Below are 115343 nucleotides of genomic sequence, written 5' to 3'. Positions count from 1 at the left end.
CGCCGTCTGCGCCAGACGTATCGGACTCTCGATCCCATACAATTGCTTGCCACGATCCGCACGGCGCAGGAAGAGCTCGGCGAACGGATCGGCAAGCGCGGTCTTGCGAAGGTTCCCACCGTATCGCCGGCTGATCCGCTCTCGTTTGCCCGATCGCTCGGCACGGCGGCAAACACCGCCGAAGTGCGGGCCACGCACCGCCGGCCGAAACGGCGATATAAAAAGCGTATTCGCATGCCCTCGAAGCTCGATCCCCATCTCGCGATCATCGAGAACTGGCTCGCCGTCGAGCCACAGCTCACTGCACTGGCCATCGTGGGCAGGCTCGCCACGATCGATCCTTCGATGTTCAGCGACAAGCAGCATTCGATCGTTCAGCGCCTGCTTCGGTCCCTCCGGCGGAAGGTGGCGGAGACAGCCATCGTATCCATGCCCGTGGATGAAATACGGCCCGAGGCTGTGGACGGCGCTGCGTGTGATGAGCACTCCGCCCCGCCCACAGCCTCTCCACCGAGCTGGCCGCGGCTCGAGACCGAGACCTTCATCCCGGGTAACATTACTTCCTGAGGCAATACGGGGGGTCAATTTTGGACGCCGATCCCCCGGCTTAGGGGGTCAATATTGCAGGCCGAATGACACCGGTGGGCGTTATGGACCAGGCGGTCGAGGACGGCGTCGGCGTAGGTGGGATCACCGAACACGTCGAAGTACCCCTATTCTCGAGCGGGTCGTGTCTCACGTTACGATCACTGACCCGCATCATTTTCTTTTTGGGCACCGGGTTGAGGTGCTGAAGGAGCGGTCGGGGCGCGGTCCCGCCTATGTCGTTGTCGCGCTGCCGGACGGCCGGCCGCGGGCGGTTCGCATCGCGTCGACCGATCTTGCCGAGACAATAACTTCTGGTCCGAACGCCGCCGATCTGCCGCGCATCAGCGCACGTACGCTGATCCCATTGATGCAACATTTGAGCGCGAGTCTGAGCCTTCTTGACGAGAAGGTGATTCGCGATGACCCACCGACCGCTTCCAGGTCGCGTTGCGTATCGACCCATGCCGACGTTGGCAAATCCACCCGGCCGTCCGACGGACGACATTCCGCGCCTGTGGCCGAATCTGTCGACCGCGACGCAAACCCAGATCGCTCAAATCCTCGCCACGCTGCTCCGGCGGATGCAAGCGGTTCCCGGCACGCCCGGAAGGGGACTGGGTCGTGCTGATCAGCTTGAACGTCGCTGACGAGCGGCTCACGACTGCGCACCGAGCCAAGTTGGCCTATGTCTACGTACGGCAGTCATCCGTGAACCAGGTGCGCCAGCATCAGGAGAGCACGGAGCTGCAGTACCGCCTCGTCGATCGCGCCATCGGTCTGGGCTGGCCGCCGGAGCGCGTCCAGGTCATTGACGAGGATCTGGGCAAATCCGGTGCTGGCGGTGTGGATCGTCATGGCTTCCAGAAGCTCATTGCCGAGATCGGCCTTGGCAACGCCGGTCTTGTGGTGAGCCTCGACGCTTCGCGCTTGGCCCGCAACAACCGGGACTGGCATCAGTTGCTCGAACTGTGCTCGGTGTTCGGTGTGCTCATTGCGGATGGCGAGCGGCTTTACGATCCGCGCGCCTACCACGACCGCCTGCTGTTGGGCTTGTCCGGCATCATGAGCGAGGCGGAGTTGCATCAGCTTCGGATGCGCCTTCACCAAGGGGAACGCCAGAAGGCGGCGCGGGGCGAACTGCGGCTGCCCCTGCCAGCCGGGCTCGCCTATGATCGCGCCGGCACAATTATTCTCAATCCTGATGAGGAGGTGCAGGCCCGTCTTCATCTCGTTTTTGCCAAATTCCAGGAATTGCAAAGCGCCCGCCGTGTGATGCGTTACTTGGACAGGAACGGACTGTCCTTGCCGGTTCGACCGCTGCTTGGACCATCTCCACATGAGATCGTCTGGCGGGCGCCAGATAGTGCACGCGTCCTTAGCGTCCTTCAAAATCCGGCCTATGCTGGGGCGTACGTTTATGGCCGACGGCAAAAGGATCCGAGCCGATGCCGGCCGGGATCGCTGACGGGAACGGTCAAGGTGGCGATCGCCGACTGGGCGGTTTGCCTCCGCTCTGCTCACCCGGGTTATATCAGCTGGGAGGAGTTCATGGCCAACCAGCGGCGACTGGCAGATAACGTCGCCCACTTTGAGGCAGGACACGCTGGCGTGCCACGCAAGGGGGCAGCCCTGTTACAAGGAATTGCGGTCTGCGGTCGTTGTGGACGGCGCATGAGCATGCGCTACACGGGCCCGAATGCCGACTATCCGGTCTATTGCTGCCGGTCGGATCGGGATCAGGAAGGCAGTGCACTGTGCCAGGAAGTCCGGGCCTTAGCGGTTGATGCCTTGGTCCAACGGGTAGTCCTCGACGCCCTGGTGCCGGATCAGATTGAGATCGCACTCGCAGCCGCGGGCCAACTGGAGCAGGAGAGCCGTCAGCTCGAGCGCCAGTGGGCGCTTCGCGTGGAGCGCGCCCGCTACGAGGCCGAGCGCGCTCGGCGCCAGTATGACGCCGTAGAGCCCGAGAACCGTCTTGTGGCGCGCTCACTTGAGCGGGCTTGGGAAGAGAGGCTGCGTGTCGCAGAGGCGGTCGAGCAGGAGCATGCGCGTTGGCGCGGGCAAGAGCCGCTTCTGATTGGCCCGGCGGAATGCGCAGGGCTACAAGCGCTCGGCGAGAACCTGCCGCGGATTTGGAACGCGGCCACCACGTCGGCAGCCGATCGCAAGCGCATTCTGCGATTTGTGATCCGCGAAGTCGTTCTTGATCAGAAGCGGACCCGAGGTCAGGTGTGGCTCAAGATCGTCTGGCAGACCGGTGCAACCAGCGAGCATCACGTGCAACGGCGCGTTCACACCTACCGCAATTACATCGACATTGATCGGTTGCGGCAACGGATCGTCGAGCTGAATGCTGAACAAAAAATGGATGCCGAGATCGCGGCAATACTCAATCAAGAAGGCTTCGTCGCGGCCCGAGGCTGCGCCTTCAAAGGCGAGAATGTCTGGCTGTTGCGCACCCGCTGGGGCATTCCCACCGTCAAGATCAACGGCGTGGACAAGAATCCCAGGCGCTGGCCCGACGGCAGCTTCTCGATTCAGGGGGCAGCGGCTGAGCTTGGATTAACCCCGCAAACAGTTTTCGATTATCTTGCGCGCGGATTGCTGGCAGGTCGTCAGTTAGCCAAAGGTCAGCCATGGCAGATCGAGCTCTCAGACGAACAAATCAGTCAGCTGCGCAATCGGGTACGACGCACCAAGCATTCGAAGAAGGAGGCATCATGAAGTCATCGGCTCGCCGAACACTTGCGGCCAATCGGCGAAGGCGAGGTTGGTGGTGATCAGCAGCGAGGTGTTTTCGTAGAGTTTGCTGATCAGGTGGAACAACAACTGGCCGCCAGGCTGGCTGAACGGCAGATAGCCGAGCTCGTCGATGACGATGAGATCGTAGCGCAACAGCTTCTCGGACAACCGGCCACTACGACCGGCGGCCTTCTCCTGCTCCAGTTGATTGACGAGGTCGACCAGATTGAAGAAGCGTCCTACGCGGGCGCGAATGACCGCCGAGGCCACGGCGATGCATAGATGGGTTTTGCCAGTGCCGGTGCCGCCGATGAAGATTGCGTTGCGCTTGGCGTCGAGGAAGCCCGCCGGAGGCGAGTTCACGCACCAGTCCTTCATCGACAGGCGTGTCCGCGAAGACGAACTTGTCGATGTCCTTGAGAACCGGGAACTTGGCTCCGCCGATACGATAGCTGATCGAGCGGGCTTGCCGGTGGGTGCGTTCGGCCCGGATCAGGCTGGCGATCAGCGGATAGATCTCATCGCGCCGCGCAAGACCCTTACCGGCAATCTCATCGAAGCTGGCGCGCATGCCGTAAAGCTTGAGTTCGCTCATGGCCTCCAGAATCTCATGGCGTTCCATCAGGCGATCTTCCTTATGCTGTCGTAGCGGCCACAATCGGCCGCGGGTTCGATCTTCAGGCGCAGCGCGTCGGGCGTAATGATGCTGGGCGGCGGCGTGGGCTGCCGTCGGCGTGCCAGCACGGTCAGAATTACATCGCCACTAGCGAGGCCCGCTTCCAGCGCTTCGGCGCAGGCGCTTTCGACCGCGGCGAGCCCGTGATCGAGCACGGCGCCCAACACCTTGACGAACTGTCTGTCCCCGTCGGCGTGTTGCTTCAGTTTGGCGTGGACCTGGGTCAGGGCGGGTGGCAGAGCCCAATCCTTGAACGGCGCGCCGTTGCGCAAGGCACCGGGCTTCTTCATTAGTACCGGCAGATAATGCCAGGGATCGTAGATGATCTGGTCACGCCGGAAGTGGCGCGGATGGTCGGCGACCACCTCGTCGCCCAGCAAGACGACAATCCGTTCGGCATGGGAGCGCACCAGAACCATCCGGCCGGCGGCGCGCGCATCGACGCTGTAGCGATTGTGATCGGCCATGATCAGGCAAGTGGTGCTGGCCCTAACGGCCTTCTCGACGAACCCGTCGAAGGGGCCGCGAAGCTCCATCAGGCTCGCGCGTTCTTCCTGGAACACGTCCCAGATCGGCCGATCCTTGAACTCCGGATGCCTGGTTCGTTTGGCGTAGGCGATGCACTGATCTTCCAGCCACGCATTCAGCTCGGGCGAGACTCTTGACCCGAGGCTTCGGCCGGAACATCTGGTCACGCAAGTTGCCAACCTGGTTCTCGACCTGACCTTTCTCCCATCCCGAGGCGGGTGTGCAGGCCACCGGGTCGATCAGATGGTGCGAGCACATTTGCAAAAAACGGCGGTTATACCGGCGCGCCTTGCCAACGAAGATCGCCTCGACCGCCGTCTTCATGTTGTCGTAGATGCCGCGCCGGCAAACCCCGCCATAGAACCGGAACGCCTTGTCATGCGCGTCGAACACCAACTCCTGAGTCTCGCGGAAGTAGACGCGCACAAACGGCATGCGGCTGTGCGACAGCTTCATGTGCGCCGCCTTGACCGTCAGCGGCAAGCCCTGGAGCGTGATCGTCTCGTGGCTCCAGTCAAACTGGTAGGCTTCCCCAGGCGCAAAGCTCATCGGCACATAGGCATGAGCCGGGACCCGGGCGCGTTCGTCGCGCCAGGACTTGACGAAGCGATGCACGCTGTCGTGCGCGCCGTCATATCCGCGCCCACGTAATTCCTCAAACAGCCGCTGCGTCGAGCGGCGTTCCCGCTTCGGCAGATTAGCTTCGGTTCCAAGGATCTCCGTCAGAGCCTCGACCCAGTCGCCAAGCTTAGGCGTCGGCTGAACGCCCCGCGCGTATTTGAACTCGGTCTTGTGGCCCCGAATGACCTTGCGCACCGTCGCGCGCGATACCAAAAGCGTGCGCACTATCTCCTTGATGGAGCGGTCCTGCTCGAAATAGGCGCGCCGTATCTCGCCGATCTTGTCCACGCCAATCATCCCCATCAGCCCTTCCCGGCCGACTGAGGCCAAAGGGAAGGACGCTGACACACAACGTCAAAGGGGGGTCTTTATTGGACGCGAAAACCGCCCCTTAGGGGGGCATTATTGCAAGCGAATTTACATATTGGCTTTCGAGATCGTCCTCCGGCCGGAACAGGCCCTGCCCTCCGGTCTGGCGCTGGCCGCGCGTGATCGCTCCCAATGTATCGAGCCGGCGCGCGATGGTGCTGAGAAAGCGCTTTTCTGCCTTCACGTCGGTCGCGATGGGACGAAACAGCGGCGGCTGCGCCTGATTGGTTCGGTTCGTCCGGCCGAGCCCCTGGATAGCGGCATCCGCCTTCCAGCCGGGCTCGAGCAAATAGTGGACCCGCAGGCGGCGATTCCGCGCCGACAGCTCGGCATGGTAGCTCCTCCCCGTGCCGCCCGCGTCGGAGAACACGAGGATGCGCTTGACGTCATCCATGAACGCCGAGGTCTCGGCGAGGTTGGCCGAACTGGCTCGGTTTTCGACCACCAGCCTGTCGCCCTTGCGAACGATGCGCCGCGAACGGCCGGTCACCTCCGCGACCATGTCAGTGCCGAAGCGCTGGACGACCTGGTCCAGCGCACCAGGGACTGGCGGCAGCGAGGCGAGCTTCTCGATGAGGCGGTCGCGGCGGGCGACGGCGTCCCGGCTCTCGACCGGTTGGCCGTCACGATAGACAGGCTGGGAGCAGAGATTGCCCTCCTGGTCGGTGAACGGCTCGTAGAGCTGGACCGGAAAGGAATGGGCGAGATAATCGAGGACATACTCGCGTGGGGTGATGTCAACCTGGACGTCGCCCCAGTCCTCCGTTGGTATCTCGGCCAGCCGGCGCTCCATCAGCGCTTCACCGGTCGAGACAATCTGGATGACGGCGGCATGGCCAGCGTCCAGATCGCGTTCGATCGAGCGGATCAAGGATGGCGTCTTCATCGAAGTCAGGAGGTGGCCAAAGAAGCGCTGCTTCGCGCCTTCGAAGGCAGATCGCGCCGCTGATTTCGCCTGGCCGTTCAGCGTTCCGGTTTCGCCGGTGATGTTGGCGGCTCGCATCGCCGCGTCGAGGTTGTTGTGGATGATGCTGAACGCACCTGCATAGGCGTCGTAGATGCGAACCTGCTCGGGCGTAAGCTGGTGCTCGATGAGCTCGTACGCGACGCCCTCGTAAGAGAGCGAGCGGGCCGCGTAGAGGCCGAGCGCCTTGAGGTCGCGCGCAAGTACCTCCATGGCCGCAACGCCGCCCTCCTCGATCGCCTCGACGAACTCGGCCCGCGTAGCAAACGGGAAATCGTCGCCACCCCACAATCCCAGCCGCTGGGCGTAAGCCAGATTGTGTACGGTCGTGGCGCCCGTCGCGGAGACATAGACGACGCGGGCATTCGGCAAGGCGTGCTGGAGCCTGAGCCCCGCACGGCCCTGCTGAGAGGCCGCCTGGTCACCGCGCTCGCCCCTCTGGCCTGCCGCGTTCTGCATCGCGTGGCTCTCGTCGAAGACGATCACTCCGTCGAAGTCGGAGCCCAACCATTCAACGATCTGCCGCACGCGCGAAAGCTTCTCACCGCGCTCGTCGGTGCGCAGCGTAGCGTAGGTGGTGAAAAGGACGCCTTGCTCCAGACGGATCGGTGTGCCCTGCCGGAAACGAGACAGCGGCGTCACGAGCAGCCGCTCCATGCCGAGCGCTGACCAGTCGCGCTGCGCGTCCTCGATCAGCTTGTCGGATTTGCTGATCCAGAGCGCGCGGCGCCGGCCCTTGAGCCAGTTGTCGAGGAGGATGCCTGCGACCTGCCGACCCTTGCCCGCGCCGGTGCCGTCGCCCAGGAACCAGCCGCGACGGAAGCGGACAGCGTTTTCTGCGTCGTCGCGCGCAGCGGTCACAACATCAAAGGTCGCATCGACCGTCCAAGAGCCCGCAAGACATTCGGAGTGCGCCTCTCCGGCATAGATGACGCTCTCAAGCTGGGCGTCGGACAGGATCCCATCCGCCACGACATTGGCCGGCAGATGTGGCCGGTAAGATGGCTTCGGCGGCGCGACCGAGGCCATCGCGGCGGACTGCACGAGTTTGGTCGGATGCGCATGCACGTCCAGAATACGGATCGCCTGCAGTGCGTATTCCTCATACAGCGCGTCGGAGAGCCGGGCACCTTCCGGCGGCGACCACTCGACGGTCTCATGCGTAAGCTCCACGCCTTCCGGCGCGACGCCGCCCGGAGTAGACGATGGACGTGGCGCAGAGGCGCCGAGCGATCGTGACCTCGTAGGGCGCCTGGTGACGTCGATCACGACCGGTGCGGCAACAGGCAGCCTCGGAGGCACATGCTGGGTCACCCAGCCTAGCAAGGTAGCGACATCGGCCGCCATGCCGGTCGAGGCCGGAAAGATCCTCGGGTCTGCCGCGGGCTGCTTGTCGATGACAAGCAGCCTTGTGTCGGTTTGTGTTCCGTGTTTCGCGTAAACGGCACCGTCGACCGCGGCAGAAAACACGACCCGCCCGCGCTCCTGGAGGCGAACGAAGGCATCTCGCCATGCCGGATTGTCGGGCGAAAGGCTCGCGCCGGTAATGGTGACCAGACGACCGCCGTCGCAAAGCCGCGCCAAGGCTGAGGCGACGTGCCGGAAAGCCACGTCCGCAATCCGTCGATCGACATTCGCCAATGCGGAGAACGGCGGGTTCATCAAGACGACGCTCGGCACAATACCCGCATCGAGGTGATCATCGATCTGGGCGGCGTCGAAGCGCGTTACCGCAACGTTGGCGAACAGTTGATCGAGCAATGCCGCGCGGGCCTCGGCCAACTCGTTCAATACCAAGGTGCCACCGGCGAGCTCAGCAAAGACGGCGAGCAGGCCGGTCCCCGCGGAGGGCTCCAAAACCCGGTCAGAACGTGTGATGCCGGCCGCGGTGCATGCAGCGAACCCAAGGGGGATCGGCGTCGAGAATTGTTGAAGGGCCTGGCTGTCCTCGGATCGCCGCGTGTGGGTGGGCAGACAGCGCGCGATTCTCGCGAGCATCGGCAGCATCGCGGCCGGCGAGCCAGCCCTGGCCCGGATAGCCGGGCCAAACTTGCGAAGGAACAGAACTGATGCCGCCTCGCAGACGTCATAGGCGGTCTTCCAGTTCCAGACGCCAGTGGCGTCTGGAAGCGCCGAAGGCAGCTTCCATGGCGCTACGCAGGACAGCGGCATCGATGCGACGGCCGCGCTCGAGATCAATCACGAGCTGTCGCGCGGCCCTGACGGCGACGGAGGTGAGAGTTGCAGCGGCGCGCATCGAGAGCGGCGCGGCGGCAGCGCCGCCGGCGAGAGATTCGGTCATGACACGGTTCTTTCGGAGAGCAGGAATGGGTCGAACCATCAGGCGCTCTGCCTAAACCCCGACGGTTCAAACCCTTCCCGGCCTAGCTCTCCCTCTCAGCCCTCATGCATAAGAATGGGGACCGGCGCGGCACACCGGTCCCCAAGCAATTGCCGGGACGGCCCGAGCCGTCTCCGTCTACGATGTCATTCAGCCGCATCCAGCTGTTGCGGATCATCTTCGCCCGCGTTATCCCGATCCTCGTCGGCGGCGAGGAATTCGGGCAGCGGGCCCGCTTCGCTCTCCTGCTCCGCCGACGACGCATTCGGCTCGACGAGACGCAGCGGCTCCGGCAACCAGCCCGAGCCATCGAGAAGACGCTCGGCCTCCTTAGCCATGTCGGCCTTCTTCAGGTGGTCGATCAGTTGCGCGGAAGACTCTCCTCTTGCTTCCCGCACCGCCTCCAGGATGCGAGGCTTGGTGACCCGGCCGAGATAGTTGTCGACGGAGGGCTTCCAGCCCGCTCGAACCATGTCGAGGTCGACAGCGCGCGCCAAGACATCTGCCTGGTCGAGTCGGGTGCGGACGCCTTGGGCGGGGACGCGGCCCTGATTGTAGCGGTTGGCCGGCTCATAGACTGCGTTGACCGCGAATGACGCGCAGTGAGCAAACAGGGATGCCTGTGCGTCGCCATCGAGGGCTGAAAGAGCATCCCAGAGATCGCTCTCCCCCTTCGGCAAACGTGCCTTCCAGGACTCATGCCGCGCCTCAACGGCCTTCGCTGAGGTGCTTTCCCTCAGGCCGGGAGCCTGAGCCGGAAAGGTCGGCGTGCGAAGCCCGATCTCAAGGCAGCTCCCGGACGATGCGAACCGGTAAAAGGCCGTCAGCACGAAATTGTGCAGCACCGCCTGGAACGCGATCGCAGGATTTTTTGCCAGCGCATCACGCAACGCCAGTGTGCGATGCGCTGTCAGCTCGGTGATCAGCCGATCAGGCAGAGGTTTTGTCCCGTCTTCGTCATCTTCTTCCGCGTCGGCGCCGCCGCCGGCCACCGCGATGATCGAGCGCTGGACGGAAGTACCAGCCGCGTTCCCCTCGATCGACCGGGTATCGCCGCCTTGCCCGACATCAGGATCGTCTGCCGACACGTCGTCTTGCGGACGGACGTAACCCCGATCTACCGAAAGGCGGCCTTCGGAATCGATGCTAACGAAGACGCCGGCGCGGACAATCTCGGCCGGATCGTAAATCATCGGCCGCTCCTCGAACGCAATCAGTGCCGCCTCGATTTCGCCGAGTCGCTGATCGACCTCGTCGGGCAACTCGTCGGCATCCTGATAATCGGATTCAAGCTTGGCTTGCTCGGCGTTGAGTGCGTCGATGGTGGCCTGCTCCTCTGGGGAGAGATCGACAGGTTTGCCCTCTATTTCGCGCAAGCCATCCGCATGGCCGTAGGGGAACTCGACGGCGAGCGAAATCCACTTCCAGCCTTCGGCCGCGATCGCCTCGGCCTCGGCCTTGAGCTTTTCCGTCACGAGGCGGTCGAGCAAAGCTACGTCCTGAAGCCAGCCGCCATCATCGTGCTCGAACAGAACCCGCAAAACGCCGCCGCCAGCCTGCTCGTAAGCATCCAGCCCAATAAACTGAACGCGGCGATCGGTGGCGCGCACGGTATTTTCGGTCAGCATTCGCCGGATCTGATACGGTTCATCATAGCCGGATCGGCTGACGCTCTCCCAGACCTGCTCCTGCCTGGCGTGGTCGGCAGTAACAGAGAAGGCCATAAGCTGCTCGAGGGTCATGCCGTCTTCGGCATAGACGTCGTGCAGCTTTGGCGACACGGACGCCAGCCGCAGTCGTTGCTTCACGACAGCCGGCGTCACGAAATGCCGGGCCGCGATATCCTCCTCGGACATGCCGGCGCCACTCAGGGTCTGAAAGGCTCGGAACTGATCGAGCGGATGAAGCCCTACCCGCTCGTCATTCTCTGCGAGCGAGTCGTCTTCAGCGATGCCACCCTCGCGCAAGACACAAGAAACGAGTTGCGTCTTTGCCATGCGCTTCTGCATCACCAGAAGTTCCAGCGCACGATAGCGCCGGCCTCCGGCCGGCACCTCGAACATGCCGGTCTCATTGCCTTCGGCGTCCACAACCGCCCGCACGTTGAGACTTTGCAGCAGCGTGCGCTGCGCGATGCTTTCGGCGAGTTGCTCGATGGAAATGCCCGCCTTCACAAGCCGGACGTTGGATTGGCTGAGGACCAGCTTGTTGAACGGAATATCACGCGAGGGCGACAAGGTGATCTTTTGGACAGGCTTCGTCATGTCGATTCTCCACGACGGGCGGCCGAGAGCCTCTCTCTCGACCTCCAACCCGTCGCGGAAACGCCCCTGCCCTCTCACTCTCGCGCCCGCGGCGGCCGAGTAGAGCCTCACGCCGCCTCCTGCTCCGCTCTCTCCGCCATCACGTCGACAGCGCGCTCTGGCAAGAATCCAAGGAGATAGTCCGCGACCTTGCTGGCCTGGGAAGCCGCCCGGACAATTGCACGATTTTCTTCCCGCAAGACTTCAAGCCACGAGCCGATATAGTCGGCGTGCCGCACCGTGGGCACGATACCGAGCGAGGCGCAACCGAACGCAGAGGCTATCTCCGCAACCAACTCCTCAAAGGCATACTTCTTGGTTCCAAAGCTGCCCGACAAGTCGCGGTTGAGACGTGATGGATGGCCGCTGGCATGCGCCAGCTCGCGGAGGGCTGTTCGATGCCAATTGATCGGTTCGAAATAGGCTTGCGGTGGCGGCACCTGCACATAATCTTCCGTCGGCACATAGAAGGCGCGGTTGCCGCCGATGCGGAAGTCGATGCCGGTCGCCTTGATCAGGTATTCGACCCGTGGCTCGATCAAGCCTGGCGGCGGAGGCGGTGCCGTTGTTGCGATCTCTGGAGGCAAGCCGTCGCATTGATCGCTGTTGAAGACCGTGAAGCGCTTGAGGAATCGAATGGCCTGCACTTCCTCGCCGTTCTCGCTCGCGTGGCGCCTTTCGTCGACCGGCACAAAGCGGTCGGCGTAGACGACGGTCGTGCCGCGCTCGCCCTTGCGGACGTGACCTCCGAGCGACAGCGCTTGGCGGAATGTAAGCCAACTCTGACCGGTGAACGCGCGCTCAGTGGCGGCGCCCCAGAGAATTAGAATGTTAACGCCGCTGTATCGGCGGCCGGTCGCGGCGCTTTTCGGCATGGCCAAAGGCGACTTCACCGCCGCGGTACCCCAAGGCTGCACCCACGGCACTCGGCCAGCCTCCAACTCGGCGATGATCTTGTTGGTGATGTCGTCATAAAGGCTTGTCCGGTCCTCACCGGTGCGCGCCCGAGGATCATGTCTGGACATCGCGGATCTCCGCGACGGGCGCCGCGAGCCTCTCTCGCAGCATGTAACCCGTCACGGCAAAACCGCGCGACACTCTTACTCTCAGCCTCTAAGTGAGAATGCGAAATCTGCGACGCGGCCCGCCTTCCGTCCAATTCTTCAAGGGCCGACCAGGCGTACGCCAGCGGCGCATCGCCTCAACGGAAAATGGCACCCGCAGGAGCGTGAGCATAGCGACGCCGAAGGCGGCACGCGGGACCGAGTGCAGCGACAAGACCGGTTAAGAGGGCACCCGGGAACGGGGCAGTGATAGCGACGCCGGCATACTTCATGGCGGCGGGCCCCTTTCCCGAGTGCCCCCGGCGAGGAGCTCCGCAGCACTTGCGCGAGGGATCGAAGCAGGATGGCCGAGACGCAAAGCGGCTCGGTTCACGAGAGCCCGATGCGGCGGAGCCGCACGCGCGCAAGCGGAAGAACCCAACCAAGGCTTGGGTCGGAGGACCTAGATTTCCTCGCGCGCATTTGTCTGCGGGTCATAAATTCTAATCTGAAGCATGGGAAAACGCTTCTTTAGTTCTTCGCCACCAGCCCTGGCGCCGTCCCTGGTTGCAAATTCGGCTTTGAGCCGGCCGTCCACTTCAAGCGCGTAACCAGAGGCCGGCAATTCACGGGTGGCTGCAACCATTTCATTCCCATTGTGCAGTGAGGCGATTGAGAACGATGGATAGCGTGAGTCGCCCAACGCGCGCCAGAGCCACCTGCCCAACTGCGGTGACAGGCCAACGCACGTTGTGGATTGGCGGCTTGCCGGGATCGCATCAAGGATGGGCATTTGCATCGTCCGAGCAGGCGGACGGCTTTCCACTTGCGCGGATGCAGGCACGGTACAGCCACGGCTCGACGTAGCTGCCCTTCCAGAATCCCTGGCCGGTGCGCTCAGCCTCGCGCTGAGCTTCGCGATACCTGCCTTTCGAGTATTGGGGCCAATCCAACGCAAGGCCGTTGCGCACAAGCCATTGTCCAAGATCCGCGCCACCGGCCGAGCAGGTCGCGACCGTGCGGCCATACGGGTCGAGGCTGACTGGAACACAAATGACGGGACGGCGGGCAATGAAGGCGTCAAGGTCGTTCGCGGCCTGCGCACCGCAACGGTATTGTAAGCTGTCTTCGCCGCGGCACAGCTGGCTGCTCTCCGGCGCGTCGATGCCCCAAAGCCGAATGCGCAGTCCATGCATTTCCAACGTATCGCCGTCGATGACGCTGACCTGTCCGACAAAATCGTCGGCCAAGGCCACGCTCGACAGAATGGCGAAAACCAACGCGACAGAGGTTCGACGCATGCCAATGACCTCGTAGTTACCGCAAGTCTTGCAGATTGGATTTTGGCCAACTCTCAATTGGCTTCAGTGCCGGCGGGCGCTCGGGCCGTTCGGGACAGTGAAACTGTGTGCCCGCAGTCAGCGTCCCTCGAAGCGAGCCCAGAGCAGAATCGCGTTCATCTGCGATTGAATTTATAACGCTTCCAGACGCCGTCATTTTCTATGACTTCGCCGGTCGCCTTGAACGGCTGGCTGTTCCAGCCGGCGAAGCGCGTAAATTTCGTCCCAGTGCGCCCCTTGCTTGTGTAAGGCCAAAGGCGTTGCAGCGCCCTTTTACGAGGCGCTGAAATCGTCATGCACGACGCGGAATGACACTGCCTGCGAACCTCCATCAGGCCGTTACGGAGCTCGCTCCCGAGGAATGCGGGACGGGGTCGCGAAGCCCTGGGGCGTGTCGATCGCCGATTATGAATGCTCGGCGCGTCACGTCGCGCTCGCCTCCAGCGGTACATCCAGCCGGACGGTCACCCCCTTTGGCATGTTGGAGACCACATCAATGTGTCCGTCGAGTTGAGCGAGCAGGCTCTTGATCACCTTGAAGCCCAGGCTTGCCCGCGGCTGGTCGATATCGAAATCCTTCGGAAGGCCAATTCCCCGGTCCGACACCTCCACGTGTAAGTCCTCCCCGCGCCTTTCGCCCGAGACGTGGATGTCGCCGGATCCGTCGGGATAGGCATGCTTGGCGGAATTCGTCACAAGCTCGTTGATCAGAAGGCCCAGCGGAATCGCCTTATCGGCTGAAATCATCAGGTGGCCGAAGGTACAGCGAACCGTGTGGGGAACCGTCTCCTGCAGCTTTCGGCAAAGCTCGCCGGCGAAATCGGCGATATCGACGTATCCGATCCTGGCGCTACGCCATAGATGATCGTGGACCTGCGCGATCGTGGTGATGCGCGAAGCCGCGTCCTTGAGGGCATCCTGGACTTCCTCCGACTGCGCGCTACGGCTCTGTACCCGCAGCAGCCCCACGACGGACGCCAGGCTGTTCTTGACGCGGTGGCTCATTTCCCGCGTCAGCATGGCCTGGTGGTCAAGGGCCTGGCGGAGATCGGCGTCGGCATGCTGGCGCTCGATGGCGATGCCGAGCAGCCCGGCGAAACCGGCAAGGAAGTTCGCATCGGCAGGATCGAATTGCCCAGGTTCGGGACTGTCGACCTCAAGGACTCCGAACGGCAGACGACCTTCGCCGCCGCGCGCGATCAGCACGTTGATGGCGCGCCGGATCCCATGATCCGACAGGAGCTTCGGCGTTCGAAACCGGGTTTCCTCCTGGAGGTGATTGGAAATCACCATCTGTCCGGTTTGGAACGCGTAGCCGGCGGGGGATTCGAGATCGACGCCAAGAGACACTTGGCCGATCACCTCCGATTCCCAGCCGACGCCGGCACGCACCAGCAGCCGTTCGTCGTCGGGCATATACTCCAGAACCTTGGCGAACGGGGTTTCGAGGCCTTGGGCGCAGAGCTCGGTTGCGCGCTGCAGGATTTGCTCGATGTCGCGGGTTTGCAACGCGGAACGGCCGAATTCTCCCAATAGGGACTGCTGTCGCAGGCGATATGGAAGCTCCTGCCTGGTCGCGTCGGTCGCATCGGCAGGGGCCGATATCGACTCTTTCCCAGATGGAGCTGGCATGGGAATCCTTCAGGTAATCGGGGGCGAGCTCTCAGCGTTCCGAACTTAGCACGATGCCGATGCGTTGGCAGGGATTTCGGGTTCTGGACCGGTCCTGCGCGCACTTTCCCCGGCCCATGGAACGATGCACCCCCGGCGCACTTAGCTCGGCAAAGGAAGGTGCTTTGGAGGGCGTCAGCAGTCGGCCGGCCGGTCGTTCTCATCGTAGAAGACGAGTCGCTGCTCCGGACCAGCGGGGCGGAGATGGTCGCTGAGGCGGGTTACGAAGTGGTCGAAGCTGGCAACGCCGACGAGGCGATCGCCATCCTCGAAGCCCGAGCGGATATCCATATCGTCTTCACCGACATCCAGATGCCGGGATCGATGGACGGCCTCAGGCTTGCGCGGTTCGTGCGCGATAGATGGCCCCCGATCAAGCTCGTCGCCACATCGGGACGCGTGACCATCAGCGATGGGCGACCTTCCGGAAGGCGGAGTGTTCGTCCCCAAGCCTTACACCGCCGCAACGATCGCCGAGGTCCTCGGGAGCCTCGCCGCGCCACCTTGAGGATCGAAATCCTGACGGTCCACGGATGCTTCACGTCCGCAATTCGACGTCGCGTCCTGCCTCGCGTGGAGGCGCTCCATTTAACCTTCGCCTGAGAATGGCCGCCGCACGATGATGGATTTTCCTATGTGGGCTTGTGCGACGCGCCGCGTTGCCCCTCGATGGCGATGGGCGGGGCCGTGACGCAGGCGGCGGCTTCGTCCAACGCAGCCTGTGCCTTGTCGACGGACGCCTGCCGTCGTTCATACTCCTTCTTCCTGGCCGCCTCTTCCTTTTCCCGTTCGCGATCGCGGCGTTTCTGCTCGCGTTCGTACGCGAGTGCCGCCTTCCGCTCCGCCGCTTTGTCGGCGGGCCGCAATGAACTTTTCTTCGGTTTGCGGGCTTTCGACTTGCGGGTGACTTTGGCCGGTTTGTCGGTGTCGTCCAGATCGGTGGGTAGGTCGGCATGCTCTCCGAACGGGCCGTCGGATCCGACGGGGCGCTTGAGAACAACGCCCGGCTTCGCCATGGTAGCGGCGATCACATCTGGATCGCGGCTTTCCCTGGCTGCGCCCTGATGGAAGAGGTTGCTGTCGGCGCCCCACGCCTGCAGCGCCGCCTTCATAGATGGCGCGGCCATTGCCTGATCAAAGAAACCCAGCGAGGTCTGATAGGTTTTCAGTTTCTTGGCCATCTGTCTGATCCGCCCCTCCCCGATCAATCGTCAGCGTCGCGCACGTCACGGCGCCCGCGGAACATGACGCGCCCTCGTGGCGTTCCCTAATCCTTGAAGGACGTCCATGCATTTCGCAACGCGCTCTTAAGGATTGGCCTCGAATGAGCCGGACGTCGACCCTGCCCAAGCGCCTGCAGCCGATGCTCGCGACGCTCACCGACGCGCCGTTCAGCGACCCCGACTGGGTTTTCGAGGACAAGTACGACGGCTTCCGGATGATCGCGGAAATCCGGCGGGGCAAGGTTGCACTCTACAGCCGTAACGGCAAGATCATCAGCCGGAGCTATATCGAGGTCGCCAAAGCGCTGGAGGGCGTGAAGGGCGACGCCGTGATCGACGGCGAGCTCGTCGCGATCGGCAAGGACGGCGTCTCACATTTCCAGCTGCTTCAAAACGCGCTGCGCCATGAAGCGAAGCTCAAATATTGTGTCTTCGATCTCATGTTCGAAAACGCAACGGACTTGCGCAAGCAGCCTCTTCTCGAGCGCAAGAAGCGGCTGAAGGCAATTCTGCCGCGCGACAAGCTGATTGCCTTCAGTCCTCACCGCAAAGGAGACGGCACGAAATTCTTCGCCGAGGCCGAACGGAAAGGTCTGGAAGGCGTTATGGCGAAACGCGCGGACAGCGCGTATGCGTCCGGAAACCGGACTCCGGATTGGCTGAAGATCAAGACGGCAAAGCGACAGGAAGTGGTGATCGCGGGCTTCACGGCGCCCAGGCGCAGCAGGCCGTTCTTCGGCGCCCTGGTCCTCGCCGTGCGGGAAAACGATACATGGCGCTACATCGGACATGTCGGACTGGCTTCAGCCACAAGGTCCTGGAAGACCTCCATGCCAAGCTCGTGAAGCTGACGGCCCCTAAATCACCCTTCCCTGCCAAAGTGAAGGATGAGGCCGTCACCACGTGGGTCAGGCCTTCGCTGGTTGCCGAGGTAAAATTCGCAGAGTGGACGAGCAAGGGCGAACTGCGCCAGCCCGTCTACCTCGGGTTCCGGTCGGACAAGCGGGCGAAGGATGTCGTGCGCGAGCGAGAACGTCCGCGCAAATAGAGCTTCCCTTCGGGCGTAACCGGCGGGCGGAACGAATTAACGCATTCGCCTCCTCGGCTGTGAATTCCCTGCGCGGTGGTGCGCTCAGTCGCCTCCAAGGTCGTGGATTTCCGGTCGCATGCCCTCAGGCGTGATGTCGAGCGTCGCAAGCGTGATCGGCAGCTTGAAGCGTCGCGGTCCCGCGCTGCCCGGATTCAGGTAGAGAACGCCACCGACCGTGTCGATCTTCGGCATGTGGGAATGCCCGGAGACGATGACGTCGATGCCGGCGCCAAGATCGACCTGCAGCGTCTTCAGGTCGTGCAGAACGTAGAACTTTCCCGCCAAGCGCACGAGTGTCGTGTCTGGGTGTTGACGGGCCCACTCGCCGATGTCCACGTTTCCACGGATGGCGGTGATAGGCGCGATCCGGCGAAGCGCATCGACGATCTCGGGGCGCCCGATGTCGCCGGCATGAATGATGTGATCGACGCCCGTCAGGCCTCGTTCCGCCTCAGGCCTCAACAGGCCGTGCGTGTCCGAAATAATTCCAATCCTGAGCATCATTTTCCGTCGCTCTCAGCCGCGATCGCCAAAAGACGATCGAGAAGTTCTACCTGAGCGGACAGCATCTTGGTCCGTGCGAACTCGATATCGAACCATTCCGCGCGGTCTACTTCGGGAAAGCTCTGCCGCCGACCTGTTCGGGGCGGCCATTCGATATCGAAGGTATTGCTGGTCAGCGCAGCCGGGTCAAAATGGCCTTCGCCTGCGAATGCGATGACGCGCTTCCCTCCTCGCTGCCGGATCTCCCCGAGCGGTTGGAGTGGACCAATCGAAGCGCTGTGGCCGAGCTCCTCGGCAAACTCGCGCCGCGCGACCTGCTCTGGAGCATCCGCGGCATCGATTTCGCCCTTCGGAATCGACCAGGCGCCATCGTCCTTCTTGCGCCAGAACGGACCGCCGGGATGAACGAGCAGAACTTCGAGCCCGCGAGCGCCAGAATGCCCGCGCTCAAGGTCGATCTCCTGGAAGTCTTGTTCAGCGCAGCCATATCGCTCCTATTTTGCGGCGCAGACCCAATGCTAAGCAACGGCGGAAGATCTGAGGAGCGACGACTGCCTACTTGCGCAACAACGAACGTTCGAAACAGGCTAGTAGCGCAGCAGGCCCCGGATACACCTCGGCGCACCCGGCTTTCCGCAATTCGTCCTCCGTAAAGCCTCCGCAGAGTACGCCCACCGTGCGAACTCCCGCCTTACCCGCCGCTTCCGCATCGTACGGCGTGTCACCAATCGCGACGGCGTCGGCGCCTTCGATCTTAAGCTTCTTGAGAACGATCTTGAAGATATCCGGCGCCGGCTTGGATTGCTCTACGTCGTCGGAAGAAGTTTTCAAATCCACAAGGTCGGTGATGCCTGCGATGTCGAGATACTGGTCGACTTCATCCTTCTTCGCCGAGGACGCAACGGCGATCTGAAGTCCGGCGTCGCGCACGCGTCGCAGCAAATCCGGGACCGCCGAGAAGGGACGCACAAGCGGCAGATACTCCGTCTTGAAACGATCGCCACGCCACTCCTCCAGTTCTCTGCCGTGGTCTCGCTGGTCATCGGCGGACAGGAAGACGGGAATGAGCTTGTCTCCGCCCTTGCCTATCTGGCCTCTCACCTGCTCGAAGCTCACATCGTGGCCGAACTTGAGCAGAGCTTCCTGCCATGCCAGCGCATGGAGATCCACCGAGTCCAGAAGCGTGCCGTCCAGATCGAAGATCGCCGCTTTTGGCACTCACAGTCCTCCATGGTCGGAGCGAGCTAGTTTCGCATACCAGTCGGCATAAAGCGTTTTCCTCGCAATGTGCCGGTTGAGATCAGGCGAGCCGTCGTCCCACCATACCGGGCCGCGCTCGCCGAGCGCCTGTTCGAGCTTGTCCACGGCCCTATGCGCCATTGCCTCCGCCTCCAGGTTGGCCGCTTTCTCTGCGTCGCGTTGCGCCCTCCGGGGCCCCCATCAGCTAACCGACGACATCGGCTCGCTTGACCTCGTCGAGACGGGATTCGCCATCCGCCAGAGCCAGCCGCGGACGACGAAGCAACGCCCGTCTGGCGTCACTGGACGTTTCACGACACGCTAGGCTGACTTCCGCTGCGGTCGGGCCGCCGGCTTCTTTGCCGAAGCCTCCTTGGCCGGTTTCTTGCCGGCGATCGGCATTAGCATTTCCTTCTGGCCGGGTGCCGCCTTGCGCGCCTTCTTGGCTGGCTTCTTCGGCGCCTCTGTCGCTGCCGCCGCGCCTCCTCCGATACTCTTGCGCAGCGCGTCCATCAGGTCGACCACGTTCTCACCGCGCGGACGTGCTTTCGCGGTGATGGGTTTGCCTGCGCGCTTCTGGTTGATGAGATCGATGAGGGCGGTTTCGTACTGGTCTTCGAACTTATCCGGCTCGAAGTGACCCGCCTTCTGATTGACGATGTGCTTGGCGAGATCGAGCATGTCCTTGGTGACTTTGACATCCTGGATCTCGTCGAAATACTCGTCCGCAGAACGCACCTCATAAGGGTAGCGCAGCAGCGTTCCCATCAGACCCTTGTCCATGGGTTCTAGGGCGATGATGTGCTCACGATTGGTCAGCACCACGCGTCCGATCGCGACCTTGCTCATCTCACGAATGGTTTCGCGGATGACGGCGAACGCATCGTGCCCAACCTTGCCGTCAGGACACAGGTAATAGGGCCGGATGAGATATCGCGGATCAATCTCGCTGCGGTCGACAAACTCATCGATCTCGATGGTCCGCGTCGATTCCAGCGCGACGTTCTCGAGCTCCTCCTTGGTCACCTCGATGAAAGTGTCGGTGTCGACCTTGTAGCCCTTGACGATGTCTTCGTTGGCGACTTCCTCGCCAGTATCGGCATCCACCTTGGCATATTTGATGCGGTGACCGGTCTTCCGGTTGAGCTGATTGAAGGAGACCTTTTCGGATTCCGACGTGGCCGGATAGAGCGCCACCGGACAGGTGACGAGGGAAAGACGCAGGAAGCCTTTCCAGTTAGCGCGGGGGGCCATGGCGGGGGAACTCCACTACTGTTGCCGGATTCAAGACGAACGAACCGGCTTGGTTCCGACATCGCGGCCTTCCCAACAGGGCGATTTTTTCTCGGATGTCTGCCCAGGCGGGACTCGACTTTTGTTCACTTTATGTTCTAATTCGGAATGACCGATCGACCCGCGAGCTGGCGCATGCCGCCCCCGAAGCAGATGGAAAAACTGGCCGCTCAAGCCGCCCGCAGGCCGGCTCCTTCCGCTGCAGTTCCAGATTCGCCGCTCCCGGCCGAATACTGGGAATCGGTACTCAGAGCTGGCGCCGGTTGTTTGGACAGCGCCCCGCGGGATTTAAGTGGATTCCTGCCGGGTTATGCTGAACGCGGGGCCTTACGATTTTGTCGTTGCGTCGGGAGGGCGTAGCCCGACCAGAGCGACGACAAAATCGTCGGCGACGGTCATGCGGCCATCACCATAGCTTGCGTGCCGAAGTAAGCCTCGTCGGGCGTGCGCCCGTCAAGGCTCGAGTGAGGGCGTCCCTGATTGTAGAAGGCCAGATACTTGGCAATTGACGCTCGCGCCTCGGACACGCTGTCGTAGGCGCGGAGATAAACTTCTTCGTATTTGACCGTGCGCCAGAGCCGCTCGACAAACACGTTGTCGCGCCAGGCGCCCTTGCCGTCCATGCTGATGGCGATCTTCGCGTCCAGCAGCACATCGGTGAACTCGAGGCTGGTGAACTGGCTGCCCTGGTCCGTGTTGAAAATCTCGGGCCTGCCGTGCTTCGCCAACGCCTCCTGGACCGCTTCGACGCAGAAGGCCGCCTCCATTGTGATCGAGACGCGATGGGCCAGGACCCGTCGGCTGAACACATCGACGACCGCCGCGAGATAGACGAAGCCACGCCGCATCGGAATGTAGGTGATGTCCATTGCCCACGCCTGGTCGGGCCGCTCGATCTTCAATCCGCGCAACAGGTACGGGTAGATCTTGTGACCCGGTGCCGGCTTACTCGTGTTCGGGCGACGATAGACCGCCTCGATCCCCATGCGCTTCATCAGCGTCGCGATGTGGCGGCGACCGGCGTATACGCCCTCCCGCCGCAGCAACGATCGCTGCATACGCGCTCCCGCGAAGGGATAATCGAGATGCAGCTCATCGAGCCGACGCATCAAGGCAAGGTCCTCGGCCGAAACTGGCCGAGGTTCATAGTAGACCGTGCTGCGAGCCAGCTTCAGGACCTTCGCCTGGCGCACGATAGAAAGATCATGACCGCGGTCGATCATCGCTTTGCGCTCAGCAGGCCCGCCTTGGTGAGCGCGCCGGACAAAAAATCGTTTTCCAACGCCAGCTCGCCGATCTTGGCATGTAACGCCTTCAAATCGACCGGCGTCTCGGCCGACGCCTTGTCATGCCCAAACACGCCGGCGGCGCCTTCCAGGAGCTGGTTTTTCCAGATCGTGATCTGGTTCGGATGAACATCAAACAGTTGCGCCAGCTCCGCCAGCGTCTTGTCGCCTTTGACCGCAGCCAAAGCAACCTTCGCCTTGAATGCCGGAGAATGCATCCGGCGGCTCTTCTTCGTCATCTTCGCTCCTGATTCGCAGCAAGAATCCTCGCCGCTGTCAGGCAGAAAATCCACTCAAGCTACTGTCCGAATTTGCGGAGCCAGCTCTCTCAAAGACTCGCGCGCCGAGGCGACCGGGGCCCAGATGCGGCAGCGGCGTCTTTCGGAAATTCAACGCCACGTCCTGCGCATCTCCTGCCGCCGCTGCGAGCGAACCGTGGAAATCCAGACCGCCGATGCAGTCCGATTGTATGGCAGCAACGCGGTCTGGAAGGACGTCGCGCAGCGACTGCTCGACAACACCTGCCAGCAGCGCACCGGCAGGCATGAAGAAGACGGGTGCTGGCCGGCGTTCGAGACGCCGTAGCCCGCTCTGGATTTGCCGATCCGATCTCTATGCGCCTGGATGTCCGGATGGCCCCGAAGTATCACCCTACGCCCCTGTCGGGCGGCGACCGAAAGGCTCTGGCGAAAGAGCTCGGCAAGGCGCGGGCAATGGCCAACATCCTGGCTACCCGCTCGGCGGAGACGCGAGCGAAGGGGGAAGCGCTCATCCAGCAGGCCGACAAGCTGCTATGCGAGAGTTGGAACGAACGCATGTGGTCAGACGGAGAACCGATTGATCCGTCCCCGACGATCGACCAAGCGGTGAATGGAGGCTTCCCTTGGCTGGAGATCCAGTGCGCGCGCTGCAAGACGGCGAGCGACGTTGACCTCGCGGCGATGAAGCATCCGCCGACCACCTTCGTGCACGATCTCGCCAGCCGGCTGCGCTGCCGCAAATGCGCCAAGGCTGGCCGGCGTCCTTCCGCGACTCTGCTACAACTAGCCTGGCAGCCGCGCCACCCTCGGACCGAAGCCTGACCGATGTGCAATCTCTTGTCTGATTGCGGTTGCTGGCACAAGGGTTCAGCTCGTTACCGACAGCCTGCGAGGCTCGCTCTTGTCTACGAGGTCGACGTTCATAGCCGCCTCACGATGGTAGTCCGAAGATCGGGAGCTGCTATCTATTAGGCGCGTGCTGCAGGCACAGAGGTTGCAGCGCAGTCACCCCGACCTCGTCCTCGCAGGACGTCGTCCCACCTTTTCGGCGGATCCGCTGAATTGCTAATTGATCATGCGGTCGCCTCCTCGCGGGTCCATCGGAACTCGCTTCCATCTGCCCAGATCCGATGCATCACGATCGCTAATTTTCGTGCGACTGCTACGACCGCTCGGCGAAGGCCGCGTCGCTTGGCCACCCTTACACCCCAAGCTTTCAATGCGGACCAACGCTTGGTGCGGGTTAGAAGTGCAAGCGCGGCCTGATAAAGTATGGTCCTGAGCATCACATCGCCACACCTCGAAATAGCGCCATTCCGATCGGTTTCCCCAGATGCGTATTTGCGTGGCGTAAGGCCAAGATGCGCGCCAACATCGCGGGAGCGTTGAAAGCGATCTGGGTCATCAATGGTTGTTAGAAACGTGATTGCCGTCAGTGCACCTACGCCCGGTATCGTCATGAGCCGCTGACATGTCGGTTCGCGGCGTACTATTTCAAGTACCATCTTGTGCAGGACGCCGTACTGTTCACGCAGCGCGGCTCGAGCCACAAGCATTGGGCGCAGCATCGCCGCGAGTCGTGGATGGCCATCTGTGAGTTCATTAGTCTGCTGCTCAAACGTCGCTTGAGATATACGACCAGACAGCTTTAAGCCGAAGACGCGTAAGACGCCGCGAATTTCGTTCTCGATATCGATCTGCTTGATCAAAAGCGTCTTGCGATTGTTGAGAAGCATTCGTAGCTCCTGGCTCACGTCACCCTTGATATGAACAACGGTGTACCAGCCGACCCGCATTACCTGTGCAATGGCGCGAGCGTCGTTTCGATCGGTCTTAATCGGCATCGTCTTAGTCACGCCACGCAGTCTTCGGGGATCGATGCAGACTGCGTGTAAGCCGGCAGCACGCAGTTCGCTGTACAGCCAACGAGCGAGACCACCAATCTCAATCCCGATCTTGACAATGGGCAATCCGCTTTCGTTGAGCCAGGCAACAATAGCCTCCGGTTCCGAAAGTGCCTTGCCCTCGCGAATGACGACGCCATTCTCGTCCACAACACAGATAGCCGTCTCCTTTAGCGAAACATCCAGACCGACATAGTGCTTCATGTTCCCGCTCCTGCTGCCACCGGCTCGCCGGCTTCCCTTCCAGGCTGAGCCTTTCGAGCAGCAACCGCAATCACCCCATCTACTCGATAACGACCAACCAAGCCGCGATCAGCGCGTTGTTCCGCGTCGTGAACCGATACGTCGGCAATCTGGCGCCGATGCCCGGGGTTTTTCCGGACTACAAGGCACCGATCGTGCGCAACGGGGCCGAGGGGCGCGAACTCGCTACGGCGCGCTGGGGAATGCCGTCGTCGTCAAAAGCGCTGATGGACGCCACGAAGAAACGAGCCGAGAAGCTGCAGGCCAAGGGCAAGACCGTCGATTTCAAGGAACTGCTGCGGATGGAGCCAGACGGCGGCACGACGAACATCCGCAATGTGAAGAGCAAGCACTGGACGAGATGGTTGGGAGCCGAAAACCGCTGCGTGGTGCCGTTCAGCTCCTTCAGCGAGTTCAACAAGGCCGAGGGCGGCGATATCTGGTTCGCGCTCGATGAGACCCGCCCCCTCGCCTGCTTCGCCGGCATCTGGACGAACTGGACGTCGGTTCGAAAGGTCAAGGAAGGCGAGACGACCAACGACCTCTACGCGTTCCTCACGACAGAGCCGAATGCCGAGGTTGGTGCCATCCACCCCAAGGCGATGCCCGTGATCCTGACGACGCCGGACGAAGTCGAAACCTGGATGACGGCCCCTGCGGACGAAGCCCTGAAGCTGCAGCGGCCGCTTCCGGACGACACGCTCCGGATCGTCGCCCGCGGCGTCAAGGAAGATACGGCCGGGCTAGCGACGTGAGCACCGAGGACGATGAAGACCAAGCAGCTTCCCCGAGCCGCCAGCGCAAGATCATCCACATCGACATGGATGCCTTCTACGCATCGGTCGAGCAGCGGGACAATCCGGATCTTCGCGGCAAGCCGGTCGCCGTCGGTGGATCCCGCGAGAGGGGTGTCGTGGCGGCGGCCAGCTACGAAGCGCGCAAGTTCGGCGTCAGGTCGGCCATGCCATCGGTGACCGCGAAGCGGCAATGCCCAGACCTGATTTTCGTGAAGCCGCGTTTCGAGGTGTACAAGGCGGTCTCCCAGCAAATACGCGAGATCTTCGCCGAGCACACTCCGATCATCGAGCCGCTGTCGCTGGACGAGGCCTACCTCGACGTGACCGAAAATCTGCAAAGCATTCCGTTGGCGCGGGACGTCGCGTTGGCGATCCGTGCGAGGATCAAGGAGGTAACGGGTCTCAACGCCTCGGCCGGCATCTCCTACAACAAGTTTCTTGCGAAGCTCGCCTCCGACCACCGCAAACCCAACGGCCAGTACGTCATCACGCCTGAGATGGGCCCGGCATTCGTGGAAACCCTGCCGGTCGACAGATTTCACGGCATCGGGTCTGCGACCAGCGCCAAGATGAATGCGCTGGGCCTGTACACGGGGCTCGATATGCGCAATCAGTCCCTCGAATTTATGCAGACCAATTTCGGCAAGGCCGGAAGCTATTACTATTGGATATCGAGGGGTGTCGACAACCGCGAGGTCAGAGCCGACCGTGTGCGGAAATCCGTGGGCGCAGAAAACACCTTCTCCATTGATCTCACTGAGTTCAAGGCGATGGTGTCGGAACTGCAGCCTTTGATCGACAAGGTCTGGCGGCACTGCGAAGAAAAGGGCTCGCGGGGCCGGACAGTAACGCTGAAGGTCAAATTTGCAGATTTCGAGATTATGACACGCAGCAGGTCTGTCCCCGCCGCCGTGTCGAGCAGAAGCGATCTGGAGCGCTTGGTCATCAGCCTGCTCAAGAACGAAACGCCTCTTCCAAGACCGGTTCGGCTCTTAGGTATCTCACTCTCATCGCTACACTCCGAAGATAGCGCGGAGCCACAGCTGGATCTGCCAATCTAGACCGTGTGGATTACCACTTTGTTTCGGTGTTTCAGCTCGTCTCCTATCATGCCAGTCTCCTACTCATATGTGTTCGCGACGGAAGTCTCTCGGGATCGGCTTCCCTTCCTCTAGTCGCTTTTCGCGGGCCTCTCCTACCTTCATCCCTTCGTTCAAAACATAGAGCAGGGTGACGGCACCGTTAATTCGCCCTCCCAGGTCGAAGCGGCTCTCGGAATCCATATAGTGCCCGGCGACGGCGTTGAGGACGGCTGTTAGCGACAACAACGCCGTTTTCACTTTCAGCCTACTCGCGTCCGCGAGCTGCGTGGTCGGTTGCTCGAGCGCGAGCAGTAAGTCGCTGTGAGCAATCCGTCGATTTCGCCAGTCGCGGCAAAATGCAGTCTCCGAAACTGCATCCGCGACGAGCTGCGTTACCCGAGCCTTCAGCTTCGCGTCGCCGATCAACGGCGGTAGCGCTTGGATGCTCAGGTTCTGTCTACCAGCCCTACCGGTCTTCGCCGGGTCGGTAAGACGCGAGATACGAAGCAGTGTTAGCTCCCATAGCTCGTCTTGAAGCATGTGAAAGAAGGCCGGCGCCGCACGATTGAGTAAGTCGATGCGCTCGGGCTTGCTGCCGAACAGCTCGACATACTCTTTCCAATACACGTGAACGACCGCTACCGATTGCCAAAGGGCTGAGTACAGCGCGCCAAGCGGCTCACCCATGGCCGCTATGTTCGCGGCTTTCGCCTCGTCCGCCGTGTGGCTAGTCATCAGAAGCCTACTTCCACTGGACCCAGAGCTTCTGAGTTTCCGCCAAGAAGTCGAGATGGCCCTGGATGGGCCAAGACGTGTGGCTGTTGTCGCGAACGAGCGGATGGATGCCGTTAGCGCACATGAGGGCGCTGGCATCTGGCGGACTGTTGAGCCAGCCCCAGCACTTATCGACCGTGTTCGCGTAGCTCACGCCGAACTCGCTTACTGGCACGTTGTAAAGCATGCCTTCAATGAAGTAGGAGGGAGCGACGCCGCTCTTTATCTTCCCGTCCCGAATGAGCCGATTGCGCATGTTCTTGAAGATGCGCACGGTCGGCTTGAGCCATTCGGCCGTCGCCTGATGCTTCCGAGTCATATTCTCGGAATGCTGCTTCGGGTAATTGACGATTTCAGTCCCGTTGGTCTGTAGTGAATAGAATGCCCTCGATGCACTCTTTGTCCTGTTCGCTGTAGTAACGGGAATACTTCTTGTGCGACGCGACCAGCAGAATGTCGGAGCTGCGCCGAGTCCCATTCGCCTTAAGCCGCAGGGCCTTCTTTCCCGAGGTGTCCAGGTCGCTTCCGTACTGCTTGTCGAGCCACGTGATTACATCGGTCCGAAATGACTTCAGGGTGTATTCGGCAGGGGTTGGATACGCGGTTTTGAATGCCGTTTTTTCCGGCCCTGACAGGGCGTCGATGTTGTAGTGAAACAGACCTCGGGTGCGCAGGACGATATCGACGTCGCTATCCGCGCCGTAGACGTTCGTATCGTTGCCGTATGACCCTTGCAGGAATGAGTCGATGCGTCGGGACGAATAAGGCGCGTCCTTGTGTTCGATGACGCCCTTAATCGACTGATACGTTGCCGCGGACTGCGCGGCGGCGCCTACGTGCGTCCACGTCTCAAGCTGAGTCTCAGGAATTGCCACGCCGCTCTCCTATAGAATCTTCCTCAATGCATTTTCATACTCGCGAAACGATTGCCGCCCCCGCTGCCAGAGCTGGTCCAGCTTCGTCAGGTCATGCTCGAACAGATCCGTCGCCATCTCAGGCTCGGTGTACCGGGTGCTTATCCGTACCGTGTCGATGTCATGGAAGAGGATGTGCCGGAGCTGGTTCATCGACTGCGTGTTGATTTCGAGAACCCGTTGCAGCAGCCGGACGGTGAAGAGGTAGCCAATCCATCGCATCGCGCTGAACACGCTCTTTTTCGGAGCGGGATATTCACCAACGCCCACACTCACAACGCGTATGTGCTTGCGGTCGAACTTCAGCGCGTTCGTCGCGTCAGCAATCGCGTACAGCGTCGGATTATTCGCACAATAGCCGCCATCGATGAGCACGATCGCCTCGCCGTCGCTCGTCGTGACCGTCTTCTTCCTGAAGAAGGGATACGCAGAACAAGACGCCTGCACCGCATCCGATATCTTGCAACCGAACCCCGGCACGAAATTCGGCTTGTCGCCATGCGCTTGGTCGACGGAGGTCTTGAAAATCATCGGCGTCTCGAACGCCCATCGAGTTGACACGATGCCGACGTTGGTCTTTGTCGCCGTGAAGTCTTGGTCCTTGAACACATCCGCGGCCAGAGCTTCGAGCGCTGCCGTCTTGTTGCCCGGCAACCAATACTTCATGACCTCCACGACATGCGACTTGTAGAGTTCTAGAATCTCATCGACCGGATGCCCGAGCGCAATTAAAGCCGCGATGATAGAGCCCGTGCTGGTGCCGTAAATCAGATCGAACCGCTTGTGCAGGGGACCGACCATCCCCTCGATGCCCCTCAGGACCCCCAGTGTATAGAATCCCTTTGCACCCCCGCCATCGAGGCTGAGGATGCGGCACACCTTGGGTTCTTCTGTCTCCGCCATTACCCGTCCGTTGCGTTAGGCCGACTCGGCACCTGCAACGGGAACTATACCCGTTCCCGGTACGTTCATCGGAACATTTCCGCGTATCCTCGCTATTCACAAACTTCATTCCAGGTTCTGGACGCCCTGAGTCTCTGTTTTTCGGCAGGGGCACCTCTCCCTCCCCGGCGCCTACCGAGGGTCGCTCGCTTGATGAAGAGATAGTCGCGCAGCGCGCAAGCGATGCCGGTCTCGAGATCGAAGCGTCCGTTCGTATCGTCGCGAGCTTTTGCTTGCGCGATGACCAAGAAAGCAAAGAGATCCTAGAATCCGGGAAATGATCGCGCTGGATCACGCCACGGCGGCCATCGCGACAAGCCGGCGATTCTCGCCCCAACCACAATAAAATGAAGCGCGGCCACCGATCACGAAAACTAGGGCGTCATCTCTGCGCCGACCCATCTGATCCGCCCAAGTGTCGCGGTCAACGCGCGAGGGAGAGGGCCTTTCCTCCGGGTGCGTGTGCCATTCACCAACGAAATTGACGGTGCGGTCGCTAGCCCGTCCTATTCGTGAGAGTGCTTTTTTTAGTCCGATTGATGTGGCCGCACATCTGCTCTGACGAGGCGCGCGGGATTGCCTTCGGCTTTTCACCGCCTGACGACCCGTACTTTGCAACGCGCTTGAGGGATGGGTTGGGCGAACGGGGGGCGGACGCCCCGCCGGTCAAGGACCGAGCGGCAGCAGCGCGCCTGGCAAGCCGCGGATCAGGTCGGCTTCGGGACATGCCGCGGCAAACGCAAGGCGAATGCGGCTCGTGGTCTCGACGACACGGGCAGCGAGTTTCAAGAGACGAAGACGCAGCGTCGCGAACTCGGCTGTGGCCAATTCCCGGGCTTTGGGAATCGCGTCGCGCACGGTCAGCATCAGCCAATAAGCGGCGGTGTGGAGAACGAGGCGGACTTGATTGGCGAGCGCCGAACGGCAGCTGGTGCGATCGGAGGCGAGCTGTGTCTTATGCAGCTTGATCAGATTCTCGGCTTGGCCGCGCGCGCAATACAGGCTGTCGTAGATCCACTCGGCCGAGCCGACATCGAGGCTGGTGACGACGAAACGGATGTCGAGGCCGAGCATCGTCGCCTCAATACGGGCGACGGTACGCCGTTCGCGATCCCAGGACTTGGCCTTGTGGCGCGTCTCGGTATAGCCACGCAGAACCGGCAGGTTCTCGATGGCGCGTCGCGTGCGGATGTCGTCGGCGGCCTCGTCGAGTTTTCTGGCGAGCGGCTTGGTGCCGGACAGACCGAAGATGTAGTCGATGCCGTTGGTCTCGCACCACGCCATTGCCTCCGGCCGGGCATAGTGCCCGTCGCCACGGAACGTAATTCGCGTGTTGTGCCACCGCGTCCGGATATGCCGTATCAGGCGGCGCAGATGGGCACGCACCTCGACGCCGCCCGGCGTCTTGCCGGGCCGCAACACGACCGCCACGGGCCGGCTCTTCTCCGTGTCGTAGACGTGGATCGGCAGGAAGCAGCGTTCGTCATAATGAGCGTTGAACAGCGAGAGCTGCTGATGGCCGTGGACGACATCGCAGGTATCATCGATGTCGAGCGTGACGGATGCCGGCTCGCGCGGGTAGCTATCCATCCATGCGTCGACCAAAGTGTAGGTCAGTCGGATCACGTCGCGCAGGCGCGGAGCATTCTCCAGCCGCGACAGCGTCGGTTGGGAACACAGATCGCGACCCGTGTCCGGCAGCCGTCCGCAGGCCAGCTTGAATGCGGGATCGGACCGCAGATGATCGAGGTCGTCGGCGTCCTCGTAGCCGCAGCAGATCGCGAACATGCGCGCGCGGAACATATCGACAAGGCTGTGCACGACCCGCGTCGGATCGCGCCGATCCGGGAACACCCGGGCCAAATTGTCGGCCAAGCCGAGACGCCGCTCGGCCATCGCCAGAAGCATCACGCCCCCGTTCGAGGTCAGCCGACCGCCATCGAAGGCAGCTGTGACTTTCTTGGCGTGAACGGCTGGAAACGAGAAGGGCAGAATCGTATCATCGGTCATGGCGGGCCTGGCGTTCGCGGTTGAGGTGATGGGGTTGGCTTTGCAACCGAATCCTACGCCGCATCAGCGCTTTACACCACGCTCGCCAGCCTCTCAGGCGCACTCTGACGAATAAGACGGGCTAGCATAGCTGAGCGTGTGGGACCGGATGGGGGATGATCCACGAATGGCACGACAGTGCATCGCCGGGCCGCAAATTTTTCGTTTCGTTTGCCTGATACCGTTTCTTTCGGCCCATACAATGCTTGGAGATTTTTTCCAAGAGCACTGTATGTTACTTCGTCAATCAAGAATTGCCCAGGGCGCGCGGCCGCTTCCAGTCGAACCGCAGTCGCGATGACTGTTCCAGCGATCTCTTGTCCGCCTCCGTCACGAGGTTGCATGTGAAGCTCGCCGGTCGCTCCGCCAATTCGAAACCACCGTATGGCGGAGGCAATCGTTCGGCCTGAATTGTGTACTTGTGCAGCTTCATGAACGGCGACGGCGAAATGGTGCGCTTGGGCTGCCTGCTCGAATGCCAAAATCGCGCCGTCACCGGTCGTAGCCAAAACAACCTTGTTACGTTTGAGTTTGACGGCCTTAAGCCCCGCCTCCACAAAGTTCTGGATCTGATCATTGAATTTTAGAACGAGAGCGGCTCCTAAGTTCTCCTCGATAATGCGAGCCACATCGCTGTATCTTACCAGATCAAGTTCAACGACGGTCTTGGTCGTCATGCTGTTCGCTCCATCACGAGTAGTCGGCACGATCTTTTTGGACGTTCCGGAACGCAATTCGATGTTAGGCTACTCCAAAACTGGAAAAAAGACATCCCGACAGTTTTTGGCCCTTCTCGGACTTCGTCCCATGACCGCGCTCAGGCCGCTCTCGGCGGAATACCGGACATGCAGCTAACGAGATAAGAAGCAGGAAACAGCCCATCGCAGCGTTGCTGTGCCCCATTGGATTTGGTTAAAAATCAGTCCGTGCGACGCACCTAAGGCTTGCCTAAAGTTATCCTGGCAAGAGGAGTTGGCAAGCAATGGCATTATTTAAATCTTCTAACCCCGAAAAGACGGTGCAGCGCGACCTCGACGCGGCCATCAAGACCCGCGAGCGCCTTTCGGCTCAGATCGTTGAGTTCGAGCAAGCGATTGTGCGTCACGCGGCTGCTGCGAAGCAAGCCGCGCTGACTGGCGACGACGCCGACCTTGACCGTGCGGAGGCGGCATTGCGCGCGGCATAGGACCGTAGCGCCACCTTGAAGGCGGCTCACTGCTGTTGATCAGCAGTTGGAGCGGCTTGAGCGTACCAAGGCCGAGATTGCAGATCGCAAGGTGCGCGCTGAGACCGCCGCCGAGATCGAACTGCTCGTTCGGAAGTTGACCGAGGTCGGCGCGGAATTCAACGGCACGGCGGAGCGCCTGTCCGAGCACACACACACCGGGCCGTTCCGATTGTGTATGACGCGCTGGGGCTCGACAAGTTCATGGCGATCTGTCGCGCGGAGGTGCCTGCGGCGCTGGACTTAGTCAACACGCTATTGCGTGCGCATGCTGATGCGGTAGTCGCTGGCGTGGCACCAGCCACGCTGCCGCGCAGCGATGATCAGGCACAAGCGCGCGAACCCGCTCAGCCGGAGGAGCCGCACTTCACCTATCGTCCCGTGAAGCGGCTGAAGGCATTTGTATCGTAACGGGCGTGTTCTAACTTCTCGCAATCCGGAGAAAGCTCATGAAATTTGCGCCGCCCGGCGCTGAGCCGTACCGGACAGTGACCCGAATTGACGGTTGGGTTGGGAATGATCCGACCCACCTGCCGAACTCAGTTGCGGTGAAGATCGCCGCTGCGATGCCCTCCCTCAGGGGTCCCAGTGAAATTGACCGCATTCGCGCTCGCATGACTGTGCGTCAATTGCGTTACGAGCGCTCAAAGAAGATCCGTATCGCGTGGCGGTGGCGTTTCGGCTTGCTCACGCGATCCGATGGATCAACTGTGGAGTCGTAAAGATGTAGGTCATCCACCAGTACAAGCGGCCAGCTCAATCGGGTGAGCTGGCCGCCAACCATCACGCAGATGCCTCCGCCCTGTCATAACTTGCACAGATCGGACGTGAGGCAATCAGCGACATCAAGGATCGGAAGGTACGGCGGAGGTAACCGGCCCGATGATCTTGAATGGCCCCGATGTGCAATCCCGTCGGGGCCAACGTTTTAAGCGGACGGTAGGCAAATTTATCGCCTTGACGACGAGGAGTAAGGCTATGACCATGGGTACGGTCCTCAAAATGGGTCTCCGCCTGTCAAAGCAGGGATACCCGTACTTCGTTGAGAAGCCTGAAATGCCCCGCATTGTCGACCGTTGTCTAAATTCGGTGGCGTACCTCTACCCCTCGGAAGCGGAGGCAGAGGATGGCGTGAAACAGGGCGGGAGTGGTTTTTTTGTCGGTATCCGACTGGGTCCGGCTAACATGGAACTGCTGTGCGTTGTCACCAACAGGCATGTCGTGGACCGAGGCTCGGCCACCGTCCGCGTGAACACGCCGGATGGCAGGTTCGATATCATCCCGCTCGACGGCGCGAAGTGGCACTACCATCCGGATGGTGACGATATAGCGGTCTGCCCGATTGGCATTAATACGACGCTGCACCAGATCAGCAGTATCTCAAGCGATGCATTTCTCACCAAGAAGATGATCGAACAATATGATGTGGGCGTCGGCGACGACACATTCGTTGTCGGCCGCTTCACTAGCCGCGAAGGGAAGGCCCGCAATATTCCGTCTGTTCGATTTGGTGCTATCGCGCAAATGCCAGCGGAGCCAATTGTATTGGATGGCGGAATTGCGCAAGAAAGCTACTTGATCGAGGCTCGTTCGATCCCGGGCTATAGTGGCTCTCCCGTTTTTTTCACTATTCCTCCGGCTCCAGGTCCGCCGCCCATTGTCAATCCATCCGATGACATCAAAGCGCAGATGCCAGAATTTCTCAAAATGGTCGGGTACAATCAGAAAAGGCAGAACTACTATCAGTTAGGACCTTGGCTTCTGGGCATCGATTATTGCCATATCTACGATACGGTGCCGGTGATCAACAGCCTGACTGGCGCTCCCGTCGCTAACATGCACGTGCGATCCGATACAGGAATGATGGGAGTAATCCCGGCTTGGCGGCTTACTGATATCTTGGAAGGACCGGGTATTGTGGCCGTCGTGAACGACTATAAGGCGGCCATTGAGCGAGGAAAGAAGGAGCAGGATCGTTAGCCTTGACTATTTCCGCTACCGAAGTCCCGTCGATCCGACGACGCGAACCAACCACACTCGCCGAGATGATTTCGCCTATCGCGTTAACGCGGCAGCACAAAAGCCTGAGTTCAGAAGATTAAACGGGAGCGTGCCGGATCAAGGTTCTCATCGCAATCGCGGCTGCTTGCCTGCCCATTTGCCGCGGGTGGAACGGATCATCGAGCCTGTGAGCACGCTCTGTCCGTGCGGTTGCGGCGCCATGACGAAGATCGGCGAGGACGTCAGCAAACGCCTCGACGTGATCCCGGCGCAATGGCGGGTGTTGGTCACGCGCCGCCCGAAATACATCTGTCGCCACTGCTCGGGCCCTGTCGTGCAGGCGCACGCACCGGAGCGCGTCGTGCCCAGCGGGCTGCCGACCGAAGCGGCCATCGCGCACGTGATCGTCTCCAAGTTTGGCGACCATACGCCGTTTGTACGCATACGACGGAGGCCGCCTGATTGACGCATGCGCGCGGGCACGGCGAGGTCTATGATGGCATTGGGTGAAGGGTGAAGGTCAGGCGGCCTGCTGATTGGCTGGCTTGTCGGCCTGGCGCAGGAGCTTCCATTCCCAGGGCAAGAGCTCGTGCAGACGCGATGCGGGATGATCGGCGATACGGGCCAGGACGTCGGCGAGCCAGGCCTTGGGATCGACGTCGTTGAGGCGACAGGTCGTGATCATCGTCAGCATGATGGCGGCACGGTCGACGCCGCGCTGGCTGCCGGCGAAGGTCCAGTTGCGCCTTCCCAAGGCGATGCCTCTCAATGCGCGCTCAGCGCAATTGTTGGTCAAGCAGAATCCTGCCGTCGTCGAGGAAGCGGGCGAAGCCGTCCCAGCGCCTGAGCATGTAGTTAATCGGCTTCAGGACCTCGGAGGAACGCGAGAGGGTTTCGCGCTCGCGGAGCAGCCAGGCATGCATGCCGATGACACCGGCGTTTTGCGTGGCCGCGCCTTCTTCTGCGGGTCGAACAGCGGCTCGAAGCCGCTGTAGCAATCCGCCTGCAAGATGCCGGCGAAGGCGGCCAGATGTCTCTGTGGATGCTCGCCTCGTCGGTCGCTCGAGGCGTAATAGACCGCTGCCGGCGGCGCAGGCCCGGCGAACGGCCGGTCATCCCGCACATAAGTCCAGATCCGCCCGGTCGTGCACTTGCCCTTCGCCAGAATACGGATGGTGGTGTCGTCGCCATGAAGGCGCTCGGCAGCGAGCACGTGGCGTTCGATCAAGTGGAAGAGCGGCATGACGGCGAAGGTCCCGTGGCCGACCTGGTCGGCCGGCGTCGACAACGGCAGGTCGATCCCCTCGGCCTTAAAGCGCGCACTCTGGCGGTTGAGCGGGATATGCATGCCGAACTTGTCGAACAGGATCGTCGCCAGCAATTGTGGGCCGATGAAGCCGTTGTCCTCGAGAAGCGGCTTGCTCTTTTCCTGGCGCACGGCGCGCCGCTCGTCGGCGCCGCGGCCGTTGATGGCGCGCTCGATCTCGAACAACGTATCGAGGCGTCTGACAGCCTCCAGCGCGATCGGGGAGACCGGTTTGCCTTTCTTGCCTTCCCGAGCATTTTTCTCGATATCAGCCAGCTCGAAGAAGCCCCGCCGCGCATGGCATGGAACGGCGCGGGCGGCTGGCTGATCTTCTCGCAATCGCGGCAGGTGAACTTCTCGCGTACCGTCTCGATCAGCTTGAAGCGGCGCGGGATCTCCTCCAGCGTCTTGGTCACATCCTCACCGATCTTCGCCAGCCGCGATCCACCGCAGCAGGCGCAGGTCGTTGGAGTCTCAATGACGACGCGCTCGCGTTCGATATCGTCAGGCCATGGCTTGCGCACCGGCCGCTTGCGCATGAAGGGGCGGACGTTCTGCGTCTTCGCCGCTGCGGCCTGTGCGGCAAGCTCATCCTCGCTCGCCGTGGTGACGAGTTCTTCGAGCTCCAACTCCAACTGCTCGAGCAGCCGTGCCGAGCGCTCGGATCGCTGCCCGTGCAGTTCGCGTTTCAGCTTCTCGATGCGCAACTCGAGATGAGCGATCAGCGCCTCGGTATCCGACAGTTTCGCCTGCGCATTCGCGGCTTGCGCCTGCCAGTTGGCGGCCTTCGCCTCGGCTTTCTGTCGCGCCTCACGCTCGGCCTGCAGCGCCGCCAGGGCACTGACAAGGTCCGATGGAAGATCATCCGGCTTCGATATCATGGAGCCATTGAATCAGATCAAGCCGCAGATTCAAACCGTAAAACGACTATCCGACCCGCGTCGGACGCTGGGTTTCTTGAGGGTTGCGCCAATCGATCCCGGACAACAGATAGCTCAACTGCGCCGGAGAGATCGTTACCGATTCACCAGCAACCGATGGCCAGATGAACCTGCCTCTCTCGAGTCTTTTGGTGAACAAGCAGGCGCCCTGGCCATGGTGAGTCGGCCCCGGGGGTTGCACCCGGAGCCGCTCTCCGAACCGTACGTGACGCTCTCACGTCATACGGCTCTCAACAAGTAACGAGGCAGAACTCAACATCGCCCAATGAGCGAACAGCTTCGGCCTGCGGCAGCGGATCAATCTGAGCCAGGTGGAGGCTCTGACTTTTCCATTCTTCAGCCCTTTGTATTTGCGTCGCGCCCAGCGGTTAAGAGATTCGTCGACATATCGATACAGGTTGTGCATTTCTGACCGCCCATATCTGCCGTAGTACTGCCTCCATCCACGAAGGACGGGGTTCAGTTCCAAGGCAATTGCGTCGACTTCCGTCTGCGAGCGAAGCCTGAGGCGGAGCTGCCGGATCGTCATACGCATAGACGTCATCGCCGCCCTGCTGACCGCTGGCGAGAACGTACAGAAGTTTTCTTTCTTCTGATGGTTTCTTGCCCTGCGCGGTCGAAAGGTAAATCCCAGAAAGTCAAATGACTGACTGGCATGGCTACCCGGGCGATTGCTGTCTTTGCAGTAGACGATCTTGGTCTTGTCGGGATGCATTTCGAGTTCGCATTCCTTAAACCTTGCTTGCAGCGCCGCCTTGATGGCTTCCGCTTCAGCCTTGGTTCGGCAATGAACGAGCCCGTCGTCCGCGTATCGACACCACGGCGACTGCGGGAAGTTCCGCGCCATCCATGTATCGAACGCATAATGCAAGAACAAATTGGCAAGGACGGGACTGATCACGCCGCCTTGGGGTGTGCCCCGGTCGCGAGCGGTGATCGCTCCGTCTCTGTCTTGCATCGGCGCTGTTAGCCAGCGTTCGATGTAGAGCAGAGCCCATTCGTCTTGCACATGCTTCCTGACGGCCTTCATAAGCAACTTGTGGCTGATATTGTCGAACAGGCCTTTGATGTCGAACTCCAGCACCCAGTCCATCCTCCAGCACCGTTGCCGGGTGACGCCGACGGCGTCCAGCGCGGATTTTCCGGGCCGGTAGCCGTAGGAATCGGGAAGGAAGATTTCCTCGAGTGCTTGTTCAATCTGCAGCTTGACGACCGTTTGCGCCACGCGATCTGCTACTGTCGGCACACCTAGAATGCGTTGCCCGCCGTTCTTCTTGGGAATGGAGACAGCCCGAACGGCAGGTGGAAAGTAGCTGCCAGAAGACATTCGATTCCAGACCTTGTAAAGGTTGCCCTTCAAGTCCTTCTCAAAAGCTTCGAGCGACACCTTATCCACGCCGGCCGAGCCCGCATTGGCTTTGACCAATCGGTAGGCCTTCATCACTGTCTGCTTGTCGATATCGTACTGCTTACGTCCGGTTACACTCACATGTCCTCCTGCTCATCACAGTTGCATATGGGAGCAACCCACTTGTTTCGGCCCCTTCGCTCCAGTCCCATTACAGCACCTTCATCACTACTACGAGCCGATCCGCCCCAGTGTTGTGCTTCGGTACTCTCGTCTCGCGGTGTGCGCCGCTTGAACTTCTCCCTTGGCATCACAACGACTGGTTCCTGCAGTTCTCTACAAGAGCCTGTATCCAGATCGCGTCCCCTAAACGCCGGTCGCCATCCGCGCAGTAATCCAGGCGCCTCACGGATTGATCTCAGGGATGGCACGCGCCCCTGATTTTGGCGACGCCTTAGTAATTTTCGACGCGTCATCGGAAGATTCGCTTTCGCTCGCCTTCTGGATACTTACCTGCCCCGTACACCCGGGACTTTTGCAACACTTGCTCATGACCGCGCCTTTTAAGCGAAGCCACAGTGTCGTGGTTTTGCATCTGCGCCTGAAACGCCGATGCAGGAGGGCCATCCTCCATCTCTCATAAAGCTGTACGCATTAAATTCGGTTATTCACCTCCTTCATGCTCTGCAGCACACCGTGCCAAATGACCTTCAATAGATCACCGCGTTTGCCCCGGAAGCAGAAAAGACCGCCGCCCATGGCGTCGCGCTTGAGCACTTCCTGCACGCGCAGAGCCAGGCTCGGAAAGCCGCACCGCATGTCGGTATGGCCCGTCGCCAGCCACACCCGCACGCCCGTCGGGATCGGGATCATCGGCGCGCCAGGCCCCGAGCAATTCGAACGACCGCCTCGATATCCGCACCGGGGCCGAAGACCACGCGCAGCCCCTGAGGGCTCACGATTTCGATCTGACCTGTCTCGACAGCTTCCGTCGTTGGCGGCGTACTTGCCGCAACTATCGCAGGGACGAATGTCGGGCCGATCGAATCCTCTTCGGCCGGATCATGACAGGTCCAAGCCTTGCGCCAGCTCAGCAGAAGCTGACGTGATATCCCATACCGGCGAGCCGTCGCCGACACCAGTCGTGGCCCCGAGAAGCTCTCCTCTACGATTCTGAGCTTCTCCGCACGCGTCCAGCGTCGCCGCCGACCGGTCTCCACCAAATCCATGCGGCTCAGCACCGCACTGTCCTTATGTCCGTCCATAAGGACAGTCAGCTACAGATCGGAAAAACTCGCAAGACGGCCGCCCTCGGACGGATACGAAAAATGCTCGGGAAGGCAAGAAAGGCAAACCGGTCTCCCCGATCGCGCTGGAGGCTGTCAGACGCCTCGATACGTTGTTCGAGATCGAGCGCGCCATCAACGGCCGCGGTGCCGGCGAGCGGCGTGCCGCTCGCCAGGAACAGAGTAAGTCACTTCTCGAGGACATGCATGCCTGGCTGCTCCGCGAGCGCGAAACCCTCTCGCGTTCCTCCGAGGTCCTGAAGCCGATTAACTACATGCTCAGGCGCTGGGACGGCTTCGCCCGCTTCCTCGACGACGGCAGGATCTGCTTGACCAACAATTGCGCTGAGCGCGCATTGAGAGGCATCGCCTTGGGAAGGCGCAACTGGACCTTCGCCGGCAGCCAGCGCGGCGCCGACCGTGCCGCCATCATGCTGACGATGATCACGACCTGTCGCCTCAACGACGTCGATCCCAAGGCCTGGCTCGCCGACGTCCTGGCCCGTATCGCCGATCATCCCGCATCGCGTCTGCACGAACTCTTGCCCTGGGAATGGAAGCTCCTGCGCCAGGCCGACAAGCCAGCCAATCAGCAGGCCGCCTGACCTTCACCCTTCACCCAATGCCATCATAGACCTCGCCGTGCCCGCGCGCATGCGTCAATCAGGCGGCCTCCGTCGTATGCGTACGCTAAACTGGCGGCCGGACGGCTCCTATGAGCTAGTCAACGGCGCGGTCGAGCAGGCTTGGGATTTCGGCCGCGGGCCTCCGGAGTCGCTGTCGGAGCTGCGCCAGATTCTCGCAACGGACCCGAAGATGCAATTGCTAGTCGGGCACGGCCTGTTTGACCTCGTCACGCCTTATCTCGGATCACAGATCGTGCTCGACCAATTGCCGCCATTTGCCTCAGCACCGCGCGTCAAACTCGTAGTCTTTCCAGGCGGTCACATGTTCTATTCACGAGATGGCTCGCGCCACGCGTTTCGTGCAGAGGCCGAAGCGATTATGAAGTAACCCGGACCACCGCGAACTAGGTCACAAGCATGCTCGCGTTCGCACGAGCATAGTTATGATCTTTCAACGAGATCCGGATGAACTCCTAGCACCAGCTTCAATCGGCGCGAGACTCGGCTACGATCATCGTGAATCAAGCAATTGGGCGGGAGTTTATTTGTTGACTAAGCTTGGACTCGATTCTGGTCTGCCAGACCTTCCCGCTCTACCTGTGGCGCGGCGGTTTCGGTCAGGATTTGAGGATTGGCCTCAGGCTGCCGCCGATCGGCATCTTGTTCTATGTCGTCGCCGGCCGTACGCACCTCGTGCCGTGGATGATGGGACAGACAGGCGAAGCCGTCGACGGCAGGGGCATGGCTGGCAGGTCCATGGTATCCGTAAATCCACGGTCGCGATCCAGCTGCTGACGATGGTTCTCCCGCGTTCCTGCCAGCGCTGCGCCTCCTGTGTCAGACGAATTCGAAAAGCGAGCCAATCGCGCCTGCCGTTCTCACGCAGGCGCACGCTCAAACGGCGCGGGTCGGTCGCCGCATTTTTGATGTTGCCTTCGCTGAGATTGCCTGCCGCTAACTCTTTGATGAGCGCGTCGACCCCGCGCGTCCGGCCGGCTGCCTCGCGTAATGAATGCGACGCTTCGTTGAAGAAACCTCTGACTGCCCCGCGTCTCGCGAGGGTTTTTTACTCCTGCTCCCGCCAAGGGCTTTGCCGCCCCCGATCTGATGCGTGACCACAGTCCGCGGATTTTTCCGCTCTTGGCGTGAACCGCAGCGTCTGAGTCCGGCAAGCTGTAGCGTTCGCTGCTGAACGGGTCATCCCGCAAACTGGACTGCGGCGCTAGGGCGAAGCTCCAAGCTGAAAGCGGGGAATGTCCACGCTCGCCCGCGCACCGCTGAGCGCGCCGCCTCTAGAACCAGGGTGTGGCGGCATCCGCATCGAACCGCCGATATCGCCTCGGCTGATCCGTCCACGGCCCTCTGCGACAGCCCGATCCGGCGAAGGCGAGCTTGCGGGGGTCCCATCCGTCGAATCAACCTGCAAATCCTCCATCCGCCGCTCAAAGTTGCTTTGCTGGCTTGCGTTGCCTGCTCGCGCCTGTTGCGCGGCGTACTCCTCGATTCAAGCGCCCGAATTGAAGAAGGGGTCGGTTGGATCCATCCTGCTCTCCTTGCGATGGTACAGGGCTTGCGCAATCCGCACGCCTTACAAGGCCGCAAGCGGCAGCCGTTCAGCGGTCGTTGGATTCTGGAGAATACGGGATCCAGCTTTCGAAAAGCTGACAAGAATTAAGAATTCGCAGCCGGCAATGTCGATCGCTTTGCTTTTCTTCTAAAGGAGGCAACGAGAATCTGGCGCGCTACGATGGCCGCCCCTGCCCGAATGCGAGTTGCTGTGGACGAGCCGCCCGAGCGCAACGAGGCTCGGGTCAAAGGGTTTGAAAACCCTCCACTTCCCGAGCGTTCGTCTAATTTTTATCTTGAAGGTTCGCTGGACAGCCAATCTATCGCGCCCCCGAAGAACGCTTTCAGCGACCATTTCGCGGCTTCGCTGTCAGTCAATTGATGAGAATGAGGCTCGCGGCCTGCGGGATTGGCCCCGATGCTGGAGGATTTGTATTCGGCATAGTAGGCCGTCCTGAACGTATCCGTCTTGCCGGGGGCCCATTCGCGCCAGCCTTCCGCAATGACCGGCGCATCGATCTTCGTCGACAGGAAGATCACTGTGGCATAGGGGCGCCAAGCGCGGCCAAGCGCAACATAGCGCGCACCAGGCTCGGCAGTCAGCCTGCACTGATCGAACACAAAGGCACTGTCCTCGCCCGGTGCTCCTTTGCTCTGCGCCGTATACACAACCGCTTGATTTGCGATGCCGTGCAACTCACAGCGCCTGAAATAGGCCTTCGCATTGCCAAAAACGAAGTCGATATGCCCCTCGATGTAGCAATCAGAGAAGTACTGCCGCGACATTCGACCGTTAGGGCCCTTACCGGCGAACAATGTATCCTGGGCGCCAAGCAGGCGAACATGGATGATTGCGTCCCGGTCGCCGGTCACCGATAGCGCCACGGCCTGCGAAGCTGGATTGTCCCCCTTGAGGGAATAGTCGTTTTGGACCGTCAGATTGTCGAGCCGGAAGTCATCGCCCGAGGCGTTGAGCGTCGCAGAACGGGCTGTCCCTCCCACGTTGATTGCGCCATCGCCGTACACGATGATCGTATCATCCGGCTTTTTGCCGGTACCTTTGAGATGAACACCAGGTTTGAGGACTTTGACCTTTTCGCGATAGATGCCAGGCGCGATCTGGATATCCCCGCCTTGCGGTGGCAGTGCGTCAATGGCTGCCTGCACGGAGTGATAGGCCGTCTCTCCGGCGTGCGACACAAAAAGCAACTGAGTATCGGCTGCCGAGACAGAGCAACATTCCGCGAGAGCCGCAGCGGATAGCGCGATCATTCGCATATGACCTTCTCCATCCGATCCGCTGCGCGCTCGATGATCGATACAAACTGCCGCAGCGCAACAGCAGCCGAACCTTGCCAACGCAGCGAGTATGCCGCCGGGAACTTGCGCGCGATTTCCAGAGCGGCTGACCGCGACAAGTCTTGTCGGAAAGCTTGGCAGGGACGTGAGCGCCATGAAACGACCCGGGGCGCAACGCCACTCAATCTCAACCGCATTGACACGAAACCTGACCCGCCGGACACGAAGTTGTTGTGGTTACGCATTAACTAGTTCCGGAAGGCCTTTGCGCATTGCTCCCACCCGCCCGGCCCCCTCTCTCCAGCCCGGCCGGGCAGCGGCGGCGACACTGCAGAATGATCGGCGGTTACATTGGCGTTTTCCAGCCGCCAAGTCGCAGACTCGGCAAACCGAACATCCTCCAGCGTCACGTCAAGTGCATGCTTGCCGTCTACACCGCGCATCAGCAGCGTACCGTTGTCGCCGCGCACATGGCGCAGAGCGATCCGGCGATAGACTGGAATGCTGAAGCCCCGTGCGTGTGGATTGTACTTTGTATCGAAGGCGATCGGCCATCGGTTGCCGCGCAGACACACGTTCTCATATGTCACTCGCTCCACCAAGCCGCCTCGACTGACATCGCTCTTGATGCGCAGGCCGAATGTCGTGCCATCCAGCGTCAGGTCTCGCACCAATATGTCGCTGGCGCCGGAGTTCACTTCGCTGCCGATCGACATTCCATGTCCCCAGCCGAAGTAATTGTCGACGATGGAGATATGACGGCTTGGGCCATTGTCGCCGGCTTTGATGGCCACGTTATCGTCTCCAGTGCGGATAAAGCTGCGGGTGATGGTCACATCCTGGCTGGCGCCAGGGTCGATGCCGTCGGTGTTGCGGGCCTCGGCCGGCGCATCGATCGTGAGCCCCCAAAAGGTGGCACCCTCGACCCTGTTCATCACGACGTGGAAATTGGGCGCATTGCGTAGCGTGACACCATAGAACGTGATGTCCTGCGCCTGATCGATCTGGATCAAACGCGGGGCGTTCTGATTGCCGCTCTCAGTCTGGGCGCGGCGGGCCAACTGCCACCAAGTTTCGGTGCTGCCGGCCATGGCTGCTCCACCCTGGCCATCGATGGTGCCGTCGCCATAGATGCCGCCGCCACGCGTCTTGGAAAAGCTGATGAACGGACGGCAACCATCGCCCTTGCCTGCGATCCGTCCACAATGGCGCCGGCCTTTGTCATAGAGAGCTGGTTCGGCCATGGCGACAAGCGTGGCGCCACGTCCGATCCATAAGGTGACGCCTGATTTCATCCCGAGCGGGCCCGAGAAGTACTGGCCGCGGCCCAGATAGACCGCCGCGCCGGCGGGGCAATGGTCGATGGCGTCTTGCAACCTGGCCGTATCGTTTGTGCCAGACGGCACCGGGCGGTCGCAGACCGTGTGAGGTGCAACAGGTTCGGCAACAATGCGGCGGTCCTGCGCCTTGGCCATAGGGCAGAAAACCATGAAAGCAACGAAGGACAATAAGGCCCAGTCGCGGAAACGCTTTGTCATCGACTACCTCGAGCTTTGCCGCCCGCATCCCTGCAGCATGCTTTGTGTGAAGCTGAGCGCTGGCTGGATCGGCCGTAGCGCGGCTCACTGGCCTGGGCAAGATGACATTTATAAGACGCAGAGGAGGCGTGAACCTTGCAACCCGGCGAAAGCGCCTTGCTTGTGAGCGAACAAAGATGAGCCGGTCAAAACGGCTGATCCCAACACTTGTCACGCGCGTGAGCGTTCGCGGCTTGGCTTCTCGCCACTTGCACTTGTGCGCGAATTCTTGCGCTCTACACCGCTCAGCCATTGCACCAAGCCAAGCCCCTGTTGCGAAGACCCGGTTGGCAGCCTACTTCCAGCTGTCGCTCGGTCGGACGCTGCCCCCAGCATCCGCTCGCAGGTTAGCGGGATCCGAGACAGGCTCCAATTGACGTGGTCGCACGTTACGCTCTCCGACCTCCTGCGCACGTGCGCTGAAGTGTCCCAGAGCAGATCGATGAGCCGTCTTCACGCTTCAGCGTTTGCTCGAGCTCTGTCAATTCTGCTTGGTACCTGGCCACATCCGATCGCGCGCGAAGGAGCTTGACTTTGGGCTCGTCTCGTCGCCTCGATTCCTCTTCAAGCCGCCAATTATCCTCGATCGGCTCAATGGTCATTTACGTACGGTCTCCGTTCTGCAGATGACTACAATCCTCAAAGCCTTGGACTGTTGATCTCCGGCAGAAGGTGGACCTTTGCCAGAACGACTTGAGGAACTGTTCACAGCAAGTTGTTCGAATTGTGCGAAGCACGTTTAGGATCGCCATTCGTCGATACCGCACAGAGTCAATCTTATCCTCGGCGCAGGACCGAAGCCCCACCGGAAGATAGAGAGCTTGCCAGGCGAGGCTGCGTCTCCGATGCAGCTGGCTGACCACTTGAAATGAACGAGCAAGCTTCATCTGACTTACAGATCAGGTGCCGCGAGATCGCAATAGTCGCCGCAGCGGATGCTCGGCACATCGAGCAACCGACGTGCCAGTGACGCCGACGGCCGTTTTTGACGAATCGCGGCACCTCTCGGCGCGCGGTCTGGATACCGACGTCTGACTGTCGGGCTTCGGACAACCGACGTCTTCGATCACTGGGCTGAAATGGCTCATACAACAAGTGGTCTGGGCGGACTGACCAAGCACACACCATCGAGTGCGCAGATCTCGAATCAATGCTCTTCCACCTCGGCGCAGCTTTGCAAATGAGAGCTGAGGGAATATCGTGGCGCTCGATCAGCTGTCATCGTGGGACAGCCTCTGTGCGGCTCAACTGAAACGGCGCCGGCAGGCGGCTTGCCGTCGGCGAAGTCAGCTGCCGCCTTGGCGTGCAGCTTGGCCGAATCGAACAGCGACAGCTGTGTATCCTCCGGCCCGATCAGCAGGCCGATCTCGGTGCAGCCGAGGATGACCGCATCGGCGCCTCTTGCGCGACCGCGCGCGATGATTTCAATAAAGGCCTGACGTGACTGATCCGAAATGACACCGCAGCAAAGCTCATTGAAAATAACATTGTGGATCCGGCTTCGATCCTTCTCGTCGGGCACGATCGGCGAAAGATCGAACCGCTCACGCAGTCGGTCACAATAGAACGGCTGCTCCATTGTGTAGAGCGTGGCCAGCAACAGCGGCCGCTTGATGCTCGCTGTGACGAGAGCTGCTCCGGTCACATCGATGATGTGGATGAGCGGCACGCCTAGGTTCTCCGCGACCGTGTCGGCAATCAGATGCATCGTATTGGTGCAGATGAGGATGCATCCAGCACCACCATCCACCAGCTGTCGAGCGATCTTCGCCAAACGTTTGGCGGCTTGTTCCCAGTCTCCCGCTCTCTGCAGGGCGTTGATATCCTCAAAATTCACCGAACGCAGCAAGATGTCGGCGGATGCCAGGCCGCCGCGTCGCCGGCGCACGATTTCGTTGATTTCCTTGTAGTAAATGGCTGTGCTCTCCCAACTCATCCCCCCGATGAGTCCGATCGTCTGCTCCACTTTGGTGTTCTCCACTTCAACCGAACGCCACATGAGCTTAACGTGCCGTATGCAGCAAATCTCGGCATTGTTTCGCTCGATATCGCTGGTAAGCGCAAATCAAACTCCTTATTTCTCCAATCGCAAAAACTATTTGCGCCCGCCCCCGAAGCCGGCTGAAAGGACATGCCTCTTGGACGATCGCGATCGAAAGATTTTGGACCGCTTGCAAGCGGATGCATCGATTCCGGTCACAGAGCTTGCCAAATCGACCAATCTATCGGTGTCCGCCTGCTGGCGTCGCATCAAGAGCATGGAAGACAGCGGCTTGATCAGTCGGCGCGTCGCACTGGTGGATCGCCGCAAGGCCAATCTGCCCATGACGGTGTTCGTGGGTGTACGCACCTCACATCATTCGATCGGCTGGGTAGAGGACTTCCGCCGCACTATCGCCGACATTCCAGAGATCGTTGAAGCCTATCGCCTAACGGGCGAGATCGACTATTTGCTGCGCCTCGTCGTGCCGAGCGTAGATGTTTACGATGAGGTTTATAAACAGCTGATCACCCGGCTCGACTTCGCTGACGTCAGCTCATTCATCAGTATGGAGGATCTGAAGTTCACCACTGCTGTACCATTGAGCTATGTTTAGGGTGCCGCGCAACGGCCCACCCTTGGCAGTGAAATCGATCAGAAAATCCATTCATTGCGATACCGCAGCTATGCCCACGTGGCCATCTGGATCAACTCTTAAAGGACATTCCCCATACGCGCTGACGGCTCCTATAGTGTCAATCGCCGCCTTACTGATCCGATCGCGCCCGACTAGCCCGTCTTATTCGTCAGAGGGCGCCTGAGAGGCTGGCGAGCGTGGTGTAAAGCGCTGATGCGGCGTAGGAGCTCACTTCGAGCAGGGCAACATCTTGATGCGGCAAGACAAACCACGAGCTGCTCTGCAATCCTATCTGGCCGCGGCCGAGATCAATTCCAAAAGCCCCGATCTGCAAAGCAATCTCTTCAGCGCTGCAGGCCTTGGGATTGCGGTCATTTTTGCTCCTATCGACAGAAGCGATCCGATCGCTGTCATGATGATAGTAAATGTGCTTCGAATTTGCACCCTGCTCTCCATCTCCTTCACGGACGAGATCGATTCTGTTTTGAGCTATGCTTCAATCGCTGTCCTGAGCTTGGTCCAGCCCGTCTACTTGTCCGCGGAAGTCTCTTTCTTCCGCCGTATCACATCCGAAGACAGCATGATCTCGGTGCTTCGCAACATCGCCAACATCGACTGGCTCACATATCTGCTCGGAATGTTTGCAGGTGCCATGCTCGTCGACCAGCTGCACTTGCCCGGCGTTTTGGCTCTCAACTTATCGGCGGTCATGCTTTCCTTGATGGTGCTCTTTGGCATCAAGCAGCGTTCCAATAGACTTCCGTCAGTCCTTGAATCGCCGTCCTCGGGAACCATGTTGGATTTGGCGCCGCTCTATCCCGCGTTCTTTGCGGTCCTTCTTCTCAATCTGGGAGCGGGCCTCATCAACGTCTATCCTGCAATACGTGCCACAGCTGCAGGAGTGCTTGATCGAGGCGTTCTATTGACGTTTGTCATGACGAATGGCGTTTTCGCCTTGCTGGGCGCGCTAGCTGTCAAGCCGATTTTCGACCGGTTGGGCGCCTTACCAACCATCGCCGGGGCCGCGGTGCTACTCGCGGCATGCCTGGCAATCATGTCACTCGATGCGGGCCTGCCTGTGGCGATCGCTTCCAGCAGCGCGATGCTTGGCTTCGGCCAAATATTTGCGGCTGCCGCTCACACGCACATGGTTTCGTTAGTGGCGCCGAATCGAGCCGGCCGCCTTTCCGGGCTGTTTCAATGTTGTACTTATAGCGGCGTCGCAGGCAATGGCATGTTTTTTCGTTTCTGGATGATCAGCTCTCTTTCCGGCTGGTCGTGCTGATATGTGCAGCTAGCGCATTTCTCGCTTTCGTCGTCCCGACCTTCGCCATAGTCAGATCCAGGCATTCTCAAATTTCATGTCCTGTCGATCGATAGATCCACGATGCACACTACGCCACGCGATCAGCTGCGCCTTCTAGAACGACCCTTTGCAGATCCGGCATTTCCGGGGCAGGAGTTCTATTGCTGGCAATGCGCCGTGCTGGAGGGGGTGCTGTCCGCGTTCCCAAGTCGGGCCACCAATCTCGACCTTCACCGGATTGCTTGGCTGCGGCCACGAACCGAGCTCATCGAGAGGCTCGGCCCCGATCATCAGTCCGTGCCCGTTCTCATTTTCGAGAAGGGAAGCGTTGCACCGGGGAAAAGCGGAATACGCGAAGGGGTTGGCCTATGTCGACGATCCTTTTACAATCCTGCATCTCTTAGCAGTGCACCACGGATTTCCGGCCCCTCATCCGTGAAGACTCTGCCTCGTGTGAGCCTGCTATGGAAGTCGACACGCGGCCATCAACGAACTCACGTGACGAGTGAGCCTGCGGGTACAGTTTCAATTGACTACCTGCTTCGCCTCTTGAGACACGTCGTGGAGCGGCGACAATGGATAGTCCCGGCTGAGTATTTCTGCCAATACCCTCCGCCGAAACTCTTTAACAGCGACCATATTTCGCGCGTGCTCACTGACAAACATGTAGATTGAGCGATCGATCGGCACAAAGCCAAATGGAGCCACAAGCTCCCCCTTTTTAAGGTTGCTTCTGACCAGAACCTGCGACGATATTGCGGCTCCAAGTCCGCTTTTGGCCGCCTTGACAGCTAGGGGAATGTATCGAACACGACGTCACGCGATCCCCGCAAACATATTGCAGCTGCGTTGGCCCATTCGTTCCAGGCGTCCAACCTGACGGACGCGTGCAGCAGAGGAATTGACAAGATGTCTTCTGGGCTTTTGATCGCCTCGAGTGCAGCCGGCGCTGCTTACAGGGCCAATCATCTCGTTGGATACGTGCACCTCATGGACGGGAAGCGGTTGCTTCAATATGCCGGATACGCGTTTAGATCGGCATCGGTCTCGAAGACAAAGTCAATGTCCGAATGTAGTTGGCGGAACGCACCAATCCGAGGTAAGAGGCTATGCGACAAGAATGTGGTTGAGCACCCCACCACCACTGATCTTCCCGCATCGCGCCTTTGCAGTTCGTAGCATCCTTTCTCGAGCATTGTGAACACGCTCGCACAGCTGTGCTTTAGCTGTTCGCCGTCGGACGTCAGCCGCACGCCCGAGCTGTGGCGAACGAACAGCCTCCTGCCGAACCAAATCTCAAGGATGCGCATCTGGTAACTTACCGCTCCGGTCGTCATGTTCAGCCGCTCAGCCGCCTTTGAGAAGCTTGGAAACTCGCTCACCGCCTCAAACAGATGAAGGCTTTTCAAGATCGGTAGTTTGTGCATCTGACTTGCTTCTTTCCCGCCCTCTAACTGCGTGGCTGTTATTGGGCCTGCAATGAGCCTGGATTCTCTTCAGCACCTACAACCGATATTGCTGACTGGCGGGACCGCCCAACCACTGAGACCTCGTTCGACCCTCGGCCCGCCAGGCAAACTTACCAACCTACTCTCCCTGCCCACCTTCCGATCAAACCTCGATCGAGGCACATAGGCGCTTCGGATCTCTTGGCCTGTTAGGCTCGCTTCGAGTGGAGAACTCCGCTCGGTGCAGCATGAGATTGCTGCGTGATCTCTTAAGAATTTCACGGAGTTTGAGGTTGGAGTAGCAAGTCTTGGGCCAATCATGCTCTGCGAAAATTCGGCCAGACCGAAATGCGGGCGGTTAGCCAGACTGGATGGCGAGCCGCAATTGGCGACCTCGTGTTCGAAGACCTCTCGGGCGCGGCGCGAATTCCCAAGGGTCGTCAAAGTCCGGCGTACCATCCTGCCCGCCGATCGCGTCGTTCGGTGGTATCGCCTTGCGGCCGGCTGATGAGCTCCGCTGACCAACGTGGCGATGCCGAGACGACTGGTCTTTATCGGCTTTGATCACCCCGTCCGTCGAACTTACTCAAGACAAAGCCGCCTGGATGCATAGGTGTATTCGAGGGCTAGCTGACGCGCATATTCGATCAGATTGGCCGCAGCGCTATGTCCCCCATCGATGTTCTCGTAGTAGAAGTAAGGCTGGCCCAGCGCAGCGAGCCTCGCGGCGGCCTTGCGGCCGTGCGCTGGATGCACGCGACCATCCTTGGTGGAGGTGAGAATTAAAGGGGCGGGGTAAGTCTTGCCCGGCACCAGCTTTTGGTAGGGCGAGTAGGCCTCGATCCACGTGCGCTGCTCGGGAATGGTGGGGTCACCATACTCGGCGATCCAGGAGGCGCCCGCGCCCAGTTTGGTGAATCGAAGCATGTCAGAGAGCGGAACCTGGATGATCGCCGCGTTGAAGAGCTCGGGCCGTTGGGTGATTGCGGCGCCAACAAGCAGTCCGCCCTGGCTGCCGCCGATCACGCCTAGTCGTCGTGGACTGGTGATGTTCCGGCGGATCAGGTTTTCCCGCGCAGATTCGCAACGAGATAAGCATTGCCCTGTTCGAGCCAGAGCCGCCCCATTGGTCCCGCATAGAATGGAAGGAGCGGAATCTGTAACCCGCCATAACCATAGAGAAGCGTCAGGATCGCGCCGTCAAATCTTGCGTTCTTGGGCCGCACCAGAAAGTAGGGAATCCGCGTGCCATCGCGCGAGGTCGCTTCGAGCTGCTCCACGACATGCCGGGATCCATCGAAGGCCGCAGGTGCCGTCTTTAATGCCTCGAGTTGTTTGCTCGCGGCATCGAAGTACCAAAGCGATGTTGGCGTGAAATAGTCGGAGACCGTGAACATCACCTGCTGACACGCTAACATTCGCATTGTCCGGGACCGGGATCGGCGTGGCGGACCAAGCCCCTTGATCATACTTGTAGATGAACGCCTTGCTCTGAACGTTGTCAAGGATCGTCAGGATCATCAAGTTCCTCGTGCGACTGAGCCCGCTCAGTGCCTGCCGGAGCCCAGGCTGGAAGACAAGCGACGGTCTAGAGCATTTTCCGACCGGAATGAATCGGGTGGGGATTCCCAAAACGGCGCGAGTCAGATTCAAGCTGCATGCTGGCGAGGGAGGCCAGCATGTATGGCCAGGGCGCTTTCGGTTGATCTTCGTCAAAGGGTGATAGCCGCGATTGACGGTGGCATGTCCTGTCGACAGGCTGCTGAGCGCTTTGGTGTCAGCGCGGCCAGTGCGATCCGCTGGCGCGGTCGCCTCAAGGAAGTTGGCGACATCGTTCCTAAACGCCAGGGCGGTGACCGCAAATCGCAGCGCATCGAAGCGCATTCGCAATTGATTCTGGAGGCAGTGACAGCGAAGCCGGATATCACGCTCGCCGAGTTGCGAGAACTGTTGAAACGTCGTGGAATATCGACTGGCATCGCGTCGCTCTGGCGTTTTTTCCAGCGCAGAAAGATCACACTTAAAAAAAGACAGCGCACGCCGCCGAGCAACGGCGCGGCGATATAAATGCCGCGCGTGAGGAGTGGTTCGAAGGGCAAATCGATCTTGACCCTGAGCGTCTCGTCTTCATCGACGAAACCAGCGCCAACACCAAAATGGCGCGGCTTTACGGCCGCTCGCCACGCGGCGAGCGATGTCGTGCAGCTATCCCACACGGACATTGGAAGACGACGACATTCACCGCTGGATTGCGCTCCGACGGTCTGATCGCGCCGCTTGTTCTGGACGGTCCAATGGATGGCGACGCTTTCCTGGCCTACGTCGAGCAATTGCTCGCCCCATCGCTGCGGCCGGGCGATACCGTTATCATGGACAACTTGCCCGCTCACAAGGTCCATGGCGTTCGAGAGGCCATCCGGGCGGTCGGAGCAAGCCTGCTCTATCTTCCGCCCTACAGTCCAGACTTCAACCCGATCGAAATGGCCTTCTCTAAACTGAAAGCCCTGTTGCGGGCCGCCGCAGCGCGCACCATGCCCGATCTCTGGCAAGCAATCGCCAACGCTCTCAAGCGCTTCTCACCCGAGGAATGCCAAAATTATCTCGTCGCGGCTGGTTACGACGCAACGTGATCGGAAAATGCTCTAGCGCGCAGCGGATCTTGCTTCCATTCGGCCAGGTCATACGAGATCATCGAACCGGTCGCGAAGCTGGTGTCGCCGGGCGGCGTCCATTCTTCGTCAAGCGTCACAAGCAGGCGGCCACTCACGACCCCAACGATAGCCGCCTTCCTGGGCAGATTGAGCGTGATAGGCCCATTGGCGCCGAAGAGCACATACTCGTGCTCGAAGGAGCTGATCACGCGGATGGCGCCGGCCGCATGGATATGGCCTTCACTGTCACGAAGTACGAAGGGCATCGTCTGAACATCGGTCGGTTGGCCCCGAAAAATCTCGCGCGCCTCAGCGAGCGGCTGAGCGCGTTTGAGCTCCCTCACCACGAAGGGGTAGCCGGCCTGCGTCAGGGTCCCTTCGCCCCAGTCTCGTGCAACAAGGACTGTGTCACCATCGACCCATCGGACACTCTGCTTACCCTGGGGAAGATCAAAGCCGGCCTCAACGAAGGCCTTGGCGTCTCGGTCGAACTCACGGATGAACGCGGCGTCCTTACCGCCATCGGAAAGCGTTAGCAGGCAGAGGCGTTCTTCCGGCGGAAGGCAGTTGCCACCTTTAAAGACCCAATTCTTGTTCTCGGCGACAGCCAGTTCGTCCACATCGAGGATGGTCTCCCATCGCGGGTCTTGGCTGCGATAGCTCTCAAGCGTGGTGCGCCGCCAGACGCCGCGCACCTGCGTGTCGTCTTGCCAGAAATTTTCCAGACCGCGTCGCCCCAACGAAACGTACGGAATCCGGTCACGCCGGCGCCGCCGGTGACCGGGTCGCCGCCGTTCGAACCGTAGACATAAGCTGATCCATCTTAACGGCCTGTCCGACAAGGTCGACGCGTTCCGCGCCTCCTATGCTGAATGGGGCGCCGTGATCATCCTGCTTCCTTGGCCTGCAGGATGGTGAGCGCCTCTTCGTAAAAGCGCCGATAGCGGGGATCTGACTGGAACACGCCAAGCGTCTTGTCGTTCTCGGCCCGTGCCCAAGCCAATGCGCGCGGCGCTTCGATCTCCTCGAGCCAAAGGAATGGGTCGTCAGCCGGCCCCGCAGCCGTCCGCTCTTGCAACAGCGCCGCGGAGGTGAAACAGGCAATCGAGCGCAACGCGGTGGAGAGCACTGACGTGTTCATGGGCTTGTCCCGGATGAGGTCGAACGGCCACGCTTGCAGGTCTCGCGTTAAGCGGAAGCAGCCAACAATGCGCATCCGATCTCGTCAGCGTGCATTGGGCGGCTTGTGCCAGCTGGCAGCTCGAACACTGCAAGCCGCGTGCCGGCCGAAAAGTCGTGCGTTTCAGCCGCTCCGGCCGCATGGCGACGTCAACTTGCCGACATTGGTTCAGAAGTTGACATCGACGAATTGCCGGGCGGATAGCCTCGCGTCTTCGGATAGACCAGCGGCTTCGATCGTTAGGGCCATGACCGGGACGTGGCGATGTACCCGCCGGTCGCCTAATGCTTACCTCCGAACATGGAGCGTGTACGCTCTGCTTCCCGCCGAGCGTTACGGGCCGATTTACCGACGGGCGTCATCACGACAAAGAACAGCGCGTTGATCAGCAGCGAGATCGCGATCAGGCTCAGGGCGGCGTGCATGGCGATCTCCGACATCGTTCATGGTAGCTGCAAGCTTTTGCCGAGTTGGACGAACTCCTTGCGAAACGCACAAACCGCGCGCCAACCATTCGGTTCCTCGACTGCTTGCCAAGCGTGGACCATTCGAGAGATTGCGCTTGCACGCTCTCGCTGAACGTGACGACGCACACGCCACAAGAGCCGGTCCATCAGTAGCGCGCAGCAGTCCTCCGCGGCCGGACCGGACGGCAGTCTGACGAGTGGAGAGAGATCACCGCACAGATCTGATTACCCGACCCGGAGATCTTCGGCTGACATCTTGCCCGAGCGATTGGCCTTCAGCTCGTAACTGACCCGAGCCCCCTCTTCTAACCCCGTATAGCCTGCCTTCTCGACTGCACGGATATGCACGAAGACATCCGGCCCTCCATCTTCCGGCCTGATGAAGCCATATCCCTTCGTCGGATTGAACCACTTCACAATACCCATTGCCACCGCACGATTCTCCAAATTGAAGGACAGTGATCTAACCAGGACTTTCGCAGTCATCAAGCTCCCCGGCAAGAGAGCAACGTCTCAGCTGTCGCCTGCGAGAGCAGCGCAGCAACTAAGGTGTCGGCTCGGAAACTCGCCACATCCTTCGAGGAAGTCCACTTCCACAATTAAGCGGTTAGACTGCACAAATTACGCCACAGACGCAGCTTCCGCGCGCGCGTCGGCTTGATGAGCAGGATTCCGGCCTGGTCCATGTACGCAACACTTGCTTACCAATGGGATTAGCCAGTTTCACCCACGCTCTTCAAAAGATTTACACGCGCTGAGCTTGTAAGCGATCGGCTCACGCGGCGACAACAACATCCTACGTTGAAAATCAACTCATTTATCCAAGCTGCGCGAATCGACGCGCGCCCACTCCACCAAACATGAATGCCGCCCATCGGGGCGTGCTCCGCCCATTCGTAAGCGCGCATTTTACTGCACAGGCTGCGCGCGCGGCTGGCCGCGGCGTCGCGTGGCGCCGGGGCCCAGCGGGATCATCGGAACGGCTTGATTGATCCTGAGCGTTTGACGGTCAGCCGCTGTCGTTGTCAGCTGGCAGGTTTTTTTGAGCGGTGCAATTGAACGGCAACAGATCTTCGATATCGGCGTCTGGCGCGCGTTGGGGCAATTCGGTGAGCGCGTGACGTAGCCATGCATAGGGATCGACGCCGCATGCCCGGCATGTCAGCACCAAACTGTAGATCACGGCGCTTGCCTTGGCGCCGGCAACGGTGTCGCTGAACAGCCAACTTTTTCGTCCGGTGCAAAACGGCCTGATGTCGCGCTCCAGAACATTGTTATCGATCGGGGCGAGACCGTCACTGGTGTAACGGGTCAGATAATCCCATTGGTTGCGTGCATAGGCGATCGCCTTGCCGGTCAAGCTTTCGGGTAGCACCTTCGGCGCCTGGTCGTCGAGCCAGGTCCGGAAGGCGGCCAATACCGGCAGGCTATGCTGCTGGCGCAGCCGCAAGGTGTATGCGGCGCGCGTTTCGCCGTCGGGCGGCGTCTGGCGCGCCACCCTCTCGACCTCGTACAACGCCTCGAAGAACTTGAGCGCCTGCAATGGCGGACCGCCAGGCTTTGTCCTGGCCTTGAGCGCATCGGTAAATTTCCTGCGCGCATGCGCCATACAGCCGAGATGGGTCGCGCCTGTCAGCGTGCGCCAGGCGTCATAGCCGTCGCTCATCAACAAGCCGCGATAGCCGGCCAGGAAGGCCTGAGGATGTTGCTGGCCGCGACCGGGCTGGTAATCGAACAGCACGACCGGCTGCGCGCAGTCCTGGCCGCTGCGATAGGCCCACATGAAGGATTTGGCCTGCGCATCACGGCCGTCCTCTTTAAGAACCTGGACCCAGGTTTCGTCGCCGTGGACCAGGGGCTGCGACATGAGCTTTTGCTGTAGCGCGTCATAGACCCGATGCAGATGCAACTCGCTCGCCCGGATCACCCAGTTGCCCAGCGTCCCGCGGCTGATGCTGACGTCGGCGCGCCCCAGCGCGTCCGCCACACGGTACAGCGGCGTGCCGTCGACGTATTTGTTGGCGAGCACCAGCGCCAGCGTCGATGGCGTGGCGACGCTACCCGGCAGCGGCTGCGCCGGCATCGGCGCGGTCACAATCGGGGTGTTCAGCGCGGTGCGCTCGCAGTGACGGCAGGCATATTTGAACCGCACATGTTGCAGCACCGACGCCTTGACCTCGACGTGCAACTGCTCGGTGACGGTCTCGCCCATCCGATGCATCCGATTATGGCAGCACGGACAGTCCTTTTGATCCTCACCCAGATCGTGTTCGACGCGTTGGCGCGGCAGATCGTCAGGCAGCGGCTTGCGGCCGCGTGCCTTCGGCGCCGGCTTTGGAGCCTCCGGCAATCCCGTGTCCGGCACGGCGACCGCCTCGACATCGTCGTCGTCCCGGCTTTCAGCGGCGGCCTGCTCGGCTTCGTTGAAGATGCGCTCCTTGAGCTTTTCGCTCTTCGGCGCATACCGGTGCAGGCGCTCCAGGCGCAACTGCTCCTCTAGCCCGTCCTATTCGTGAGAGTGCTTTTTTTAGTCCGATTGATGTGGCCGCACATCTGCTCTGACGAGGCGCGCGGGATTGCCTTCGGCTTTTCACCGCCTGACGACCCGTACTTTGCAACGCGCTTGAGGGATGGGTTGGGCGAACGGGGGGCGGACGCCCCGCCGGTCAAGGACCGAGCGGCAGCAGCGCGCCTGGCAAGCCGCGGATCAGGTCGGCTTCGGGACATGCCGCGGCAAACGCAAGGCGAATGCGGCTCGTGGTCTCGACGACACGGGCAGCGAGTTTCAAGAGACGAAGACGCAGCGTCGCGAACTCGGCTGTGGCCAATTCCCGGGCTTTGGGAATCGCGTCGCGCACGGTCAGCATCAGCCAATAAGCGGCGGTGTGGAGAACGAGGCGGACTTGATTGGCGAGCGCCGAACGGCAGCTGGTGCGATCGGAGGCGAGCTGTGTCTTATGCAGCTTGATCAGATTCTCGGCTTGGCCGCGCGCGCAATACAGGCTGTCGTAGATCCACTCGGCCGAGCCGACATCGAGGCTGGTGACGACGAAACGGATGTCGAGGCCGAGCATCGTCGCCTCAATACGGGCGACGGTACGCCGTTCGCGATCCCAGGACTTGGCCTTGTGGCGCGTCTCGGTATAGCCACGCAGAACCGGCAGGTTCTCGATGGCGCGTCGCGTGCGGATGTCGTCGGCGGCCTCGTCGAGTTTTCTGGCGAGCGGCTTGGTGCCGGACAGACCGAAGATGTAGTCGATGCCGTTGGTCTCGCACCACGCCATTGCCTCCGGCCGGGCATAGTGCCCGTCGCCACGGAACGTAATTCGCGTGTTGTGCCACCGCGTCCGGATATGCCGTATCAGGCGGCGCAGATGGGCACGCACCTCGACGCCGCCCGGCGTCTTGCCGGGCCGCAACACGACCGCCACGGGCCGGCTCTTCTCCGTGTCGTAGACGTGGATCGGCAGGAAGCAGCGTTCGTCATAATGAGCGTTGAACAGCGAGAGCTGCTGATGGCCGTGGACGACATCGCAGGTATCATCGATGTCGAGCGTGACGGATGCCGGCTCGCGCGGGTAGCTATCCATCCATGCGTCGACCAAAGTGTAGGTCAGTCGGATCACGTCGCGCAGGCGCGGAGCATTCTCCAGCCGCGACAGCGTCGGTTGGGAACACAGATCGCGACCCGTGTCCGGCAGCCGTCCGCAGGCCAGCTTGAATGCGGGATCGGACCGCAGATGATCGAGGTCGTCGGCGTCCTCGTAGCCGCAGCAGATCGCGAACATGCGCGCGCGGAACATATCGACAAGGCTGTGCACGACCCGCGTCGGATCGCGCCGATCCGGGAACACCCGGGCCAAATTGTCGGCCAAGCCGAGACGCCGCTCGGCCATCGCCAGAAGCATCACGCCCCCGTTCGAGGTCAGCCGACCGCCATCGAAGGCAGCTGTGACTTTCTTGGCGTGAACGGCTGGAAACGAGAAGGGCAGAATCGTATCATCGGTCATGGCGGGCCTGGCGTTCGCGGTTGAGGTGATGGGGTTGGCTTTGCAACCGAATCCTACGCCGCATCAGCGCTTTACACCACGCTCGCCAGCCTCTCAGGCGCACTCTGACGAATAAGACGGGCTAGATGCAGCACGCGTTGTGCGAGTTTCTCGTTTTCGGCCTTCAGCGCCGCGATCTCGGCCGCGTGCGCCGCGATCAAGGCTTCCAGTTCGTGCGTCGTGGGCTTGCGACTCATCGGAGTCTTGAATCGAAGTCATGCCGCCGCGTCAACCGGGCTCCCATGTCTTCGTCATGTCTTCGGCCGCGTCATCTGAGAACGGCCATGCCGAAGCCCGATGACGCCGCCCGCATCGAACACGCTCAGCCCACGCTCTGATATTGCCGCACCGGATGACGACGCACCGCCGCGATGTTGATGCCGTCAAGCAGCCAGTGCAGCTCCTCCGTCGTCAGCGTCAGCACCGCCTCCTGACTTCGGGGCCAGTGGAATCTGTCGGCCTCCAGCCGCTTCAGCAGCATCCAAAATCCTGACCGATCATAAATCAGCAGCTTGATCCGGTCGCGGCGACGATTGCAGAACGCGAACACCGCGCGCTGGAACGGATCCAGCCCCATCGACTGCTCGACCACGATCGCCAGGCTGTTGATGCCCGCCCGGAAGTCAATCGGTTCGCGGTGAAGGTAGACCCGAAGATCAGACGCCAGTCGGAACATCGCAACGCCCCAGCGCTTCAATCACCGCCGACAGCAACTGCGCGTCGCCGCCTTCCAGCGAAAGCGTCACGCCGTTGGGCATCGATGCCGTCAGCCGCCCTGCACAGGATCGCTCCGTCGCGCAAACCGCAATCGCGCCAGCAGATCGAGTTGGCGACGGCGACGGCGCGCGAACCGGAATAAAGGCTGGCGCAATCGGCGCCCGCGCCTCCGGCTGGCCATCCCCGTTCTGAAGTTGTCGCTTGGCCACCCACTTGCGCAGCAGGTTCGCGTTCACGCCGTGTTGCAGCGCAAGCCCCGCCAGCGACACGCCAGACTGCAGACAGGCCTCGACCAGCCGCTGTTTGCTGGCCGGATCATAGCGACGCCGGCCATTGCGCAACACGCCGACCGTCTCAAGTCTCAAAGGTTCTTCTGGAGTGATCATCGATCGTGTCCACCTCGCTCATGGTGGACACCTCATCCCATCCCCGCGCTCAACTGCATAGGTGCGTAGAAAGGAGCGCTTACGCCCATTCATCGCGCGTTGAGAGATTGTCGAGGTTCTATTGTCAGCTTGAGACCACTGTCAGGAAGTTGATACGACACACTCTTAGAAACTTCGCTGCAAAATATCGGCACGCGGTTCGGCCAGAGGCCGCGTGACAAGTTAAAGCTGCGCCGCGTCATGCTCTACGTCGATTAGACCCGCCTTTCCCGCGGCGACGCCGCGACCTTTGACGGTGACTATGGGGAGGAATAAGTGATTTTGCGCATCCATGACCGGTTGCGCGGTGACTTCGCTGGATGGGGGATCGATGGCTGATCGAGGCCGCTCGCTCTGATCGGCGACGGCCTTTTCGAGCGCGGAGAGGAATTGCCGCCCCTCTTCCGTGATTTCCCAGCCAAGAGTATCGCGAAAGACAAACCCGGCCGAGAAGATATTCAGGTCAGGTGCGCGTTCGGCCAGCCGCTTCATGCGATCGGTCCAGTCACGGCCGCTGTTCATCAGGATTTCAACGGCGTGCCTTATGTCGGCAACGGAGGCCCGCCCGGCAGATTGGCCGGCCAGCACTTTCAGGACGGTCAGCTGGAAGGACACTTCCACCTCTCCGGTGGGCCGGGTGTGCAGTTTCCGGTGCAATGGATCAAGCATAGGGGCGCAACGTCAATAACATAGCGCGGTTAACCTCAACTATATTGGCTAACCGCGAGCGCGACGGCCCAGATTTACCTCGCCGCGGGGCGTCAAGGTCAACGCGCGAGCTCGTTTGCCTCGAGACGTGAAAGGCCTCGGGCATCAGCGTAGCTGATATTGCTCTCCGGCCGCAGCGCCACGGGCCAGTATGGGCCTACCTGGCGGACCCAAGCTGTGCGCGCCCCTTCATCAGCCACAGCATCACTATCGATCGGCAGCACAGCCGACGGCATCGTTGCCTGCGCCGATCTTTGCGCGGTGTGCACCTTGACCTACGGGGTACGATGAGCGCCCGGTTCGGACCGTTCTTAGCCCACTGACAAAGGAGTATCTCGCCATGCCCACAACACACCTCGCCGGAAAAGCCTCAATTTCCTGCGGCGCGGGTCGAGCGGCGGTTTTACGAGACTGGACTAAGCTGTTAGTATAGCCTGCTACACATCGTGACGCTCAAAAGGAGAAAGTGGCAGGCAAAAGCGCCGCGCGCCCGCGACAGGCAAACCGAATGCACGCGCAATCGCGAAACGGAATATGCAGATGGCCGATTCCGAGAGCCGGATGGGGAGACGAACGTTGATGACGTCGCCACGGGGCTTCGCCTGCTCGATCCCGACTTCGAGAATCCATATCGACATGGACGGCGTCGTTCGGATTGAACGGCCGGGCGTCGCCCCCAACATCAACCAGGCGTCCGCGCCATACCCGTGAGCCGCCCCGCCCAAACGGCAGGTTATCGTTCCCGCGCCATCGCGATGGATGCGAGCGTGATGGCGGCCAATGCCAGCCGCAATCACGGCAAAGCGCATCGACGTGCGACCGCACCACCTTTGGCAGCACCGTCGATCTACGCAGTCAGCGCTCGTCCTCAACGAGGTTGCCGCGGTTCTCAGCCTCTGAACCGGGGATGGGTGAACATTCCAGCAAGTGGCGCCTAGAATGCGCAATTTGCGGCGCGATCACGCCGTACCAAAAGAGGTAGGTATGACATGTTGGAGGGTGTGGTAACGTTCTGAAGGTTGACGATCGGAACTGAGCAGCGAACAACTCAGGTGTTACAAATCCTCTTTTAGGCTAGGAGACGTCGAATGAACGCGAATACAACCGAAGACGAGAAACGCGAACGGCGGCCACGTCCAGAGCCCGGACTGACCGGCGCCGCCGCCGATGGCGTTGGAGAACCTGCAGCAGCGGCATCACGCATTCCATCAATTTTTCCGGAATGGCAAAAATCGATCGAATCGACAAGGCACCTGTACGCCGCGGCATTAAAGGATGGATTAAGTTTGGCTGCTTCCTCTCTGCACGAACAAGCAAGCTTTCTGAGAAATCTTGCCGACTCTAAAACTCCCTCAGAGCTACTGAAGTGCCATCTGGACTTCGCGGAGAAATTCTGGTCGAAGTCGTTCAGCGAAGGCTCGAAAATATTGGATCATCTCAAACCATCGCCATCGTCTGCGGTAAGGCAAGCAACCCACTAACCCGTCCTATTCGTGAGAGTGCTTTTTTTAGTCCGATTGATGTGGCCGCACATCTGCTCTGACGAGGCGCGCGGGATTGCCTTCGGCTTTTCACCGCCTGACGACCCGTACTTTGCAACGCGCTTGAGGGATGGGTTGGGCGAACGGGGGGCGGACGCCCCGCCGGTCAAGGACCGAGCGGCAGCAGCGCGCCTGGCAAGCCGCGGATCAGGTCGGCTTCGGGACATGCCGCGGCAAACGCAAGGCGAATGCGGCTCGTGGTCTCGACGACACGGGCAGCGAGTTTCAAGAGACGAAGACGCAGCGTCGCGAACTCGGCTGTGGCCAATTCCCGGGCTTTGGGAATCGCGTCGCGCACGGTCAGCATCAGCCAATAAGCGGCGGTGTGGAGAACGAGGCGGACTTGATTGGCGAGCGCCGAACGGCAGCTGGTGCGATCGGAGGCGAGCTGTGTCTTATGCAGCTTGATCAGATTCTCGGCTTGGCCGCGCGCGCAATACAGGCTGTCGTAGATCCACTCGGCCGAGCCGACATCGAGGCTGGTGACGACGAAACGGATGTCGAGGCCGAGCATCGTCGCCTCAATACGGGCGACGGTACGCCGTTCGCGATCCCAGGACTTGGCCTTGTGGCGCGTCTCGGTATAGCCACGCAGAACCGGCAGGTTCTCGATGGCGCGTCGCGTGCGGATGTCGTCGGCGGCCTCGTCGACTTTTCTGGCGAGCGGCTTGGTGCCGGACAGACCGAAGATGTAGTCGATGCCGTTGGTCTCGCACCACGTCATGGCCTCCGGCCGAGCATAGTGCCCGTCGCCACGGAACGTAATTCGCGTGTTGTGCCACCGCGTCCGGATATGCCGTATTAGGCGGCGCAGATGGGCACGCACCTCGACGCCGCCCGGCGTCTTGCCGGGCCGCAGCACGACCGCCACGGGCCGGCTCTTCTCCGTGTCGTAGACGTGGATCGGCAGGAAGCAGCGTTCGTCATAATGAGCGTTGAACAGCGAGAGCTGCTGATGGCCGTGGACGACATCGCAGGTATCATCGATGTCGAGCGTGACGGATGCCGGCTCGCGCGGGTAGCTATCCATCCATGCGTCGACCAAAGTGTAGGTCAGTCGGATCACGTCGCGCAGGCGCGGAGCATTCTCCAGCCGCGACAGCGTCGGTTGGGAACACAGATCGCGACCCGTGTCCGGCAGCCGTCCGCAGGCCAGCTTGAATGCCGGATCGGACCGCAGATGATCGAGGTCGTCGGCGTCCTCGTAGCCGCAGCAGATCGCGAACATGCGCGCGCGGAACATATCGACAAGGCTGTGCACGACCCGCGTCGGATCGCGCCGATCCGGGAACACCCGGGCCAAATTGTCGGCCAAGCCGAGACGCCGCTCGGCCATCGCCAGAAGCATCACGCCCCCGTTCGAGGTCAGCCGACCGCCATCGAAGGCAGCTGTGACTTTCTTGGCGTGAACGGCTGGAAACGAGAAGGGCAGAATCGTATCATCGGTCATGGCGGGCCTGGTGTTCGCGGCTGAAGGTGATGGGGTTGGCTTTGCAACCGAATCCTACGCCGCATCAGCGCTTTACACCACGCTCGCCAGCCTCTCAGGCGCACTCTGACGAATAAGACGGGCTAAGCTTGAGAAACAAGGCCCCGATCGCACTCTGCTTTATCCGCAGCCGGGCTGCACGTCGCCGACCGGCGACGTTATGGATACTGCATCTCGGCGCGTCCTGAGAAAACCTCCTTCCGCCACCTGGTCGATTTGGAGCTCAGGTGGCACATCGAACGCGAGTGTCACGCAGACGGGTCGGCCGCCAGCATTATGTGCGGGCACGATTGTTGCGGCTTCCATTACCACGCCATGTTATGAATCGCGGCCCGAGAACAATTCCGCCCTTCGCGTGTGCCGTCATGTGCAATGTTACGAGTGTGCCGCCTTCGACACTCGACGAAGGGCTTGCCCCTTGCAATTCACACTCGTACGGGCCGTGGAGAACGAGCTCTCCAGCTGCACAAGACAGGCGAACGCACAAAGCCCTCACTCGGAGATCGATGATATTCATTGAGCAGTCTTGCCGGGTTCTGTAGCGCCGATATTCTTCAGCATTAGGTCGCGCAAGAACGCCGGACCGGGAATTCGGATTTCCTTGCCGTCGCGCAGTCTGCCGATTGCCGCAAGCAGCTTGCGGATATCATAGGTCGAATTGAACACCTCTGGCACACCACGTTCGACGTTGAGGAGCGTGTAGACGGCCTCCATCGCCGTGCGCACTGAGTATTCGGTCGTGAAGACGCAATCGCTCTCCGCCGACTCAGCAAACTGGCCGATGAAGGCAAAATTGATAGCGCCTTTGGGCACAACATTTGGTCGATCACCCGCCTGCCGCGGCATGAAGAGAGAGGTGACGTAGGGCATCATCACCGGCACTGTCTTTGCGGCCATCGCGGCGAGTCCCGGTATGTCCTCGACCGGCACGCCGAGGTGATACAACCATTCCTGCGTGATTTCCTCGCCCGTGCAATCTTGCATCGGCTTGTTCACGTAGTCGCCAGGCTTGTCGACGAAAAGTGAGTAGACCCAGACGACGATCTGATTACTGGGCTGGTACTTGAAATGCGGTTGACGGTTTACAGTCCAACTGAGCAGCCAGTTCGAATCCTTCGCCGTGACGATCCCTCCCGTGACGACCTTGCCGCTGAACGGATCGCGTTTGGCGATCTTGCGGATATAGGCTGGAATGCGCGCATCTAGAGTCGTGATCGTCGCCGATTGCCATTTGGTTGCAGGAATATTGCCGCCGAAGACATCCGGGCGGCCGAACGCCGCGTCCTTGGCCGCAATACGCCGCCACAGATCCCAAGCAGGCGCCGGGCCTTCGTCGAGCCTGGAGGGCGTGTGATGGTCTGCCTGGTCCGAGTTTTCGGTGAGCGACCCGATCGTCATGAAGACAAGATCGTCGGCGCCAAGGCCGATGCCGCCGGCGACGCCGTCCTCCAGCCAGTGGATAGCCGTGGCCTGCTTGCATCCGGCCTTTATGTCGAAATCGACATCGGTGACTTCGACGTCGTAGCGGAAGTTGACGCCCTCCTCCAACAGCCATTTGCACAACGGTAGAACCAGCGATTCATACTGATTGTACCTGGTAAACTTCAGCGCGCTGAAATCCGGCAGGCCCCCGATATGATGGATGAACCTATGCAGATAAAGCTTCATCTCCAGGGCGGAATGCCACTCCGCAAAGGCGAACATCGTCCGCCAATAGAGCCAAAAATTGCTGCAGAAAAACTCTTTCCCGAACACTTCGTCGATACGCCTGTTCTCCATCTCCTCACGGGAGGCAAGAAAGACGGCGATCAATTCCTTCTCCGCCTTTTCGCTCAGAGTGAAGAGGCCGTCGGTGCGCGCGTCCTGTCCCTGGTTCACCGTCGCCCGTTGCAGCGAGTAGTTCGGATCATCCTTGTTCAACCAGTAGAATTCGTCGAGCACGCTGGCACCTTCGGTTTCCAGCGAAGGGATCGACCGGAACAAGTCCCATAGGCACTCGAAATGATCCTCCATCTCGCGGCCTCCCCGGACCACGAAGCCCCTTCCTAGGTCTTGGTTACCGTCGAGAGCCCCACCGGGTATCTTCAGCCGTTCGAGGATGGTGATCCGGTCGCCACGCATATGGCCATCGCGGATCAGGAAGGCCGCACCGGAAAGCGCCGCCAGGCCCGCACCGACGAACCACGCAGTCTTGTTGTCCACACCTTCGGGTTTGCGAGGGCGGGCAAAAGCTTCGTAATTTCCGCTACCGTAGTACATCGCAACATTCTATCCGACTAGATTGGACATTCAGTCAGGCTAATCAAAAGAGGTTCTCGGGCGCCAGGCATTTGCGTGGGACGCCGACCGTCAGACCTCCATCGATGACGACCTCCGAACCGGTAAGGTAGCTGGACTCGTCGCTGAGGAGGAACAAGACGACCTGCGATACTTCCTGCGGCTCGGCTGCCCGCCCGAGTGGAACGGGGAAAAGGGAGGACTCGAAGCTCTCGGTCATCGGGGTGGCAATGAAGCCGGGATGGATCGAGTTGATGCGGACTCCCGAGGCCGCGGCTTCCAGTGCAGCGGACTTGGTTATGCCCCGCACGCCGAACTTCGAAGCGACATAGGCGTGGAGTCCGGCACTGCCCCGCAGCCCCTCGACGGACGAGACGTTGACGATCGAACCTCCGCCCGCGCGCCGGATGGCCGGTAGGGCTGCCTGCATTCCGAGGAATACGCCGGTTAGATTGACGGCAAGGGTCTTGTTCCACTGATCGAGCGAGAACTGCTCAATAGGGGCTATGTTGGCGATCGCGGCGTTGTTGACCAGCCCGTGGAGCGCGCCGAAGCGACCCTCGGCGCTTGCGACCGCCTCGGCCCACTGCTTCGGCTGGGTAACGTCCTGAGGCACATAGATGGTCGAATTGCCAAGTTGAGCCGCGAGAGCCTCTCCTTCTGTATGAAGAATATCAGTGATCACGACCCTGGCCCCCTCAGCCACCAGCAGGCGCGCATTAGCTGCCCCCATTCCGCGAGCCCCGCCGGTCACCAGAATGACCTTGTCGTTCACACGTCCCATAGTCGTTGGCTCGTTCCGTTGATCAATGGCGGTGCAGCGTCTTCCAGGCGACGAAGAGGACGCGAGGGTCATCCGTTATGACGCGCGAAGTGTCGAGAATGTGCGGAATGCTCTGTGTGAATCGCGGGTGCCTTCTTATCGACACGTCAATGCTAAGCGGACCAACCATTGATGCGCTGTTGGCGACGGACAGAAGTTAGCGGCGACGTGACGCAGGTGCCTGCCCGTGTCCTGCACAGGCACTGTCCCTCGTCGATATCACGCGCCGCTAACCTCAAGTGGCCAGCCACGGCCTCAAGTTGCGATGGTGGCCATGTCCAGGGGAGGGCGCCCCTGGGCATATCGAGGGTCTGCATTCTTCGTGCCAAAAAATGGTCCACAGTTCGCATTGTTTTGTGTGGGTTTTGTTCTCTTTCCGACTTGCGAACGTCGTGATGTTTGCACCCAGCCCTATTTACAGCGGCTTCATGTCGATCGTGGCGCCCCCGCAAGCATCGGCAGCGCAGGCAGTTTTGCTGCCAGTTTCGACACGATGAAAGACCTGGATTAACCGTCATCGGCGCTGCGTGGCGCCGTTGCATCCCTGCACGTCTGATCTCGCTCAGCTGTGTCCGGTCGATGACATGCATGTGGGGAACTGCAATCGAGGCGCAAACAGCTGTTCGGGGACCGCGGGTTGAAAGCGCAGCGTTTTGTCTCTGTTCAGGCGGAATGCCGGTACGATGGTTTGGCACGCTGGTTGCTGACGCATGTATGGCTCGGCTGCTCATATGCTCGCGCACCCCCCATGAGACAGCAAAGCCTCTTCGAAGCGCAAACTAGCGCGGGTGGCCCCTCCAGCCGCCCGCGCGCTTTTCCGCAGGCCGCCCGTGGAGATTATGCCATGAAAAGGCTTTGGAGAACGCCATAGAGGCGCTGAGGAGATGGTCTGAAGGCTAACTCGCAACCGGCATCGTACTTGCCGCGCTGGCAAAGCTTGAAGCGAGTAGGCCAACACCGAGGCTGCGTCCAGAACGGAAGCTCTCTGCCATCACGCGGATGCGCGCGTCAAAGCTACGCCCAGCAATCTCGGTCGACGGTCCCGCTGTCAATTTCCGGAAATCAAGCGGGTCGAAGTGTTAGAAGAGCGCGAGATCACCGCATATCACGAGGCGGCGCATGCGGTGATTTCGCGCACTCGACACCGCGCCGCTCCCGGCGCCCCTAGGAGCTTGTCTGGATAGTCGCTGTTCAAATCTGGTCGGGTCTGATTCAACATTGGGCGATGAGCAAGTATTTTCGGCCTTGGAACATCGATCAGACGCTGCTTCTGCCGCCGAATGTGCAGGACTTCGTGCCGAAAGGCCATGTCTCGCGGTTTATGGTTGATCTGGTGCGGGAGAGCCTCGATCTCAGGGAGATCATGGGCAGCTATGTGAGCGGGCTTGGGCAGCTGCCGTTTGATCCGCGGATGATGGTGGCGCTGCTGCTGCATAGCTATGCGAGTGGGCTGTATTCGTCGCGTCGGATTGCCAAGGCCTGCCGGGAGCGGAACGATTTTGTGATGATCGTGGCGCTGGATGCGCCGGATTTTCGGACGATCAGCGACTTTCGCAAGCGACATTTGAAGGCGCTCGGCGCGCTATTCGTGCAGGTTCTGAAGTTGTGCGAGACGGCCGGGCTGGTCAAGCTCGGTCATGTCGCGCTGGATGGTACGAAGATCAAGGCGAACGCGTCGAAACACAAGGCGATGAGTTATGAGCGCATGAAGAAGCGCGAGGCGGAATTGAAGGCCGAGGTCGCTCGCATGCTGGCGGCCGCCGAGGCGGCGGATGCCTCGGAGGATGAGACTTTCGGCAACAGCGACGAACTGCCGGACTGCACCGTCGACAAGCAGAAACGGCTGGCGAAGATCCAGCAAGCGATGGCGGCGCTGGAAGCGGACGCCAAACTGGCGGCGGAGGAAGAGCGCCGCATCGAGGCCGAAAAGGAACAGCAGCGCCAGGCCGAAGGCCGCAAGAAGCCGGGCAAACCGGCGGCGCTGCCATCGGAGGAACCCAATCCCAAGGCGCAACGCAACTTCACCGATCCGGAAAGCCGCATCATGAAGTCGAAGGATGGCTTCGTTCAGGCCTATAATGCCCAGGCGGCCGTCGATGCACATGCCCAGATCATTGTCGCGCAAGAACTGACCCAGCACGGCAGCGATCAGGGCCAGTTGGTGCCCCTGATCGAGGCCATCGAGAGCAATCTTGGCCGCAAGCCGCGGCAGGCCTCAGCGGATTCCGGCTACTGCAGCGAAGCCAATCTCGAAGCGCTCGACACACGCAGCATCGATGGCTATGTCGCGCCCGGACGCGCCAAGCACCCGACAGTAGCGAACGGAAAAGTCGGCGGCCCGCTGACACAGGCCATGCGAAAGAAGATCGACGATGGCGGCTTCGAAACACCCTACCGATTGCGAAAGCAAGTGGTGGAGCCGGTGTTCGGGCAGATCAAACAGGCAAGAGGCTTCCGCCAGTTCCTGTTGCGGGGCATCGAGAAAGTGCGCGCCGAGTGGACAATGATCTGCACCGTCCATAACCTCCTCAAGCTGTTCAACCTCGCAAACGCAGCCTGAGCCTGCTACTCTACAACAAATGCCCGTCACGAAAACATATCTGGACGGGCTCCTAGCCCGTCCTATTCGTGAGAGTGCTTTTTTTAGTCCGATTGATGTGGCCGCACATCTGCTCTGACGAGGCGCGCGGGATTGCCTTCGGCTTTTCACCGCCTGACCGACCCGTACTTTGCAACGCGCTTGAGGTGTAGGTTGGGCGAACGGGGGGCGGACGCCCCGCCGGTCAAGGACCGAGAGGCAGCAGCGCGCCTGGCAAGCCGCGGATCAGGTCGGCTTCGGGACATGCCGCGGCAAACGCAAGGCGAATGCGGCTCGTGGTCTCGACGACACGGGCAGCGAGTTTCAAGAGACGAAGACGCAGCGTCGCGAACTCGGCTGTGGCCAATTCCCGGGCTTTGGGAATCGCGTCGCGCACGGTCAGCATCAGCCAATAAGCGGCGGTGTGGAGAACGAGGCGGACTTGATTGGCGAGCGCCGAACGGCAGCTGGTGCGATCGGAGGCGAGCTGTGTCTTATGCAGCTTGATCAGATTCTCGGCTTGGCCGCGCGCGCAATACAGGCTGTCGTAGATCCACTCGGCCGAGCCGACATCGAGGCTGGTGACGACGAAACGGATGTCGAGGCCGAGCATCGTCGCCTCAATACGGGCGACGGTACGCCGTTCGCGATCCCAGGACTTGGCCTTGTGGCGCGTCTCGGTATAGCCACGCAGAACCGGCAGGTTCTCGATGGCGCGTCGCGTGCGGATGTCGTCGGCGGCCTCGTCGAGTTTTCTGGCGAGCGGCTTGGTGCCGGACAGACCGAAGATGTAGTCGATGCCGTTGGTCTCGCACCACGCCATTGCCTCCGGCCGGGCATAGTGCCCGTCGCCACGGAACGTAATTCGCGTGTTGTGCCACCGCGTCCGGATATGCCGTATCAGGCGGCGCAGATGGGCACGCACCTCGACGCCGCCCGGCGTCTTGCCGGGCCGCAACACGACCGCCACGGGCCGGCTCTTCTCCGTGTCGTAGACGTGGATCGGCAGGAAGCAGCGTTCGTCATAATGAGCGTTGAACAGCGAGAGCTGCTGATGGCCGTGGACGACATCGCAGGTATCATCGATGTCGAGCGTGACGGATGCCGGCTCGCGCGGGTAGCTATCCATCCATGCGTCGACCAAAGTGTAGGTCAGTCGGATCACGTCGCGCAGGCGCGGAGCATTCTCCAGCCGCGACAGCGTCGGTTGGGAACACAGATCGCGACCCGTGTCCGGCAGCCGTCCGCAGGCCAGCTTGAATGCGGGATCGGACCGCAGATGATCGAGGTCGTCGGCGTCCTCGTAGCCGCAGCAGATCGCGAACATGCGCGCGCGGAACATATCGACAAGGCTGTGCACGACCCGCGTCGGATCGCGCCGATCCGGGAACACCCGGGCCAAATTGTCGGCCAAGCCGAGACGCCGCTCGGCCATCGCCAGAAGCATCACGCCCCCGTTCGAGGTCAGCCGACCGCCATCGAAGGCAGCTGTGACTTTCTTGGCGTGAACGGCTGGAAACGAGAAGGGCAGAATCGTATCATCGGTCATGGCGGGCCTGGCGTTCGCGGTTGAGGTGATGGGGTTGGCTTTGCAACCGAATCCTACGCCGCATCAGCGCTTTACACCACGCTCGCCAGCCTCTCAGGCGCACTCTGACGAATAAGACGGGCTAGGAGCTTGTCTGGATAGTCGCTGTTCAAATCTGGTCGGGTCTGATTCAACATTGGGCGATGAGCAAGTATTTTCGGCCTTGGAACATCGATCAGACGCTGCTTCTGCCGCCGAATGTGCAGGACTTCGTGCCGAAAGGCCATGTCTCGCGGTTTATGGTTGATCTGGTGCGGGAGAGCCTCGATCTCAGGGAGATCATGGGCAGCTATGTGAGCGGGCTTGGGCAGCCGCCGTTTGATCCGCGGATGATGGTGGCGCTGCTGCTGCATAGCTATGCGAGTGGGCTGTATTCGTCGCGTCGGATTGCCAAGGCCTGCCGGGAGCGGAACGATTTTGTGATGATCGTGGCGCTGGATGCGCCGGATTTTCGGACGATCAGCGACTTTCGCAAGCGACATTTGAAGGCGCTCGGCGCGCTATTCGTGCAGGTTCTGAAGTTGTGCGAGACGGCCGGGCTGGTCAAGCTCGGTCATGTCGCGCTGGATGGTACGAAGATCAAGGCGAACGCGTCGAAACACAAGGCGATGAGTTATGAGCGCATGAAGAAGCGCGAGGCGGAATTGAAGGCCGAGGTCGCTCGCATGCTGGCGGCCGCCGAGGCGGCGGATGCCTCGGAGGATGAGACTTTCGGCAACAGCGACGAACTGCCGGACTGGACCGTCGACAAGCAGAAACGGCTGGCGAAGATCCAGCAAGCGATGGCGGCGCTGGAAGCGGACGCCAAACTGGCGGCGGAGGAAGAGCGCCGCATCGAGGCCGAAAAGGAACAGCAGCGCCAGGCCGAAGGCCGCAAGAAGCCGGGCAAACCGGCGGCGCTGCCATCGGAGGAACCCAATCCCAAGGCGCAACGCAACTTCACCGATCCGGAAAGCCGCATCATGAAGTCGAAGGATGGCTTCGTTCAGGCCTATAATGCCCAGGCGGCCGTCGATGCACATGCCCAGATCATTGTCGCGCAAGAACTGACCCAGCACGGCAGCGATCAGGGCCAGTTGGTGCCCCTGATCGAGGCCATCGAGAGCAATCTTGGCCGCAAGCCGCGGCAGGCCTCAGCGGATTCCGGCTACTGCAGCGAAGCCAATCTCGAAGCGCTCGACACACGCAGCATCGATGGCTATGTCGCGCCCGGACGCGCCAAGCACCCGACAGTAGCGAACGGAAAAGTCGGCGGCCCGCTGACACAGGCCATGCGAAAGAAGATCGACGATGGCGGCTTCGAAACACCCTACCGATTGCGAAAGCAAGTGGTGGAGCCGGTGTTCGGGCAGATCAAACAGGCAAGAGGCTTCCGCCAGTTCCTGTTGCGGGGCATCGAGAAAGTGCGCGCCGAGTGGACAATGATCTGCACCGTCCATAACCTCCTCAAGCTGTTCAACCTCGCAAACGCAGCCTGAGCCTGCTACTCTACAACAAATGCCCGTCACGAAAACATATCTGGACGGGCTCCTAGGCTTTTGATTGCAGGCGTGCTTTGCCATCGAGCTTCGAGCGCGTGTGCACAGCAGATGCGTGAGCGGAGCGCGACCGCTATTGGTTACGGAGGCCGCACGCCTTTGCGGCCATAACCTGACGGCAGCGTCGCAATATGAAAGGAAGGCTATAATCCTAGGACGACATTGATGAATCCAATCCACCCACAGAGGCGCGTCGTCGCCATCGCTGATGCCTTTGACTTCCACTTTTCGGGGCTCAACTCTGGCGCATCACGCTTGTCATTTGCGGCCAGCTGACCTGCGGCTCGCCATGACCGGATATCACCGCCTGATGCCTGCGGCGGCCGGCGCGATGTCGGCCGTTTTCAAGGTGCCATCAACAATGCAAGCTCCCATTACGTTTGATCGCACGAAGATCTTATTCTGCAGGGAACAATCTCGACAAAGCATGCAGCTTCACGCAACTACCACGCGGTGGAGCAAAAAGCCGGGCCAATCGCCTGACACTTCCGCGCACGCGCAGCCAGCTGAACGCAGCATGCACGCATGGCGGCCCTTCTGTGTGAAAGCAGGCCTTCTGTTCGGTGACTGCCAATGTTGTCGCAAACTCGCCATCGCGCAGGACCACAACGACTGCCCGCGCCCGATGGCTGCAGCGGTTTCCTTTATTCATTTTTGCGGGCGATTGCCGCGATCAGTGCAAGGCTTGAATCGGGCTGCACGAAGCAGGCATTTTTATTGCACGCGTTACGATGGGCTTCGTCGTGACATGCTTCATCTACATCTGGGAAATCGGCGCGCGGCCTGGCCGCCTCAAGATAGACGGCGTGTAGGTTAGATGGAGAGCAACGCGCGCGACCTGGCTGGCCGAAGTCTTCGGCCAGATCGCGACCGAGATGGATCGGGGATGGCCAGTCAATTCACTCCGGAGCATCGAAAGCCGATTCTCGTTGCGCCGGACGAAAGCCTGACCGGCAGCGCCGTGTTGGGCGCAACGATCGGCAATATTCTCGAATTTTACGACTTCGGGACCTATAGCTTTTTCGCAATCCAGATCGGTCAGGCGTTCTTCCCGGCGAGCGACCCGTTTGCCAGCCTCATGCTGTCGCTCGCGACGTTTGGCGCGGGTTTTGTAACCAGACCGATCGGGGCCATCGTGCTCGGCTCGTACTCGGATCGGGTCGGGCGCCGGCCCGCGATGAATGCCAGCTTTGCCATGATGAGCGCCGCGATCCTCGCGTTAGCTGTTACGCCATCGTACGAGACGATAGGAATTGGCGCTCCGTTACTGGCCATTTTCGCACGTTTGGTGCAGGGCTTCGCTCTGGGAGGTGAGGTCGGTCCGACTACTGCCTATTTGATGGAAGCGGCCCCGGCCGAAGCCCGGGGTCTTGCTGTCTCGTTTCAGCCTGCCAGCCAACAGATAGCTGCAACCGCCGGAGCGCTGGTTGGAGAAATACTCTCCCTCGCGATGACAAGTGAGGCACTGGACGCGTACGGTTGGCGGATCGCGTTCTTGCTCGGCGCCGCCACGCTGCCGTTCGGACTTTGGCTGCGGAGCGCCCTGCCGGAGACATTACACCGCCCGGAAGCTTCGGCTCCCGTCGTCGAGAGTGCGAAGAGATTGCGTGCCGTCCGCCGCATGATGAGCTTGGGACTCGTCATTTTGGCCAGCTGCACAATTTTTACCTACATCACGGAATACATGACCACCTATGCGCTGAATACCTTGCAAGTTTCTGCGCCTCTCGCCTTCGCCACCACGCTCGTCAGCAATGCAGTAGGAATTGGCGCCGCACTGCTGGGCGGTTGGCTCGCGGATCGTGCCGGACGCCGGCACATCATGATATGGCCGCAGGTCACCGCGCTGCTGATGACCTATCCGGTGTTCTGGTGGATCGTAGAGAGCCGCAGTGCCATCGCACTTCTCGGAGGCCTCGGCGCGCTCACCTTCATCGGAACGGTCCCGTATAGCGCCTTCTATGTGAGCATGGCCGAAGGTTTGCCCAAGAACATCCGCGGCGGCGCCTTCGCGACGATTTACGCTTTTGCGATAGCGATCTTCGGTGGCACAGCTCAACCCATCGTCACCTGGTTGATCCACGTTACCGGGAACGCACTGGCGCCCGCCTGGTACATGCTTGTCGCTAGCGCGGCCGGATTCTGTGCCATGCTGATGATGCCCGAGACGGCACCGCCGAGAATTCAGAGCGCTGCGCATAAGCGAAGCCCGTCGTAGCGCTGGACAACGTGATCACGGGTCCCTTCCGCTCATATGGCGCTCCCCGTCAAGTCTTTGGGGAAGAAAGTAGGTCGGCCCGAGAGATGGGAATTGTCTTGATGAAGCATTCGATTTTTGCAGGAGGGGCCGGTGTTGGGGCCGCGCCTTCTTGTTGGGGTCGGGTAGGCTCTCGAGCTTTTCGCTTTTTCCTGCTGGATGGTCATCGGCATTGGAACAAGCGATGGGCAATCCGCGTGATGATCGCTGCAACACGGCGGGTTTCTTGCTGCGCAGCGCAAGAGGCCCCCTTGCTAGCCAGAATAGGCTGCCTGTGCCCGACCAGTATCGAATCGATAGCTATGTTAATGAGATAGGCTTCAGACGCCCAGACAGTTCCGACCCGCTCGCCTACGGGACGCAGACTGCAACAAATCAGCGCTCGTCTGTTCTGCCAGCAAGACAAGCCCGAGCAAATCATTCCCTTCCAGAGCCAATGAAACAAGGCGGCACCACCACTCTACGTCATCGGGAGTGCATGAATTCTCCCAGACAGGCAAGCATGCGAGTTGCGCTGCCGTGGATGTCCGGCAATTCACCCTGGCAGAGGCAATAGCTACCGCCCGTTTCTGATCGGTCGGCAACAATACCGAGCCTGTCGGAGCAGAGAATGACGCGGTCCGCGCCACCAATTGTAGCCAACCAGCGCGATCAAGTCACCGCGGTCGACGATCAGCGCCCCCTGCTTTAGCACCAATTCAGCGAAGCTCAATTGATCGTGAGCGTCATCACTTGGCCAAGTGGGCATCAACAGCCCCGGCGTGTTCCAACTCAGCGGTGTTCTTGACGTGGACAGCATTCGCACCGGCGCGGTGATCGGACGCAATCGCGACATAGAGCGCCGGTAGCACGAAGAGCGTGAACAACGTTCCGATGGACATGCCCGCGACGAGCACGAGCCCAATCGAGAAGCGGCTCGCGGCGCCAGCGCCCGTTGCGGTCAACAAGGGTAAGAGACCAGTGACCATCGCCGCCGTGGTCATCAAGATCGGACGAAGTCGAACGCGCGCCGCCATCTCGATAGCCGAGCGGCGGTCGAGCCTCTCCTTGAGCTGCAGCTCATTGGCGAACTCAACCATTAAGATACCGTGCTTGGAAATCAGCCCGACCAGTGTCAACAGCCCGACCTGAGTGTAGATGTTCATCGTCGACAAGCCAAAGAATAGCGGGATCAAGGCCCCGACGACCGCCATCGGAACGCTGATCATGACGATGAGGGGATCGCGCAGGCTTTCGAACTGTGCCGCAAGCACCAGAAAAATGATGATGAGTGCAAACGCAAAGGTGATGGCGAGTTGATTACCCTCGCGCACATATTGGCGAGCGTCGGCAAGGAAGTCGTGGCTAAAGCCTGCGGGCAGCATCTTTGCCTCCTCGTCCAGGTAGTCCACAGCCTGACCGATCGTGACACCAGGCATCGGTACAGCCTGGAAGGTCGCGGAGTTGAGCTGGTTGTAGTGGGTGAGCGTGTTCGGATCGGTCGCAGTCTCGATGGAAACCACGGTCGACAGCGGCAGCATCGAGCCTCTCGCAGTCTTCACATAATAGCTTCCAAGTGATTCCGGCGTCAGGCGGTTTTCGCGCGCCAGTTGCGGGATCACCTGGTAGGAGCGCCCCTGCAGGTTGAAGCGGTTCACGTAGTTGCCGCCGAGCAGGGTCGCAAGCGCGCCACCGACGTTCTCCATGGTGATGCCAAGATCGCTTGCCTTGGATCGATCAACCTTGATTTGCACCACGGGCTGATTGAACTCAAGGTCAGAGTCGCTGACCGCGAACAGACCGCTCTTGCGAGCGGCATCCTTCAGCTTCGACATCTGCTCATAAACGGACTGGAAACCTAGGGTCGAACTGATCACCATTTGCACCGGCAGGCCGCCCGATCCGCCCGGAAGAGGCGGCAAACCAAAGGCAAATGCGTTGATGCCTTCGATTTTGGACAGCTCGGCCTGAACGGACCACTTGAGCGCGATCGTTGATCTCTTACGCTCGTCCCAAGGCTTTAGCAACATGCCGGCCATGCCGCCCTGCGGCCCGCTGCTGCCGTTGAGCACGAAGCGCAAATCGGTCTCGGGAAACTTCTGGAACGCTTTGTCGAGCTTGGCGCCGTAATAATCGAGGTAATCGATATTGGCGTATTTCGGCGCTTTAGTCAGCGCGAATATGATGCCCTGATCCTCCTCGGGTGCAAGTTCCTTGGACGTATGCATGTAGAGAAAGCCCGCAAGGCCCAGCATGGTCAGCGCAAACAGCCCGGTAATCGGACCATAGTCGAGCGAGCGGTCGAGGTTGCGACCGTACCAGCGGGTCGTGGCGCCGAACGCGCGGTTCACACCCCTTGCAAACCGCCCCTCCTCAGAGTTCTTCAGGAAGACCGAACACATCATCGGCGAAAGCGTCAACGCAATTGCGCCCGACACGATGACCGAGCCCGCCAGCGTGAACGCAAATTCGCGGAACAGCGCGCCAGTGAGGCCGCCGATAAAGCCGATTGGCGCGTACACGGCGGCCAGCGTGATCGTCATGGAGACGACGGGACCGACGATCTCGCGCGCCCCCTGGGTCGCGGCCAGCGCGGGCGGCGCGCCTTGTTCCAGATGGCGATGAATATTCTCCACGACGACGATTGCATCGTCGACCACGAGACCAATCGCAAGCACCATCGCGAGAAGGGTCAGAAGATTGAATGAAAACCCCAGCGCCAGCATCATGCTGCAGACGCCAACAAGCGACAGCGGAATGGTAACGACGGGAATGATGACCGACCGAAACGAGGCCAGGAACAGGAAGATCACGACCACCACGATCAAGACGGCCTCGACCAGCGTCTTCTCCACCTCATCGATCGATGATTGAATGAACTTCGTGGAGTCGTAGGCCACTTTCATCTTCAGCGAAGGCGGCAAGTTGCGCTCCATGTCTGGAAATAGCGTCCGTACGCCTCGTACGATGTTCAGTGGATTGCCTTGAGGGCTCGCCTGCACGCCGATGAAGACCGCGTGCTCGCCGTTCATGGAGACACTGGCGTCTGCGGTCTGCGCGGCAAGCTCGACCGTCGCAATGTCCTCCATGCGCACAAATCCGCCGTCATTGGCCTTGACGATCATGCGCTTGAAGTCATCGACACCGCGCAGATCAGTGTTGGCCGTGATGTCGGAGATGGTGAGATAGCCCTTGACCTGACCGGCCGCGGCCTGGAAGTTGTTGGCGGCAATTGCAGCCGAAACGTCCGCCGGCGACACGCCATGCCCCGTCATTTTCACAGGATCGAGCCATAGCCGCATCGCAAAACTCTGGCCGCCCAGGATGTCCGCCGCTGCGACCCCCTCTACAGTCGACATAACCGGCTGCACCACGCGTGAAAGATAGTCGGAGATCGCGCTGGCCGTCAGTTCCTCGCTGGAGAAAGCGATATACATGACAGCCGTGGTCTGACCGGCTGACTTGGTGACGACCGGATCGTTTGATTCCTTCGGAATTTGAGACTTGACCGAGTTGACCTTGGAGAGCACTTCGGTAAGCGCCTCGTTGGGATCAAAATTGAGCTTGATGTAGACCTGGATCGTCGAGCTACCGAGCACCGATGAGGACGTGATGTAGTCGACGCCCTCGGCGGACGCCACTGCCTGCTCCAGGGGGGCCGTGATGAACCCCTGGATCATGTCGGCGGAGGCACCCGGGTAGGAGGTTGTGATATTGACGACCGTGTTTGACAGCTTCGGATACTGCCGGATCGGCAGAACGGCGGCCGCGCGAAGGCCGATCAACAGGATCAGCAGACTGATGACGACTGATAACACGGGACGTTTGATGAAAAGATCGGCAAATGCCATCGAGGCTCTCGCATTCAGGAGGGTGACGCAAATTCGCTGGCACTGGCAAGTCGCGCTCCAGTTACGGTCATCAGCGCGGCTGACAGTGGCAAAGACCCGAGAAGGAAGCGGAATCGGCTGCTCTAACGGCTAGTTCCTAGGCAGAAGATCCGATCCTCCACTTCTCCATCGCCATTCCTTGGATGAATCTTTGCCCTTTTGATCGCTGATCGCTGATCGCTGATCGCTGATCGCGAGTAAGGACACACCTCTTCAGGATAAAGACCCATGTCATTTTGTGCGCAATCGGCCCGAGGTCCGACTCGGAATACGGAAGCGGGCTCACGCATTTCCATTCCGCTTCATCCTCACGCCTCAATGGCACGCAACGCCTTGCAGCAAGCGGATCAGTCGGCACTAACGGCTTCCGCGCCGCTGTCGAATGATCCAGCGGCGACGTCGAAAGTACAAACAACTCGACGAGTGACTCAACTCTACAGAGGCAAGCGCGCGATATAGAATGGGTTGCCAAACCTATACCAAGGTTTGTCGGCGCCTTACGCCGGCATGAGCCGCGCGAGACTTGCGACGTGCCCCCGGGGCCAAGATGGACCGGCGCACAAATGCATTCTAGAGATGCCCATGTTGGTCGCCGTGACGTCGGGCGGTTCCGGGTCGATGCGAACCTCGTCAATCTCCGGCGAATATGGGGTCGCCCGCTTGCAGGCGATAACGCTCGGGCACGATGCGACCGGATGGAAGACGGCAAAGGCGGGCAACACGCACAGCGTCGGTCCTGCTTCGAGGCCAACCTGGATCGGTTTCCAGAAATTCGCGCCAAGTGCTGCCGGCTTCCGTACAGCATTGCGTTGGGCTTGATGCCGATATAGGAACGCCACGTTGCAGCGTCACGATTGCGGCCACCATGATCCGTCACATCGTCTTCTTCACAGCCAACGATCAAGCCGGCATCGACCAGATCGTCGAAGGTCTGTCAGTTCTCACCGCAATCCCGTATGCACGCCGGCTCGAGATTGCGCGCAACCGCAAGAGCGATCAACTCGGCAATGAAGTCGACGTCGTGGTGTACGGTGAGTTCGACAGCGAGATGGATCTCGCTGCGTACAAAACGCACGGTTTGTATCAAGAAGCGATCCGGTGCGTCCGGCCACTTCGGGAACTGCGGTTTGCCGCTGACTACGAACTGTCAGCAGATGTCTATTTCGCTGAACCGTCAGGGTTGAGCCAAGTTGTTCGACGCCCCCGACGAGCTAGTCGCAGCTAAGCATGATGATGATCAGCCTCGAGGCTTTGTACGTGTCGGACGGAAATTGCGCTTGTTCGCGCCGGGACAACGATCAGAGCCGGCTTTACGGCCTGCCGATCATCGGTAACCGATAGCCCTATGCACGTCCGCGAGTTGCAGTGGATCGAGCCTGTCAAGGCGCTGCGATGCCTTGCGCAGCACCCGCAGCTTACCTTTCTCGATAGCGCGGCAGGGCATGAACTTCTCGGGCGGTACTCATATTTGACCTGCGAACCGTTTGGCACCTATTTGGTCGCCGATGGACAGGCAAGCTGGAATGCAGAGGCCGTTGCGGGCGATCCATGGGTGGTCCTGCGAAGCCTTCTCGCCAGATACCGAGCAGCACATCGCCCCGATCTCCCGCCGTTCCAGGGCGGCGCCGCCGGCTTCCTTGCTTACGACATGAACCGGACACTGGAGCGACTGCCGGCCCCGTCACTTCCCGGCCTCCGCTTACCTCAATCAATTCTACATTTCTATGGTATCCGTCCGAGGGCGGCCGTCTTGCGAGTTTTTCCGATCTGTAGCTGACTGTCCTTATGGACGGACATAAGGACAGTGCGGTGCTGAGCCGCATGGATTTGGTGGAGACCGGTCGGCGGCGACGCTGGACGCGTGCGGAGAAGCTCAGAATCGTAGAGGAGAGCTTCTCGGGGCCACGACTGGTGTCGGCGACGGCTCGCCGGTATGGGATATCACGTCAGCTTCTGCTGAGCTGGCGCAAGGCTTGGACCTGTCATGATCCGGCCGAAGAGGATTCGATCGGCCCGACATTCGTCCCTGCGATAGTTGCGGCAAGTACGCCGCCAACGACGGAAGCTGTCGAGACAGGTCAGATCGAAATCGTGAGCCCTCAGGGGCTGCGCGTGGTCTTCGGCCCCGGTGCGGATATCGAGGCGGTCGTTCGAATTGCTCGGGGCCTGGCGCGCCGATGATCCCGATCCCGACGGGCGTGCGGGTGTGGCTGGCGACGGGCCATACCGACATGCGGTGCGGCTTTCCGAGCCTGGCTCTGCGCGTGCAGGAAGTGCTCAAGCGCGACGCCATGGGCGGCGGTCTTTTCTGCTTCCGGGGCAAACGCGGTGATCTATTGAAGGTCATTTGGCACGATGGCCAGGGCGCCTGCTTGTTCACCAAAAGACTCGAGAGAGGCAGGTTCATCTGGCCATCGGTTGCTGGTGAATCGGTAACGATCTCTCCGGCGCAGTTGAGCTATCTGTTGTCCGGGATCGATTGGCGCAACCCTCAAGAAACCCAGCGTCCGACGCGGGTCGGATAGTCGTTTTACGGTTTGAATCTGCGGCTTGATCTGATTCAATGGCTCCATGATATCGAAGCCGGATGATCTTCCATCGGACCTTGTCAGTGCCCTGGCGGCGCTGCAGGCCGAGCGTGAGGCGCGACAGAAAGCCGAGGCGAAGGCCGCCAACTGGCAGGCGCAAGCCGCGAATGCGCAGGCGAAACTGTCGGATACCGAGGCGCTGATCGCTCATCTCGAGTTGCGCATCGAGAAGCTGAAACGCGAACTGCACGGGCAGCGATCCGAGCGCTCGGCACGGCTGCTCGAGCAGTTGGAGTTGGAGCTCGAAGAACTCGTCACCACGGCGAGCGAGGATGAGCTTGCCGCACAGGCCGCAGCGGCGAAGACGCAGAACGTCCGCCCCTTCATGCGCAAGCGGCCGGTGCGCAAGCCATGGCCTGACGATATCGAACGCGAGCGCGTCGTCATTGAGACTCCAACGACCTGCGCCTGCTGCGGTGGATCGCGGCTGGCGAAGATCGGTGAGGATGTGACCAAGACGCTGGAGGAGATCCCGCGCCGCTTCAAGCTGATCGAGACGGTACGCGAGAAGTTCACCTGCCGCGATTGCGAGAAGATCAGCCAGCCGCCCGCGCCGTTCCATGCCACGCCGCGCGGCTTCATCGGCCCACAATTGCTGGCGACGATCCTGTTCGACAAGTTCGGCATGCATATCCCGCTCAACCGCCAGAGTGCGCGCTTTAAGGCCGAGGGGATCGACCTGCCGTTGTCGACGCTGGCCGACCAGGTCGGCCACGGGACCTTCGCCGTCATGCCGCTCTTCCACTTGATCGAACGCCACGTGCTCGCTGCCGAGCGCCTTCATGGCGACGACACCACCATCCGTATTCTGGCGAAGGGCAAGTGCACGACCGGGCGGATCTGGACTTATGTGCGGGATGACCGGCCGTTCGCCGGGCCTGCGCCGCCGGCAGCGGTCTATTACGCCTCGAGCGACCGACGAGGCGAGCATCCACAGAGACATCTGGCCGCCTTCGCCGGCATCTTGCAGGCGGATTGCTACAGCGGCTTCGAGCCGCTGTTCGACCCGCAGAAGAAGGCGCTGCCGATTACGCCGGCGTTTTGCGTGGCCCATGCGCGGCGGGGCTTCTTCGAGCTGGCTGATATCGAGAAAAATGCTCGGGAAGGCAAGAAAGGCAAACCGGTCTCCCCGATCGCGCTGGAGGCTGTCAGACGCCTCGATACGTTGTTCGAGATCGAGCGCGCCATCAACGGTCGCGGTGCCGGCGAGCGGCGTGCCGCTCGCCAGGAACAGAGTAAGTCACTTCTCGAGGACATGCATGCCTGGCTGCTCCGCGAGCGCGAAACCCTCTCGCGTTCCTCCGAGGTCCTGAAGCCGATTAACTACATGCTCAGGCGCTGGGACGGCTTCGCCCGCTTCCTCGACGACGGCAGGATCTGCTTGACCAACAATTGCGCTGAGCGCGCATTGAGAGGCATCGCCTTGGGAAGGCGCAACTGGACCTTCGCCGGCAGCCAGCGCGGCGCCGACCGTGCCGCCATCATGCTGACGATGATCACGACCTGTCGCCTCAACGACGTCGATCCCAAGGCCTGGCTCGCCGACGTCCTGGCCCGTATCGCCGATCATCCCGCATCGCGTCTGCACGAGCTCTTGCCCTGGGAATGGAAGCTCCTGCGCCAGGCCGACAAGCCAGCCAATCAGCAGGCCGCCTGACCTTCACCCTTCACCCAATGCCATCATAGACCTCGCCGTGCCCGCGCGCATGCGTCAATCAGGCGGCCTCCGTCGTATGCGTACTTTCTATGACGTGGTGGTCAGTTTCGATCAGCGCGACCAGAAGTGCTGGATCGTCTCTACAGGATGGCCGGAGCAGGAGCCCGCTCGACGAAACGAGCGTGCGCGTCGTCGCGCTGATGAGTTTGCAGCACTGCTTGCCAGGCCAGGGTTACCTCGACTCACAATCCCTAGCAGGGCGGGACCGTGGCATTCGAACTTTAGCCGCGAAGGCTTCATGCCGGCGGTCCAACGCGTCATCGAGTTGATTCTGGCCGGGCATATATTTCAGGCGAACATCGCGCAATGTTTCAGTGCCAGGGTGTCGCCGCTATTCGATCCACTGACCTTCTATTGCCAGCTCCGCTCATCGAACCCGGCCCCGTTTGGAGCGCTCTTGCGCTACGGAAAGCTAACGATCGCATCGAGCTCTCCGGAACGATTTCTGAAACTTGACGGACAGCAGGTCGAAACACGCCCCATCAAGGGGACAATCGCGCGTTCCGCCGACGGCGAGGAAGATCGGCGCCGCGCCAAAGTGCTTCTTGCGTCCGAAAAGGATCGCGCCGAGAACGTCATGATTGTCGACCTGCTGCGCAACGATCTGTCACGCGTCTGTACAGACAATTCGGTCGATGTCATGGCACTGTGCAACCTGGAATCCTATGCCTCAGTGCATCACCTCGTCTCAATCGTCAGCGGCACTCTTGCTGCGGGCCAAGACGCGGTTAGCCTGCTTCGCGCCTGCTTTCCGGGCGGCTCCGTGACTGGTGTTCCAAAGGTGCGATCGATGGAAATCATTGCGGACCTCGAGAAAGTGGCGCGAGAGGTCTATTGCGGGGCGATCGGCTTCGTTGGATTCAGTGGACAGATTGACACGAACATTGCGATTCGTACTGTGACGATCGACGGCGACCTGGCTATGTTTCATGCAGGGGGCGGAATAACGGCGATGTCAACTCCTGAAGCCGAATATGAGGAGACGCTTGCCAAGGCACAGCGCCTCTTTGATGCTTTTGATTCCGAGATACCCGGTGCATTTTGATTTTCATCATCGATAATTACGATTCCTTCGTATTCAATCGAGCACCTCGTCGCGGACCCGGCGGGCCTGATCGTCAGACAGCATGCTCCGCGCCAGATGCGCGGGCAAGCTTGCGTAGTAGTCCAGGACTGTTGAGCCGGCCTTGACGAGCTGATCGATCAAGTTTTGCGCCTCAGACGAGTTCCGACATTGCATAGCCGCATTGCGGCAAGCATCAAGTTCCTTAAGCTGGCTATCCATTCGCTCTGCTGCATTGACATCGTCGCCACTCGAGGAAATGGGGACTGCGCCACCCGAAGTTCGCGGTTGGCCGGCGAGCGGCGCCGTTCTATCTTGAGGCCCGGGGCGCATACGCTCGACGACGGAGTCGAACGATTGGCCACCTTCCCCTGGGGCGAGATCGTACTGCGAGCGCGAACCACTCGATCTCCACGTGCTGTCCGCTCCTGTAGGCCCAACGGGCGATTTGTCTGGTCGGCCAATGCCGGTCATATTCCATCTCCGATCAGTGAGAATGTGCAGCCTACTAGCCCGTCCTATTCGTGAGAGTGCTTTTTTTAGTCCGATTGATGTGGCCGCACATCTGCTCTGACGAGGCGCGCGGGATTGCCTTCGGCTTTTCACCGCCTGACCGACCCGTACTTTGCAACGCGCTTGAGGTGTAGGTTGGGCGAACGGGGGGCGGACGCCCCGCCGGTCAAGGACCGAGAGGCAGCAGCGCGCCTGGCAAGCCGCGGATCAGGTCGGCTTCGGGACATGCCGCGGCAAACGCAAGGCGAATGCGGCTCGTGGTCTCGACGACACGGGCAGCGAGTTTCAAGAGACGAAGACGCAGCGTCGCGAACTCGGCTGTGGCCAATTCCCGGGCTTTGGGAATCGCGTCGCGCACGGTCAGCATCAGCCAATAAGCGGCGGTGTGGAGAACGAGGCGGACTTGATTGGCGAGCGCCGAACGGCAGCTGGTGCGATCGGAGGCGAGCTGTGTCTTATGCAGCTTGATCAGATTCTCGGCTTGGCCGCGCGCGCAATACAGGCTGTCGTAGATCCACTCGGCCGAGCCGACATCGAGGCTGGTGACGACGAAACGGATGTCGAGGCCGAGCATCGTCGCCTCAATACGGGCGACGGTACGCCGTTCGCGATCCCAGGACTTGGCCTTGTGGCGCGTCTCGGTATAGCCACGCAGAACCGGCAGGTTCTCGATGGCGCGTCGCGTGCGGATGTCGTCGGCGGCCTCGTCGAGTTTTCTGGCGAGCGGCTTGGTGCCGGACAGACCGAAGATGTAGTCGATGCCGTTGGTCTCGCACCACGCCATTGCCTCCGGCCGGGCATAGTGCCCGTCGCCACGGAACGTAATTCGCGTGTTGTGCCACCGCGTCCGGATATGCCGTATCAGGCGGCGCAGATGGGCACGCACCTCGACGCCGCCCGGCGTCTTGCCGGGCCGCAACACGACCGCCACGGGCCGGCTCTTCTCCGTGTCGTAGACGTGGATCGGCAGGAAGCAGCGTTCGTCATAATGAGCGTTGAACAGCGAGAGCTGCTGATGGCCGTGGACGACATCGCAGGTATCATCGATGTCGAGCGTGACGGATGCCGGCTCGCGCGGGTAGCTATCCATCCATGCGTCGACCAAAGTGTAGGTCAGTCGGATCACGTCGCGCAGGCGCGGAGCATTCTCCAGCCGCGACAGCGTCGGTTGGGAACACAGATCGCGACCCGTGTCCGGCAGCCGTCCGCAGGCCAGCTTGAATGCGGGATCGGACCGCAGATGATCGAGGTCGTCGGCGTCCTCGTAGCCGCAGCAGATCGCGAACATGCGCGCGCGGAACATATCGACAAGGCTGTGCACGACCCGCGTCGGATCGCGCCGATCCGGGAACACCCGGGCCAAATTGTCGGCCAAGCCGAGACGCCGCTCGGCCATCGCCAGAAGCATCACGCCCCCGTTCGAGGTCAGCCGACCGCCATCGAAGGCAGCTGTGACTTTCTTGGCGTGAACGGCTGGAAACGAGAAGGGCAGATCGTATCATCGGTCATGGCGGGCCTGGCGTTCGCGGTTGAGGTGATGGGGTTGGCTTTGCAACCGAATCCTACGCCGCATCAGCGCTTTACACCACGCTCGCCAGCCTCTCAGGCGCACTCTGACGAATAAGACGGGCTAGATGGGCCGCCTGGCTGACGACTGGCTGACGAAAAGCGTTCTCTCGGATTCACAAGGAAATCCAAATCGACAGGTGCGGGATAGTCAGCCGCATCATGACCGCGGCCGCCATAACGATATGCTTGCAGCCCGCGCCGGCATCCGCCGTGACGGCAATCCTTAAGAACCGGCAGCTATGCAGGCGCCTTTATCTGCGGAAGGCCACAACATTCTCCGCCGCGGGTACACGGAAACCTCTCGCGCTGCGATCGCTATTCACCGCTGACGCACCTCTGACCATTCAACAGAGATGGTAACTTTCGATAGGATAAACTTCCGCCCACGCGCATCGAGTGTGGAACTTTGGAAAGCTGTTGCCTGCCATCAAAGCCGGCGGGACGATCAAAGCCATCATCGATGATATGAAGCGGCTCGAGGCCAGACAAGCGAAGTCGAGGGAGAACCTCCCGAACGCGGCAGAGCCGCCGCCTCTCCTACATCCCGATATGACGGATATCAGCGTCAGTGCCTAGGTGCGGCAGGCCACAGCATGCGAGTTGACATAGCTGCTTTCCTGGCAGCTCGTCAGCTTCTGGACAGCCGACTCTCCTACCATAGCAATCTGGTCTCTCGCCGAAGGAACTGCTGACGCTGAGCTATCCATTGGGCGGACCTGCAAGAGACCATGTTCCCAAAGGCAACAAGGAGAGCAGCATGGACTTAAACCGAATCGGCGGTGCCGGGCCGTCAAGGTCCCCAGAGGAGTACGCCTGGAATCAAGAGGATGAAGATTACCTTCGTCAGTTCCTGGATGAAGCAAGGACGAACGAGGCGGGGCCCTCATCGGCTGCCCCTGAGGAAACATATGATGTCTCATGGGCGGTTCCCGAGAGATTTTCCCATGGTTCTCAACCCGCCCCGCAACGAATGATCGAGAGACTGTCCCACCACGGTCTTTTGCCGGACGCGGACCAGCCGACGATGTCCTACGAGATCCGGGGTCACCGCTATACGGCCACGCAGGACCCGACCAGCGGCACTCGTCTCATCCACAATCCCCCGGAGGACCAGAGGATGGGCGAGGGGCCGCAGGGCGTACCAGATTTCGGAGCATTCTTCCGGGAGACCTGCCGTCGCAACGTCCCGCTGCCGGAGCAGTGGGCCCCGCTGGCCCTGATCGAGAAGCTGCGCGAGGCGGGTTACATGCCTACCCCTGACCACCCAACAACCATCGCGCTCGACGGCAAGCTGCACAAAGCCGAATTAATCGAAGGAGGGTTCGTCAGACTTACGCGGCAAGGGTGAGACTGCAGACGATGACTGAACCAGCCCGTGGCTAGCGTCCTGCAGCCTTCAGGCCTGTTACATAGTCGCCAGAGCTAAGCAACCGAGTTAGAGCGGCAATTCTTGTTGCAGGCTGCTTTGAGAATGCGAAGTTCTGAGGCTTTGAGCCTCAGAACCTCGCAATTCCGCTTTCCGAACGCCCTTCGGGGATGAAGCATGTCTCCCTATCCATGTCCGAGGAGGGATGCGCCGAAGATGTACCCAACCATGGGATCAGGCGATCTGTTCTGGGCCAGGCTGGACCGGATCAGCAAAGCGCGAATTGGTTCTGCTCGCCGGCCAGATCGATGGGATTGGATCGACAGCGAGTCGTGCCGCTTATCGCGAGAATGTTGGCCGGATTTCGCGACGCACTTCATGATCGGGCTGCTGTTGCTCAAGCGCACTTGCGGGCTCTCCCGGCAACGGCGGAACAGCTTTTTTAGTCGATCCGGAGCCCACCCGCGCGAGCAAATATGGAGGCGCCAATAGCCGACACGGCGGCGTCCAGTGGGCGATCGTCTTTATGCGCAGCGAAGTCCAGCGGTAAGCGGCAAACTGAGGCCGTTCAGGCGGCGTGATTCCATGGCATAAGTGTCTCATCTGTAAGCGCGCATTTTACTGCACAGGCTGCGCGCGCGGCTGGCCGCGGCGTCGCGTGGCGCCGGGGCCCAGCGGGATCATCGGAACGGCTTGATTGATCCTGAGCGTTTGACGGTCAGCCGCTGTCGTTGTCAGCTGGCAGGTTTTTTTGAGCGGTGCAATTGAACGGCAACAGATCTTCGATATCGGCGTCTGGCGCGCGTTGGGGCAATTCGGTGAGCGCGTGACGTAGCCATGCATAGGGATCGACGCCGCATGCCCGGCATGTCAGCACCAAACTGTAGATCACGGCGCTTGCCTTGGCGCCGGCAACGGTGTCGCTGAACAGCCAACTTTTTCGTCCGGTGCAAAACGGCCTGATGTCGCGCTCCAGAACATTGTTATCGATCGGGGCGAGACCGTCACTGGTGTAACGGGTCAGATAATCCCATTGGTTGCGTGCATAGGCGATCGCCTTGCCGGTCAAGCTTTCGGGTAGCACCTTCGGCGCCTGGTCGTCGAGCCAGGTCCGGAAGGCGGCCAATACCGGCAGGCTATGCTGCTGGCGCAGCCGCAAGGTGTATGCGGCGCGCGTTTCGCCGTCGGGCGGCGTCTGGCGCGCCACCCTCTCGACCTCGTACAACGCCTCGAAGAACTTGAGCGCCTGCAATGGCGGACCGCCAGGCTTTGTCCTGGCCTTGAGCGCATCGGTAAATTTCCTGCGCGCATGCGCCATACAGCCGAGATGGGTCGCGCCTGTCAGCGTGCGCCAGGCGTCATAGCCGTCGCTCATCAACAAGCCGCGATAGCCGGCCAGGAAGGCCTGAGGATGTTGCTGGCCGCGACCGGGCTGGTAATCGAACAGCACGACCGGCTGCGCGCAGTCCTGGCCGCTGCGATAGGCCCACATGAAGGATTTGGCCTGCGCATCACGGCCGTCCTCTTTAAGAACCTGGACCCAGGTTTCGTCGCCGTGGACCAGGGGCTGCGACATGAGCTTTTGCTGTAGCGCGTCATAGACCCGATGCAGATGCAACTCGCTCGCCCGGATCACCCAGTTGCCCAGCGTCCCGCGGCTGATGCTGACGTCGGCGCGCCCCAGCGCGTCCGCCACACGGTACAGCGGCGTGCCGTCGACGTATTTGTTGGCGAGCACCAGCGCCAGCGTCGATGGCGTGGCGACGCTACCCGGCAGCGGCTGCGCCGGCATCGGCGCGGTCACAATCGGGGTGTTCAGCGCGGTGCGCTCGCAGTGACGGCAGGCATATTTGAACCGCACATGTTGCAGCACCGACGCCTTGACCTCGACGTGCAACTGCTCGGTGACGGTCTCGCCCATCCGATGCATCCGATTATGGCAGCACGGACAGTCCTTTTGATCCTCACCCAGATCGTGTTCGACGCGTTGGCGCGGCAGATCGTCAGGCAGCGGCTTGCGGCCGCGTGCCTTCGGCGCCGGCTTTGGAGCCTCCGGCAATCCCGTGTCCGGCACGGCGACCGCCTCGACATCGTCGTCGTCCCGGCTTTCAGCGGCGGCCTGCTCGGCTTCGTTGAAGATGCGCTCCTTGAGCTTTTCGCTCTTCGGCGCATACCGGTGCAGGCGCTCCAGGCGCAACTGCTCCTCTAGATGCAGCACGCGTTGTGCGAGTTTCTCGTTTTCGGCCTTCAGCGCCGCGATCTCGGCCGCGTGCGCCGCGATCAAGGCTTCCAGTTCGTGCGTCGTGGGCTTGCGACTCATCGGAGTCTTGAATCGAAGTCATGCCGCCGCGTCAACCGGGCTCCCATGTCTTCGTCATGTCTTCGGCCGCGTCATCTGAGAACGGCCATGCCGAAGCCCGATGACGCCGCCCGCATCGAACACGCTCAGCCCACGCTCTGATATTGCCGCACCGGATGACGACGCACCGCCGCGATGTTGATGCCGTCAAGCAGCCAGTGCAGCTCCTCCGTCGTCAGCGTCAGCACCGCCTCCTGACTTCGGGGCCAGTGGAATCTGTCGGCCTCCAGCCGCTTCAGCAGCATCCAAAATCCTGACCGATCATAAATCAGCAGCTTGATCCGGTCGCGGCGACGATTGCAGAACGCGAACACCGCGCGCTGGAACGGATCCAGCCCCATCGACTGCTCGACCACGATCGCCAGGCTGTTGATGCCCGCCCGGAAGTCAATCGGTTCGCGGTGAAGGTAGACCCGAAGATCAGACGCCAGTCGGAACATCGCAACGCCCCAGCGCTTCAATCACCGCCGACAGCAACTGCGCGTCGCCGCCTTCCAGCGAAAGCGTCACGCCGTTGGGCATCGATGCCGTCAGCCGCCCTGCACAGGATCGCTCCGTCGCGCAAACCGCAATCGCGCCAGCAGATCGAGTTGGCGACGGCGACGGCGCGCGAACCGGAATAAAGGCTGGCGCAATCGGCGCCCGCGCCTCCGGCTGGCCATCCCCGTTCTGAAGTTGTCGCTTGGCCACCCACTTGCGCAGCAGGTTCGCGTTCACGCCGTGTTGCAGCGCAAGCCCCGCCAGCGACACGCCAGACTGCAGACAGGCCTCGACCAGCCGCTGTTTGCTGGCCGGATCATAGCGACGCCGGCCATTGCGCAACACGCCGACCGTCTCAAGTCTCAAAGGTTCTTCTGGAGTGATCATCGATCGTGTCCACCTCGCTCATGGTGGACACCTCATCCCATCCCCGCGCTCAACTGCATAGGTGCGTAGAAAGGAGCGCTTACTCTCATCTCGCTGTTTGGCCAGCCGTTGGTAATGTGCTGAAGCGTAAGGGTAACCCACCCACTCCACCAGACGAGGTCTCTTTCAGTCTCTTTGCCGCTTACAGTCTCTCAGATCGGACTGAATTGTTGTGGTGAGGGAAAACGACCCGAGATATATCGATTGTGAGACCTTTGGCTGCCGCATAAGCCCCGCTCTTTGGAAATGACACGCCAGTCTGCGCCTGCAGAGGAGAGGAGCCAACGATCATGCCGTCCCAACTAGATGCAGAACGTCCGTCAAAACATATTTTCTTTCTCGCGTTCAAATTGAGCAAAACCTATCTTGCGCAACGTTTTCAAAGTTGACTCATGCTGAACTGCCGCCCATTTTTCGCCTTCTCAGAATACGGTCATAGGAATATCGCTGCGAGCGTACCAAGCGCGCCAAGCACCAGCCCGATCAGCGAACCAGCCGTCGGCACATCTCGAAAGAGCAGAAGCGTGAGACTCGGTTCCACCACTAAACTTGCTCCCACCGAGATGGAGATGATTATCCAAATATTCTTCAGATGCATGTAGCCTAGTGCGTATCCGCAGACGAGCAGGATACCGCCGAGGGATATCAGCAGGAACATCGGCAGGAGCGCTGTCAGATGCCCGCCGCCTGCCTTTCCAAACTGCTTTGAGGCAATCAACTCCGCGATTATCGAAAGCGCTTCTCCAAGCAAAAGCGCTCCCACCGCTACAATCTTCAATATTGAGCTCATACGCTCCTTAAAGGCGCCGGCACCGCAAAGGGCTTGGCCAGGCACTAGCGCTCACGGAGCTCCGTGCCCATGAGCAGCTCCTTAGTACCGATCGACGCCGATTAGGTACCAATGGAGCAGCGAGACTGGTCAAAAAGAACGCAACCGTGATGCGGGTGTCAGCTCCCAATCCAGAGCATCACGGCCTAAGCTGCGATCCGCACGGGAAGCACGGAATAACCGTGCACAAAATTTGACGCAATTCGCTCGGGCTCGCCGACAACCTTGACCTCTAGCCCCGCATTCAACATTTCCTCCCACAGGATTCTCAACTGCAGTTCCGCAAGATGTCGACCAACGCAACGATGGATGCCGAAACCGAACGAAAGATGCTGCCGCACGTTCTTGCGGTCGATCACGAAGCTGCTCGCGTTCTCGATGACCTCTTCGTCGCGGTTACCAGAGATGTACCACATGACGACCTTGTCACCTTGCCTGATTCGTTTCCCACCCACGATGGTATCGACCACGGCGTTCCGGCGCATATGTGCGATGGGTGTCTGATATCGAATAATCTCGGACACGGCGCTCGACACCAGCTTGGGATTATCGCGTAGTTTTCGCAACTCGGAGGGATACCGGTTCATGAACAGGAGACCCCCGGTGATCGAATTGCGCGTAGTATCATTGCCTCCCACGATCAGCAGAATCAGATTCCCGAGAAACTCACTCGGATCCATATGGCGCGTCGCAGGAGAATGCGCCATCATGGAAATCAAGTCGAGGCGAGGCTCGGCATTGATGCGCTCATTCCAAAGACGGGTAAAATAGTCCAGGCACTCGAACAGGATTTTGCTTCGCTTGTCCCAGCTATCGACAGCATGACCTTTTTTCGGAATTGTAACACCTACGTCCGACCAATAGGTCAAGAGCCGCCGATCCTCAAATGGAAAGTCGAATAGTGTGGCGAGCATCTGCGTCGTCAACTCAATGGAGACCATGTCCACCCAATTGAACGCATCATTGCGCGGCAAGCCGTCCAGAATCGTCCTGACCCGACAGCGAATTAAGCCTTCGAGTTTTGTCAGATTTTCCGGTGCAACTATCGGACTTACTGTATCGCGCTGCTCGCGATGTTTGGGAGGACCTATCTTGATGAAACTCTGAGTCCAGTGCTCATCAGGCACATCGATAATCGTGACTCCTCGCTCTGACGAAAATACCTTATGATTTGTATCTACCGCCAGGATATCTCGGTATTTCGTTAGGGACCAATAGGGACCATAAGGACTGTCTTGGCAGTAATGAACGGGATCTTCCCTTCGCAGCCGCTCGAAGCAGCTCCATATGCTATTATCTTGAAAACGCTTTGCTTCGCTTACGTCCAGATTGCTCAGCGGGATATTGCAAGCATCGTCGGCTCCAACGTCTGCCAATCGAGTTTCCATGATCGTCTCCGCAGATCTTGCTCGCTCGAGAGCTTACGGATCCATATAGCGATTTAAGGTTTCGAGCTGCCGTAGTGTCTTGTTGGGGGTTGTCGTTCGACACGGTATCGCAAAGTTTACGCAACCCCCCCCCTACCATTTCCGGCAGTCAGGATCGCATTGACTCTCTAAATCAATCTGTTCCAGTGGATCGATGAGAAACTATCACCGGTAGACAGGCGTCGCGTCATGGCAGCCGCATTACTGCTCGAGCTATCGAACAGGGCGCAATGTGATCCTTCTTTGAAAACGGCTAACCCCGCCATCTTCGGCTGCTCGGGACCGCCCCCTCAATTCATTACTTCGTTGGCCGCAGGATCGTGGGCGACAACTGCCAAAGTGATCGTCGCCGCCGAAATCAATTACCGTTCCGCCGAGAGAAGCCAATTTGTACTTCAACACGGCGACTAGCCTGCGAGCGTCCATCATCCTGAGGAGCAACTTGCCATTTAGGCAGGGCAGGACGTTTTCGCGAACGATCGGCATCGAGTTCGCGATGCGCGATCGCCTGCTGCATCGCATGCATATCCTCCAGACCGGCCGCGTTGGTTGCCGCCCGCGCGAACGCTGCGGTTTGGTGGCGTCGCCCCGCTGCGGAACGCCGCGCTGCTTGCAATTCCTTGCGCCGGGACCTGAAAGGATCAGACGAATGACAGCACACCTCATGGCGTTACAAGACCTAAATCCCAGCCGCCGGGAACTACAGATTACGACGACGGCAGGGTGCATCGTCCGATGTTCCTATTGTCCCCAGGATAAGTTCGCAGAACGCCAACGACCCGTGTCCCAAGCGAAGCACCTTGGTCTTCAGGATTTCAAGCGATGTCTGGCACGCGTACCAGCGGTTATCGATATCGGCTTTGCGGGTTACTCGGAGCCTTGGCTCCATCCGGAGTGCACGACGATGGTTGAGTATGCTTACACACGCGGCCATGGCATCCGCATTTTCACGACCCTTGTCGGAATGAATAGGAGTGACGTTCGACGCTTGCAAATGCTGCAGTTCAAGAGCTTCGTCGTGCACGTCCTCGATGACGGCACTTACATGAACAGCCGCCTTGTCGGAAAGACCTATCTCAATGTCATGCGGAGACTGGTCGAGGCGAACATTCCCTCAATTCGATACATCGTTCTTGGCAAAGTCCATCCCAAACTCGCCGACATCATTCCCGCCAAACAGTTAACGCGCTTACGGCCGCTGACGAGCAGGCGAGGACGTACTGATCCGAGTATCATCAAACCACGACGGCCTCTCGTCGGCACTCTAACTTGCATTGGCGAACGGCAAAATCGAAATGTCCTCCTCCCGAACTGCGACATTAGTCTGTGCGGCATGGATTTTGAGCGGCATCATGTCCTGGGCAATCTTCTGCGAGACGAATACGAGGATCTCTTCGAAACACCGATATTTCGCGAAATCATCGATCGCATGAACGGAATGGACGGCTTTCTGCTTTGCAGGAGATGTGAATATGCCAAACCGCAATCGTCGGGAGGCATGACCGGCGCCGGTCACGCCTTTTGAGGAGCAGGCCAGCAAATGCCAACGCTATGAGTTGTAAGCGACGAAATGACAGGAGCGAAGCGTCGCCTTTCGCGCCCGAATTATTGAGGTCTGCTGAACACCGGCGCCCCCCCCGTTACGATGGCTTGGGCGAACTGACGCAAATTCGTGCAACTCGGCCAGAGGGGAGCAAAAGACGGCCAGAACTGATTCTGGCCGTCGGCACGAAACTATCGTGTCAGGATACGAAGAACCTCCGTAGAATAAGGTAGCGACGCCGCTTCCCCGCCGCGGCGCAGTCGCCGCTTCGATCACCAGATGAACTTCGCGCCATCAGGCAGTTCGCAGACAAACTCGCCCTGGTTCACGAGTTCGGTCGTCCCGATGACAAGCTTGGAGGCCCGCACCGTGAGTTTACCTTCGCGGCTGAGGCTATGACGAATGCATTCGGTCACGGCATGCCCGGAGCTGTCCACGGTTTGGTGCGCATTGGCGAAGCTGATGCCGTTCCGGGTGGTCACCCTGAAGGCATTGATGACCAAACCGGCCTGCGTCGCCGACCCGGCCTTTCCACCCTCGGCGGCGGTACAGCGGCTCATATCCAGTATGAGCTTCACATTCTTGCCCGTCTGCAAGGCAGCACCTCGACGTATTTCGGCGAGGGCTCATCGGCCCGGGCCATCGCGCTCACGCAGGCGATCGAAAGCAAGGACAATAGGATCGACAGGCCTTTGCCAATAAACTTCATAGGTTTTTCCTCGGTGAGAACCACAGATCGCAGAAGCGCAACGTTGCAGGATCTCGTGCTCGCAAGGCCGTTTGGCGAGTTCGAGCATCACGTGCGGTCGCGCTTTGCGACAAAAACAACCTATCATAAACAGGCGCAAGTGGTTGTGGCGGCTATTCCGACGTCACAACCTCGTAGGTCAGGTTTGCTGAAGTCGCTTCTCCTCGGGCGACATCGCCGGACCGACTTCATCAAAGACGCGGCCACTTGGAAACCACGAGCGGCAAAGCTCCTCCAACGGAGGTCGACATGATTGAGCGGATGAGCTTTTACATGTGTGTAAGCGCGCGGTTTCCGGTCAACAGTTTGACCAGGGCGCATCTTGCCAGGTTGTTTACGGTGATACCTGCATGGCTCTCTGCCACCTAAACAATACGTCCACAATGAGGACGACGACAAGCGCCCAACGCAGCGGCGTGAACAAGCCTTGCCCAGTCAGGGCGTCTGATGTCGGCCTTAGCAAACAAGAATGCCAGACGGCGAAAAACAGCGCCGACTTTGCTCTACCGCTTTGCGCGGCTTCCGTTCGGCTGGCCGCTCGCCTTACTGGACTGAATTCATCCATCCGGCAACCCTCAGCGGATATCGCTTATTTCCCCGTCCGTCAGCTTCCTGAAAGCTACATCTACGAAAATGTACACGAACGAGCAGTACTTGAAAGGCATCCAATGAATATTGATCCGCGGAATGCTGCAGAAACTCCGGTTTGCGTTCACGACGTCCTCCCGCAGCCGCACCGGGTGCCCCGGGAGCTCGATGAGTCGAACGCACAGACCAGCTCAACGGCAGAACCGTCCGCTGATCAAGCAAGCTTCGAGCAGCAGCTGGATGACCTGCATCCGACTCACCCAACGTCGGATTCAGTTCCTACCGCAACAAATTCCGCAACTTCCACGTCCTCGACTGGGCCAAACGAGGCCCGGCAAACCGTTCGCTATCCAGCCGCATCATTTGTGGGCGCGCGCGCTCAGCTTGCCGCAACGCTGACAGGCGCCCCCCTTGATGCGCTCAGAAATGAGATCGAATTGGCTGTGCAGCAATCGGCACGGTGGTCGCCATCGACCGCCGCTTTCGACGGCGGTGTCGATCGGGAGCGCGTTTTCGATGACGTGGTAGGATCGTCATATGTCACGCTGCGGCGCTTCCAGAACCAGGACAGCGATTGCAGGCCGCGCGTGGAAGACAACACGAGCGCAATATCGCATGTGCGCAACACGGCGCGGGATCATTCTTCCATGGGAGATCCTCTGGAGCGATATCCCATGGACCGGGCGCGCCAAGCCGGATGGCATATGCGCGGTCGAACAGCATCCCCCTTCGTGTCGCTGGTTGAGGATCCATCCAAACTGGTCGATTCGCGCGATCACTGGGCACGAGCGATCGCCCAAAGTACGAACGCGCTGCACACCTACGCCGTACCGAGGTCCGCGGTCTGGACGCCCGACGACGTGCTGAGCAGCATTGGGCTCGGAATGAATGTTGAGGATCAGCACAACATCGATGCGGATGTGGACCTCATGTGCGCGCTGGGCAGAACGCCAACCCGAGAGACCGAGCGCCTTTTTCTGGGCGGCAATCTCGACGACTACCGGACCGCCGGCGACCCAAATCCGTACAAGCGCGATGGCAATGATTAGACGGCCTCCTGCGCGCCCTTTGTCGGTAAGTGCCTTCGTGCTGAAACGCTAGGCACGTCCCCCAGGGAAGAAACGGAGGATGTGCCATGAGCGCAGGCTTTACAAACAACGTATCGAGCAGCCTCCGCATGCGGCCTTCAAACGGGTCCTGCGAACGGGTCAGGCATCTGGAGCCGCCCGAATGGTTCTTTCACGCGTTCTTGGCACGGCGCCCCAAGCGCTTCTGGCATCCCGGCATCGATCCGATGGCTAGCGGTCACATTCGTCATCGAGCCCGGTGACGTGAAGCGCTGAAAGCCCGGCTTCTGTTCACGGCCGTCTCAGCCTGATTCTGGAAGCGCGTTCGATCAGAGGACGGTCAGACCGATCGCACCACCAAGCGCAGTAAAGCGGCATCAACCGCGGCATGCGGTGCATCGCGGCAGAGCCCATTCGTCTCCTGAATGCGTTCCATCGAAACAATCGATTTTGCCGATCTTGCGCGAAGACCCCATAGTCGGCGGAGCAATCTTGGGAGGCCGCATTCTACAATGTAGTGTGACAATCTTTCTCAGTCCCCTGCCGGTCAACTCGACTTGGGCAATCGCGCGTTTGCATCCAGGATGTAAATGACGCGGCAGGTCCAAGCATCCCACGACTAGCCATAGTTTGTCTGGCTGATCGCCACGTCTGAGGCGATCAGCCAGCCGCCCGGTCAGACGCTGTGGACAGCGGTGACGCGTAGTAAGAACGACTGCCTCATAACACGCTGCCATCGGCTACGGCTCACGCTGGACGTCATAAGGTAATGCATACGACGTCGAAGAAGGTGAGAGCGACCATGATTCGCATGTCGATGGCCGCGTCTGTGTCGACGCCGCTCCAGGGCGCCCGCACATTTGACGGCACTCCGCTAACCAACCGTTAAAGACACTTGAATCGCACCGTACGTGAGATTGTAGGATTTCCGACAACCTCACCACAAAGAACCCCACTCGGGCGAACACTTCCTGATAGGTAGCAAGAATTGCGAACATCTTTAAAGCTTAATGCAGCCCCACTCCGCCCCGTCACGCGGGTCGACCACTCCTTTCGAAGGCGACTTTTCAACGCCGCCTATCTGCAGGACGGACGAATCAGCACTGCCTTAGCCGGAGCAGACTGTAGCAGGCGCGTAGAATGCGGCCCCCGCTTATCTCGCTCCGTGCCGACACAAAGGAACTTTAAGGTCGAGCATCGGTCATTCGGCCGTCGTTTATCCCAAGCGATGAGAGGCAGCTGGCGTAACGACTTCAATCCGATGATGCCTCATTGCGGCGTGCCGCGCCTTTTCGGCCTCGTGCACTGCTGTCGAGGGGATGCCGCGTCCGGGACATCGGACGCGATTGAAAGTCGGGATCGCTGGCGTCCTGCATGTCTATCACCGGCTACCGAACGGCTCTGTCGCTAGCGGGTAGGCGCATCGATCGCATCGTTACGCGTCGCGGCTTCTGAAGCATCGGTCAGTTGCGGGGCGTAAACTTCTTCAAGCGGAAAAGCGTGCTTTGTCATGACCTGGCGACGCCATAGGCGCAAGCATAGCAGTGCCGACCGCGGGACTAGAGCAAGGTGGCGGAGTTTCCAAATGTCGATTTTGCTAGACGGTTCAGATCCAGCTGTCTCCTGCGCTTGGGTATCGATCGCGCCGTCTGGCGCTAACGATATCGAACGAGGCGGCCCAGCGCGTGCACGCCTGGCCGCGATCAGCGCACCTAGGCATCCGTCTGCTGCTTCTGCTTTGGGCCTCGTGAATGATTTCGGAGATCTTCCCAGTCCACGGCAGACCACCGCTTTTTTGTGTTCGGTGACAAGTGAATGGCTCGACTTGCTCGCGCGCCACCACGATCTGCTTCGTCGCTCTCGGGCTTTTTCAAAGTGCGCCTCTGTGAGTTTGGTCGACGCTCTTGGTCACCCGTAACGCGCGCAGGTCTCGGCGTGGATGAACGAGAGGCGATGAAATGCGAATTCTCTTGGTTGATCATCATGCGGACTTTGCCCGCGCTGTGAAGGAAGCGCTCCTCGGTTGCGGGTTCGCGGTTGACGTGACACGCACCCTGGATGAAGCGGCGGCAGCGCTGGATTGCGCCAGCTACCACATTCTCTTGCTCGAATCGGCTTTACCGGATGGAGACGGCTTGAACTGGCTGAAGCAATTGCGGCGCGACGGATGTTCAATGCCTACGATGATGATGAGCAACTTGAACGATCTCGCCCGGCGGATCGCGATCTTTAATGCGGGTGCGGATGATTTCCTGGCCAAGCCCGTCTCAATCGACGAACTCATCGCTCGCATGCGCGCTATACTGCGACGGTCAACGCAGATGACGGCGCCGGTCGTGACATTCGGCAACCTGCATTTCGACCCGATCGGAAGACAAGTCTCCGTCAGCGGCCGAGTACTGAGGATTGCGCGCCGGGAAGTGTGCATTCTTGAGCATCTGCTGAGCCGCGCCGGCCGCACCGTGCCTCGGTCGTCACTGGAGGATAGCCTGTATGCCTTCGACGACGAGGTCTCCACCAACGCGCTGGAAGTTGGGATCTATCGCTTGCGCGCGCATTTGAGCCAGGCGGGTGCAACCTTAAGAATCAAGACCGCGCGCGGCGTTGGTTACACCCTTGAGCTCGTTAGTGCGGCATCGGCCGCCTAATCGATCGAACTTGAAAGCACAATCCCTTGAAGGTCATTAACAATGCTGCCGGCGCTGACAAGTCGCCGATGGTTTCCACGGCGCCGCTCTTTGCCGCTCTGCCGCTTCTCTGCTACGCTCTCTGCGCGCTCGCAGTGCTATTTCCATTTGCTGCCGCGGCTCAGACAAAGCGGGACGGCAAAGGAGAACCGCCGCGAGCTGCGCCTGGCAGCGCGACCGGCACCCTCAACCTGTCCTCCTCACAGGGCAAGACAGTTCATCTGACCGCTCCTGCGGCTAGCATCTTTGTTGCAGATCCGGCGATCGCCGATTACCAGGCCCCCTCAAACACGACGATCTTCGTGTTTGGTAAAAAGCCTGGGCGGACCAGCCTGTTTGCCTTGAACGACGCCGGCGAGGCCCTCGCCGAGATGCGTGTTGTGGTCACGCAGCCGATTGAGGATCTGCGTGCCACGCTGAGAGCCGAGGTCGGCGACTATCCGATTCTGGTCAGCTATACCCCGCGCGGAGCGATCCTTGGCGGGACCGCACCCAATGCAGACGTCGTCGAGACCGCCAAGAAGGTGACCGAGCAGTTTCTCGGTGCGGGTGCGCTGGTCGTTAACAAGATCCAGGTCGCCGGCTCTTTGCAGGTGAATCTCAGCGTCCGCGTGGCGGAAGTCTCCCGCAGCGCCGTCAAGGATCTCAATATCAACCTCTCCGCCTCGGGCCAAAATGGCGCCTTCATTGTCACCGGAAAAAGTGCAGGTTCCGGCGCTGCGGGCGGCGGCGGCACGGTCGGTATCGGATTTAGCGCCGGCAGTATCAACCTGAGCGCTGTTCTCGACGCGCTCGCCAGCGAGCACCTCGCTTCAATCCTGGCTGAGCCCAACTTGACGGCGATGTCCGGGGAAGCTGCGAGCTTCCTGGCCGGCGGCGAATTTCCCATTCCGGTCATGCAGGATAACCGGCAGGTTTCGGTCCAATTCCGCCAGTTCGGCGTGAGCCTGGAGTTTGTCCCCACGGTCCTCAGTAACAACCAGATCAACGTGCGCGTGAAGCCCGAAGTCAGTGAATTGTCGACAGAAGGTGAAGTCAAAATCAACGGCATGGCCGTCCCCGCCCTCTCGACGCGGCGTGCCAGCACCGTTGTCGAGCTCGCCAGCGGTCAGAGCTTTGCAATCGGGGGGCTCATCCGGCGCAACTTCAACACTGACATCGGCGAGTTTCCTTGGCTCGGCGACGTGCCGATTCTTGGCGCGCTTTTTCGCTCCTCATCGTTTCAAAAGCGCGAAACCGAGCTCGTCATTGTCGTCACACCCTACATCGTTCGGCCGGGATCGAACCCGACTCGGATGAGTGCGCCGAACGATCGCATCGCGCCGCCCTCAGATGCGGGCCGCGTTCTGACGAACACGCTGGCACGGCCGTCCCGAGATCGCGATGGGCCCCGCACGAGCGCACCAGGGTTGACTGGCAGTGCCGGCTTTATCATCGAGTGAGGATCGTCAAATGACCTTACGACATTTGTGCCATTTGATCGCTGTTGCGGCAGCATTAGGCGGATGCGCAAACAATGCTTCGACCCATTCTGGATCGGCTCAACAAACGATTGAGGTGGAGCAGAAGAACAGCGTGTTGGTCCTGCAGAGCCTTCGCGGCTCCGAAAGGCACCGGCTGCACAGTTTCATTGCAACTGCGAGTGGCGGCCGGCGGGATGCACTTCATATCGAGGTCACCGGCTCGCCCCGTCTCATCGCCCAGGTGGCGCACGAGGCCCGTGCCATGGGCGTTGCCCCTTACAACATCCGCCTGTCGGCCTCCCCGCTCGATCTGCCTGCCCGTGTCGGGGTGAGGATCGAGGCGATCACCTATCAAGCCCATCCTCCTGTCTGTCCGTCGCTTTCCATCGTCGGGCCTGCAGTTGACGATAATTCGTTTGACCCGACGCTCGGCTGCTCGACCAGAAGCAATCTGGCAGCCATGGTCAACGATCCGCTCGATTTGCTGGACAATCGATCGGTTATGCCAAGCAATGGCGATCGTGCCGCCGGTCCCGTTGCGAACTACGGGACATTTACCGCGCGCAACAAGAGCAATGGCGACGATGGAGCCAACAGGGCAGCGCCGGAAGCCCCAGCGGGCGGAACGAGGGACATACAGCCGCCTCGATGACGGCCTTTCGCAATCGCAGCCCCTCGGTCAAAACGATCTAGCCCGTCCTATTCGTGAGAGTGCGTTTTTTTTAGTCCGATTGATGTGGCCGCACATCTGCTCTGACGAGGCGCGCGGGATTGCCTTCGGCTTTTCACCGCCTGACGACCCGTACTTTGCAACGCGCTTGAGGTGTAGGTTGGGCGAACGGGGGGCGGACGCCCCGCCGGTCAAGGACCGAGCGGCAGCAGCGCGCCTGGCAAGCCGCGGATCAGGTCGGCTTCGGGACATGCCGCGGCAAACGCAAGGCGAATGCGGCTCGTGGTCTCGACGACACGGGCAGCGAGTTTCAAGAGCCGAAGACGCAGCGTCGCGAACTCGGCTGTGGCCAATTCCCGGGCTTTGGGAATCGCGTCGCGCACGGTCAGCATCAGCCAATAAGCGGCGGTGTGGAGAACGAGGCGGACTTGATTGGCGAGCGCCGAACGGCAGCTGGTGCGATCGGAGGCGAGCTGTGTCTTATGCAGCTTGATCAGATTCTCGGCTTGGCCGCGCGCGCAATACAGGCTGTCGTAGATCCACTCGGCCGAGCCGACATCGAGGCTGGTGACGACGAAACGGATGTCGAGGCCGAGCATCGTCGCCTCAATACGGGCGACGGTACGCCGTTCGCGATCCCAGGACTTGGCCTTGTGGCGCGTCTCGGTATAGCCACGCAGAACCGGCAGGTTCTCGATGGCGCGTCGCGTGCGGATGTCGTCGGCGGCCTCGTCGAGTTTTCTGGCGAGCGGCTTGGTGCCGGACAGACCGAAGATGTAGTCGATGCCGTTGGTCTCGCACCACGCCATTGCCTCCGGCCGGGCATAGTGCCCGTCGCCACGGAACGTAATTCGCGTGTTGTGCCACCGCGTCCGGATATGCCGGATCAGGCGGCGCAGGTGGGCACGCACCTCGACGCCGCCCGGCGTCTTGCCGGGCCGCAGCACGACCGCCACGGGCCGGCTCTTCTCCGTGTCGTAGACGTGGATCGGCAGGAAGCAGCGTTCGTCATAATGAGCGTTGAACAGCGAGAGCTGCTGATGGCCGTGGACGACATCGCAGGTATCATCGATGTCGAGCGTGACGGATGCCGGCTCGCGCGGGTAGCTATCCATCCATGCGTCGACCAAAGTGTAGGTCAGTCGGATCACGTCGCGCAGGCGCGGAGCATTCTCCAGCCGCGACAGCGTCGGTTGGGAACACAGATCGCGACCCGTGTCCGGCAGCCGTCCGCAGGCCAGCTTGAATGCGGGATCGGACCGCAGATGATCGAGGTCGTCGGCGTCCTCGTAGCCGCAGCAGATCGCGAACATGCGCGCGCGGAACATATCGACAAGGCTGTGCACGACCCGCGTCGGATCGCGCCGATCCGGGAACACCCGGGCCAGATTGTCGGCCAAGCCGAGACGCCGCTCGGCCATCGCCAGAAGCATCACGCCCCCGTTCGAGGTCAGCCGACCGCCATCGAAGGCAGCTGTGACTTTCTTGGCGTGAACGGCTGGAAACGAGAAGGGCAGAATCGTATCGTCGGTCATGGCGGGCGTGGCGTTCGCGGTTGAGGTGATGGGGTTGGCTTTGCAACCGAATCCTACGCCGCATTAGCGCTTTACACCACGCTCGCCAGCCTCTCAGGCGCCCTCTGACGAATAAGACGGGCTAGACCAGTCCGGCAGCGTAAAGCGCTTTTGCGACCGGCTCGAAATGCTCTGAAGGAACCGGGTTGCCCAGCCTTGCTTTGCCGAGGAGCTGGCGCGCCAGGATGTCGTCATCTACAATACGGAGGCGGAGCGCGCGCGCCTCATGAAGCAGCTGTGACGCAGCGTCGCCTTCGCCACGGCAGACCAGGATCGGCACGCCGGTTTCGCCGCGAACATAGCGCAACCCAATCAAGGTTGCCGCTCCCCTCAATATCAAAGTGGCGCGATGGACGCCGAGCGGAGCCTCGTTCGCCGCCTCCTGCCGCAGACGGCGGTGCTCACGCTTTATCTGCGGATTGCCTTGCTGTTCCTTGTTCTCGCGCTTGGCCTCTGTTTCCGTCATGCGCATGTCCTGCAGAAACAACCAGCGCTGGATCAGAAGGTCGGCCAATCCGCCGACCAGAAAAGCCGCAGCGGCAATTCCGGTTAGCAGTTTGACCTCGGTGAAGACGAAGCCAAGACAGCCCATGCCGCAGACCGGCAGGTACACCAGCGTCTTCCAACTTGCCATCACGGTGAGGAACAAACTCGTCCCGAGGACCACCACCTTGACCAGCGTCTTGCCAAGTTCGATCAACGAACGTTTCGATGCGATCCGCTTCAGGCCCTTGACGGGATCCAATTTCTCCAGCTTCGGCTTGAGCGGCTCCGAGGCAAACATAAAGCCGCCATTGGCCAGGATATTCGCCAACAGGGCCGCTGCCACGGCACAGGCGAGCAATGGCGCGACGGCTGCCAGCGAAAGCTCCAGCAAGCCACTGAGCGCTTGCGGGACCGCGCTCGTGAACGGCTGCTCCTGCACTTTGTCGATCAGCCGGACCGTTTCGTGCCACTTGTCTTCGATCGGCCCGGCTCTCCACCACAGACAGCCGAAACCGGCGCACGCGCTGACACCGCTCACCAAATCGGAGCTGCGCGCGCTCTGCCCCTTCTTGCGCGCATCGCGCAGCTTCTTGGGAGTTGGAGGTAGCTTTTTCTCCTCGCTCGAGCCGCTCATTTCAAGAGCTTCTTCAGATATTCCAGCACGTTGTCCGACGTGAGGATCTCAGTTCCCGCGTATTCAAGAAGATAGACGGTGTAGCTGACCATGATGAGACCGAAGGCGACATTCTTGATCGTCGGAGAGAGATCGTTCAACTTGAGCTGCGATGCAAAGCGCCCCAGCATCATGACCGATACATCGATCAGCAGCAGCAGGGCCAGCACCGGCCCGGCGACCAGAAGCGTCGTCAGCATGATGTGATCGAGTAGGCTCAGACATTGCATTGCCCCTTGCGCCGTCACCGCGGGCAGAAACTGATACACGGGCCAGATCAGGTAGCTGCCATAAAGGCTTCTCACCATGGTCTGCAGGCCGCCCACCAGAACGAAAATCGTGACCGCCGTGATACCGAGAAAAAGCCCGGTTCCCGACGCTTGGCTGTGCGTTGCGGGATCCTCCGCCGCCACCTGGCTCGAAATTCCCCGTTGAGTATCGATGATGTCGCCGACCGCCTGGATACTCCATAATGGGATACTGAGCAGGATTCCGAGCAGAAGGCCGACGAACACCTCTTTCAGACCGAGCATGGTGACGCTGACCAGACGCGTGTTTGGATCCAGCGCCTGCAGGCCGAGCTTGATCTGCGCCAGACACGGCAGTCCGATCGCAATCGTCAGGCTTCCTCGAACCAAGCCGCTGATACGTGGCCTCGTAAAGACGGGAAGCACCAGCATGATTCCCAAGGCACGGGCCGCACCAAGACCCGTTGCGGCGACAAGTTCGATCGCGCCCTGGACCAGAGCTTGCGCATCTGTGGGGGACAGTCCAGCCATCCAGGCTCTGCTAGTATCTGCCGGTGAGTGCGGGAAACTCGCTGAAGATGCGCTCGGCCTGCTCGATGAGGGGAGCACTGAGCACCGGAGAAAACCCAGCGAGGACGGCGACGACGACCAGAAGCTTCACCGTCAGGGGCAAGGTTTGATCCTGGAGCTGCGTCGCCGCCTGGATGAGGCCGATGATCAATCCGGAGACCAAGGCTGCGAGGAGCGGTGGCAGAACCCAGATCATGAACAGGACGAGCGATTCGCTCAGATGCGTGAGGATACCGGCTTCATTCATTGTCCGCCTCCCGGCGTTGTGTAGCTCAATACCAGCCCGTGCATGAGACGTGACCAGCCATCGATGGTGACGAACAGAAAGAGCTTGAAGGGAACAGATATCACCGTCGGGGACACCATCGACATGCCCATGGCCATCAAAATCGTCGTGACGATCAGGTCGATGGTAATAAAGGGAAGATAGAGAAGAAACCCGATCTCGAAACCACGCTTGAGTTCGGAGATCAGGAAAGACGGGACCAGAATCACAAAATCATCGGCCGTAGCGCTGCCGCGCATCTCTTCCGACCAGACATGTTCAGTCGAGGACAAGAAAAACCGGCGCTGCTCTTCATTGGTGAATTTCTTCAGATGGGCGCGCAGCGGCTCCTGTCCTTCCTTGGCGGCGGTCACCCAGTCATCGAAGGTTTGGTAGCGAAGTTGGGGATCAGTCAAGCGGTTGTAGGTCTGCTCAAAGACCGGAGCGCTGATGAAGACGGTCAGAATCAGTGCCGCGCCGTACAGGACAATGTTCGGCGGTATCGATTGGGTCCCGAGCGCATTGCGAACCAGGAAGAGAACAACGGAGACCTTTATGAAGGCGGTGGTTGTGACGACGGCGAACGCGAGCAGGCCGAGGCCGACCGTCACCGCCAGAAGCGCGAGGATGCTGGGTTGAATCTCAGTCATTGACCGCCAACCTGCCGCGTAACCTGACGGCAAGTTTCTCGCCAATCCGCACGAGGTCGCCGCGTCCAATGCGTTGGCCGTTGGCAAGGATATCGACCGGACCATCAAGCGGCCGGCCAAGTTCGAACACATGACCTTCGTTGATAGTTCGCAAGGTTCCCAGCGGCAGGGGCCAGCGGCCGCATTCAAATACAAGTGTGATCTCGAGGCTGTCGATGTCGGCTTCAGAAGGAAGCTGCTGCGCTTCTGGTTGTGTCGTCATATGTCCACTCTTCAGGGGGTGGGATTGCAAGCGGAATGGCCCCCGCAGGACCAGCCTGTCGCGGGCAATCTCGGCAGGAGCCCATAATTGGTCAGCGGCAAGGATGATCTGGCCGCAAGCGAGGGGAATTGCGTCCGGCAGCAGCGCGTCACCTTGCTGTGCTTGACGAACAAGCCCAATCGTGACGCGGAGCGAGCCAATCTGGGCTGCAACGATGACAGGCAGCTCAGGACGAAGCTTGGGCCGCTGTCGCGGCAATCGGCCAAGCAGTTCGCCGAGGGCGCTGAACGCAGGCGGAACGGGACCGTCGAGAGACGGGAATAGAAGCAGGCGAGCCTTCGCTGTAAGCGGACCATAGGCGACGTCGAATTCAATATATGGACCCGACATCACTGCTTTATGGGTGCGGATAAGCTGCAACGGCCGTTGGATCAATCTCTCCAGTGGAGCGAGCAATTGTTCAAGCGCGAGTTCAAGGATCAGCGAACGACTTGGCTCGGAAGGTAAGGTCAAACCACTCTGCACGTTCGCAATCAACGCTTCCACAAGCGAACCGGGCAAGGACAAGACGACCGTTTCGCCGCCGGCGTCAAAGACGCAGTCAAGCATCGATGCCGCAGCCGGCTCGGCCTGCCAGACCAGCCGGTTATGATCCAGCGACAGCGGTTTATCTCCTAGATGGCTTTGCAGAGCGACGCGGAAAGCTGCGATTTCATTGAGCCATGAGACCACAGCATGAGAGAGGATCAGCGCTGGTCTGAACGGTGCGGGTTCCCCCGACGATCGCGACGCAACCCTCCCTTCCACATCAGGGCGTCCTGGCGTTGGAGAAGTGGCCATCAGGTCGACTCGCCTCCCACTTGGCGATCTGATCCCCTCCGGTACCGAAGCACGACCTCATCATCGGCTTCAATTTCGGCCGCAGCTTCGCAATGCGCGTCGGTCATGCGCTGAACGTCGCGCTCGATCTCTTGCCATTTTTGGCTCGCCGTTGAACGTTTGGCCCAGAGGGTCCGCGCCTCAAGAACGGCAGCCTCGGCCTGGTCTTGAGCGGAACGTGCCTCATCAAACGCCCGTTGCGTCGCTGCGATCTCCTCTGTGAGCCGCCCAATGATGAGATGGTGGCGCCGCTCGAGGTCGGCGACCGATATCGCATCGGCCGACAACATTTCCCGATAAAGCTCGGCTTCAACCCTTGCGCGGCGTCGTTCGGCATTTGCAAGATGCTTGGAAGCCTGTTCGACGGCTTCAACCGCGATGTGGCGCCTGGTTTCCATGTTGGACAGTTCACGAAAGGCGCTTCGCTCCCTCATGTCCTTGACGAGCCGCAGTTTAGACGCATGAACGCCATTCAGGCGGTCAGACGTGACATCCATGCCACCGTCTCCTCAAAACTGCATGCCTGGTCCTGACCCTGGCGCAAAAATGCCCGCAACTCATCAATCGAGGCGATCGCCCGGTCCGTCAACGGATCGGAGCCTTGCTTGTATTCGCCGACCTTGATCAAAAACTCCGCCTCGGCGTACCGCGAGAGCAGATCACGGAAGAAGGATGCCGACTTGCGATGCGGCACAGACACGATTGCGTCCATGACGCGGCTTCGGCTCGACAACACGTCGATGGCCGGAAACTGCTCTCGCGAGGCAAGCGCGCGTGAGAGAATGATATGGCCGTCAAGTATGCCGCGCGATTCTTCGGCGATGGGATCGCCCGTGCCGTCACCTTCGACGAGCACGGTATAGAAAGCCGTGATTGAGCCGTGCTCGCCCATGCCAGCACGCTCCAATAGGCCTGGCAACAGCGCGAAAACCGAGGGCGGAAATCCGCGTCGGGTCGGAGGCTCTCCTGCGGCAAGGCCGATTTCACGCATGGCGCGGCTAAAGCGCGTCAATGAATCCATCATCAGAACGACGCGCAATCCTTGATCACGAAAATATTCGGCCAGCGCGGTTGCCATATGGGCGCATTGCGCCCGCTCCATGGCCGAACTGTCGGAGGTTTCAACGACGACGACCGAACGGTGCATGGCCTCGCAAAGATGGCGCTCGATGAATTCACGCACCTCCCGGCCACGTTCGCCGATCAGCGCGACGATGGTGACATCGGCGGCCGCGCCTTTGACGATCTGCGACATCAGCGTCGACTTGCCGCAACCAGCGTCACCATAGATTCCGATCCGCTGGCCTTCTCCACATGTCAGAAGCCCGTCCAGGACGCGAACGCCAAGCGGAAAAGGCTGTTCGATGCCGCGTCGCTTCATGGGGTTGGGCGCCCTGCCGCGCAGCGGGCGAACTTCGCCAGTCTTTATCGGGCCCCCGCCATCGAGTGGACGGCCGAAGCTGTCGATCACGCGGCCGAGCAAATTGGGACCGACTGGCACTTCCTGCATTCGCCCGGTCGTGACCACTTCCGCACGGTTGGACAATCCGACCATGTCGCCGATCGGGGTGAGTAACACCCCGTCCGGCAATAGACCGATCACCTCGGCCTCTAGTGACCATCCGCTGCGAGGATCTTGCAGGAGGCACAGTTCCCCAACACGGGCCTCCGGCAGAACGGCGTGGAGCAGCGTCCCTATTGCCCGCGTGACCCGACCACGAACGGCGCGGGTGTCAATATGCTTTGCGGAAGATCTTAAGGACGAGAGCGCGGCGTGAACATTCCCCTCCCCTGCCGCAGCCTCATGGGCTGGTCGTTGCATGGTCACGGCTCGCCCTCCTGCGAGGACAAACCAAGGCCAAGACGAAGCGCGCGGACCTGCGCGGCAAGTCCAAGGTCGACATTGCCAAACTCGCTCCACAAAACGCACTGGTCCGCCGTCAGCGCAGGATCCGGCTGAATCCTGACCTTAGGTCGATCGTCAAGTCCATCGTAGGCCGCGAACTCACTGGCCAGCAGATCGGCTTTCAGGGGCGATACGTGAAGGCAAACTTCCGTGTTCTTATACTTCTGCTCGATGGCGTGACGAACGGCCCGCACCAGCATCTCGCTCGGCTCAAAGGCACCCAGCAAATTGCTCACGATCTCAATGACCAACTGCGGCAATTCCTGATCCAGAGCGGCCTTTCGCTGCGCCAGTTCACAAACAGCCTGCGCGATCAGCCGTGTCATTTCCTCCGCTCCCGTCTTTTTGCCCTCGGCATGGCCGCGCATCCGTTCCAGCTCATAAGCTTTGCGTCCCCAGCTACGAACGCGCTGCAGATGTCGCTCGGCAGCGGCGAGCGCCTGCACGGCATCGTGCCAGACCTTGAGTTCGGCTGCCCGTATCAGGGGCCCGAGCGGGCGAATCCGCGGCGCCACCGGCAATGCTGGGACATCGGCGGTCATCCCCTGGCAACCTCCGTCCTCAAATGGGCCATGACCAAGGAAAGCAGCGGGCCTGCGGCACCACGGTAGTCGGCCGCCGGATTGTCCGCGGCGGTCCCAACGGGCAAGCGTAGAAGCACGCGGGTACGCTCAAGCGCTGGAGCCTCGTCGAGCCAGGTGCCGAGACAGACGAGCCCATCATGTTCAATCTGTCGCGATAGTTGCTCCGGGTCGGCAATGGGCGTCGTTGCGACCGCGCTTGATAAATGCCGGATCCCAAAAGCATGCACTTCGGCACCGATCAGTTCGACCAAAATTGATAGATCGTGCCTTGAAACCAGCTTCAGGACCGAGCGCGCATGCCAGATACTACCTGCGAGCAGGGCAGCTCGACGCGGATCATGCCCGAGCAGCAGGTCTTCGTTCCAGTTGGCTCCGCTCACATCGACTTCGCCGCCAAGCAGCAGCCCGGCCAGTTTTGGCTGCAGTCTGGAACTCTGCTGTAACCGTAGCAACGTGGGAGGCGACAGCAACGGATCAAGGCGCGCAGCAAAGCGGCTCGGATGGATGGAGGCAACAAGCTCGCGCAGCCGATCGGAAGCCAACACGGACGAACGATTGGATTCGGTGAATGACATCGATGCCGACATAAGCGTCCTGACTACGTCGCATCAGAAGTGGTCTTCTCGTCAACAGCCTGGACGGCCGGCACATTCGAACCTCCGCCAAACATGGTCAGTTTGCGCGACGATTGTCCGAATTGACGAATACGCGCGCCCAACAACACGTAAGAGGCGATGCCGAATGCGGCGCCGGCACCACCCACCCCGAACGCAAGCAACGGCGTTGAAGCAAATTTTGCTGGTTGAGGGGAACTGACTGCCCGTGACGGCTCAAGCGGCGCCCGCTCAACCGGCACAAAGACGACCGCCACCTTGTCGTAGGAGAGCCCCTCGATGCTGTTGGCGACCAGCATCTTGATCTGCGGTAAGAGCACCGAGAGCTTCGCGTTAGAGCCATGTCGAATGAAGACCGACGCCGAGGATGGGGTCGCATCCTGCCGCAACAGATCGTTCTTCGGCAGAACGACATGAACACGCGCTGAAAGGACGCCATCGATATTGCTGATCGTGCGGGATAATTCTTCGCTTAGCGCATAGATGTAACGAGCGCGCTCCTCGATCGGTGAGGCAACCAGTCCTGACCCCTTGAACACCTCGCCAAGATTCTTAAAGGATTGGCGAGGCAGCCCCTCGACATTCAGCAAGTCAATCGAATACGCAAGCTGCTTTTCCTCGACCTGGATTGCGCTGGTTCCATCCTTGGCGACAACACGGACCGCATCGACACCCTTGCCAAGAAGAAGCGCGAGCATCTCATTAGCCTCACGCTCCTGAATCTTGGTATAGAGATCAGTCTTGCAGCCAATCAAAGCAAGAAGGAGCGGCAGGGCAAGACAAATGCGAAGCCGCCGCCACGATCGATGGCCGCCACCGCCACGCCTCTGGACCACGTCAGTCATCATCCTCGCTCAGCCGGCCGACAGCAGCTTGTTCAGCGACGAACTGACGGCGCTGGTGCTCTTGGAGACAAGTGAAACCTGAACGACGTCTCTGTAGACATCACGCAGACCAACCATCATCGAATCGAAATCCGAACCTATCGGCTTAACCGCCGCATGTGTGCCAACATCATCCACCTGCACGAGCAGCTGCGCAGCCGGCCCCCCTTGCACGCCATTCGGAGCAGGCGCGCCGCTGACCGCGGGAGAAACGGCATGGCTCCGGTACATGGTGGAAAGTGCATGAAGGACGCGATCGCCCGGCGGACTTGCGAGCGCGCTCGCTCGCTGAACCTCCGATACCGGCGGAGCGACTGCCGCTCTAGCTGAGACTGACGAGGCGGCGACCTCATTGGAAGACGCTTGCGCAAGGGACTGCTCAAAGTGAGCCTGCTCGCCAGTGACTGCCGGCGAGCAGGCACTGGAAACACAGTCAGCTGAATGGGGAGAGATCGGCGTTGCGCCTACCATCATATAAGGAGTCATTGTGCTCGTGTGATGAGATCAGGCATTGTTGAACGACGAACGGATCATGAGCGTAGATTGGCGAGCTGACGAAAACCTGACGAAGATGCCGCTGGTTACGTCATCTAAAGATCACGTTTGGCCTTCACGTTGGAATGAAATTCCAGGTTTGTTTTCAGGCGGAAGGCCTTCGGGAATGCTCATCCGATCCACAACGGTCTACATTTTGAGGAGAGTTCTCCATGTCGGAGTTTTTGTCTATCTGGGAACGGTAAGCGCGCTCGGCGCATCCCTCTCACTGCCGTCGGCTCCTTACAGCTACACGGTTCTGGATCAGGACCTTTCCGCCGCGCTGCAGGAGTTCGGCAACAATCACAATATCAGGGTCAATGTCAGCGCCGAGGTAAAGGGCCGGATTCGTGGGCGAATGCCGGACCTGCCACCGCGAGAGTTCCTCGAGCGCTTGACCAATCTGTACAATCTTCAATGGTATTACGACGGTCTCGTGCTTTACATATCCGCGGCTCAAGAGGCGCAAAGCCGTCTCATTGTGTTGAATCCGATCAGCTTCGATGCGTTCAGGACCGCGCTCGATGTGCTCAACATCTCCGATGAGCGCTATATCGTGAAGCCGGCTCCAGGAGATGGCCTCGTCCTGGCTTCGGGCCCGCCGCGCTTCATCGCGCTCGTGGACCAAACGCTCAAGGGCCTTGTGGCGGAGGCGCAGGCGCGGCGGAATCCAACCGCTGCTGAAAAGCCGCCACTGGGGTCGGTTTTGATGTTGTTTCGTGGCTCCTCGAGCACGGTCATTCGCGACGGACGACCTGAAAGCCACTATTCCTCAGAAGCGCAGCATCAGGACGGCATCGTGCGCGAAGCTGCAGGCCAGAAGTGACTTAACAATACGAGAGAGCTCGAGCCGAGGATCCGAACTGCATTCGCTTAAATCCATCTGATCGTCAGCTTTTCGAAAGCTGCCTCACCCAGGATGAGCCTGTCTGGATGGCGGTGCCTCGCATCGACCGCGCCAGACGTGTGCATCCAGGAGGGCTTGAAGATCAACGCGAACCTCCGAAACAGCTGCTTCGGTCTCGCAGGGCAGGAGCCTTCGCATTGCTCGAGCTGCTCCATCATGCGGGAGTGACAGGATGGATTTCAACGAAATCGGACCATCGAACACGAGCCCGGACACCAATTCACCGCTACCGCCCACGGACGCTACCGGCTTTGAGCAGCAGCTCAACGGCGCTCAGGGTGGTGCTGCGCCACATCGTACCGCCTCGCCCGCGCTGCCGGGGGAGCCCTATTCGCCATATCTGGACGCAGGCCATCCCTATTCGCCGTACTTGGATGCTCGGCACCCTTTTTCGCCGTACCTGGATATAGCGCAACCCTATTCGCCAGGCTTGGGTTGGGAGGATGATTCGCATGCGCCGGCTGCGCTCGGTGCAGATCCAGCACCAGAACGGTCCCCGCATCACCTCTCGCAGCAGACGATCGCTCAGGCGATCGAGGCGCATCCTGATTTCGACCAAGATTTGCTATGGCAGGATATGGATAAAAATCCCTCGCACGCCGGACCATCTCAGGCTGGGCCTTCCGAAGTTGTACCGCCAGAACTTTCCGAGTTCCGTATGCGGGACGGACGTCTCGCCAAGGACTACTGGGTTTTCATGGGCCAAACAGCCACAAGCGCTCAGATCGACATGCTGGAGCGCAGCGGGGTACTGCCGCCCAAGACCACCCGACCAAAGTCTTTACCCTTTTCGGCGTACCTCACACGGCCGAATGGAGAGACGAGGGCTTCATTCGCCTCACGCCAGCACTGGACCCGAGCCTTTGGCCCGCAGATGTGGACGAAGACAGGCCGGCAGACGCGGGGCAAGATCCGCCCGCCGGCTAGTGCCCATAGCTTTAGCCGCGACAAGGGCCATGTGCGAAGGTTGATAGATTGTCTCCGCCAACAGCAGGAGCACGTGATGACGATCGCTCTTGGCTGGCGGATACTCCGCCGGCCAAGTTCCTTTCAAGGCGTCCACTCGATATGCGGAAACCTGATCGAAATTGTCTAGCTGTACGGCTGAAGAGGAGCGATCACCAACTGGCCTCCTCACTCTACTCGCCTCCCGGCCGTTTGCTGTATGGAGACGGCCGCGTCGATGACCCTGATCATCAAGCGCCGTCATCGCATGCACGGTCGCCCTGAACAGACTGGCGGCTTCCACTCAGGCTTTCGCCGCCCTTTTGTGCAGGTGTGCATAAACCGGTTCCATTGGTCCGCATCGATGAGGTCACGCCGACTTTCCCGCAAGGCGAGCGCGCCTCAAAGATCGCCGACCAATGCCCGCGCTTGGTCCTGCAAATTGCAACGATTGTGATCGCCTTTTCGAAGTCTGCCGCACCGAAGCAACTCAGCACAAGATCAGACTTCACTTTGGTACATCGGCCCCGTGGGCGGGTGTTCCCCCGTTATGATTTTCGAGCGGCGTGGATGATGCCGCTTGAGTCCGCTGTGCCGCCGGAAGCCGCAGCAGAGGACTTCCGCGAACCTCCAAGATGTATGAATGGACGCATGCTGTTCCGGTTGCCTACATACGGCCGAAAGCCGCCCACACCCCGTCCTCGCCGTCCCAGCTGCCTCGGCTCGCCGCCTTGGAGTACTCCGTGGCGCGCTGCTCGAAGAAATTGGCGTGCTCGACCCCATTGAGAATCTCGACGAGCCAAGGCAGCGGATGCGGCTTGAGCTGCGTGAACCCATCCTCCTCGGCCTTGAAGAAGCCGAAAACCGGGGCAATCCGGAGTTGGGTCAGTCGCCAGTCGGCGACATAACGGACGTAGGCGTGGATCTGCTCAGGACGCATGCCCTCGATCTTGCCCAGGCCAAAGGCGAGATCGACGAAGTTCTCCTCCAGCTTTACCATCGTTCTGGCGACATCGACGATGTCGTCACGGACCGAGCGCGTCACGGCGCCGGTCTCGCGGTGCCATTCGTGAAACAGCTTGATGACGCCCTCGCAGTGGAGACTCTCGTCGCGCACCGACCAGCTTACGATCTGTCCCATGCCGTTCATCTTGTTGTGGCGCGGAAAATTGAGCAGCATAGCGAAGCTCGCGAACAAAGCCATGCCTTCGGTAAAGGCGCCGAACATAGCCAGGGTGCGCGCGACATCGGCCACGGTGTCAACGCCGAACTCGTGCATGTAGTCCGCCTTGGCGCGCATTTGCGCATAGCTGCGAAATGCCTCGAACTCGGTCTTGGGCATGCCGAGCGTCTTGAGCAGCAGCGCATAGGCGTCGATGTGGACCGTCTCCATGTTCGTGAAGGCCGCCATCATCATCTGGACGGTGAGCGGCTGGAAAATCGGGATGTATCGCTTGAGATAATTGTCACCGACCTCGATGTCCGACTGAGTAAAGAAGCGAAAGATCTGGGTGAGCAGCGCGCGCTCGCTGGCGGTGACGCGGTCCGACGCCCAGTCCTTGAGGTCGTTGCCGAGCGGCACCTCCTCGGCCATCCAATGCGTCTGCTGCTGACGCTTCCAGAACTCGTAGGCCCAAGCGTAGCGATCAACGTCATAGCTGCCCGTCGAGTCAAGGAGACCAACGCGCCCCTTGCCGATCAGCGTGCGCGGATCGACAGACGAGAGATCGATCATTGACATGCGAGGCACTCCTCATAATCGGCGCGCTGCGCAGGCGGCTGCCGCGGCGCGGCCTCGTCATCGTCGACGATCTTGCCGGCGAACGCCGCGCGCGAGATCGATTTTGAACGGCAGTAATAAAGGCTCTTCACCCCACGCTTCCACGCCGTCCAGTGCAGCATGTGGAGGTCCCACTTATCGACCTCGGCCGGCAGATAGAGGTTGATTGACTGGCTCTGGCAGATGAATGCGGCCCGGTCGCCTGCAAGCTCGACGATCCAGCGCTGGTCGACCTCGAAGGCGGTGCGAAACACCGCTTTCTCGTGTTCCGACAGAATGTCGAGATGGGCGACCGAACCCTCCTGCGCAATGATCGACTGCCAGGTCACCGGGGTGTCGGCGCCCTTGGCGATCAGTACCCTGGTCAGATGAGGATTACGTACCGAGATGGCACCAGACAACGTCTTGTGGGTGTAGATGTTGGCCGGGATCGGCTCGATGCATGCGCTGGTGCCGCCGCAGATGATGCTGATCGAAGCAGTCGGCGCGATCGCGATCTTCTGGCTGAAGCGCTCCATCACGCCACGTTCCAGGGCATCCGGGCACGGGCCACGCTCGCGAGCAAGGGCGACGGATGCCGCGTCGGCATCACCCCGGATCTTCCGAAACATCTTTAGATTGAATGATTTCGCCAAGCCACTCTCCATTGGAATGCCATTCGCCTGGAGGAACGAGTGGAAGCCCATCACGCCAAGTCCGACGGAGCGCTCGCGCAGGGCGGCGTAGCGGGCCCGCTTCATACCCTCCGGCGCCGTCGTGATGAAGTGGGTGAGCACGTTGTCAAGGAAGCGCATGACGTCCTCGATGAAGCCGGGTTCCTCATTCCATTGGTCCCAGGTCTCGAGGTTGAGCGATGACAGACAGCACACCGCGGTGCGCTCCTCGCCGCGATGGTCGATGCCGGTCGGGAGCGTAATCTCGCTGCACAGGTTGGAGGTCGAGACCTTGAGACCGAGCTCGCGCTGGTGCTTGGGAAGCGCGCGATTCAC

The 115343-nt window shown here is 60.4% G+C and carries 95 protein-coding genes and 18 pseudogenes (2 of these 113 cut by a window edge); 37 read left to right on the top strand and 76 right to left on the bottom strand.

Features of this window, described 5'->3' with window-relative positions; all coding sequences use genetic code 11:
* Both HAP54_RS23290 and HAP54_RS23285 read left to right on the top strand, forming a co-directional pair.
* A protein-coding gene (locus HAP54_RS23290; RefSeq protein ID WP_166296846.1) for an integrase catalytic domain-containing protein crosses the window boundary here: on the top strand, positions 1–567 show its final stretch. It extends 840 nt beyond the left edge of the window; only the last 567 of its 1407 coding nucleotides appear in the window; its start codon lies beyond the left edge, outside the window; its stop codon occupies positions 565–567.
* 642 nt (positions 568–1209) lie between these two features.
* On the top strand, positions 1210–3312 hold the full coding sequence (locus HAP54_RS23285; protein WP_166298292.1) for a recombinase family protein: 2103 nt from the start codon (positions 1210–1212) through the stop codon (positions 3310–3312).
* Here HAP54_RS23285 and HAP54_RS23280 read toward each other — a convergent pair.
* From HAP54_RS23280 to HAP54_RS23240, 9 genes and pseudogenes are all read right to left on the bottom strand, one after another.
* Positions 3307–3708 (bottom strand): ATP-binding protein, encoded by a 402-nt coding sequence (locus HAP54_RS23280; RefSeq protein ID WP_283843199.1) that lies wholly within the window; start codon positions 3706–3708, stop codon positions 3307–3309. The genes HAP54_RS23285 and HAP54_RS23280 overlap by 6 nt on opposite strands.
* 31 nt (positions 3709–3739) lie before the next feature.
* Positions 3740–3901: pseudogene (locus HAP54_RS52570) on the bottom strand (ATPase); the annotation flags it as partial.
* Between the two features lie 50 nt (positions 3902–3951).
* Positions 3952–5452 (bottom strand): annotated as a pseudogene (istA, locus tag HAP54_RS23270) (IS21 family transposase).
* A gap of 124 nt (positions 5453–5576) precedes the next feature.
* Positions 5577–8790, bottom strand: a pseudogene (locus HAP54_RS23265) (strawberry notch-like NTP hydrolase domain-containing protein); the annotation flags it as partial.
* Positions 8791–8975: 185 nt separating this feature from the next.
* Complete coding sequence (locus HAP54_RS23260) at positions 8976–11093, bottom strand: ParB/RepB/Spo0J family partition protein (protein ID WP_166304018.1); 2118 nt, start codon at positions 11091–11093, stop codon at positions 8976–8978.
* Between the two features lie 107 nt (positions 11094–11200).
* Positions 11201–12157, bottom strand: coding sequence for an ArdC family protein (locus tag HAP54_RS23255; RefSeq protein ID WP_166304016.1), 957 nt, complete (start codon positions 12155–12157; stop codon positions 11201–11203).
* A gap of 481 nt (positions 12158–12638) precedes the next feature.
* Positions 12639–12968 carry a hypothetical protein gene (locus tag HAP54_RS23250; protein WP_224741814.1) on the bottom strand — a complete coding sequence of 110 codons (330 nt, stop codon included), beginning with the start codon at positions 12966–12968 and terminating at the stop codon, positions 12639–12641.
* Complete coding sequence (locus tag HAP54_RS23245) at positions 12955–13476, bottom strand: thermonuclease family protein (protein WP_166304013.1); 522 nt, start codon at positions 13474–13476, stop codon at positions 12955–12957. Before HAP54_RS23245 ends, HAP54_RS23250 begins: the two co-directional genes overlap by 14 nt.
* Positions 13477–13938: 462 nt before the next feature.
* Positions 13939–15147 carry a sensor histidine kinase gene (locus HAP54_RS23240; RefSeq protein WP_166304011.1) on the bottom strand — a complete coding sequence of 403 codons (1209 nt, stop codon included), beginning with the start codon at positions 15145–15147 and terminating at the stop codon, positions 13939–13941.
* Between the two features lie 243 nt (positions 15148–15390).
* Between HAP54_RS23240 and HAP54_RS23235 the strand changes: the two are divergent.
* Positions 15391–15694 (top strand): annotated as a pseudogene (locus tag HAP54_RS23235) (response regulator).
* 124 nt (positions 15695–15818) lie between these two features.
* On the opposite strand, the gene HAP54_RS23230 reads toward HAP54_RS23235, so the two are convergent.
* Positions 15819–16367 (bottom strand): cell envelope biogenesis protein TolA, encoded by a 549-nt coding sequence (locus tag HAP54_RS23230; protein ID WP_224741815.1) that lies wholly within the window; start codon positions 16365–16367, stop codon positions 15819–15821.
* Positions 16368–16510: 143 nt separating this feature from the next.
* On the opposite strand from HAP54_RS23230, the pseudogene ligD reads away from it, so the two are divergent.
* Positions 16511–17457: pseudogene (gene ligD, locus HAP54_RS23225) on the top strand (non-homologous end-joining DNA ligase).
* Positions 17458–17541: 84 nt separating this feature from the next.
* On the opposite strand, the gene HAP54_RS23220 reads toward ligD, so the two are convergent.
* The 6 genes from HAP54_RS23220 to HAP54_RS23195 form a co-directional block, all read right to left on the bottom strand.
* Positions 17542–18003, bottom strand: a complete 462-nt coding sequence (locus HAP54_RS23220) for a metallophosphoesterase family protein (protein ID WP_166304008.1) — start codon at positions 18001–18003, stop codon at positions 17542–17544.
* Entirely contained in the window at positions 18000–18416 is a 417-nt protein-coding gene (locus HAP54_RS23215; protein ID WP_175619845.1) for an NUDIX domain-containing protein, read from the bottom strand. The genes HAP54_RS23220 and HAP54_RS23215 overlap by 4 nt, the downstream gene beginning before the upstream one ends.
* Positions 18417–18558: 142 nt before the next feature.
* Positions 18559–19221, bottom strand: coding sequence for an HAD family hydrolase (locus tag HAP54_RS23210; protein WP_166304006.1), 663 nt, complete (start codon positions 19219–19221; stop codon positions 18559–18561).
* Entirely contained in the window at positions 19222–19368 is a 147-nt protein-coding gene (locus tag HAP54_RS23205) for a hypothetical protein (RefSeq protein ID WP_248114464.1), read from the bottom strand.
* Between the two features lie 195 nt (positions 19369–19563).
* Positions 19564–20496: a Ku protein gene (locus HAP54_RS23200; protein WP_166304003.1), complete on the bottom strand. Its 933-nt coding sequence runs from the start codon at positions 20494–20496 to the stop codon at positions 19564–19566.
* 434 nt (positions 20497–20930) lie between these two features.
* Positions 20931–22060, bottom strand: a protein-coding gene (locus tag HAP54_RS23195) for an IS3-like element ISRj2 family transposase (RefSeq protein WP_166204126.1) whose coding sequence is annotated in 2 segments (ribosomal slippage) — positions 20931–21808 and positions 21808–22060 — 1131 coding nt in all. Because the reading frame shifts where the segments join, the coding sequence is not laid out codon by codon here.
* 82 nt (positions 22061–22142) lie between these two features.
* Here HAP54_RS23195 and HAP54_RS23190 point away from each other — a divergent pair.
* Positions 22143–22406 (top strand): annotated as a pseudogene (locus tag HAP54_RS23190) (hypothetical protein); the annotation flags it as partial.
* Positions 22407–22453: 47 nt separating this feature from the next.
* Positions 22454–22903, top strand: coding sequence for a hypothetical protein (locus HAP54_RS23185; protein ID WP_166308265.1), 450 nt, complete (start codon positions 22454–22456; stop codon positions 22901–22903).
* Between the two features lie 251 nt (positions 22904–23154).
* Here HAP54_RS23185 and HAP54_RS23180 read toward each other — a convergent pair whose 3' ends face one another.
* The gene (locus HAP54_RS23180) at positions 23155–24189 is read right to left on the bottom strand and encodes an IS110 family transposase (RefSeq protein ID WP_166298543.1); all 1035 of its coding nucleotides are present in this window, start codon (positions 24187–24189) and stop codon (positions 23155–23157) included.
* 44 nt (positions 24190–24233) lie between these two features.
* Here HAP54_RS23180 and HAP54_RS23175 point away from each other — a divergent pair, with 44 nt between their 5' ends.
* Positions 24234–24983 carry an SOS response-associated peptidase gene (locus HAP54_RS23175; protein ID WP_175619843.1) on the top strand — a complete coding sequence of 250 codons (750 nt, stop codon included), beginning with the start codon at positions 24234–24236 and terminating at the stop codon, positions 24981–24983.
* Positions 24984–25048: 65 nt separating this feature from the next.
* Positions 25049–26086 (top strand): DNA polymerase IV, encoded by a 1038-nt coding sequence (gene dinB / locus HAP54_RS23170; RefSeq protein WP_175619842.1) that lies wholly within the window; start codon positions 25049–25051, stop codon positions 26084–26086.
* 63 nt (positions 26087–26149) lie between these two features.
* Here dinB and HAP54_RS23165 read toward each other — a convergent pair whose 3' ends face one another.
* From HAP54_RS23165 to HAP54_RS23135, 7 genes are all read right to left on the bottom strand, one after another.
* Positions 26150–26842 (bottom strand): hypothetical protein, encoded by a 693-nt coding sequence (locus tag HAP54_RS23165; protein ID WP_166303998.1) that lies wholly within the window; start codon positions 26840–26842, stop codon positions 26150–26152.
* 7 nt (positions 26843–26849) lie between these two features.
* The gene (locus tag HAP54_RS23160) at positions 26850–27200 is read right to left on the bottom strand and encodes a hypothetical protein (protein ID WP_339156850.1); all 351 of its coding nucleotides are present in this window, start codon (positions 27198–27200) and stop codon (positions 26850–26852) included.
* 34 nt (positions 27201–27234) lie between these two features.
* Entirely contained in the window at positions 27235–27756 is a 522-nt protein-coding gene (locus HAP54_RS23155) for a nucleotidyltransferase domain-containing protein (RefSeq protein ID WP_166303993.1), read from the bottom strand.
* 9 nt (positions 27757–27765) lie between these two features.
* Positions 27766–28698 carry a patatin-like phospholipase family protein gene (locus HAP54_RS23150; protein WP_166303990.1) on the bottom strand — a complete coding sequence of 311 codons (933 nt, stop codon included), beginning with the start codon at positions 28696–28698 and terminating at the stop codon, positions 27766–27768.
* A 330-nt stretch (positions 28699–29028) separates the two neighbouring features.
* On the bottom strand, positions 29029–29331 hold the full coding sequence (locus tag HAP54_RS23145; RefSeq protein ID WP_175619474.1) for a Mov34/MPN/PAD-1 family protein: 303 nt from the start codon (positions 29329–29331) through the stop codon (positions 29029–29031).
* A gap of 72 nt (positions 29332–29403) precedes the next feature.
* Positions 29404–30747: an IS1380-like element ISBdi2 family transposase gene (locus HAP54_RS23140; protein ID WP_166204320.1), complete on the bottom strand. Its 1344-nt coding sequence runs from the start codon at positions 30745–30747 to the stop codon at positions 29404–29406.
* Positions 30748–30818: 71 nt separating this feature from the next.
* A complete protein-coding gene (locus HAP54_RS23135) occupies positions 30819–31463 on the bottom strand; it encodes a hypothetical protein (RefSeq protein ID WP_166303984.1) in 645 nt (214 codons plus the stop codon).
* Between the two features lie 305 nt (positions 31464–31768).
* Here HAP54_RS23135 and HAP54_RS23130 point away from each other — a divergent pair, with 305 nt between their 5' ends.
* The 4 genes and pseudogenes from HAP54_RS23130 to HAP54_RS23115 all read left to right on the top strand — a co-directional run.
* Positions 31769–31972, top strand: coding sequence for a hypothetical protein (locus HAP54_RS23130; protein ID WP_166302400.1), 204 nt, complete (start codon positions 31769–31771; stop codon positions 31970–31972).
* 213 nt (positions 31973–32185) lie between these two features.
* Positions 32186–32422 carry a hypothetical protein gene (locus tag HAP54_RS23125; RefSeq protein WP_166302403.1) on the top strand — a complete coding sequence of 79 codons (237 nt, stop codon included), beginning with the start codon at positions 32186–32188 and terminating at the stop codon, positions 32420–32422.
* A gap of 567 nt (positions 32423–32989) precedes the next feature.
* Complete coding sequence (locus HAP54_RS23120) at positions 32990–33991, top strand: trypsin-like peptidase domain-containing protein (RefSeq protein WP_166302406.1); 1002 nt, start codon at positions 32990–32992, stop codon at positions 33989–33991.
* A 154-nt stretch (positions 33992–34145) separates the two neighbouring features.
* Positions 34146–34454 (top strand): annotated as a pseudogene (locus HAP54_RS23115) (IS66 family transposase zinc-finger binding domain-containing protein); the annotation flags it as partial.
* A 78-nt stretch (positions 34455–34532) separates the two neighbouring features.
* Here HAP54_RS23115 and HAP54_RS23110 read toward each other — a convergent pair.
* The 7 genes and pseudogenes from HAP54_RS23110 to tnpA (HAP54_RS23080) form a co-directional block, all read right to left on the bottom strand.
* Positions 34533–35411, bottom strand: a pseudogene (locus HAP54_RS23110) (IS66 family transposase); the annotation flags it as partial.
* Positions 35412–35474: 63 nt separating this feature from the next.
* Positions 35475–35585 (bottom strand): annotated as a pseudogene (locus HAP54_RS52565) (hypothetical protein); the annotation flags it as partial.
* A 21-nt stretch (positions 35586–35606) separates the two neighbouring features.
* Positions 35607–36199: pseudogene (locus HAP54_RS23100) on the bottom strand (IS66 family transposase zinc-finger binding domain-containing protein); the annotation flags it as partial.
* A 46-nt stretch (positions 36200–36245) separates the two neighbouring features.
* Positions 36246–36440, bottom strand: coding sequence for an IS66 family insertion sequence element accessory protein TnpB (gene tnpB, locus HAP54_RS23095; RefSeq protein ID WP_166293650.1), 195 nt, complete (start codon positions 36438–36440; stop codon positions 36246–36248).
* 33 nt (positions 36441–36473) lie between these two features.
* Positions 36474–37700, bottom strand: coding sequence for a group II intron reverse transcriptase/maturase (gene ltrA, locus HAP54_RS23090; RefSeq protein ID WP_166306448.1), 1227 nt, complete (start codon positions 37698–37700; stop codon positions 36474–36476).
* A gap of 561 nt (positions 37701–38261) precedes the next feature.
* Entirely contained in the window at positions 38262–38480 is a 219-nt protein-coding gene (gene tnpB / locus HAP54_RS23085) for an IS66 family insertion sequence element accessory protein TnpB (protein ID WP_166294299.1), read from the bottom strand.
* Positions 38477–38872: an IS66-like element accessory protein TnpA gene (gene tnpA, locus HAP54_RS23080; protein ID WP_166202956.1), complete on the bottom strand. Its 396-nt coding sequence runs from the start codon at positions 38870–38872 to the stop codon at positions 38477–38479. The genes tnpB (HAP54_RS23085) and tnpA (HAP54_RS23080) overlap by 4 nt, the downstream gene beginning before the upstream one ends.
* 59 nt (positions 38873–38931) lie before the next feature.
* Here tnpA (HAP54_RS23080) and HAP54_RS23075 point away from each other — a divergent pair.
* Together HAP54_RS23075 and HAP54_RS23070 are read left to right on the top strand one after the other, a co-directional pair.
* Positions 38932–39498, top strand: a pseudogene (locus HAP54_RS23075) (IS66 family transposase); the annotation flags it as partial.
* Positions 39499–39577: 79 nt separating this feature from the next.
* Positions 39578–39907, top strand: a pseudogene (locus tag HAP54_RS23070) (peptidase S10); the annotation flags it as partial.
* Positions 39908–41376: 1469 nt separating this feature from the next.
* Here HAP54_RS23070 and HAP54_RS23065 read toward each other — a convergent pair.
* The 3 genes from HAP54_RS23065 to HAP54_RS23055 form a co-directional block, all read right to left on the bottom strand.
* The gene (locus HAP54_RS23065) at positions 41377–42363 is read right to left on the bottom strand and encodes a pectinesterase family protein (RefSeq protein WP_166303981.1); all 987 of its coding nucleotides are present in this window, start codon (positions 42361–42363) and stop codon (positions 41377–41379) included.
* A gap of 269 nt (positions 42364–42632) precedes the next feature.
* On the bottom strand, positions 42633–43922 hold the full coding sequence (locus HAP54_RS23060; protein ID WP_166303978.1) for a glycoside hydrolase family 28 protein: 1290 nt from the start codon (positions 43920–43922) through the stop codon (positions 42633–42635).
* A gap of 1186 nt (positions 43923–45108) precedes the next feature.
* Complete coding sequence (locus HAP54_RS23055) at positions 45109–45960, bottom strand: aspartate/glutamate racemase family protein (protein ID WP_166303975.1); 852 nt, start codon at positions 45958–45960, stop codon at positions 45109–45111.
* Positions 45961–46099: 139 nt separating this feature from the next.
* Between HAP54_RS23055 and HAP54_RS23050 the strand changes: the two genes are divergently transcribed.
* The 3 genes and pseudogenes from HAP54_RS23050 to HAP54_RS52560 all read left to right on the top strand — a co-directional run.
* Positions 46100–46558, top strand: a complete 459-nt coding sequence (locus tag HAP54_RS23050; RefSeq protein ID WP_029084424.1) for an Lrp/AsnC family transcriptional regulator — start codon at positions 46100–46102, stop codon at positions 46556–46558.
* A 274-nt stretch (positions 46559–46832) separates the two neighbouring features.
* Positions 46833–47864 carry an MFS transporter gene (locus HAP54_RS23045; protein WP_166303970.1) on the top strand — a complete coding sequence of 344 codons (1032 nt, stop codon included), beginning with the start codon at positions 46833–46835 and terminating at the stop codon, positions 47862–47864.
* Between the two features lie 102 nt (positions 47865–47966).
* Positions 47967–48200: pseudogene (locus HAP54_RS52560) on the top strand (DUF3088 family protein); the annotation flags it as partial.
* Positions 48201–48410: 210 nt separating this feature from the next.
* Here the strand turns inward: HAP54_RS52560 and HAP54_RS52555 are convergent.
* The 4 genes from HAP54_RS52555 to HAP54_RS23030 form a co-directional block, all read right to left on the bottom strand.
* Positions 48411–48686, bottom strand: coding sequence for a LysR substrate-binding domain-containing protein (locus tag HAP54_RS52555; RefSeq protein WP_166308259.1), 276 nt, complete (start codon positions 48684–48686; stop codon positions 48411–48413).
* A 209-nt stretch (positions 48687–48895) separates the two neighbouring features.
* Positions 48896–49312 (bottom strand): LysR family transcriptional regulator, encoded by a 417-nt coding sequence (locus HAP54_RS23040; protein WP_166303967.1) that lies wholly within the window; start codon positions 49310–49312, stop codon positions 48896–48898.
* 603 nt (positions 49313–49915) lie between these two features.
* On the bottom strand, positions 49916–50359 hold the full coding sequence (locus HAP54_RS23035; protein ID WP_051346695.1) for a prolyl oligopeptidase family serine peptidase: 444 nt from the start codon (positions 50357–50359) through the stop codon (positions 49916–49918).
* A 35-nt stretch (positions 50360–50394) separates the two neighbouring features.
* Positions 50395–50730: a hypothetical protein gene (locus HAP54_RS23030; protein ID WP_224741819.1), complete on the bottom strand. Its 336-nt coding sequence runs from the start codon at positions 50728–50730 to the stop codon at positions 50395–50397.
* Positions 50731–51016: 286 nt separating this feature from the next.
* On the opposite strand from HAP54_RS23030, the gene HAP54_RS23025 reads away from it, so the two are divergent.
* Positions 51017–51963, top strand: a protein-coding gene (locus HAP54_RS23025) for an IS630 family transposase (RefSeq protein ID WP_166293531.1) whose coding sequence is annotated in 2 segments (ribosomal slippage) — positions 51017–51356 and positions 51356–51963 — 948 coding nt in all. Because the reading frame shifts where the segments join, the coding sequence is not laid out codon by codon here.
* Here HAP54_RS23025 and HAP54_RS23020 read toward each other — a convergent pair.
* Positions 51948–52724 carry a hypothetical protein gene (locus HAP54_RS23020; protein ID WP_224741820.1) on the bottom strand — a complete coding sequence of 259 codons (777 nt, stop codon included), beginning with the start codon at positions 52722–52724 and terminating at the stop codon, positions 51948–51950. The genes HAP54_RS23025 and HAP54_RS23020 overlap by 16 nt on opposite strands.
* 67 nt (positions 52725–52791) lie before the next feature.
* Here HAP54_RS23020 and HAP54_RS23015 point away from each other — a divergent pair.
* Positions 52792–52881 (top strand): annotated as a pseudogene (locus HAP54_RS23015) (DedA family protein); the annotation flags it as partial.
* Here HAP54_RS23015 and HAP54_RS23010 read toward each other — a convergent pair.
* From HAP54_RS23010 to HAP54_RS22965, 10 genes and pseudogenes are all read right to left on the bottom strand, one after another.
* Positions 52871–53200 carry a hypothetical protein gene (locus HAP54_RS23010; RefSeq protein ID WP_035978014.1) on the bottom strand — a complete coding sequence of 110 codons (330 nt, stop codon included), beginning with the start codon at positions 53198–53200 and terminating at the stop codon, positions 52871–52873. The pseudogene HAP54_RS23015 and the gene HAP54_RS23010 sit on opposite strands and share 11 nt — an antisense overlap.
* 245 nt (positions 53201–53445) lie before the next feature.
* Positions 53446–53604, bottom strand: a complete 159-nt coding sequence (locus tag HAP54_RS23005; RefSeq protein WP_176422224.1) for a hypothetical protein — start codon at positions 53602–53604, stop codon at positions 53446–53448.
* Positions 53605–53856: 252 nt separating this feature from the next.
* Complete coding sequence (locus HAP54_RS23000) at positions 53857–54063, bottom strand: cold-shock protein (RefSeq protein WP_029084427.1); 207 nt, start codon at positions 54061–54063, stop codon at positions 53857–53859.
* Between the two features lie 577 nt (positions 54064–54640).
* A pseudogene (tnpC, locus tag HAP54_RS22995) lies at positions 54641–56131 on the bottom strand (IS66 family transposase); the annotation flags it as partial.
* Positions 56132–56297: 166 nt separating this feature from the next.
* On the bottom strand, positions 56298–57641 hold the full coding sequence (locus HAP54_RS22990; RefSeq protein WP_166204320.1) for an IS1380-like element ISBdi2 family transposase: 1344 nt from the start codon (positions 57639–57641) through the stop codon (positions 56298–56300).
* 71 nt (positions 57642–57712) lie between these two features.
* Entirely contained in the window at positions 57713–57877 is a 165-nt protein-coding gene (locus HAP54_RS22985; protein WP_166298523.1) for a hypothetical protein, read from the bottom strand.
* A gap of 125 nt (positions 57878–58002) precedes the next feature.
* Positions 58003–58356 (bottom strand): IS66 family insertion sequence element accessory protein TnpB, encoded by a 354-nt coding sequence (tnpB, locus tag HAP54_RS22980; protein ID WP_166205730.1) that lies wholly within the window; start codon positions 58354–58356, stop codon positions 58003–58005.
* The gene (gene tnpA / locus HAP54_RS22975) at positions 58337–58783 is read right to left on the bottom strand and encodes an IS66-like element accessory protein TnpA (RefSeq protein ID WP_166205731.1); all 447 of its coding nucleotides are present in this window, start codon (positions 58781–58783) and stop codon (positions 58337–58339) included. Before tnpA (HAP54_RS22975) ends, tnpB (HAP54_RS22980) begins: the two co-directional genes overlap by 20 nt.
* A gap of 222 nt (positions 58784–59005) precedes the next feature.
* Positions 59006–59437: a hypothetical protein gene (locus HAP54_RS22970; protein WP_166214517.1), complete on the bottom strand. Its 432-nt coding sequence runs from the start codon at positions 59435–59437 to the stop codon at positions 59006–59008.
* A gap of 530 nt (positions 59438–59967) precedes the next feature.
* Entirely contained in the window at positions 59968–60168 is a 201-nt protein-coding gene (locus HAP54_RS22965) for a hypothetical protein (RefSeq protein WP_248114465.1), read from the bottom strand.
* Positions 60169–60618: 450 nt separating this feature from the next.
* Here HAP54_RS22965 and HAP54_RS22960 point away from each other — a divergent pair, with 450 nt between their 5' ends.
* Positions 60619–61011 (top strand): hypothetical protein, encoded by a 393-nt coding sequence (locus tag HAP54_RS22960; protein WP_084518698.1) that lies wholly within the window; start codon positions 60619–60621, stop codon positions 61009–61011.
* Positions 61012–61177: 166 nt separating this feature from the next.
* On the opposite strand, the gene HAP54_RS22955 is transcribed toward HAP54_RS22960, so the two are convergent.
* The 3 genes and pseudogenes from HAP54_RS22955 to HAP54_RS22945 all read right to left on the bottom strand — a co-directional run bounded on the left by HAP54_RS22955 (position 61178) and on the right by HAP54_RS22945 (position 65621).
* A complete protein-coding gene (locus HAP54_RS22955) occupies positions 61178–62521 on the bottom strand; it encodes an IS1380-like element ISBdi2 family transposase (protein WP_166296351.1) in 1344 nt (447 codons plus the stop codon).
* Between the two features lie 545 nt (positions 62522–63066).
* Positions 63067–64819, bottom strand: a pseudogene (locus HAP54_RS22950) (oleate hydratase); the annotation flags it as partial.
* Between the two features lie 43 nt (positions 64820–64862).
* Positions 64863–65621: a glucose 1-dehydrogenase gene (locus HAP54_RS22945; RefSeq protein ID WP_166214515.1), complete on the bottom strand. Its 759-nt coding sequence runs from the start codon at positions 65619–65621 to the stop codon at positions 64863–64865.
* Between the two features lie 1264 nt (positions 65622–66885).
* Here HAP54_RS22945 and HAP54_RS22940 point away from each other — a divergent pair.
* The gene (locus HAP54_RS22940; RefSeq protein WP_166303952.1) at positions 66886–68220 is read left to right on the top strand and encodes an IS1182 family transposase; all 1335 of its coding nucleotides are present in this window, start codon (positions 66886–66888) and stop codon (positions 68218–68220) included.
* A gap of 223 nt (positions 68221–68443) precedes the next feature.
* Here HAP54_RS22940 and HAP54_RS22935 read toward each other — a convergent pair whose 3' ends face one another.
* Positions 68444–69787: an IS1380-like element ISBdi2 family transposase gene (locus tag HAP54_RS22935; protein WP_166204320.1), complete on the bottom strand. Its 1344-nt coding sequence runs from the start codon at positions 69785–69787 to the stop codon at positions 68444–68446.
* Between the two features lie 182 nt (positions 69788–69969).
* On the opposite strand from HAP54_RS22935, the gene HAP54_RS22930 reads away from it, so the two are divergent.
* Together HAP54_RS22930 and HAP54_RS22925 are read left to right on the top strand one after the other, a co-directional pair.
* A complete protein-coding gene (locus HAP54_RS22930) occupies positions 69970–71304 on the top strand; it encodes an IS1182 family transposase (protein ID WP_166202952.1) in 1335 nt (444 codons plus the stop codon).
* 946 nt (positions 71305–72250) lie between these two features.
* Positions 72251–73582: an MFS transporter gene (locus tag HAP54_RS22925; protein ID WP_029083944.1), complete on the top strand. Its 1332-nt coding sequence runs from the start codon at positions 72251–72253 to the stop codon at positions 73580–73582.
* A gap of 767 nt (positions 73583–74349) precedes the next feature.
* On the opposite strand, the gene HAP54_RS22920 is transcribed toward HAP54_RS22925, so the two are convergent.
* Positions 74350–77451: an efflux RND transporter permease subunit gene (locus HAP54_RS22920; RefSeq protein WP_029083943.1), complete on the bottom strand. Its 3102-nt coding sequence runs from the start codon at positions 77449–77451 to the stop codon at positions 74350–74352.
* 904 nt (positions 77452–78355) lie between these two features.
* On the opposite strand from HAP54_RS22920, the gene HAP54_RS22915 reads away from it, so the two are divergent.
* The 6 genes and pseudogenes from HAP54_RS22915 to pabB form a co-directional block, all read left to right on the top strand.
* Positions 78356–78715 carry a Dabb family protein gene (locus HAP54_RS22915; protein ID WP_029083942.1) on the top strand — a complete coding sequence of 120 codons (360 nt, stop codon included), beginning with the start codon at positions 78356–78358 and terminating at the stop codon, positions 78713–78715.
* 120 nt (positions 78716–78835) lie between these two features.
* Complete coding sequence (locus tag HAP54_RS22910) at positions 78836–79267, top strand: hypothetical protein (protein ID WP_224741821.1); 432 nt, start codon at positions 78836–78838, stop codon at positions 79265–79267.
* Positions 79268–79275: 8 nt separating this feature from the next.
* Entirely contained in the window at positions 79276–79671 is a 396-nt protein-coding gene (gene tnpA, locus HAP54_RS22905; RefSeq protein WP_166202956.1) for an IS66-like element accessory protein TnpA, read from the top strand.
* Positions 79668–80015: an IS66 family insertion sequence element accessory protein TnpB gene (gene tnpB, locus HAP54_RS22900; protein ID WP_063676425.1), complete on the top strand. Its 348-nt coding sequence runs from the start codon at positions 79668–79670 to the stop codon at positions 80013–80015. The genes tnpA (HAP54_RS22905) and tnpB (HAP54_RS22900) overlap by 4 nt, the downstream gene beginning before the upstream one ends.
* 46 nt (positions 80016–80061) lie before the next feature.
* Positions 80062–81735: an IS66 family transposase gene (gene tnpC / locus HAP54_RS22895; RefSeq protein ID WP_166205228.1), complete on the top strand. Its 1674-nt coding sequence runs from the start codon at positions 80062–80064 to the stop codon at positions 81733–81735.
* An 85-nt stretch (positions 81736–81820) separates the two neighbouring features.
* A pseudogene (pabB, locus tag HAP54_RS22890) lies at positions 81821–82840 on the top strand (aminodeoxychorismate synthase component I); the annotation flags it as partial.
* Positions 82841–82873: 33 nt separating this feature from the next.
* Here pabB and HAP54_RS22885 read toward each other — a convergent pair.
* Both HAP54_RS22885 and HAP54_RS22880 read right to left on the bottom strand, forming a co-directional pair.
* Positions 82874–83080, bottom strand: coding sequence for a hypothetical protein (locus tag HAP54_RS22885; protein WP_166303949.1), 207 nt, complete (start codon positions 83078–83080; stop codon positions 82874–82876).
* A 457-nt stretch (positions 83081–83537) separates the two neighbouring features.
* Positions 83538–84880, bottom strand: a pseudogene (locus tag HAP54_RS22880) (IS1380-like element ISBdi2 family transposase).
* Positions 84881–85964: 1084 nt separating this feature from the next.
* On the opposite strand from HAP54_RS22880, the gene HAP54_RS22875 reads away from it, so the two are divergent.
* Positions 85965–86288 carry a hypothetical protein gene (locus HAP54_RS22875; protein ID WP_156928880.1) on the top strand — a complete coding sequence of 108 codons (324 nt, stop codon included), beginning with the start codon at positions 85965–85967 and terminating at the stop codon, positions 86286–86288.
* A 736-nt stretch (positions 86289–87024) separates the two neighbouring features.
* On the opposite strand, the gene tnpC (HAP54_RS22870) is transcribed toward HAP54_RS22875, so the two are convergent.
* From tnpC (HAP54_RS22870) to HAP54_RS22850, 5 genes are all read right to left on the bottom strand, one after another.
* Positions 87025–88626: an IS66 family transposase gene (gene tnpC / locus HAP54_RS22870; RefSeq protein WP_166205729.1), complete on the bottom strand. Its 1602-nt coding sequence runs from the start codon at positions 88624–88626 to the stop codon at positions 87025–87027.
* 125 nt (positions 88627–88751) lie between these two features.
* Positions 88752–89105 carry an IS66 family insertion sequence element accessory protein TnpB gene (gene tnpB / locus HAP54_RS22865; RefSeq protein WP_166205730.1) on the bottom strand — a complete coding sequence of 118 codons (354 nt, stop codon included), beginning with the start codon at positions 89103–89105 and terminating at the stop codon, positions 88752–88754.
* Positions 89086–89532 (bottom strand): IS66-like element accessory protein TnpA, encoded by a 447-nt coding sequence (gene tnpA, locus HAP54_RS22860; RefSeq protein ID WP_166205731.1) that lies wholly within the window; start codon positions 89530–89532, stop codon positions 89086–89088. The genes tnpB (HAP54_RS22865) and tnpA (HAP54_RS22860) overlap by 20 nt, the downstream gene beginning before the upstream one ends.
* Positions 89533–90004: 472 nt before the next feature.
* Positions 90005–90334 (bottom strand): hypothetical protein, encoded by a 330-nt coding sequence (locus HAP54_RS22855; RefSeq protein WP_248114466.1) that lies wholly within the window; start codon positions 90332–90334, stop codon positions 90005–90007.
* A gap of 212 nt (positions 90335–90546) precedes the next feature.
* Complete coding sequence (locus HAP54_RS22850; protein ID WP_029083936.1) at positions 90547–91788, bottom strand: cytochrome P450; 1242 nt, start codon at positions 91786–91788, stop codon at positions 90547–90549.
* Positions 91789–92323: 535 nt separating this feature from the next.
* On the opposite strand from HAP54_RS22850, the gene HAP54_RS22845 reads away from it, so the two are divergent.
* The gene (locus HAP54_RS22845; protein ID WP_224496572.1) at positions 92324–93352 is read left to right on the top strand and encodes a radical SAM/SPASM domain-containing protein; all 1029 of its coding nucleotides are present in this window, start codon (positions 92324–92326) and stop codon (positions 93350–93352) included.
* A gap of 290 nt (positions 93353–93642) precedes the next feature.
* On the opposite strand, the gene HAP54_RS22840 is transcribed toward HAP54_RS22845, so the two are convergent.
* Complete coding sequence (locus HAP54_RS22840) at positions 93643–93966, bottom strand: VirK family protein (RefSeq protein WP_224741822.1); 324 nt, start codon at positions 93964–93966, stop codon at positions 93643–93645.
* Between the two features lie 820 nt (positions 93967–94786).
* Between HAP54_RS22840 and HAP54_RS22835 the strand changes: the two genes are divergently transcribed.
* The 4 genes from HAP54_RS22835 (at position 94787) to HAP54_RS22820 (ending at position 100575) form a co-directional block, all read left to right on the top strand.
* A complete protein-coding gene (locus HAP54_RS22835) occupies positions 94787–95755 on the top strand; it encodes a hypothetical protein (RefSeq protein WP_166303946.1) in 969 nt (322 codons plus the stop codon).
* Positions 95756–97731: 1976 nt separating this feature from the next.
* Positions 97732–98421, top strand: a complete 690-nt coding sequence (locus HAP54_RS22830) for a response regulator (RefSeq protein WP_029083933.1) — start codon at positions 97732–97734, stop codon at positions 98419–98421.
* Between the two features lie 26 nt (positions 98422–98447).
* Positions 98448–99902 (top strand): type II and III secretion system protein family protein, encoded by a 1455-nt coding sequence (locus HAP54_RS22825; protein ID WP_166303944.1) that lies wholly within the window; start codon positions 98448–98450, stop codon positions 99900–99902.
* A 10-nt stretch (positions 99903–99912) separates the two neighbouring features.
* Entirely contained in the window at positions 99913–100575 is a 663-nt protein-coding gene (locus HAP54_RS22820; protein ID WP_166303941.1) for a CpaD family pilus assembly lipoprotein, read from the top strand.
* A gap of 209 nt (positions 100576–100784) precedes the next feature.
* Here the strand turns inward: HAP54_RS22820 and HAP54_RS22815 are convergent, their stop codons facing one another.
* The 12 genes from HAP54_RS22815 to HAP54_RS22760 form a co-directional block, all read right to left on the bottom strand.
* Positions 100785–102128, bottom strand: a complete 1344-nt coding sequence (locus HAP54_RS22815) for an IS1380-like element ISBdi2 family transposase (protein ID WP_166204320.1) — start codon at positions 102126–102128, stop codon at positions 100785–100787.
* Positions 102129–102249: 121 nt separating this feature from the next.
* Complete coding sequence (locus tag HAP54_RS22810) at positions 102250–103287, bottom strand: EscU/YscU/HrcU family type III secretion system export apparatus switch protein (RefSeq protein WP_029083930.1); 1038 nt, start codon at positions 103285–103287, stop codon at positions 102250–102252.
* Positions 103284–104105 (bottom strand): type III secretion system export apparatus subunit SctT, encoded by an 822-nt coding sequence (gene sctT, locus HAP54_RS22805; RefSeq protein WP_029083929.1) that lies wholly within the window; start codon positions 104103–104105, stop codon positions 103284–103286. The genes HAP54_RS22810 and sctT overlap by 4 nt, the downstream gene beginning before the upstream one ends.
* 10 nt (positions 104106–104115) lie before the next feature.
* On the bottom strand, positions 104116–104391 hold the full coding sequence (locus HAP54_RS22800; RefSeq protein ID WP_029083928.1) for an EscS/YscS/HrcS family type III secretion system export apparatus protein: 276 nt from the start codon (positions 104389–104391) through the stop codon (positions 104116–104118).
* Positions 104388–105059, bottom strand: a complete 672-nt coding sequence (gene sctR, locus HAP54_RS22795) for a type III secretion system export apparatus subunit SctR (RefSeq protein WP_166209421.1) — start codon at positions 105057–105059, stop codon at positions 104388–104390. Before sctR ends, HAP54_RS22800 begins: the two co-directional genes overlap by 4 nt.
* Entirely contained in the window at positions 105052–106161 is a 1110-nt protein-coding gene (sctQ, locus tag HAP54_RS22790; protein WP_166303939.1) for a type III secretion system cytoplasmic ring protein SctQ, read from the bottom strand. Before sctQ ends, sctR begins: the two co-directional genes overlap by 8 nt.
* Positions 106161–106697: a hypothetical protein gene (locus HAP54_RS22785; protein WP_029083953.1), complete on the bottom strand. Its 537-nt coding sequence runs from the start codon at positions 106695–106697 to the stop codon at positions 106161–106163. Before HAP54_RS22785 ends, sctQ begins: the two co-directional genes overlap by 1 nt.
* Positions 106673–108022 carry a type III secretion system ATPase SctN gene (gene sctN / locus HAP54_RS22780; RefSeq protein ID WP_175612405.1) on the bottom strand — a complete coding sequence of 450 codons (1350 nt, stop codon included), beginning with the start codon at positions 108020–108022 and terminating at the stop codon, positions 106673–106675. The genes HAP54_RS22785 and sctN overlap by 25 nt, the downstream gene beginning before the upstream one ends.
* Positions 108023–108024: 2 nt before the next feature.
* Complete coding sequence (gene sctL, locus HAP54_RS22775) at positions 108025–108648, bottom strand: type III secretion system stator protein SctL (protein ID WP_029083924.1); 624 nt, start codon at positions 108646–108648, stop codon at positions 108025–108027.
* Positions 108645–109277, bottom strand: coding sequence for a hypothetical protein (locus tag HAP54_RS22770; RefSeq protein WP_029083923.1), 633 nt, complete (start codon positions 109275–109277; stop codon positions 108645–108647). The genes sctL and HAP54_RS22770 overlap by 4 nt, the downstream gene beginning before the upstream one ends.
* Before the next feature lie 11 nt (positions 109278–109288).
* Positions 109289–110149, bottom strand: a complete 861-nt coding sequence (sctJ, locus tag HAP54_RS22765) for a type III secretion system inner membrane ring lipoprotein SctJ (protein WP_166303936.1) — start codon at positions 110147–110149, stop codon at positions 109289–109291.
* Positions 110150–110158: 9 nt separating this feature from the next.
* On the bottom strand, positions 110159–110659 hold the full coding sequence (locus HAP54_RS22760) for a nodulation protein NolB (RefSeq protein WP_166216057.1): 501 nt from the start codon (positions 110657–110659) through the stop codon (positions 110159–110161).
* Positions 110660–110849: 190 nt separating this feature from the next.
* Here HAP54_RS22760 and HAP54_RS22755 point away from each other — a divergent pair, with 190 nt between their 5' ends.
* Positions 110850–111548, top strand: a complete 699-nt coding sequence (locus tag HAP54_RS22755; protein WP_166216061.1) for a nodulation protein NolW — start codon at positions 110850–110852, stop codon at positions 111546–111548.
* A 253-nt stretch (positions 111549–111801) separates the two neighbouring features.
* Complete coding sequence (locus HAP54_RS22750; protein ID WP_166303933.1) at positions 111802–112725, top strand: hypothetical protein; 924 nt, start codon at positions 111802–111804, stop codon at positions 112723–112725.
* Between the two features lie 516 nt (positions 112726–113241).
* Here HAP54_RS22750 and HAP54_RS22745 read toward each other — a convergent pair.
* Together HAP54_RS22745 and HAP54_RS22740 are read right to left on the bottom strand one after the other, a co-directional pair.
* The gene (locus HAP54_RS22745) at positions 113242–114315 is read right to left on the bottom strand and encodes a ribonucleotide-diphosphate reductase subunit beta (RefSeq protein ID WP_198031293.1); all 1074 of its coding nucleotides are present in this window, start codon (positions 114313–114315) and stop codon (positions 113242–113244) included.
* Positions 114306–115343, bottom strand: partial view of a ribonucleoside-diphosphate reductase subunit alpha gene (locus HAP54_RS22740; RefSeq protein ID WP_051346844.1) — the 3' portion only. Its footprint extends 801 nt past the window's final position; 1038 of the gene's 1839 nt are visible here — the last part of the coding sequence; its start codon lies beyond the right edge, outside the window — the gene reads right to left on this strand; it ends in the stop codon at positions 114306–114308. Before HAP54_RS22740 ends, HAP54_RS22745 begins: the two co-directional genes overlap by 10 nt.

The sequence above is a fragment of the Bradyrhizobium sp. 2S1 genome, from assembly GCF_011516625.5.
Taxonomy (GTDB): Bacteria; Pseudomonadota; Alphaproteobacteria; order Rhizobiales; family Xanthobacteraceae; genus Bradyrhizobium; species Bradyrhizobium septentrionale.
The sequence above is the reverse complement of the archived record's forward strand: the minus strand, read 5'-3'. Positions and strand labels throughout refer to the sequence as shown.

Excerpts from the sequence above, each read along its gene's own strand:
- HAP54_RS22965 (WP_248114465.1), bottom strand. The coding sequence starts at position 60,168 with ATGTCGATATGGATTCTCGAAGTCGGGATCGAGCAGGCGAAGCCCCGT.
- HAP54_RS22745 (WP_198031293.1), bottom strand. The coding sequence starts at position 114,315 with ATGTCAATGATCGATCTCTCGTCTGTCGATCCGCGCACGCTGATCGGC.
- HAP54_RS22810 (WP_029083930.1), bottom strand. The coding sequence starts at position 103,287 with ATGAGCGGCTCGAGCGAGGAGAAAAAGCTACCTCCAACTCCCAAGAAG.
- HAP54_RS23255 (WP_166304016.1), bottom strand. The coding sequence starts at position 12,157 with ATGTCCAGACATGATCCTCGGGCGCGCACCGGTGAGGACCGGACAAGC.
- HAP54_RS23040 (WP_166303967.1), bottom strand. The coding sequence starts at position 49,312 with ATGCACAAACTACCGATCTTGAAAAGCCTTCATCTGTTTGAGGCGGTG.
- sctT (WP_029083929.1), bottom strand. The coding sequence starts at position 104,105 with ATGGCTGGACTGTCCCCCACAGATGCGCAAGCTCTGGTCCAGGGCGCG.
- HAP54_RS22815 (WP_166204320.1), bottom strand. The coding sequence starts at position 102,128 with ATGACCGACGATACGATTCTGCCCTTCTCGTTTCCAGCCGTTCACGCC.
- HAP54_RS23230 (WP_224741815.1), bottom strand. The coding sequence starts at position 16,367 with ATGGCCAAGAAACTGAAAACCTATCAGACCTCGCTGGGTTTCTTTGAT.
- tnpC (WP_166205729.1), bottom strand. The coding sequence starts at position 88,626 with ATGAGTCGCAAGCCCACGACGCACGAACTGGAAGCCTTGATCGCGGCG.
- tnpC (WP_166205228.1), top strand. The coding sequence starts at position 80,062 with ATGATATCGAAGCCGGATGATCTTCCATCGGACCTTGTCAGTGCCCTG.
- HAP54_RS23030 (WP_224741819.1), bottom strand. The coding sequence starts at position 50,730 with ATGTTCACGGTCTCCGACTATTTCACGCCAACATCGCTTTGGTACTTC.
- HAP54_RS23045 (WP_166303970.1), top strand. The coding sequence starts at position 46,833 with ATGCGGCAAGACAAACCACGAGCTGCTCTGCAATCCTATCTGGCCGCG.
- HAP54_RS23150 (WP_166303990.1), bottom strand. The coding sequence starts at position 28,698 with ATGGCGGAGACAGAAGAACCCAAGGTGTGCCGCATCCTCAGCCTCGAT.
- HAP54_RS22945 (WP_166214515.1), bottom strand. The coding sequence starts at position 65,621 with ATGGGACGTGTGAACGACAAGGTCATTCTGGTGACCGGCGGGGCTCGC.
- tnpB (WP_166294299.1), bottom strand. The coding sequence starts at position 38,480 with ATGATCCCGATCCCGACGGGCGTGCGGGTGTGGCTGGCGACGGGCCAT.
- tnpB (WP_166205730.1), bottom strand. The coding sequence starts at position 89,105 with ATGTTCCGACTGGCGTCTGATCTTCGGGTCTACCTTCACCGCGAACCG.
- HAP54_RS22845 (WP_224496572.1), top strand. The coding sequence starts at position 92,324 with ATGCGCGATCGCCTGCTGCATCGCATGCATATCCTCCAGACCGGCCGC.
- HAP54_RS23260 (WP_166304018.1), bottom strand. The coding sequence starts at position 11,093 with ATGACGAAGCCTGTCCAAAAGATCACCTTGTCGCCCTCGCGTGATATT.
- HAP54_RS23250 (WP_224741814.1), bottom strand. The coding sequence starts at position 12,968 with ATGCCCATCCTTGATGCGATCCCGGCAAGCCGCCAATCCACAACGTGC.
- HAP54_RS23120 (WP_166302406.1), top strand. The coding sequence starts at position 32,990 with ATGACCATGGGTACGGTCCTCAAAATGGGTCTCCGCCTGTCAAAGCAG.
- HAP54_RS22800 (WP_029083928.1), bottom strand. The coding sequence starts at position 104,391 with ATGAATGAAGCCGGTATCCTCACGCATCTGAGCGAATCGCTCGTCCTG.
- HAP54_RS22940 (WP_166303952.1), top strand. The coding sequence starts at position 66,886 with ATGAGCAAGTATTTTCGGCCTTGGAACATCGATCAGACGCTGCTTCTG.
- sctL (WP_029083924.1), bottom strand. The coding sequence starts at position 108,648 with ATGACCGCCGATGTCCCAGCATTGCCGGTGGCGCCGCGGATTCGCCCG.
- HAP54_RS22760 (WP_166216057.1), bottom strand. The coding sequence starts at position 110,659 with ATGGTAGGCGCAACGCCGATCTCTCCCCATTCAGCTGACTGTGTTTCC.
- HAP54_RS23245 (WP_166304013.1), bottom strand. The coding sequence starts at position 13,476 with ATGCGTCGAACCTCTGTCGCGTTGGTTTTCGCCATTCTGTCGAGCGTG.
- HAP54_RS23135 (WP_166303984.1), bottom strand. The coding sequence starts at position 31,463 with ATGACGACCAAGACCGTCGTTGAACTTGATCTGGTAAGATACAGCGAT.
- HAP54_RS22910 (WP_224741821.1), top strand. The coding sequence starts at position 78,836 with ATGCACGTCCGCGAGTTGCAGTGGATCGAGCCTGTCAAGGCGCTGCGA.
- HAP54_RS23005 (WP_176422224.1), bottom strand. The coding sequence starts at position 53,604 with ATGTCGGAGATCGCCATGCACGCCGCCCTGAGCCTGATCGCGATCTCG.
- HAP54_RS23130 (WP_166302400.1), top strand. The coding sequence starts at position 31,769 with ATGGCATTATTTAAATCTTCTAACCCCGAAAAGACGGTGCAGCGCGAC.
- HAP54_RS22820 (WP_166303941.1), top strand. The coding sequence starts at position 99,913 with ATGACCTTACGACATTTGTGCCATTTGATCGCTGTTGCGGCAGCATTA.
- sctQ (WP_166303939.1), bottom strand. The coding sequence starts at position 106,161 with ATGGCCACTTCTCCAACGCCAGGACGCCCTGATGTGGAAGGGAGGGTT.
- tnpA (WP_166202956.1), top strand. The coding sequence starts at position 79,276 with ATGGACGGACATAAGGACAGTGCGGTGCTGAGCCGCATGGATTTGGTG.
- HAP54_RS23065 (WP_166303981.1), bottom strand. The coding sequence starts at position 42,363 with ATGCGAATGATCGCGCTATCCGCTGCGGCTCTCGCGGAATGTTGCTCT.
- HAP54_RS23060 (WP_166303978.1), bottom strand. The coding sequence starts at position 43,922 with ATGACAAAGCGTTTCCGCGACTGGGCCTTATTGTCCTTCGTTGCTTTC.
- HAP54_RS23160 (WP_339156850.1), bottom strand. The coding sequence starts at position 27,200 with ATGACTCGGAAGCATCAGGCGACGGCCGAATGGCTCAAGCCGACCGTG.
- HAP54_RS22920 (WP_029083943.1), bottom strand. The coding sequence starts at position 77,451 with ATGGCATTTGCCGATCTTTTCATCAAACGTCCCGTGTTATCAGTCGTC.
- HAP54_RS22985 (WP_166298523.1), bottom strand. The coding sequence starts at position 57,877 with ATGAGTCGCAAGCCCACGACGCACGAACTGGAAGCCTTGATCGCGGCG.
- ltrA (WP_166306448.1), bottom strand. The coding sequence starts at position 37,700 with ATGAAGGCCTACCGATTGGTCAAAGCCAATGCGGGCTCGGCCGGCGTG.
- HAP54_RS23280 (WP_283843199.1), bottom strand. The coding sequence starts at position 3,708 with ATGAAGGACTGGTGCGTGAACTCGCCTCCGGCGGGCTTCCTCGACGCC.
- HAP54_RS22925 (WP_029083944.1), top strand. The coding sequence starts at position 72,251 with ATGGCCAGTCAATTCACTCCGGAGCATCGAAAGCCGATTCTCGTTGCG.
- HAP54_RS22785 (WP_029083953.1), bottom strand. The coding sequence starts at position 106,697 with ATGGATGTCACGTCTGACCGCCTGAATGGCGTTCATGCGTCTAAACTG.
- HAP54_RS22915 (WP_029083942.1), top strand. The coding sequence starts at position 78,356 with ATGATCCGTCACATCGTCTTCTTCACAGCCAACGATCAAGCCGGCATC.
- HAP54_RS23140 (WP_166204320.1), bottom strand. The coding sequence starts at position 30,747 with ATGACCGATGATACGATTCTGCCCTTCTCGTTTCCAGCCGTTCACGCC.
- HAP54_RS22850 (WP_029083936.1), bottom strand. The coding sequence starts at position 91,788 with ATGGAAACTCGATTGGCAGACGTTGGAGCCGACGATGCTTGCAATATC.
- tnpA (WP_166202956.1), bottom strand. The coding sequence starts at position 38,872 with ATGGACGGACATAAGGACAGTGCGGTGCTGAGCCGCATGGATTTGGTG.
- HAP54_RS23185 (WP_166308265.1), top strand. The coding sequence starts at position 22,454 with ATGGCCCCGAAGTATCACCCTACGCCCCTGTCGGGCGGCGACCGAAAG.
- HAP54_RS23200 (WP_166304003.1), bottom strand. The coding sequence starts at position 20,496 with ATGGCCCCCCGCGCTAACTGGAAAGGCTTCCTGCGTCTTTCCCTCGTC.
- HAP54_RS22835 (WP_166303946.1), top strand. The coding sequence starts at position 94,787 with ATGAATATTGATCCGCGGAATGCTGCAGAAACTCCGGTTTGCGTTCAC.
- HAP54_RS22990 (WP_166204320.1), bottom strand. The coding sequence starts at position 57,641 with ATGACCGATGATACGATTCTGCCCTTCTCGTTTCCAGCCGTTCACGCC.
- HAP54_RS22830 (WP_029083933.1), top strand. The coding sequence starts at position 97,732 with ATGCGAATTCTCTTGGTTGATCATCATGCGGACTTTGCCCGCGCTGTG.
- HAP54_RS22755 (WP_166216061.1), top strand. The coding sequence starts at position 110,850 with ATGCTCATCCGATCCACAACGGTCTACATTTTGAGGAGAGTTCTCCAT.
- HAP54_RS22875 (WP_156928880.1), top strand. The coding sequence starts at position 85,965 with ATGTCCTACGAGATCCGGGGTCACCGCTATACGGCCACGCAGGACCCG.
- HAP54_RS23220 (WP_166304008.1), bottom strand. The coding sequence starts at position 18,003 with ATGATGCTCAGGATTGGAATTATTTCGGACACGCACGGCCTGTTGAGG.
- sctJ (WP_166303936.1), bottom strand. The coding sequence starts at position 110,149 with ATGACTGACGTGGTCCAGAGGCGTGGCGGTGGCGGCCATCGATCGTGG.
- tnpB (WP_063676425.1), top strand. The coding sequence starts at position 79,668 with ATGATCCCGATCCCGACGGGCGTGCGGGTGTGGCTGGCGACGGGCCAT.
- HAP54_RS22770 (WP_029083923.1), bottom strand. The coding sequence starts at position 109,277 with ATGTCGGCATCGATGTCATTCACCGAATCCAATCGTTCGTCCGTGTTG.
- HAP54_RS22935 (WP_166204320.1), bottom strand. The coding sequence starts at position 69,787 with ATGACCGATGATACGATTCTGCCCTTCTCGTTTCCAGCCGTTCACGCC.
- HAP54_RS22930 (WP_166202952.1), top strand. The coding sequence starts at position 69,970 with ATGAGCAAGTATTTTCGGCCTTGGAACATCGATCAGACGCTGCTTCTG.
- dinB (WP_175619842.1), top strand. The coding sequence starts at position 25,049 with ATGGATGCCTTCTACGCATCGGTCGAGCAGCGGGACAATCCGGATCTT.
- tnpA (WP_166205731.1), bottom strand. The coding sequence starts at position 58,783 with ATGATCACTCCAGAAGAACCTTTGAGACTTGAGACGGTCGGCGTGTTG.
- sctR (WP_166209421.1), bottom strand. The coding sequence starts at position 105,059 with ATGACTGAGATTCAACCCAGCATCCTCGCGCTTCTGGCGGTGACGGTC.
- HAP54_RS23010 (WP_035978014.1), bottom strand. The coding sequence starts at position 53,200 with ATGCGCATTGTTGGCTGCTTCCGCTTAACGCGAGACCTGCAAGCGTGG.
- tnpA (WP_166205731.1), bottom strand. The coding sequence starts at position 89,532 with ATGATCACTCCAGAAGAACCTTTGAGACTTGAGACGGTCGGCGTGTTG.
- HAP54_RS22750 (WP_166303933.1), top strand. The coding sequence starts at position 111,802 with ATGGATTTCAACGAAATCGGACCATCGAACACGAGCCCGGACACCAAT.
- HAP54_RS23180 (WP_166298543.1), bottom strand. The coding sequence starts at position 24,189 with ATGAAGCACTATGTCGGTCTGGATGTTTCGCTAAAGGAGACGGCTATC.
- HAP54_RS22885 (WP_166303949.1), bottom strand. The coding sequence starts at position 83,080 with ATGGATAGCCAGCTTAAGGAACTTGATGCTTGCCGCAATGCGGCTATG.
- HAP54_RS22955 (WP_166296351.1), bottom strand. The coding sequence starts at position 62,521 with ATGACCGATGATACGATTCTGCCCTTCTCGTTTCCAGCCGTTCACGCC.
- tnpB (WP_166205730.1), bottom strand. The coding sequence starts at position 58,356 with ATGTTCCGACTGGCGTCTGATCTTCGGGTCTACCTTCACCGCGAACCG.
- sctN (WP_175612405.1), bottom strand. The coding sequence starts at position 108,022 with ATGCAACGACCAGCCCATGAGGCTGCGGCAGGGGAGGGGAATGTTCAC.
- HAP54_RS22960 (WP_084518698.1), top strand. The coding sequence starts at position 60,619 with ATGAACGCGAATACAACCGAAGACGAGAAACGCGAACGGCGGCCACGT.
- HAP54_RS23165 (WP_166303998.1), bottom strand. The coding sequence starts at position 26,842 with ATGACTAGCCACACGGCGGACGAGGCGAAAGCCGCGAACATAGCGGCC.
- HAP54_RS23055 (WP_166303975.1), bottom strand. The coding sequence starts at position 45,960 with ATGTGGCGTTCGGTTGAAGTGGAGAACACCAAAGTGGAGCAGACGATC.
- HAP54_RS23240 (WP_166304011.1), bottom strand. The coding sequence starts at position 15,147 with ATGCCAGCTCCATCTGGGAAAGAGTCGATATCGGCCCCTGCCGATGCG.